This window comes from Pseudarthrobacter sp. NPDC080039, from assembly GCF_040702335.1.
Classification (GTDB): Bacteria; Actinomycetota; Actinomycetes; order Actinomycetales; family Micrococcaceae; genus Arthrobacter; species Arthrobacter enclensis_A.
On sequence record NZ_JBFBKY010000004.1, the window covers coordinates 56,801 to 172,143 of the forward strand.

At 66.4% G+C, this 115,343-nt stretch carries 99 protein-coding genes and 3 tRNA genes (2 of these 102 running past the window's edge); 30 read left to right on the forward strand and 72 right to left on the reverse strand.

Annotated features, from left to right (window positions below; all coding sequences use genetic code 11):
• The 10 genes from AB0313_RS06145 to ilvD all read right to left on the reverse strand — a co-directional run.
• Positions 1-854: the 5' portion of a branched-chain amino acid aminotransferase gene (locus tag AB0313_RS06145; protein WP_307311144.1), read on the reverse strand. Its footprint begins 259 nt before the window's first position; the window shows 854 of its 1,113 coding nt (coding positions 1-854); its start codon is at positions 852-854; its stop codon lies beyond the left edge, outside the window.
• Positions 855-966: 112 nt separating this feature from the next.
• Complete coding sequence (locus tag AB0313_RS06150; RefSeq protein WP_141941967.1) at positions 967-2,019, reverse strand: 3-isopropylmalate dehydrogenase; 1,053 nt, start codon at positions 2,017-2,019, stop codon at positions 967-969.
• A 90-nt stretch (positions 2,020-2,109) separates the two neighbouring features.
• The gene (gene metG, locus AB0313_RS06155) at positions 2,110-3,666 is read right to left on the reverse strand and encodes a methionine--tRNA ligase (protein WP_366304328.1); all 1,557 of its coding nucleotides are present in this window, start codon (positions 3,664-3,666) and stop codon (positions 2,110-2,112) included.
• A gap of 35 nt (positions 3,667-3,701) precedes the next feature.
• Positions 3,702-4,457, reverse strand: coding sequence for an ATP-binding cassette domain-containing protein (locus AB0313_RS06160; RefSeq protein WP_366304330.1), 756 nt, complete (start codon positions 4,455-4,457; stop codon positions 3,702-3,704).
• The gene (locus AB0313_RS06165; RefSeq protein ID WP_366304332.1) at positions 4,454-7,252 is read right to left on the reverse strand and encodes an ABC transporter permease; all 2,799 of its coding nucleotides are present in this window, start codon (positions 7,250-7,252) and stop codon (positions 4,454-4,456) included. Before AB0313_RS06165 ends, AB0313_RS06160 begins: the two co-directional genes overlap by 4 nt.
• Positions 7,253-7,469: 217 nt before the next feature.
• Entirely contained in the window at positions 7,470-9,059 is a 1,590-nt protein-coding gene (gene serA / locus AB0313_RS06170; RefSeq protein ID WP_366304334.1) for a phosphoglycerate dehydrogenase, read from the reverse strand.
• A 123-nt stretch (positions 9,060-9,182) separates the two neighbouring features.
• Positions 9,183-10,208: a ketol-acid reductoisomerase gene (gene ilvC, locus AB0313_RS06175; RefSeq protein WP_366304336.1), complete on the reverse strand. Its 1,026-nt coding sequence runs from the start codon at positions 10,206-10,208 to the stop codon at positions 9,183-9,185.
• 83 nt (positions 10,209-10,291) lie between these two features.
• Positions 10,292-10,804 carry an acetolactate synthase small subunit gene (ilvN, locus tag AB0313_RS06180; protein WP_018768340.1) on the reverse strand — a complete coding sequence of 171 codons (513 nt, stop codon included), beginning with the start codon at positions 10,802-10,804 and terminating at the stop codon, positions 10,292-10,294.
• Between the two features lie 2 nt (positions 10,805-10,806).
• Positions 10,807-12,714 (reverse strand): acetolactate synthase large subunit, encoded by a 1,908-nt coding sequence (locus tag AB0313_RS06185; RefSeq protein WP_141941978.1) that lies wholly within the window; start codon positions 12,712-12,714, stop codon positions 10,807-10,809.
• A 384-nt stretch (positions 12,715-13,098) separates the two neighbouring features.
• A complete protein-coding gene (gene ilvD, locus AB0313_RS06190) occupies positions 13,099-14,820 on the reverse strand; it encodes a dihydroxy-acid dehydratase (RefSeq protein WP_141941980.1) in 1,722 nt (573 codons plus the stop codon).
• Positions 14,821-15,079: 259 nt separating this feature from the next.
• On the opposite strand from ilvD, the gene AB0313_RS06195 reads away from it, so the two are divergent.
• Positions 15,080-16,219, forward strand: coding sequence for a hypothetical protein (locus AB0313_RS06195; protein ID WP_366304339.1), 1,140 nt, complete (start codon positions 15,080-15,082; stop codon positions 16,217-16,219).
• Between the two features lie 337 nt (positions 16,220-16,556).
• Positions 16,557-16,632, forward strand: a tRNA-Lys gene (locus tag AB0313_RS06200).
• 276 nt (positions 16,633-16,908) lie between these two features.
• Here AB0313_RS06200 and AB0313_RS06205 read toward each other — a convergent pair.
• Positions 16,909-17,367, reverse strand: a complete 459-nt coding sequence (locus AB0313_RS06205; RefSeq protein WP_307308785.1) for a MarR family transcriptional regulator — start codon at positions 17,365-17,367, stop codon at positions 16,909-16,911.
• Positions 17,368-17,463: 96 nt separating this feature from the next.
• Here AB0313_RS06205 and bcp point away from each other — a divergent pair, with 96 nt between their 5' ends.
• The 8 genes from bcp to AB0313_RS06245 all read left to right on the forward strand — a co-directional run bounded on the left by bcp (position 17,464) and on the right by AB0313_RS06245 (position 27,515).
• Positions 17,464-17,937: a thioredoxin-dependent thiol peroxidase gene (gene bcp / locus AB0313_RS06210; protein WP_141941984.1), complete on the forward strand. Its 474-nt coding sequence runs from the start codon at positions 17,464-17,466 to the stop codon at positions 17,935-17,937.
• A 91-nt stretch (positions 17,938-18,028) separates the two neighbouring features.
• Positions 18,029-18,110 (forward strand) — tRNA-Leu (locus tag AB0313_RS06215).
• Positions 18,111-18,338: 228 nt separating this feature from the next.
• Positions 18,339-19,031, forward strand: a complete 693-nt coding sequence (locus AB0313_RS06220; RefSeq protein WP_366304341.1) for a fasciclin domain-containing protein — start codon at positions 18,339-18,341, stop codon at positions 19,029-19,031.
• Between the two features lie 163 nt (positions 19,032-19,194).
• Entirely contained in the window at positions 19,195-20,862 is a 1,668-nt protein-coding gene (locus AB0313_RS06225) for an ABC transporter substrate-binding protein (RefSeq protein ID WP_366304343.1), read from the forward strand.
• 79 nt (positions 20,863-20,941) lie between these two features.
• A complete protein-coding gene (locus AB0313_RS06230; RefSeq protein WP_141941988.1) occupies positions 20,942-22,444 on the forward strand; it encodes a malate:quinone oxidoreductase in 1,503 nt (500 codons plus the stop codon).
• Between the two features lie 71 nt (positions 22,445-22,515).
• A complete protein-coding gene (locus tag AB0313_RS06235; protein WP_366304345.1) occupies positions 22,516-25,740 on the forward strand; it encodes an efflux RND transporter permease subunit in 3,225 nt (1,074 codons plus the stop codon).
• A gap of 192 nt (positions 25,741-25,932) precedes the next feature.
• Positions 25,933-27,042, forward strand: a complete 1,110-nt coding sequence (locus AB0313_RS06240) for an LLM class flavin-dependent oxidoreductase (protein WP_141941992.1) — start codon at positions 25,933-25,935, stop codon at positions 27,040-27,042.
• Entirely contained in the window at positions 27,042-27,515 is a 474-nt protein-coding gene (locus AB0313_RS06245) for a MarR family transcriptional regulator (protein ID WP_141941994.1), read from the forward strand. Before AB0313_RS06240 ends, AB0313_RS06245 begins: the two co-directional genes overlap by 1 nt.
• Here AB0313_RS06245 and AB0313_RS06250 read toward each other — a convergent pair.
• Together AB0313_RS06250 and AB0313_RS06255 are read right to left on the reverse strand one after the other, a co-directional pair.
• Complete coding sequence (locus AB0313_RS06250; protein WP_366304348.1) at positions 27,512-28,318, reverse strand: transglutaminase family protein; 807 nt, start codon at positions 28,316-28,318, stop codon at positions 27,512-27,514. The genes AB0313_RS06245 and AB0313_RS06250 overlap by 4 nt on opposite strands.
• Positions 28,319-28,389: 71 nt before the next feature.
• On the reverse strand, positions 28,390-29,196 hold the full coding sequence (locus tag AB0313_RS06255; RefSeq protein ID WP_141941998.1) for a hypothetical protein: 807 nt from the start codon (positions 29,194-29,196) through the stop codon (positions 28,390-28,392).
• A 171-nt stretch (positions 29,197-29,367) separates the two neighbouring features.
• Between AB0313_RS06255 and AB0313_RS06260 the strand changes: the two genes are divergently transcribed.
• A complete protein-coding gene (locus AB0313_RS06260) occupies positions 29,368-30,045 on the forward strand; it encodes a DUF1684 domain-containing protein (protein ID WP_307308744.1) in 678 nt (225 codons plus the stop codon).
• A 25-nt stretch (positions 30,046-30,070) separates the two neighbouring features.
• Positions 30,071-30,559 (forward strand): GtrA family protein, encoded by a 489-nt coding sequence (locus AB0313_RS06265; RefSeq protein WP_141942002.1) that lies wholly within the window; start codon positions 30,071-30,073, stop codon positions 30,557-30,559.
• Between the two features lie 63 nt (positions 30,560-30,622).
• On the opposite strand, the gene AB0313_RS06270 is transcribed toward AB0313_RS06265, so the two are convergent.
• The 5 genes from AB0313_RS06270 to AB0313_RS06290 are packed head-to-tail and all read right to left on the reverse strand — an operon-like array spanning position 30,623 to position 36,394.
• Positions 30,623-31,789, reverse strand: coding sequence for a cysteine desulfurase family protein (locus AB0313_RS06270; protein WP_366304351.1), 1,167 nt, complete (start codon positions 31,787-31,789; stop codon positions 30,623-30,625).
• 10 nt (positions 31,790-31,799) lie between these two features.
• The gene (gene nadC, locus AB0313_RS06275; protein ID WP_366304353.1) at positions 31,800-32,714 is read right to left on the reverse strand and encodes a carboxylating nicotinate-nucleotide diphosphorylase; all 915 of its coding nucleotides are present in this window, start codon (positions 32,712-32,714) and stop codon (positions 31,800-31,802) included.
• Entirely contained in the window at positions 32,707-34,383 is a 1,677-nt protein-coding gene (gene nadB / locus AB0313_RS06280; protein ID WP_366304355.1) for an L-aspartate oxidase, read from the reverse strand. Before nadB ends, nadC begins: the two co-directional genes overlap by 8 nt.
• Positions 34,383-35,687: a quinolinate synthase NadA gene (gene nadA, locus AB0313_RS06285; protein WP_366304357.1), complete on the reverse strand. Its 1,305-nt coding sequence runs from the start codon at positions 35,685-35,687 to the stop codon at positions 34,383-34,385. Before nadA ends, nadB begins: the two co-directional genes overlap by 1 nt.
• Positions 35,684-36,394: an NUDIX domain-containing protein gene (locus AB0313_RS06290; protein ID WP_366304359.1), complete on the reverse strand. Its 711-nt coding sequence runs from the start codon at positions 36,392-36,394 to the stop codon at positions 35,684-35,686. Before AB0313_RS06290 ends, nadA begins: the two co-directional genes overlap by 4 nt.
• Before the next feature lie 290 nt (positions 36,395-36,684).
• On the opposite strand from AB0313_RS06290, the gene AB0313_RS06295 reads away from it, so the two are divergent.
• The 3 genes from AB0313_RS06295 (at position 36,685) to AB0313_RS06305 (ending at position 39,714) form a co-directional block, all read left to right on the forward strand.
• Positions 36,685-38,079, forward strand: coding sequence for an amino acid permease (locus AB0313_RS06295; protein WP_366304361.1), 1,395 nt, complete (start codon positions 36,685-36,687; stop codon positions 38,077-38,079).
• Between the two features lie 79 nt (positions 38,080-38,158).
• Positions 38,159-38,986: an alpha/beta fold hydrolase gene (locus tag AB0313_RS06300; RefSeq protein ID WP_307308728.1), complete on the forward strand. Its 828-nt coding sequence runs from the start codon at positions 38,159-38,161 to the stop codon at positions 38,984-38,986.
• An 80-nt stretch (positions 38,987-39,066) separates the two neighbouring features.
• Positions 39,067-39,714: a phosphoribosyltransferase family protein gene (locus tag AB0313_RS06305; RefSeq protein WP_141942016.1), complete on the forward strand. Its 648-nt coding sequence runs from the start codon at positions 39,067-39,069 to the stop codon at positions 39,712-39,714.
• A gap of 72 nt (positions 39,715-39,786) precedes the next feature.
• Here the strand turns inward: AB0313_RS06305 and AB0313_RS06310 are convergent, their stop codons facing one another.
• A complete protein-coding gene (locus AB0313_RS06310; RefSeq protein WP_366304364.1) occupies positions 39,787-41,121 on the reverse strand; it encodes an MFS transporter in 1,335 nt (444 codons plus the stop codon).
• 254 nt (positions 41,122-41,375) lie between these two features.
• Between AB0313_RS06310 and AB0313_RS06315 the strand changes: the two genes are divergently transcribed.
• Positions 41,376-42,110: an IclR family transcriptional regulator gene (locus AB0313_RS06315; protein ID WP_366304366.1), complete on the forward strand. Its 735-nt coding sequence runs from the start codon at positions 41,376-41,378 to the stop codon at positions 42,108-42,110.
• 23 nt (positions 42,111-42,133) lie between these two features.
• On the opposite strand, the gene AB0313_RS06320 is transcribed toward AB0313_RS06315, so the two are convergent.
• The 4 genes from AB0313_RS06320 to AB0313_RS06335 all read right to left on the reverse strand — a co-directional run bounded on the left by AB0313_RS06320 (position 42,134) and on the right by AB0313_RS06335 (position 48,826).
• Positions 42,134-43,402: an MFS transporter gene (locus AB0313_RS06320; RefSeq protein ID WP_366304595.1), complete on the reverse strand. Its 1,269-nt coding sequence runs from the start codon at positions 43,400-43,402 to the stop codon at positions 42,134-42,136.
• Positions 43,403-43,557: 155 nt separating this feature from the next.
• Positions 43,558-46,596 carry an SMC family ATPase gene (locus tag AB0313_RS06325; protein WP_366304368.1) on the reverse strand — a complete coding sequence of 1,013 codons (3,039 nt, stop codon included), beginning with the start codon at positions 46,594-46,596 and terminating at the stop codon, positions 43,558-43,560.
• Positions 46,593-47,771 (reverse strand): exonuclease SbcCD subunit D, encoded by a 1,179-nt coding sequence (locus AB0313_RS06330; protein ID WP_366304370.1) that lies wholly within the window; start codon positions 47,769-47,771, stop codon positions 46,593-46,595. The genes AB0313_RS06325 and AB0313_RS06330 overlap by 4 nt, the downstream gene beginning before the upstream one ends.
• 56 nt (positions 47,772-47,827) lie before the next feature.
• The gene (locus tag AB0313_RS06335) at positions 47,828-48,826 is read right to left on the reverse strand and encodes an aquaporin (RefSeq protein ID WP_307308711.1); all 999 of its coding nucleotides are present in this window, start codon (positions 48,824-48,826) and stop codon (positions 47,828-47,830) included.
• 171 nt (positions 48,827-48,997) lie between these two features.
• On the opposite strand from AB0313_RS06335, the gene AB0313_RS06340 reads away from it, so the two are divergent.
• Positions 48,998-50,083 (forward strand): ADP-ribosylglycohydrolase family protein, encoded by a 1,086-nt coding sequence (locus AB0313_RS06340; RefSeq protein WP_366304372.1) that lies wholly within the window; start codon positions 48,998-49,000, stop codon positions 50,081-50,083.
• On the opposite strand, the gene AB0313_RS06345 is transcribed toward AB0313_RS06340, so the two are convergent.
• Positions 50,064-50,543, reverse strand: coding sequence for a DUF4395 domain-containing protein (locus AB0313_RS06345; protein ID WP_141942030.1), 480 nt, complete (start codon positions 50,541-50,543; stop codon positions 50,064-50,066). The two genes, AB0313_RS06340 and AB0313_RS06345, sit on opposite strands and share 20 nt — an antisense overlap.
• A gap of 81 nt (positions 50,544-50,624) precedes the next feature.
• Entirely contained in the window at positions 50,625-51,686 is a 1,062-nt protein-coding gene (locus AB0313_RS06350) for an exonuclease domain-containing protein (RefSeq protein WP_307308706.1), read from the reverse strand.
• Between the two features lie 82 nt (positions 51,687-51,768).
• Here AB0313_RS06350 and AB0313_RS06355 point away from each other — a divergent pair, with 82 nt between their 5' ends.
• Positions 51,769-52,560: a VTT domain-containing protein gene (locus AB0313_RS06355; protein WP_366304374.1), complete on the forward strand. Its 792-nt coding sequence runs from the start codon at positions 51,769-51,771 to the stop codon at positions 52,558-52,560.
• 88 nt (positions 52,561-52,648) lie between these two features.
• Here AB0313_RS06355 and rdgB read toward each other — a convergent pair whose 3' ends face one another.
• From rdgB to clpS, 6 genes are all read right to left on the reverse strand, one after another.
• A complete protein-coding gene (gene rdgB, locus AB0313_RS06360) occupies positions 52,649-53,296 on the reverse strand; it encodes an RdgB/HAM1 family non-canonical purine NTP pyrophosphatase (protein WP_141942032.1) in 648 nt (215 codons plus the stop codon).
• Positions 53,293-54,051, reverse strand: a complete 759-nt coding sequence (gene rph / locus AB0313_RS06365; protein WP_141942034.1) for a ribonuclease PH — start codon at positions 54,049-54,051, stop codon at positions 53,293-53,295. The genes rdgB and rph overlap by 4 nt, the downstream gene beginning before the upstream one ends.
• A gap of 91 nt (positions 54,052-54,142) precedes the next feature.
• Positions 54,143-54,940 carry an MBL fold metallo-hydrolase gene (locus tag AB0313_RS06370; protein WP_141942036.1) on the reverse strand — a complete coding sequence of 266 codons (798 nt, stop codon included), beginning with the start codon at positions 54,938-54,940 and terminating at the stop codon, positions 54,143-54,145.
• Positions 54,937-56,007: a glutamate racemase gene (gene murI, locus AB0313_RS06375; RefSeq protein WP_366304597.1), complete on the reverse strand. Its 1,071-nt coding sequence runs from the start codon at positions 56,005-56,007 to the stop codon at positions 54,937-54,939. Before murI ends, AB0313_RS06370 begins: the two co-directional genes overlap by 4 nt.
• A gap of 66 nt (positions 56,008-56,073) precedes the next feature.
• Positions 56,074-56,640, reverse strand: a complete 567-nt coding sequence (locus tag AB0313_RS06380) for a DUF2017 domain-containing protein (protein WP_366304377.1) — start codon at positions 56,638-56,640, stop codon at positions 56,074-56,076.
• Complete coding sequence (gene clpS / locus AB0313_RS06385) at positions 56,633-57,016, reverse strand: ATP-dependent Clp protease adapter ClpS (RefSeq protein WP_141942039.1); 384 nt, start codon at positions 57,014-57,016, stop codon at positions 56,633-56,635. Before clpS ends, AB0313_RS06380 begins: the two co-directional genes overlap by 8 nt.
• Before the next feature lie 214 nt (positions 57,017-57,230).
• On the opposite strand from clpS, the gene AB0313_RS06390 reads away from it, so the two are divergent.
• Both AB0313_RS06390 and AB0313_RS06395 read left to right on the forward strand, forming a co-directional pair.
• Positions 57,231-58,559 carry a nicotinate phosphoribosyltransferase gene (locus AB0313_RS06390; protein ID WP_366304379.1) on the forward strand — a complete coding sequence of 443 codons (1,329 nt, stop codon included), beginning with the start codon at positions 57,231-57,233 and terminating at the stop codon, positions 58,557-58,559.
• Positions 58,559-59,188, forward strand: a complete 630-nt coding sequence (locus AB0313_RS06395; RefSeq protein WP_366304381.1) for an isochorismatase family protein — start codon at positions 58,559-58,561, stop codon at positions 59,186-59,188. The genes AB0313_RS06390 and AB0313_RS06395 overlap by 1 nt, the downstream gene beginning before the upstream one ends.
• 4 nt (positions 59,189-59,192) lie before the next feature.
• Here AB0313_RS06395 and AB0313_RS06400 read toward each other — a convergent pair whose 3' ends face one another.
• The 5 genes from AB0313_RS06400 to AB0313_RS06420 all read right to left on the reverse strand — a co-directional run bounded on the left by AB0313_RS06400 (position 59,193) and on the right by AB0313_RS06420 (position 64,570).
• Complete coding sequence (locus AB0313_RS06400) at positions 59,193-60,974, reverse strand: DEAD/DEAH box helicase (RefSeq protein ID WP_366304383.1); 1,782 nt, start codon at positions 60,972-60,974, stop codon at positions 59,193-59,195.
• Positions 60,974-61,312: a DUF3039 domain-containing protein gene (locus AB0313_RS06405; RefSeq protein ID WP_141942047.1), complete on the reverse strand. Its 339-nt coding sequence runs from the start codon at positions 61,310-61,312 to the stop codon at positions 60,974-60,976. Before AB0313_RS06405 ends, AB0313_RS06400 begins: the two co-directional genes overlap by 1 nt.
• Before the next feature lie 109 nt (positions 61,313-61,421).
• Positions 61,422-62,201, reverse strand: a complete 780-nt coding sequence (gene nagB, locus AB0313_RS06410; protein ID WP_366304386.1) for a glucosamine-6-phosphate deaminase — start codon at positions 62,199-62,201, stop codon at positions 61,422-61,424.
• A 21-nt stretch (positions 62,202-62,222) separates the two neighbouring features.
• On the reverse strand, positions 62,223-63,794 hold the full coding sequence (locus AB0313_RS06415) for a transporter (RefSeq protein WP_366304387.1): 1,572 nt from the start codon (positions 63,792-63,794) through the stop codon (positions 62,223-62,225).
• A complete protein-coding gene (locus AB0313_RS06420) occupies positions 63,776-64,570 on the reverse strand; it encodes an ABC transporter ATP-binding protein (protein ID WP_366304389.1) in 795 nt (264 codons plus the stop codon). Before AB0313_RS06420 ends, AB0313_RS06415 begins: the two co-directional genes overlap by 19 nt.
• Before the next feature lie 51 nt (positions 64,571-64,621).
• Between AB0313_RS06420 and AB0313_RS06425 the strand changes: the two genes are divergently transcribed.
• Positions 64,622-66,496 carry a Na+/H+ antiporter gene (locus tag AB0313_RS06425; RefSeq protein WP_366304391.1) on the forward strand — a complete coding sequence of 625 codons (1,875 nt, stop codon included), beginning with the start codon at positions 64,622-64,624 and terminating at the stop codon, positions 66,494-66,496.
• Between the two features lie 12 nt (positions 66,497-66,508).
• Here the strand turns inward: AB0313_RS06425 and AB0313_RS06430 are convergent, their stop codons facing one another.
• From AB0313_RS06430 to AB0313_RS06445, 4 genes are read right to left on the reverse strand one after another with little or no spacing between them, the layout of a single operon-like run.
• Positions 66,509-66,787 (reverse strand): DUF3253 domain-containing protein, encoded by a 279-nt coding sequence (locus AB0313_RS06430; RefSeq protein ID WP_141942057.1) that lies wholly within the window; start codon positions 66,785-66,787, stop codon positions 66,509-66,511.
• A 14-nt stretch (positions 66,788-66,801) separates the two neighbouring features.
• Positions 66,802-67,899: an NADH:flavin oxidoreductase/NADH oxidase gene (locus AB0313_RS06435; protein ID WP_307308669.1), complete on the reverse strand. Its 1,098-nt coding sequence runs from the start codon at positions 67,897-67,899 to the stop codon at positions 66,802-66,804.
• A complete protein-coding gene (locus tag AB0313_RS06440) occupies positions 67,899-68,891 on the reverse strand; it encodes a tetratricopeptide repeat protein (protein ID WP_366304393.1) in 993 nt (330 codons plus the stop codon). Before AB0313_RS06440 ends, AB0313_RS06435 begins: the two co-directional genes overlap by 1 nt.
• A 51-nt stretch (positions 68,892-68,942) precedes the next feature.
• Positions 68,943-70,661 carry a hypothetical protein gene (locus AB0313_RS06445; protein ID WP_366304599.1) on the reverse strand — a complete coding sequence of 573 codons (1,719 nt, stop codon included), beginning with the start codon at positions 70,659-70,661 and terminating at the stop codon, positions 68,943-68,945.
• 324 nt (positions 70,662-70,985) lie between these two features.
• Between AB0313_RS06445 and AB0313_RS06450 the strand changes: the two genes are divergently transcribed.
• Complete coding sequence (locus AB0313_RS06450) at positions 70,986-72,212, forward strand: AI-2E family transporter (protein WP_366304600.1); 1,227 nt, start codon at positions 70,986-70,988, stop codon at positions 72,210-72,212.
• A 65-nt stretch (positions 72,213-72,277) separates the two neighbouring features.
• Here the strand turns inward: AB0313_RS06450 and AB0313_RS06455 are convergent, their stop codons facing one another.
• Both AB0313_RS06455 and AB0313_RS06460 read right to left on the reverse strand, forming a co-directional pair.
• Positions 72,278-73,075: an alpha/beta hydrolase gene (locus AB0313_RS06455; RefSeq protein WP_141942065.1), complete on the reverse strand. Its 798-nt coding sequence runs from the start codon at positions 73,073-73,075 to the stop codon at positions 72,278-72,280.
• Positions 73,076-73,119: 44 nt separating this feature from the next.
• The gene (locus AB0313_RS06460) at positions 73,120-73,473 is read right to left on the reverse strand and encodes an ATP/GTP-binding protein (RefSeq protein ID WP_141942067.1); all 354 of its coding nucleotides are present in this window, start codon (positions 73,471-73,473) and stop codon (positions 73,120-73,122) included.
• 117 nt (positions 73,474-73,590) lie between these two features.
• On the opposite strand from AB0313_RS06460, the gene nucS reads away from it, so the two are divergent.
• Both nucS and AB0313_RS06470 read left to right on the forward strand, forming a co-directional pair.
• Positions 73,591-74,286, forward strand: a complete 696-nt coding sequence (gene nucS, locus AB0313_RS06465) for an endonuclease NucS (RefSeq protein ID WP_141942069.1) — start codon at positions 73,591-73,593, stop codon at positions 74,284-74,286.
• Positions 74,287-74,588: 302 nt separating this feature from the next.
• Positions 74,589-74,792, forward strand: coding sequence for a cold-shock protein (locus tag AB0313_RS06470; protein ID WP_011692441.1), 204 nt, complete (start codon positions 74,589-74,591; stop codon positions 74,790-74,792).
• A gap of 153 nt (positions 74,793-74,945) precedes the next feature.
• Here AB0313_RS06470 and AB0313_RS06475 read toward each other — a convergent pair whose 3' ends face one another.
• The 26 genes from AB0313_RS06475 to argS form a co-directional block, all read right to left on the reverse strand.
• Complete coding sequence (locus AB0313_RS06475) at positions 74,946-77,558, reverse strand: phosphatidylglycerol lysyltransferase domain-containing protein (RefSeq protein WP_366304602.1); 2,613 nt, start codon at positions 77,556-77,558, stop codon at positions 74,946-74,948.
• A gap of 32 nt (positions 77,559-77,590) precedes the next feature.
• Positions 77,591-78,919 (reverse strand): alpha/beta hydrolase-fold protein, encoded by a 1,329-nt coding sequence (locus AB0313_RS06480; protein ID WP_366304396.1) that lies wholly within the window; start codon positions 78,917-78,919, stop codon positions 77,591-77,593.
• 4 nt (positions 78,920-78,923) lie between these two features.
• Positions 78,924-79,355: a DUF2550 domain-containing protein gene (locus tag AB0313_RS06485; RefSeq protein ID WP_366304398.1), complete on the reverse strand. Its 432-nt coding sequence runs from the start codon at positions 79,353-79,355 to the stop codon at positions 78,924-78,926.
• 10 nt (positions 79,356-79,365) lie between these two features.
• Positions 79,366-79,650, reverse strand: a complete 285-nt coding sequence (locus AB0313_RS06490) for a F0F1 ATP synthase subunit epsilon (RefSeq protein ID WP_018760117.1) — start codon at positions 79,648-79,650, stop codon at positions 79,366-79,368.
• A gap of 1 nt (position 79,651) precedes the next feature.
• Positions 79,652-81,106: a F0F1 ATP synthase subunit beta gene (gene atpD, locus AB0313_RS06495; RefSeq protein WP_141942078.1), complete on the reverse strand. Its 1,455-nt coding sequence runs from the start codon at positions 81,104-81,106 to the stop codon at positions 79,652-79,654.
• Positions 81,107-81,188: 82 nt separating this feature from the next.
• Positions 81,189-82,079 carry a F0F1 ATP synthase subunit gamma gene (locus AB0313_RS06500; RefSeq protein WP_141942080.1) on the reverse strand — a complete coding sequence of 297 codons (891 nt, stop codon included), beginning with the start codon at positions 82,077-82,079 and terminating at the stop codon, positions 81,189-81,191.
• Positions 82,080-82,152: 73 nt separating this feature from the next.
• Positions 82,153-83,790, reverse strand: coding sequence for a F0F1 ATP synthase subunit alpha (atpA, locus tag AB0313_RS06505; RefSeq protein WP_141942082.1), 1,638 nt, complete (start codon positions 83,788-83,790; stop codon positions 82,153-82,155).
• A 78-nt stretch (positions 83,791-83,868) separates the two neighbouring features.
• On the reverse strand, positions 83,869-84,696 hold the full coding sequence (locus tag AB0313_RS06510) for a F0F1 ATP synthase subunit delta (protein ID WP_141942084.1): 828 nt from the start codon (positions 84,694-84,696) through the stop codon (positions 83,869-83,871).
• Positions 84,696-85,247 (reverse strand): F0F1 ATP synthase subunit B, encoded by a 552-nt coding sequence (locus tag AB0313_RS06515; protein ID WP_366304402.1) that lies wholly within the window; start codon positions 85,245-85,247, stop codon positions 84,696-84,698. Before AB0313_RS06515 ends, AB0313_RS06510 begins: the two co-directional genes overlap by 1 nt.
• Before the next feature lie 54 nt (positions 85,248-85,301).
• Positions 85,302-85,520: an ATP synthase F0 subunit C gene (atpE, locus tag AB0313_RS06520; RefSeq protein WP_003804776.1), complete on the reverse strand. Its 219-nt coding sequence runs from the start codon at positions 85,518-85,520 to the stop codon at positions 85,302-85,304.
• A gap of 110 nt (positions 85,521-85,630) precedes the next feature.
• Positions 85,631-86,431 (reverse strand): F0F1 ATP synthase subunit A, encoded by an 801-nt coding sequence (gene atpB / locus AB0313_RS06525; RefSeq protein WP_110541036.1) that lies wholly within the window; start codon positions 86,429-86,431, stop codon positions 85,631-85,633.
• A gap of 81 nt (positions 86,432-86,512) precedes the next feature.
• Positions 86,513-86,851 carry an AtpZ/AtpI family protein gene (locus AB0313_RS06530; RefSeq protein ID WP_307308646.1) on the reverse strand — a complete coding sequence of 113 codons (339 nt, stop codon included), beginning with the start codon at positions 86,849-86,851 and terminating at the stop codon, positions 86,513-86,515.
• Positions 86,844-87,326 carry a hypothetical protein gene (locus AB0313_RS06535; RefSeq protein ID WP_307308644.1) on the reverse strand — a complete coding sequence of 161 codons (483 nt, stop codon included), beginning with the start codon at positions 87,324-87,326 and terminating at the stop codon, positions 86,844-86,846. The genes AB0313_RS06530 and AB0313_RS06535 overlap by 8 nt, the downstream gene beginning before the upstream one ends.
• Positions 87,327-87,425: 99 nt before the next feature.
• The gene (locus AB0313_RS06540) at positions 87,426-88,451 is read right to left on the reverse strand and encodes a glycosyltransferase family 4 protein (protein WP_141942090.1); all 1,026 of its coding nucleotides are present in this window, start codon (positions 88,449-88,451) and stop codon (positions 87,426-87,428) included.
• Positions 88,448-90,316, reverse strand: coding sequence for a nucleoside-diphosphate sugar epimerase/dehydratase (locus tag AB0313_RS06545; protein WP_141942092.1), 1,869 nt, complete (start codon positions 90,314-90,316; stop codon positions 88,448-88,450). The genes AB0313_RS06540 and AB0313_RS06545 overlap by 4 nt, the downstream gene beginning before the upstream one ends.
• Before the next feature lie 99 nt (positions 90,317-90,415).
• Positions 90,416-91,378, reverse strand: coding sequence for a glycosyltransferase (locus AB0313_RS06550; protein WP_366304405.1), 963 nt, complete (start codon positions 91,376-91,378; stop codon positions 90,416-90,418).
• 6 nt (positions 91,379-91,384) lie between these two features.
• Positions 91,385-92,296: a glycosyltransferase gene (locus AB0313_RS06555; RefSeq protein ID WP_366304407.1), complete on the reverse strand. Its 912-nt coding sequence runs from the start codon at positions 92,294-92,296 to the stop codon at positions 91,385-91,387.
• A gap of 1 nt (position 92,297) precedes the next feature.
• Positions 92,298-93,059, reverse strand: a complete 762-nt coding sequence (locus tag AB0313_RS06560) for an L-threonylcarbamoyladenylate synthase (protein ID WP_307308632.1) — start codon at positions 93,057-93,059, stop codon at positions 92,298-92,300.
• Complete coding sequence (gene prmC / locus AB0313_RS06565; RefSeq protein ID WP_366304409.1) at positions 93,056-93,955, reverse strand: peptide chain release factor N(5)-glutamine methyltransferase; 900 nt, start codon at positions 93,953-93,955, stop codon at positions 93,056-93,058. Before prmC ends, AB0313_RS06560 begins: the two co-directional genes overlap by 4 nt.
• A gap of 14 nt (positions 93,956-93,969) precedes the next feature.
• Positions 93,970-95,043 carry a peptide chain release factor 1 gene (prfA, locus tag AB0313_RS06570; protein WP_141942101.1) on the reverse strand — a complete coding sequence of 358 codons (1,074 nt, stop codon included), beginning with the start codon at positions 95,041-95,043 and terminating at the stop codon, positions 93,970-93,972.
• Between the two features lie 230 nt (positions 95,044-95,273).
• The gene (gene rho / locus AB0313_RS06575) at positions 95,274-97,406 is read right to left on the reverse strand and encodes a transcription termination factor Rho (RefSeq protein WP_366304411.1); all 2,133 of its coding nucleotides are present in this window, start codon (positions 97,404-97,406) and stop codon (positions 95,274-95,276) included.
• A 296-nt stretch (positions 97,407-97,702) separates the two neighbouring features.
• The gene (gene thrB / locus AB0313_RS06580; RefSeq protein ID WP_366304413.1) at positions 97,703-98,677 is read right to left on the reverse strand and encodes a homoserine kinase; all 975 of its coding nucleotides are present in this window, start codon (positions 98,675-98,677) and stop codon (positions 97,703-97,705) included.
• A 2-nt stretch (positions 98,678-98,679) separates the two neighbouring features.
• Entirely contained in the window at positions 98,680-99,786 is a 1,107-nt protein-coding gene (gene thrC, locus AB0313_RS06585; RefSeq protein ID WP_141942107.1) for a threonine synthase, read from the reverse strand.
• Positions 99,787-101,103 carry a homoserine dehydrogenase gene (locus AB0313_RS06590; RefSeq protein ID WP_141942109.1) on the reverse strand — a complete coding sequence of 439 codons (1,317 nt, stop codon included), beginning with the start codon at positions 101,101-101,103 and terminating at the stop codon, positions 99,787-99,789.
• A complete protein-coding gene (lysA, locus tag AB0313_RS06595; protein WP_366304416.1) occupies positions 101,104-102,573 on the reverse strand; it encodes a diaminopimelate decarboxylase in 1,470 nt (489 codons plus the stop codon). It abuts the gene before it with no gap.
• A 5-nt stretch (positions 102,574-102,578) separates the two neighbouring features.
• Positions 102,579-104,243: an arginine--tRNA ligase gene (gene argS, locus AB0313_RS06600; RefSeq protein ID WP_366304418.1), complete on the reverse strand. Its 1,665-nt coding sequence runs from the start codon at positions 104,241-104,243 to the stop codon at positions 102,579-102,581.
• A 252-nt stretch (positions 104,244-104,495) separates the two neighbouring features.
• Here argS and AB0313_RS06605 point away from each other — a divergent pair.
• Positions 104,496-104,568 (forward strand) — tRNA-Arg (locus AB0313_RS06605).
• 55 nt (positions 104,569-104,623) lie between these two features.
• Here AB0313_RS06605 and AB0313_RS06610 read toward each other — a convergent pair.
• Entirely contained in the window at positions 104,624-105,574 is a 951-nt protein-coding gene (locus tag AB0313_RS06610) for a cation diffusion facilitator family transporter (protein ID WP_141942115.1), read from the reverse strand.
• Positions 105,575-105,700: 126 nt separating this feature from the next.
• On the opposite strand from AB0313_RS06610, the gene AB0313_RS06615 reads away from it, so the two are divergent.
• The 4 genes from AB0313_RS06615 to AB0313_RS06630 all read left to right on the forward strand — a co-directional run bounded on the left by AB0313_RS06615 (position 105,701) and on the right by AB0313_RS06630 (position 112,253).
• A complete protein-coding gene (locus tag AB0313_RS06615; protein ID WP_366304420.1) occupies positions 105,701-106,753 on the forward strand; it encodes a M4 family metallopeptidase in 1,053 nt (350 codons plus the stop codon).
• A gap of 60 nt (positions 106,754-106,813) precedes the next feature.
• Entirely contained in the window at positions 106,814-107,152 is a 339-nt protein-coding gene (locus AB0313_RS06620; protein WP_141942119.1) for a protealysin inhibitor emfourin, read from the forward strand.
• A 79-nt stretch (positions 107,153-107,231) separates the two neighbouring features.
• Entirely contained in the window at positions 107,232-111,242 is a 4,011-nt protein-coding gene (gene hrpA / locus AB0313_RS06625) for an ATP-dependent RNA helicase HrpA (RefSeq protein ID WP_366304422.1), read from the forward strand.
• Between the two features lie 27 nt (positions 111,243-111,269).
• Positions 111,270-112,253 carry a beta-ketoacyl-ACP synthase III gene (locus tag AB0313_RS06630; RefSeq protein ID WP_141942124.1) on the forward strand — a complete coding sequence of 328 codons (984 nt, stop codon included), beginning with the start codon at positions 111,270-111,272 and terminating at the stop codon, positions 112,251-112,253.
• A 57-nt stretch (positions 112,254-112,310) separates the two neighbouring features.
• Here the strand turns inward: AB0313_RS06630 and AB0313_RS06635 are convergent, their stop codons facing one another.
• Genes AB0313_RS06635 through AB0313_RS06645 form a run of 3 tightly spaced genes read right to left on the reverse strand, consistent with a single transcriptional unit; the run spans position 112,311 to position 114,807 of the window.
• On the reverse strand, positions 112,311-112,739 hold the full coding sequence (locus AB0313_RS06635) for an HIT family protein (protein WP_141942126.1): 429 nt from the start codon (positions 112,737-112,739) through the stop codon (positions 112,311-112,313).
• Positions 112,736-113,896 (reverse strand): NAD(P)-dependent alcohol dehydrogenase, encoded by a 1,161-nt coding sequence (locus AB0313_RS06640; RefSeq protein WP_366304425.1) that lies wholly within the window; start codon positions 113,894-113,896, stop codon positions 112,736-112,738. The genes AB0313_RS06635 and AB0313_RS06640 overlap by 4 nt, the downstream gene beginning before the upstream one ends.
• Complete coding sequence (locus AB0313_RS06645) at positions 113,893-114,807, reverse strand: sulfurtransferase (protein WP_366304427.1); 915 nt, start codon at positions 114,805-114,807, stop codon at positions 113,893-113,895. The genes AB0313_RS06640 and AB0313_RS06645 overlap by 4 nt, the downstream gene beginning before the upstream one ends.
• Positions 114,808-114,880: 73 nt before the next feature.
• Between AB0313_RS06645 and AB0313_RS06650 the strand changes: the two genes are divergently transcribed.
• Positions 114,881-115,343, forward strand: the 5' portion of a protein-coding gene (locus AB0313_RS06650) for a PLP-dependent cysteine synthase family protein (protein ID WP_366304429.1). The gene runs 641 nt beyond the window's last position; the window shows 463 of its 1,104 coding nt (coding positions 1-463); the start codon lies at positions 114,881-114,883; its stop codon lies beyond the right edge, outside the window.

Below are 115,343 nucleotides of genomic sequence, written 5' to 3' on the forward strand. Positions count from 1 at the left end.
ATGTCCTTGGCCACCTGGATAACGGACATGCGGGTGACGCCTTCCAGGATGGTGCCGGTCAGCGCGGGGGTTGCCAGCGAGCCGTCCTTCATGACGAAGAACACGTTCATGCCGCCCAGCTCTTCGACAGCATTGTCGTTGGCCTGGTCAAGGAACAGCACCTGCTTGCAGCCGTTGGCTTCGGCTTCCTGCTGTGCGATCAGGGAGGCAGCGTAGTTGCCGCCACACTTGGCGTCGCCTGTGCCGCCGCGGCCTGCACGGGCGTACTGGCGCGAGATCCAGATGGACACCGGCTTGAGTTCGCCGCCGAAGTAGTTGCCGGCAGGTGATGCGATCACCCGGAAAGACACTTCACGCGCAGCGCGGACACCCAGGAAAGCCTCCGTGGCGATCATGAAGGGCCGCAGGTACAGGGCCTCGCCGTCGCCGGAAGGAACCCACTCCTTGTCAACGGCCACCAGTTCACGGATCGCGCCAAGGAAGTATTCGGCCGGCAGCTCTGGCAGGGCAAGCCGGCGGGCGGACTTGTTCAGGCGTGCCGCGTTGGCTTCGGGGCGGAAGGTCCAGACGGAGCCGTCCGCGTGCCGGTAGGCCTTGAGCCCCTCGAAAATTTCCTGGCCGTAGTGGAACACGGCTGCGGAGGGGTCCAGGACAATCGGACCGTAGGGTTCGATGCGCGCGTCGTGCCAGCCGCCGTTGCCGTCCGCGTCAACGCTGTAGTCGACGATGGCGGTGTGGTCGGTGAAGTAGTTGCCGAATCCCGGGTTTGCCAGGATGGCTGCACGCTCTTCGGCGGACTTCGGGTTCTCCGAGGGCTGCCGGGTGAATTCGACGCCATGGGCGGTCTGAGTCATGGTTCCTCCACGATCGGCCGCCCCGGCTTCAGCGCTGAACTGCAAGGCGGCATTTGGTGATTCGAGACAAGCTTACGCCCGAAGCCGGCGGCAACCTGCCGGGGCAGTACAGCTAGAGGCCGGCGGCGATGGCGTCGCCGACGGCGCTGGTGCTGCGTGCCGTGCCGTCGCGCTTTTCGACGTCCGCAACAACGGCCGCTTCGATCCGGCGGGCGGCGTCGGCGTAGCCCAGGTGGTCCAGCAGGAGGGCTGCGGAAAGGATGGCCGCGGTGGGGTCTGCCTTGCCCTGCCCGGCGATGTCCGGCGCGGAGCCGTGGACCGGCTCGAACATGGAGGGTGCAGTCCGGTCCATGTTGATGTTGCCGGACGCTGCCAGGCCGATGCCGCCCGTGATGGCAGCGGCGAGGTCGGTGATGATGTCGCCGAACAGGTTGTCGGTCACGATCACGTCGAAACGGGACGGATCGGTGACCATGAAGATGGTGGCGGCGTCCACGTGCAGGTAGTCGTGGGTGACACCGGGGAATTCCTGGGCGACAGCTTCAACCGTGCGCTTCCACAAGTGCCCGGCGAAGACCAGGACATTGTGCTTGTGCACCAGGGTGACGTGCTTGCGTTCCCGGAGGCTGGCGCGGCGGAAGGCATCGCGGACCACGCGCTCCACGCCGTGGGCCGTGTTCAGGGACACTTCCGTGGCTACCTCGTGCGGGGTTCCCGCCCGCAGCGAACCGCCGTTGCCGACATACGGGCCCTCGGTTCCCTCGCGCACCACGATGAAGTCGATGGTTCCCGGGTTGGCCAGCGGGCTGCCCACCGTGCCGTAGAGCCGGGAAGGCCGCAGGTTGACGTAGTGGTCCAGGCTGAAGCGGAGCTTGAGGAGCAGCTCACGCTCGATGATTCCCGAAGGGATGCGCGTGTCGCCGGGAGCGGCGCCCACGGCACCAAAGAGGATGGCATCCCGGGTCTTCAGGTCTTCCAGGACGTGGTCCGGGAGGGTCTCCCCCGTGGCGAGCCAGTGCTCGGCACCGAGCTGGTAGTGCGTTTGCTTGAGCTCGGCACCCTCCGCGGCGACGGCCTTTTCCAGGACTTTGAGGGCCTCGGCAATAACTTCGGGGCCGATGCCGTCGCCGGGAATAACTGCAAGATCGATGGAGGATGCGCTCATGTTTTCAGCGTAGCCAAGACATCCATATGCTGGTCAAGCTGTCTCAGCTTTTGGACAGGAGCGCATCCGCCCTAGTTGGCAGGGGGTGGCTTACTCCGCCGGTTCCTCGAACTTGGGGAACACCGGAGCGGGCGCAGGCAAGGTTGTGCCGGCCACGATCGGCGTGGCGATGGCAGCAAACTGCCGGGCGTTGCCTTCCGGCTGGCCCAGGGCCTCCAGAAGCCTGGCCGTGGCGTTGGGCATGACGGGCTGGGCCAGGATGGCCACGATGCGCAGCACTTCAAGCGTCACGTACAGGACGGTATTCATGCGTTCGACGTCGGTCTTCCGCAGGACCCAGGGCGCCTGCTCCGCGAAGTAGGCGTTGGTATGGTGCAGCACGCCCCAGAGGGACTCCAGGGCCCGGCTGAATTCCTGCTTGTCGAAGGCGGCGCGGGCAGCATCCAGCAGCCCGTTGGCCTGGGCAAGAATGGCAGAGTCCGCCTCGGTGAAAGCACCTGGTACCGGCACCGCCCCTGCGCAGTTCTTGGCCACCATGGACAGGGAGCGCTGAGCCAGGTTGCCGAAGTTGTTCGCCAGGTCCGAGTTCATCCGGCCCACGATGGCCTCATGGTTGTAGCTGCCGTCCGCCCCGAACGGCACCTCGCGCAGGAAGAAGAAGCGCACCTGGTCCAGGCCGTACTGCGCAACGAAGTCCGCCGGCGCCACCACGTTGCCCAGGGACTTGGACATCTTGACCCCGTTGTTGTGCAGGAAGCCGTGGATCATTACCCGCTTGGGCAGCTCCAGTCCCGCGCTCATCAGGAAAGCCGGCCAATAGATGGCGTGGAAGCGGGAGATGTCCTTGCCGATGATGTGGAGGTCGGCAGGCCAGTACTTCCGGAACTTCTCCGACTCCGTGTCCGGATAGCCCACGCCGGTGAGGTAGTTGGTCAGCGCGTCCACCCACACGTACATGACGTGCTTGTCGTTGCCCGGGACCGGAACACCCCAGTCGAACGTGGTCCGGCTGATGGACAGGTCCTCCAGGCCGCGCTTGACGAAGCTGATGACCTCGTTGAACCTGTACTGCGGGGCGCCGAACTCCGGGTGGGATTCGTAGAGGGCCAGCAGCTTGTCCTGGTAGGCGGACAGCCGGAAGAAGTAGCTCTCCTCCGCCGTCCACGTCACCTCGGTGTCCGTCTCTTTCGAGTAGCGCACGCCGTCGTCCTTCACCACGGTCTCATCCTCGGCGTAGAACGCCTCGTCTCGCACGGAGTACCAGCCCTCGTATTTGTCGAGGTAGATATCGCCGTTGGCCTCCATTTTCTTCCAGATGGCCTGCGAGGCGGCGTAGTGGTCTGCGTCCGTGGTGCGGATGAACCGGTCGTAGCTGATGCCCAGGGCGGAGTGGGCCTCCTTGTAGACCGCGACGTTCCGGTCCACCAGTTCCTTGGGGGTGGTGCCTTCCTTCTCCGCCGTCTGGGCGATCTTCATGCCGTGCTCGTCCGTGCCGGTCAGGAACATCACGTCATAGCCGTCCAGCCGCTTGAAGCGGGCCATGGCGTCGGTGGCAATGTACTCATAGGCATGCCCGATGTGCGGCACGCCGTTGGGGTAGGTGATGGCCGTGGTGATGTAGAACGGCGTTTTCTCTGGAGCAGTCACGGTGCGGACGGTTACCTTCGGTGCGATGGAGTGGGCTAGATCAGTTCTGTCAGGGTATCGCTCAGGCGGACCAGCTCGTGGTCGTGCGAGGCCACCAGGACGGCGATGCCGTCGGACGTGGTGTCCTTCAGGATGCTGATGATGCGGTTGGCGGAGGCACGGTCCAGGGAGGCGGTGGGCTCATCCACCACCAGCACCCTGGTGCCCAGGATCAGAGCGCGGGCGATTGCCACACGCTGGCGTTCGCCGCCGGACAGCTGTGCGGGACGGTGCCGCATGCGCCGGCCCAGGCCCACCAGGTCCAGCAGGTCCTTGGCCATGTCGCGCCGCTGGTCCACCTCGCCGTCGGGGACGGCGGGCAGGAGGACGTTTTCGAGGGCGCTCATGCCGTCAATCAGGGCACCGCCCTGGTCCACGTAGCCGATGAGGGCACGACGGCGGTCGGCGATTTCGTCGTCGCCCATGCTTTCGAGGGAATCACCTTCCCAGAAAACGCGGCCGGACGTCGGCAGGGTGAGTCCCGCGCCGACAGTCAAAATGCTGGTCTTTCCGGAGCCGCTTCGGCCGGCGACGCAGTGCATCTCGCCTGCGTGCAGGGTCAGGTCGAAGCCTTCCACCACGCTGACGGCCTCGGCCCCGCCTTTACCGCCGCCGTAACGGATGGTGATGTCGCGCATTTCCAGCGGGGTGGCGTGGTCGGCCGACTTGACGATGGTGTTGGCCCGGGTCTGCAGGTGGACCTCGTTGGAGCCGCTCCTGCGGCTGCGCTGGACGTTCGTCGGGTTTGTCATTGGACCACTTTCGTTGCAATCGGTATCCAGCAAATTACAGCCACCAGCCCCGCGGCGGCAGCCCAGATGGCTGCGTAGGGTGCCAGCAGCAGGCCGATGCCCAGGGCGCCCAGCACGCCCAGCGGCAGGGCCACGGCTCCCACCAGTGCGTTTTCGAAGAACCGCACCTGGCGGAGCATGTCGGGGTTCCAGCCCATGGCCTGGAGGATGCCCAGGTACTGCCGCTTGGCGTTGAGTTCGAAGCGGCCGGTCACCAGCGTGAGCACCAGTCCCACGGTCACCCCGGCAAGCGCCAGCAGGATGCTGGGCAGCGTTACGCTGGCCGCGGCCAGGCCGCTCAGGGCACTGGCGCCGGCTGCCCGCGGGATGTCGATGAGGAGGGCGATCAGCCCGCCCACGGCGGCACCGAAGACGCCGACGGCGACGGCCAGCGACAGCGTGTTGAACTTGTTGGTGCTCAGCTGGCGGTTGGCGAAGGTGAGCGGGGAATCGACCTGGATGAGCCGTTCGTCATGCTGCGGTTCCTGGTCGATCTCGTCGCGGTGGCGCAGCTGACGGGCGGCGAACAGGGCCGCGCCGCAGTACAGGACCAGGACCGCAACGCACACCAGGGCCGTGGCAATGCTCCAGCTCAGCAGGCTCAGCACCAGGCCTGCGGCAGCGAGCAGCACCGCACCGACGCCGAATTCCTCAAGCACCCAGCTGCGGATCCGCCGCTGGGTCCAGCCCATGGCGCGAAGGGTGCCTGCCTCCCTGCGGCGCTTGCGGATATAGCTCACCGTCGAGGCACCCGTCAGGAGGGCCGCTCCGCACAGCGTCAGGAAGAGCAGGGTGATGTTGGTTCCGGACAGCGCTCCGGTGACTGCTTCCGCGGCGTTTTGGCGCACCCAGGACTGCTGGACGGTGCCCAGCGGCGATTCCTTGCCGGCGTCGTCCTTGGAGTAGCCGGGCACGAAAATACTGGTGTCCTCGCGGGCTGAGCCGGCCACCACGGTGGCGTCCAGGCCCATGTCCCGGATCTCTGCGGCGAGCTTCTCCACCTCGGGCTGGGCGTCCTTCCAGCTGCCGGGCGCCTTGGCGCGGACACGGATGGCGTCGATGACCGCAGCGTTCTGCTTGTAGCCGCGGGCGGCGGCGAGTCCGTAGTAGTCGGTGATGGCACCGGCGGACTGGCTGGCCAGTCCCGTGGCGCTGAGCGACGGCTTAAGCTGTGCGGACGGAACGTCCTTGCCGGACGCGTCCTTGACCAGGGTGAAGGGCGTGGGATCGTAGCCACCCAGCGGGAGCTTGTTGACGTCGCCCGAGGCTGCCGCGACGGCAGCGGGGTCGAAGGTGCCGTAGACCATGGGCAGCGGCTGCGCGGCCTGCTGCTGGCCGGTGGAAAGGTTGTCCCGGTAGGACCGCTCGTCCACGGGATCGCGCTGGGTCTGGTCGACGGGAGCACCGTTGGCGGCCTTGTCCGGCAGGCGGTTGACGGTGACCCAGTCGCCGGGCACCGCGGTCTTGTCCACGGCGCCGTTGGCGGCGGTTCCGCCATCCGTGTACTTGGGGGCGCCGGCAAAGTCAGTGCTCCATTTGGCGGGCGTGTAAAGGCCCGGGTTGAAGTTTCCGTTGCTGCCCAGCAGGGACGAGTGGTCCGTTGAACCGGGCCACGACAATACGAAGGGATCCTTGGAAACGAAAGGCAGGTAATCCTTGCCCAGCGACTTGGAGACGGTGCCGACGTCCTTGACCACCTTGCCGGCGTCGTCAATTTCCTCGATCTTGACGTTGTACTTCAGGTCCAGCGAGGTGCCGGAGCGCACGATCAGCGGAACGGCCTGCGAGCCGCTGGTCAGCTGGCCGCTGCTCTTGGCCTGCTGGTACTGGGTCATCAGGGGCGCCCAGTACTTGAGCTTGACGCCCAGGAAGTCGGGTCCTTCCTTCAGCTGGTCCATGCTGATGCCGCTGCTGAACAGCCCCTGCAGGTAGCGGCCCACGGCGCCGGCGTCGCGCGCGTCGGCGGGCGGTGCCTTCTCCAGCGGAGCCAGGAAGTCACCCGCCGAGCCCAACAGGGCACGTTCTGCCGCGGGGTCTACGGCCACGACCGACTCCGTGACCTCAGGTGCGAGCGGCAGTGCGACGGAAAGGTTGAAGAGGTTGTGCTCGGAGCCGCCGGCGGGGGCGGGGAACTGGATGCCGGTCTCCCCCGCAGGCGGGGCGATGCGGATGCTGGTGCCACCCTGCGTCTTTTCCTCCACGAGCCGGGCTTTACCGAGGGTGCCCTCAGCGGTGGTCTTGAACAGGGTCTGCTCCGACTTCCCGTCCGAGCTGACGGCACTGGCAGTGAGCCGGTACTTCTTGGCGGTGTCCGTCAGCACGGATTCGGGCGCGGGCCACTTGTCCGGCGCCGTGGCACCGGCGGCCTGGTCCGCCGTGGAGGCGCCGGCCAGCCCTGCGTTGTAGCCGAGGTAGTCCATGGCGTCCAGCCGGGGTGTTTCCAGGTTCTGGGTGACGCGGGAGACCAGGCTGATAGGGGCGGCGACGGAGGTCCCTGAAAGCTTCCGGATGGAGTCCAGCTGGTCGAAGCCGATGCCGCCGGCCCCGTTGGCGATCTCCGGCTGCAGGAGCGCCCCGGAGGGCGCCTTGGCCTGGACCAGGATGTCGTAGAGCCCCCTCGAATTCTCATCAACCGTCCGGTTGAGCGCAGCCTGCGACTGGCTTTGGACGAGGACCGACAAGCACATGGCTGCGATCAAGATGGCCGCGGTCAACAGCAGCACCCTGCTTCTGATGAACCTCTGGACGGCGTTCATGGAACTCCCTGAAACCTGGATTGCGTGCGCGCACCTCCATCCGCCCGGGCAGACGTGGAGCATGGCGGACGGATGTGCAAAGGGTATTGGCCGGCCTGCCGGCTACGGTCCTGAATCAGGACCAAGCCATTGTAAGCAGACCGGCCAATCATACGTGGCTCCGCCCGGAGATGCCCCGGCGAAGGTGCGGTTTCGGCGTTTCGGCCGGTGTGTCGCGTTAGTCTTCCAGGTCCACTTCGCGGACCATTTCGGCGCCGATGCCGGCCTTGATGGCATCCAGCACCTGCTGCGGAACGGAGCTGTCGATGGTCAGCAGGGCGAGCACCTGGCCGCCTTCGTTGGAGCGGGCAACCTGCATTCCGGCAATGTTGATGTTGTTCATGCCGAGGATGTGTCCGATGGTTCCGATGACGCCGGGCCGGTCCGTGTAGGCAACCACCACGAGGTGCTCGCTGATGGGAATTTCAACTTCGAACCCGTTGATGCCCACGAGCTTTTCGATCTGCTTGGGGCCGGTCAGGGTGCCGGACACCGAGATCTGGCTGCCGTCGCTGAGGGCGCCGCGCAGGGTCAGGACGTTGCGGTAGGACTCAGTCTCAGGGGTGGTGATGAGGCGGACGTTGATCCCGCGCTGCTCGGCAATGACCGGGGCGTTGACGTAGGAGACCTGCTCGGTGACGACGTCGGCGAAAATTCCCTTGAGAGCTGCAAGTTCGAGCACCTTGACGTCGAGGGAGGAGATTTCGCCGGCCACTTCCACATCGAACTGGGTCAGGGATGCGTGGGTCAGCGCGGTGAAGATGCGGCCCAGCTTTTCGATCAGCGGGATGCCCGGCCGGACGTCTGGGGCAATGACGCCGCCGGCAACGTTGACGGCGTCCGGCACCAGTTCGCCGGCGAGGGCCAGGCGGACCGACTTGGCAACGGAAACACCGGCCTTCTCCTGGGCTTCATCCGTGGAGGCACCCAGGTGCGGGGTGACCACCACGTTGTCGAGCTTGAAGAACGGCAGGTCGGTGCTGGGTTCCTTGGCGAAGACGTCCACGCCGGCGCCGGCGATTTCGCCGTCCTGCAGGGCCGTGAAGAGCGCTTCTTCGTCAACGAGGCCGCCGCGGGCCACGTTGACCACGTAGGCGGTGTTCTTCATCTTCCGGAAGGCGTCCGCGCCAAGCATGCCCACGGTCTCGGGGGTCTTGGGCATGTGGATGGTGATGAAGTCGGACTGGGCCAGGAGCTCGTCCAGGGTGACCAGCTGCACGCCCAGCTGGGCGGCGCGGGCGGAGGTGATGTAGGGATCGTAGGCCAGGATCTTGGTGTCGAAGCCCTTGAGGCGGGCGGCAACCAGGGCGCCGATGCGGCCCAGGCCGATGATGCCGATCTTCTTTTCGAACAGTTCGATGCCGGTGTACTTGGAGCGCTTCCATTCGCCGTCCTTGAGGGCGGCGCTGGCCTGCGGGATGTGGCGGGCCAGGCTGAGGATGTGGCCCACGGTGAGTTCCGCGGCGGACACGATGTTGGACGTGGGGGCGTTGACCACCATCACGCCGGCCTGGGTGGCGGCCTTGATGTCAACGTTGTCCAGGCCAACGCCGGCGCGGGCTATGACCTTCAGGTTCTTGGCCGCGGCGATCGCTTCGGCGTCCACCTGGGTGGCGGAGCGGACCAGGATGGCATCCACGTCGCTGATCGTCGAGAGCAGCTGGGAACGGTCGGCGCCGTCGGTCTGGCGGATTTCGAAGTCCGGGCCAAGGGCCTCGACGGTGGCGGGGGAAAGTTCTTCGGCGAGCAGTACTACGGGTTTTGACACGGCTGATCCTCTGCGTTGCAGTCCTGGGGATGAAACAAGTCTAGGCCGACGGAAAGGCCGGGCTCACATTGTTAAGTGTGAACCCGGCCTCACCGTTGGGTCTGAATGGTGGCGAAGGCAGCCTTAGCGGGCTGCGGAGCCTTCCACGTAGTCCACGTCCTGCTGCTGCCAGGAGAACAGGGCGCGCAGCTCGCGGCCAACAGCCTCGATGGGGTGCTGCTCTGCCTTGGCGCGCAGTTCCTTGAACTCCACGCCGCCGTTGTCCTGGTCCTCGATGAAGCGCTTGGCGAATGCACCGGACTGGATGTCGGCCAGGACGGCCTTCATGTTTTCCTTCACCTCGGGGGTGATGACGCGCGGACCGGAGACGTAGTCGCCGTACTCGGCGGTGTCGGAAACGCTCCAGCGCTGCTTGGCGATGCCGCCCTCCCACATGAGGTCGACGATGAGCTTGAGCTCGTGCAGCACCTCGAAGTAGGCGATCTGCGGCTGGTAGCCGGCCTCGGTCAGGGTCTCGAAGCCGTACTGGATCAGCTGGGAGACGCCGCCGCAAAGGACTGCCTGCTCGCCGAAGAGGTCCGTTTCGGTCTCTTCGGTGAAGGTGGTCTTGATGACGCCGGCGCGGGTGCCGCCGATGGCCTTGGCGTAGGACTTGGCCAGCTCCCACGCGTTGCCGGACGCGTCCTGCTCGACTGCAATGATGTCCGGGATGCCGCGGCCGGCTTCGAACTCGCGGCGAACGGTGTGGCCCGGCGCCTTCGGGGCCACCAGGATGACGTCAACGCCCTCCGGTGCCTGGATGTAGCCGAAGCGGATGTTGAAGCCGTGCGCGAAGGCAAGGGCCTTGCCCGGGGTCAGCTTGTCCTTGATGGAGTCGTTGTAGATCGCGCGCTGGTGCTGGTCCGGTGCCAGGATCATGATGACGTCGGCCCATTCGGCGGCGTCGGCAACGTTCTTGACCGTGAAGCCTGCATCCTCTGCCTTGGCGGCCGACTTGGAGCCGTCCTTCAGGGCGATGACGACCTCGACGCCGGAATCGCGCAGGTTGAGTGCGTGGGCGTGGCCCTGGGACCCGTAGCCAACGATGGCAACCTTGCGGCCCTGGATGATCGACAGGTCGGCGTCGTCGTCGTAGAACATTTCAGTCACTTGCGTAACTCCTCTTGAGTGTTGTGTAGGTAGTGGTCTTGCGGTGCTGCGGTTACGGGCGCGGTCCCGCCATGGCTGGACGCCTAGGCGGAGCGGAGCGCCCGGTCACTCATGGAGCGGGATCCCCGTCCAACGGCCAGGGTGCCGGACTGCACAATTTCGCGGATGCCGAAGGGCTCCAGCACTGAGAGCAGTGCCGTGAGCTTTTCGGGGTGGCCGGTGGCCTCAATGACGACGGAGTCGGTGGACACGTCAACCACTGAGGCACGGAACAGGTCTGCGGCCTGGGTTACCTGCAGGCGTGTTGCGGCATCCGCACGTACCTTGACCAGGATGTGGTCGCGCTGTACGGAAGATTCTGGGGTGAGCTCAACGATCTTGATCACGTTGATCAGCTTGTTGAGCTGCTTGGTGACCTGCTCGATGAGGTCGCCGTCGGCGTCGACCACCACCGTCATGCGGGACACGCCCGGCACTTCGGTGGGGCCAACGGCCAGGGAGTTGATGTTGAAGGCGCGGCGGGCGAAGAGGCTGGCCACGCGGGTCAGGACGCCGGGCTTGTCCTCTACCAGGACAGAGAGTGTGTGGCGGCTCATGCTCAGTCTTCCTCTTCCCATTCCGGGGTCATGTTGCGGGCAACCTGGATCTGGTCGTTGCTCACGCCGGCGGGCACCATCGGCCACACCATGGAGTTGGGGCTCACCACGAAGTCGATGACCACGGGGCGGTCGTTGATCTCGAGGGCCTTCTGGATGGTGGCGTCGATGTCCTCCTCGCGTTCTACGCGGAAGGACGCGCAGCCGTAGGCCTCCCCCAGCTTAACGAAGTCCGGGATGCGGACGGTGTCATGGCCGGTGTTGAGGTCGGTGTTGGAGTAGCGGCCCTCGTAGAAGAGGGTCTGCCACTGCCGCACCATGCCCAGGGAGGAGTTGTTGATGACAGCAACCTTGATGGGGATGTTGTTGATGGCGCAGGTGGCCAGTTCCTGGTTGGTCATCTGGAAGCAGCCGTCACCGTCGATGGCCCAGACAACACGGTCCGGCTCCCCTACCTTGGCACCCATGGCGGCCGGGACGGCATAGCCCATGGTGCCGGCGCCGCCGGAGTTCAGCCACGCGTGGGGGCGCTCGTACTTGATGAACTGGGCGGCCCACATCTGGTGCTGGCCGACGCCGGCCACGTACACGCCTTCGGGTCCGGTCAGTTCACCAATCCGCTTGATGACCTTCTGGGGGGCGATCAGGCCATCGTCCGGCTCCGTCCAGCCCAGCGGGTAGGTTTCCTTGAGGTTGTTCAGGAACGCCCACCAGGTGGTCAGGTCCGGGGCTCCGGTGGCCTCGAACTGGCTGCGCACGGCCTCGGTCAACTCAGGGATGATCTCCTTGACGGACCCGACGATGGGTACGTCGGCGGTGCGGTTCTTGGAAATTTCGGCGGGATCGATATCGGCGTGGATCACCTTGGCGTTTGGCGCGAAGGTCTTCAGCACACCGGTGACGCGGTCGTCGAAACGGGCGCCGAGAGTGATCAGCAGATCAGACTGCTGCAGGGCCGTGACGGCGGAAACGCTGCCGTGCATGCCGGGCATGCCCACGTGCTGCGGATGCGAGTCGGGGAACGCGCCCTTGGCCATCAGGGTGGTCACCACAGGGGCTCCGGTTGCCTCGGCGAGGGCAAACAGTTCGGCCGAGGCGTGGGCCTTGACCACACCGCCGCCCACGTACAGCACGGGTTTGGTGGAGGCGGCAATGAGCTTGGCGGCCTCCCGCACCTGCTTGTTGTGTCCGCGCGTGACCGGCCGGTAGCCGGGCAGGTCGATCTTCGGCGGCCAGGAGAAGGTCATCTGTCCCACCTGGGCGTCCTTGGCCACGTCCACCAGCACGGGACCGGGGCGCCCCGTGGAAGCCAGGTGGAAGGCCTCGGCCATGACGTGCGGGATGTCGTTGGGGTCGGTCACCAGGAAGGAATGCTTGGTGATGGGCATCGTGATGCCCACGATGTCGGCTTCCTGGAAGGCGTCGGTGCCGATCACGCCGCTGGATACCTGGCCGGTGATGGCCACCAGGGGCACGGAGTCCATGTGGGCATCCATGATGGCGGTAACGAGGTTGGTGGCGCCGGGGCCCGAGGTGGCGATGCAGACGCCCACCCGGCCGGTGACCATGGCGTAGCCTTGCGCGGCGTGGCCGGCTCCCTGTTCGTGACGGACCAGCACGTGGTTCATGGTGGAGGCCATCAAGGGGTCGTAGGTGGGCAGGATCGCGCCACCAGGCAAACCGAAAATATCGTCGACGCCGAGTTCTTCGAGCGAGCGGACGATTGCTTGCGAGCCGGTCATCACCGTCGGGGGTACGACGTTGTTCGGCCCAAGGACAGGAGAGACGGCGGCAAGGTCGGCGACGACGGCGGCATGGTCAGCCGTCCGGTCGGCGCGTTCCGGAGCCTTGGCGGCTCCAGCGGACTTGGTGGCCATCAGCGAGGGGCTGATGGGCGATCCTTTGCTCATCGGACTCTTCCTTGTGGATCTTCTCTGGTTTTGGAACTGGTTTGGAACGGTGGGAATAAAAAAACCCCTCGGCCTGGCGGCTGGTGAGGGGTTTGCGCGTGACGGTTCGTTACCAGGGGGGCTAATGTGCCACGCGCTTGGTAAGGACGACGACTACGGTGCCGGCGGTAACGAAGGTCATGCGTTCAGTTTTCCCTCTTGGCAAGATGGGTGTCAACGAGCAACAACCCTATCTCACCATGTGGACCCCATTGTCCACCAACTGATCCCATCAGCATGGGATCTTTTCCTCAGCGGCCCACCCTGGCCCGGAAGGGCTTAATAAGGCTGACGCCGAGAGGCCCCTTTCGTGCGGCGCTCAGCGCCGCACGAAAGGGGAAGGCGTCAGCCGGTGTAAGCGCCGGTTGACGCGCTGTGGACCAGCTTGGCGTACTTCGCCAGGACACCCTTGGTGTATCTCGCAGGCAGCGGCTCCCAGCCCACCTTCCGGGACTCGAGTTCCGCTTCGTCCACCAGCAGATCGAAGGTGCGCGCGGCGATGTCCACACGGATGCGGTCGCCGTCCTTGACGAAGGCGATGGGGCCGCCGTCGACCGCTTCCGGCGCGACGTGGCCGATGCAAAGGCCGGTTGTCCCGCCGGAGAACCGGCCGTCGGTGAGGAGCAGGACGTCCTTGCCCAGCCCGGCACCCTTGATGGCACCGGTGATGGCCAGCATTTCCCGCATGCCCGGCCCGCCTTTGGGGCCTTCGTAGCGGATGACGACGACGTCTCCCGCCTTGATCCGGCCATTGTCCAGCGCGTCGAGGGCGCCCTGTTCACGCTCAAAGACGCGGGCGGTGCCTTCGAAGACGTCGGCGTCGAATCCGGCGCTCTTGACCACAGCCCCCTCGGGAGCCATGGAGCCGTGCAGGATGGTGATGCCGCCGGTCTTGTGGATCGGATTGTCCAGGGCGCGCAGGATCTTGCCGTCAACATCCGGCGGATTGATCGCCTCGAGGTTTTCCGCGACTGTCCTGCCCGTCACGGTGAGGCAGTCGCCGTGCAGCAGGCCGGCGTCGAGCAGTGCCTTCATGATCACCGGCACGCCGCCGATCCGGTCGACGTCGGTCATCACGTAGCGGCCAAAGGGCTTCAGGTCCCCCAGGTGCGGGATTTTGTCGCCGATGCGGTTGAAGTCGTCAAGGGTGAGCTCCACCTCGGCTTCGCGTGCGATGGCCAGCAGGTGCAGGACCGCGTTGGTGGAACCACCGAAGGCCATGGTGACGGCAATGGCGTTCTCAAAGGCCTTCTTGGTCATGATGTCCCGGGCAGTGATGCCCAGGCGCAGGAGATTGACCACGGCTTCGCCGGACTTCCGTGCGAACTCATCACGACGGCGGTCTGCCGAGGGCGGGGCGGCGGAGCCGGGGAGGGACATGCCCAGGGCCTCGCCGATGCAGGCCATCGTGTTGGCCGTGTACATGCCGCCGCAGGCGCCTTCACCCGGGCAGATCGCTTTTTCGATTCGGGTCAGGTCCTCCATGCTCATCCTGCCCGCGGCGCAGGCGCCCACGGCCTCGAAGGCATCGATCAGGGTGACTTCCTTCTCCGAGCCGTCCTCGAGCTTGACCCAGCCGGGCATGATGGAGCCGGCATAGAGGAAGACGCTGGCAAGGTCCAGGCGCGCGGCGGCCATGAGCATGCCGGGCAGGGACTTGTCACAGCCGGCCAGCAGGACGGATCCATCGATGCGCTCGGCCTGCATGACCGTTTCGACCGAGTCGGCGATGACCTCGCGGGAAACCAGGGAGAAGTGCATGCCTTCGTGGCCCATGGAGATGCCGTCGGACACGGAGATGGTGCCGAACTGCATGGGGAAGCCGCCGCCTGCGTGGACGCCTTCCTTTGCGCCCTGTGCAAGGCGGTTCAGTGACAGGTTGCAGGGAGTGATTTCGTTCCAGGAGCTCGCAACACCCACCTGGGGCTTGGCGAAGTCGTCATCGCCCATGCCGACCGCGCGGAACATGCCGCGGGCAGGTGCGGCGTGGATCCCGTCGGTGACAACGCGGCTGCGCGGCTTGATGTCAGGTTTGTTCCCACTGGCGGCGGTCCGGCTCTCACTCATAGGGGAAAGTCTAGGGCTCCCAGTGTGGCGGACACGACAGCCCTGCACGCATTAAGTCCAACTGCCGCATATGACCGGCCCTAGGGTCGAGCCGCGCACGGAGTTTGGGACGCCTGAAGTCCTTCAATTACCCCCTGTCCTCCGGAAACCACGCCTGGAGGCACCTTCTGCACGGCCCGACTGTCTCTCTGGACAGCGGTGGTGGCCCGACGTAGCGTCAGGGACAGGACACCCATCCACCGTTACCGAAGGGCTTGCCATGGACATTCTTTTTTGGATCATCCTCATTGTTGTCGTCGCCGTAATCATCTGGTGGTTGCTGAACCGCAGCAAGGCAGCCAACGCGCCCGGCCCGTCTGACGCAGCACGGACTCATACAGCACGTCCAGAGCCGGCCCGCCCCGGCGGAGCGTTGGGCGGCGGCAGCGCCGCGGCGTCCGCGGAGGCTGTGGGCACCACCGGCATCCCGACGGCGGCGGGATTCGGCAAGTCAGCCGAACCTTCGGCGCCGGCCACGGCCGACGAGCCTGCGGAATCCTCCGCCACTTCGGACGGCGGGGCGCGTGCAGCTTCCGCAGCCGGAGCGGCCGTGCAGGGAGCTTCCGACGCCGGCATGGATCATGGGGAACGAGGCCACCAGGACCAGGCCGGCGGGGCCGACCAGGCAGCGGACCAGGCGGAGTGGGAAACCCAGTGGTCGGAGGCAGGAGCCGGGCCGCGGTCAGGTTCCTCCGCCACAGCCGGCGCGGCAACGCCATCGGAGGCTCCGGAAGCGGCAACTCTGCCGCCGGCCTCCCAGCACGCAGTGGCCGCCGGAGGAACACCGACAGCCCGACCTGTCCACCACGACGAATACACGGCACCGCACGCTCCTACGCTTCCCGGCGCCGAAACCGCCGCCGTCGAAAGCGTGGACGACGCCCGGACTGCCGGTGCTGGACAATCCGCCGGAGAGCCAGCCCGGTCGACGGCGGACAGCCATGAGGCAGCGGTCCAGCAGGAGACGGCGGCACCGACAGAGGCCCGGAGTGACGCGGGAACGGCCGAAACGCTGGAGCGGGCGCAGTCCTCCGCGCTGGTCGAGAACGGGGCGGACCACCGCCGGCCCTCCGGGCAGGAGCAGGGCATCGGGCACGGGCTCGGTACGGCAGAGGGAACGGCCGTCACCGAGCCCGGCGGCCACCTGGCGGCCGACGAGCCGTACGGGGCAGGGTCAGCCGCCCCTGGCCCCGACGGGAGCGGACCGGCTGACTACACCGTCAAGGGCGACGCAGCCGCGATGGTGTACTACGAGGAAGGACACCCGGATTACGAGCAGACCCGCGCGGAAGTCTGGTTTGAATCCACTGCGCACGCCGAGGCCGCCGGCTTCCGCGCGCCGCGCCGCAAGAGGCTCTAGCAGCAGGAAGAAGGCCCGCTGGCGCCGCCTCGCTGGGCGCCGCCGTGGCGAGCGCTATGGGCAGTGCCCTTTTCCTGGAAATGGCATGGGCAACCTGTGGCCCATTTCACAGCCATGGATGGGTGGGGACGGTACGCAAATTCGTGCTCCGATGGGACGGCCATGGCTCCTGACGAACAGCGAAAACCTTGATTTTTCGCGGTTTTTGGGCCCTTCTCCTTGAGTCCGGGCCTGCCGGCTCCGCCGATTTCACTTGCACCAAAAGTTCGTGTAGAGTTTCATGTCGTTGCGGAGATCAACGGGAAAGAAAAAGCCCGGAGATGGAAGCAAAGAAGATGCACCTCTAGCTCAATTGGCAGAGCAATTGACTCTTAATCAATGGGTTCCGGGTTCAAGTCCCGGGGGGTGCACCACTGGGAAAACAGCCTCCGGCTTGTGAAAACAAGTCGGGGGCTGTTTTGTTTCCCCCTGCGCCTCCTCGAGTGCTCCCCGTCTTCGCGGCCCCGGAACCGCCCCCCGTCATCGATTGCTGCGTAGATGCCGTTTAGACGCCCCTAAACGGCATCTACGGAGCAATCGATGGTGTACGGGCAGGTGAACGACGGCGGACGGTGCGGCGGGCACAAAAAAGCGCGGACCCGGTTGGACCGGGCCCGCGCTTTCACTTAGTTGGTGTATTGCACTGCCAGCTACTTGGCTGCGTTGTCCAGCAGCGCTCCGGCGTTACTTGGCGTGGTGGAGAACTGGCTGGCAAGTTCGCGCACGACGGCCTTGAGTTCCTGGCGCAGCAGTTCAGGGTCGATTGACGCCGAGGCCAGCACCGACCGCTCCATCTCCACGGCCTGAGCGACCGCCTCCTTGCCCTGCTCGGTGAGCGAGACTACGTGGCTCCTCCGGTCCGACGTGCTGCGCACCCGGGCGATGTGGCCGTGGGCTTCAAGCCGGCTGAGCGTCTTGCCCATGGTCTGGGCCTGGACGCGCACGTACTGGGCGAGCTGGGCCTGCGTCATGGGTCCCTGCGCCGCAAGGACTTCGATGGCGATGACACCGGCGTGGGTGAGTCCAATGGCGCCGAGTTTCTCGTTCCATGAGTGTTCAACCAGGCGCGCAGCAGTGGACAGGAGGCGCCCTGTGGGCCAGTGATCCATATCAGGCATAGCAGCAAGTATAGCCAAACGCCGATTAGCACTCGGTCCACCCGCTTACTAGGCTGTTGTGTCCCGCCCGCAACAAGGAGAAAAACAATGGCTGAAAGACTCGTTACCGGCGACAAAGCACCCGCTTTCACACTGCAGGATTCCACCGGCAAGGACGTCACCCTGGCCCCCCGGCCCGGGCGCTCCACCATCGTTTACTTCTACCCCGCCGCCGCCACTCCCGGCTGCACCAAAGAAGCGTGCGACTTCCGGGACAGCCTTGCCTCCCTGCAGGCCTCCGGCTACGACGTCCTTGGCATCTCCCCCGACCCCGTGGGGAAGCTCGCGAAATTCGCCGAAAAGGAATCCCTGACGTTCCCGCTGCTCTCCGATGCCGACCACGCGGTGGCCGAGGCCTACGGCGCATGGGGGGAAAAGAAGAACTACGGCAAGACCTACGAGGGCCTGATCAGGTCCACCATCGTGGTGGACCCCGACGGCAACGTGGCGGTGGCCCAGTACAACGTCCGCGCCACCGGCCACGTGGCCAAGTTGCGGCGGGACCTCAACCTGGACGCCTGACCCGTCGAGCGGCTGCCCCGGCCACCGTCAGGGCGACGCTACAATGGAACCTGGCATCCGGCGTCGTCCTTCCGGCGATCCCCGGCGCCTTGCGCGAGTGGTGAAATTGGCAGACACGCAGGATTTAGGTTCCTGTGCCTTCGGGCGTGGGGGTTCAAGTCCCCCCTTGCGCACCTGGCGAATCCCCCGGCTCCGGCCGGGGGATTCCTGCTTTAAGCAAAGCCGTCCCGGCGCGGTTCATGCCCCGAATCGAAAAACTCCAAAGATCGACCCATCCGCAGCCGGCTACCGGGCGAATAGCCATTGAGACACCAGCCAAGGGTTGGTGCTTACCGAAAAGGCAGACTGCACGCCGCGCACACCATCCGGGCGGCAGGCAAACGATCCAAGGAGAACTGAAAATGCAGACCATTAAGCGCACCACTTTCACCGTCGCAGGCGTTGCAGCGGCCGCTCTGCTCAGCCTCACCGCCTGCGGTGGTTCGGGCAGCACCGCAGGATCGTCGGCGTCGTCGGCGCCCATGTCATCGGCCCCCAGCACCAGCATGGCGTCCCCGTCCGCAAGTGCTTCGGCCAGCTCGTCGGCAGGCATGATGGATCCGGCTGCAAACCTGGTAGGCCCGGGCTGCGCCGCCTATGCCAAGCAGGTTCCCACCGGCGCCGGTTCGGTGCAGGGCATGGCGCTTGACCCGGTAGCCGTGGCAGCCTCCAACAACCCGAACCTGACCACCCTGACCGCTGCCGTTTCCGGCAAGCTCAACCCCAAGGTCAACCTGGTGGACACCCTCAACGGTGGCGAGTTCACGGTCTTCGCACCGGTGGATGACGCTTTCAAGAAGATTGATCCCGCCACCATCGATACCCTCAAGACCGACGATGCCCTCCTGAGCAAGATCCTGACCTACCACGTAGTGCCCGGCCAGATCACTCCGGACAAGATCGCCGGAACGCACGCAACGGTTGAAGGCGGTTCCGTGACCGTGACCGGCAGCGGCAACAACCTCAAGGTGGACAACGCGAACGTCATCTGCGGCGGCGTCAAGACCAAGAACGCAACCGTGTACCTGGTCGACTCGGTCCTCATGCCCAAGTAAGCCCTTTCAAGGCCCCCCCAAGCAGAGCCGGGTCCGCTGGCAACCAGCGGACCCGGCTTTCGGCGCGCCAGTCGCCGCCCAGGGGCCAGCTCCATTTCCCGTCCTCTAGACTGGTCCCGGCCCGCAAGAGGCGGAGCCGGCAGCATCCAGAGGTGATAATCGAGTGCCCAGCAGTACATCGCGGCGGACGGTCATAAAAGCCGGCGCCGTCCTCATGGCGCTGGGCATGACATCGTGCACAGGGGTCCCGTCCCCCTCCCCCACACCCGGAACACCCAGTTCCCCACCCGCTGAACCCGACGCCACCTTCAATTTCGGTACCGCCGCCCAGCCCCTTGGACTGGACCCCGCGCTGTCCAATGACGTGGAATCCCAGCGCATCACGCGGCAAATCCTCGAAGGCCTGGTGGGCGTGGACCAGACCACCGGCAAACCCACTCCTCTCCTGGCCACCGAATGGAAAGACTCCAACGAGGGCAGGACCTATACGTTCAAGCTCCGCACGGGCGTCACCTTCCAGGACGGCACCCCGTTCAACGCCGATGCCGTCTGCACCAACTTCAACCGTTGGTTCGCTTTCTCCCCCGAGCTCCGCAAGCAGGCACCGGGCAGCTCCTTCAAAGGGGTTTTCAAGGCGCACTCGGACGAGCCGGGCCTGTCCATTTTCAAAAGCTGCACCGCCGTGGCCCCCGACACCGTGCAGATCGACCTCACCCAGCGCTTCACCGCGTTCCTCCAGGCCCTGACCCTGCCCGCCTTCGCAATCGCGTCCCCCGCCGCCCTGGCCGCCGGAAAGGCAGACGTCCTGGACCAGACCAAGGGCGGCCAGGCCATGTCCTTGTTCGCCACACACCCTGTAGGGACCGGCCCCTTCACCCTGGCGGCTTGGGGCAGCGACAGCGTCACCTTGTCCAGCAACAAGACCTACTGGGGTGACCGCGGCCAGATCGCCACCATCAATTTCCTTGCCTACAACCAGCCCCAGACACGGCTGCAGGCGCTGCTGGACGGCAAGATCGACGGATATGACGCCGTGACCGTGGGGAATTTCGACCAACTGGTAAAGCGCGGCAAGCAGATTGTGCAGCGCGACCCGTTCTCAGTGATGTATCTCGGGATGAACCAGGACATCCCCATCCTCCAAAACCAGAAGATCCGGCAGGCGGTGGAGCTTGCGGTCGACAAGGAAACCCTGATCCGGAAATTCTTCATCGACAACACCGCCAAGGCCACGCAGTTTGTCCCGCCCAAGATCAGCGGCTTCAACAACGATGCCCCCGAACTGGGGCACGACCCGGCAAAGGCCAAGGAATACCTGAAGGACGGTGGCTACGCAGGCGAGGAACTGAAGTTCTACTACCCCCTGAACGTCACCCGGCCTTACCTGCCCACGCCGGAAAAGGTCTATGCCGAACTCAGCCGCCAGCTCGTCGCCGTCGGCTTCAACATCAAGCCGGTGCCGGTGGACTGGTCTGACGGCTACCTCCAGAAGGTCAAGACCCCCGGCGACCACGCCTTCCACATCCTTGGCTGGAACGGTTCCTATTCGGACGCGGACAACTTCGTGGGCCCGCTCTTCGGGGAGAAAAACGGCGAGTTCGGATACCAGGACCCGCAGGTATTTTCGAAGATCAACCGTGCCCGGAGCCTGCCCGATGGCAAGGAGCGGGATGACCTCTATCACACCATCAACGTGCAGATCGCCGCTACCGTACCGGCAGTTCCCATCGCATTTCCCATCTCGGCGCTTGCCCTGTCGGACAGGGTGCTGAGCTACCCGGCGTCACCGGTCTTAAATGAAGTTTTTACCAAGGTCCAGCTAAAGCCTTGACGGGCTGGCCCAATTTCAGTATGTGGGCTGCCCGGGGATATTCTGTGACAGCCAGAGCCGCTGCAATCGGAGACTGATCGTGACCTTCATTTCCAAGACCCCACACGCCGACGTTGTCCTGATAGGCGGCGGCATCATGAGCGCCACGCTGGGGGCATTCATCAAGCAGCTGGAGCCGGACTGGAGCATCTCCCTGTTCGAACGGCTGGACCAGCCCGGCCTCGAAAGCTCAGATCCCTGGAACAACGCGGGAACGGGCCACGCCGCGCTCTGCGAACTCAACTACTCTCCCGCAGCCAAAGACGGCTCGGTCAGCCCCGCCAAGGCACTGGTCATCAACGAGCAGTTCCAGCTTTCCCGGCAGTTCTGGTCCCACCTGGTGGACAACAACCTGATCGGCTCGCCCAAGGGCTTCATCAACACCGTTCCGCACATGAGCTTCGTGATCGGCGAGGACCACACCCGCTTCCTGAAGACCCGGTACGAGGCCCTGAAGCCGCACACCCTGTTCCGCAGCATGGAGTACTCCGAAGACCCCGCCCAGATCGCCAAGTGGGCGCCGCTGATCGTCAAGGGCCGTGATCCCAAACAGCGCATCGCCGCCACCCGTGCCGCCGAGGGCACCGACGTCGACTTCGGCGCACTCACCCGCGAGCTGACCACCTACATGGGGAACAACGGCGTCGAGATCAACTACGGCCACGACGTCACCGGCATCACCCGGGCCTCCGACGGCGGCTGGGACCTGACGCTGAAGCACCCCAGGTCCGGGGAACACGGCAAGATCCATGCCAAGTTTGTCTTTGTCGGTGCCGGCGGCGGTGCCCTGCACCTGCTGCAGGCTTCAGGAATCCCGGAAAGCAAGGGTTACGGCGGCTTCCCCGTTTCCGGCCAGTTCTTCCGCTGCACGGACGAGACCATCGCCGCCCAGCACAGCGCCAAGGTCTACGGGCAGGCGTCCGTGGGCGCTCCTCCCATGTCGGTCCCGCACCTGGACACCCGGTACGTCAACGGGAAGCGCTCGCTCCTGTTCGGCCCCTACGCGGGCTTCTCCACCAACTTCCTCAAGAACGGCTCCTACCTGGACCTGCCGCTGTCCATCCGCCCGGGCAACATCATCCCGATGCTGGCTGTGGCCAAGGACAACATGGACCTCACCGCCTACCTGGTCAAGGAAGTGGTCAAGAAGCACGACCAGAAGGTCGAGGCGTTGCGCGAGTACTACCCCGAGGCCAAGGGCGGGGACTGGGAACTCATCACCGCCGGCCAGCGTGTGCAGATCATCAAGAAAGACCCGCAAAAGGGCGGCATCCTTCAGTTCGGCACCGAAGTGATCGCCGGCCGTGACGGCTCCATCGGCGCGCTCCTGGGCGCCTCGCCCGGAGCCTCGACCGCTGTCCCCATCATGATCGAGCTGCTCCAGAAGACCTTCCCCAGGAACTTCAAGGGCTGGCAGTCAAAGCTCAAGGACATGATGCCCGGCTACGGGGTGAAGCTGGATGAGAATCCGGACCTCGCCGCGGAACTGGAACGGGCAACGGCCAAGTCCCTCCAGCTGGAGAGCGTTTCCGCCAGCCACTGACCCTGCCGGGGCCAGCGGCTGGCACCCCCCCAGGGCATGAACCAGTCACTAAGACCCCCAGGAGACCACCCATGTTCCGGCTGGCACACCTATCCCTGGCGAACCGGGCCCTGATCGCGCTGATCACCGTCTTCGCCTCGGTCTTCGGCGTGATCACCATGTCATCGCTGAAGCAGGAGCTCATTCCTTCCATTGAGTTCCCGCAGATCACGGTGCTCAGCTCCATGCCGGGTGCATCGCCCGAGGTGGTGGACAAGCAGGTCAGCGGTCCGCTCGAGAAGGCGTTGAACGGCGTGGAGGGGCTGGAATCCACCTCCTCCACGTCGCGCACCGGTGTTTCGCAGATCACCATGGTGTTCACCTATGGTTCCAACCTGGACCGGGCCCGGAACCAGATCGACCGGGCCATCTCCAACGCCAAGCGGACCCTCCCGAGCGACGTGCAGCCGCAGGCCATTGCGGGAAGCATCAGTGACTTCCCCATCGTCTTCCTGGCCGTATCCTCGGACAAGCCGCTGAGCGAACTGAACGCCGACCTCCAGCGCCTCACCGTGCCCAGGCTCCAGAAGATCGACGGTGTCCGCAGTGCCGATGTCACCGGCGGCGCTTCGCAGCACATCGAAATCCTGCCCAGGGCCGACGCCATGGCGGCCGCAGGCACCAGCCTCACAGCCATACGTGATGCCCTGTCCAACAACGGTGCGCTGGTTCCGGCCGGCACACTCCAGGACCAGGGAAAGACCCTCTCGCTGCAGATCGGCAGTCCGGTGGATTCCCTCGACGCCATCAAGGCCCTTCCCCTGGCCGGGGCGAAGAATGCCGCCACCATCGGGGCGGTTGCCGACGTCTCGCTCAAGGACGACGAACGCACCTCCATCACCCGCACCAACGGGGCGGAGACCTTGGCAGTTTCCGTCACCAAGAAACCCGAGGGCGACACCGTGGCGATCTCGCACGCCGTGCGGGACTCCCTGCAGGACCTCCAGGCAGAGCTGGGCTCGAACGCGAAGTTCACGCCGGTCTTCGACCAGGCGCCGTTTATCGAGAAGTCCATCAGGGACCTCACCACGGAAGGCCTCCTGGGGCTGGGGTTTGCAGTCGCGGTCATCCTGCTCTTCCTGATGTCCGCCCGTTCCACTCTGGTCACCGCCGTGTCCATCCCGCTGTCTCTGCTCATCACTTTCATCGGACTGTCGGGCACCGGCTACTCGCTGAACATCCTCACGCTCGGCGCGCTCACCATAGCGATCGGGCGCGTGGTGGACGACTCCATCGTGGTCATCGAAAACATCAAGCGGCACCTGAGCTACGGCGAGGAGAAGTCGACGGCGATCCTCACCGCGATCAGGGAAGTGGCCGGCGCCATCACGGCTTCCACCCTGACCACGGTGGCCGTGTTCCTGCCGATTGCCTTCGTCGGCGACCTGGCCGGAGAACTGTTCCGGCCGTTTGCCCTGACCGTCACCATGGCGCTGCTGGCATCGCTGCTGGTGTCCCTTACCATCGTCCCGGTGCTGGCCTACTGGTTCCTCAGAAACCCCAAGGGCGCCCCGGGAGGAGGTCCCGCCGAGGCCCGGCGGCTCGCCACCGAGGCCAAAGCGAAAGCACACGACGCCGAACAGCGCAGCCGCCTGCAGCGCGGCTACCTCCCCATCCTCCGGTCTACCCAGAAACACCCGGTCATCACCCTGGTGGCCGCCGTCCTGGTGCTCGGTGCCACCGGCGCCATGACACCGCTGCTGGCAACCAACCTGCTGGGCGATTCAGGACAGAACAGCCTGACCGTGCGCCAGGTCCTGCCCGCGGGGACCAGCCTGGCTGACACCAGCGCCGCTGCCATCCGCCTCGAGGAGGTCCTGCGCGGCATCGACGGCATCAAGGACGTCCAGGTGACGTCGGGCAATGCGCAGGCCGGCTTCGCCGCGCTGACCTCCACCGGATCCTCAAACTCCACCTTCACCGTTGTCACGGACGAAAAGGCCAACCAGGAACGGCTCCAGGACACTGTCCGGTCCGAGCTCGCCAAGGTCCCCGATTCCGGCAAAATCTCAGTGGGCACCCAGCAGGGCGGCTTCGGCACCTCCTCTACCGTGGATATCACGCTGAAGGCTGCCACCAGCGGCGACCTGCAGACTGCCAGCGACACCATGGTTGCCGCCATGACCGGCGTTCCCGGCACCAGCGAGGTGGCCAGCAACCTGGCCGCCAGCAACCCCGTGGTCCAGGTCAAGGTGGACCGGGCCAAGGCCACGGCTGCCGGACTGAACGAGGAGCAGGTGGCGGGTGTCCTGGCTTCCACCATCAGCCCCATCCCCGCCGGGACGGTCCGCATCGACACCAACGATTACCCCGTCAGGATTGGCCAGGGCACCAAGTTCACCAGCATCGACGCCGTCCGGAACATCCCGCTGCCCGCCGGCGGAAGGCCGGTGACGCTGGGAAGCATCGCCTCCGTGGAGCAGGTGGACGTCCCCGTCTCCATCACCGCCAGCAACGGTGAGCGCACCGCGAAGGTGTCCATCACGCCGTCGGGCTCCAACCTGGGCGCCGTCAACAGCGAGGTCCAAAAGCGCCTGGCTGATGTCCACCTCCCGGCCGGGGTCACCGCTGAAATCGGCGGCGCCACCACCCAGCAGGCAAATTCCTTCCGGCAGTTGGGCCTCGCCCTGCTGGCGGCCATCGCCATCGTCTACGTGATCATGGTGGCCACCTTCAAGTCCCTCATCCAGCCGCTGATCCTGCTGGTCTCTGTTCCATTCGCGGCCACCGGCGCCGTGGCCCTGCTCCTGGTCACCGGAGTTCCGTTAGGCCTGCCGTCCCTGATCGGCATGCTCATGCTGGTGGGCATCGTGGTGACCAACGCCATTGTGCTGATCGACCTGATCAACCAGTACCGGCAACCGCGTGACGGCCGCACGGGAATGAACGTCGCTGATGCCATCACCAACGGTGCCCGGCAGCGCCTCCGCCCCATCCTGATGACGGCACTCGCCACGGTCTTTGCCCTGACCCCCATGGCGCTGGGCCTCACGGGCGGCGGCGGCTTCATCTCGCAGCCGCTCGCCGTTGTCGTCATAGGCGGCCTGGTGTCTTCCACCGCGCTGACCCTGATCCTGGTGCCGGTGCTGTACCGGCTGGTGGAGGGCCGCCGCGAGAAGAAGGCGCTGCTGAAGGACCTGCAGATCCGGCCCGCAGCCGGCCCGGGGCCGGACGTCGATGCCGGGTTCAGGGACTGGACCACCGGCCAGGTCCCCAAGCTCAGCGGCCGGCGCGCCGCACCTGGCGGCGCAGAGTAACAACGTCCCTTCTTTTGATGCCCGTACCGTTCAGCAGTGCGGGCATCAGCTGTTCCAGGCGCACCTGCCTGCAGCCCCCCGCCGGGAATAATCCACGTGCGGGCGCGTTGGAGAAGGCAATAGATGCAAATGCATCTAAATTGGTTTACACTTAAACCAAGCCAGCAAGTCCAGCAACGGAAGGGCAACATCATGCAAATCGGTGTTTTCAGCGTCAGCGACATCACCACCGACCCCACGACGGGCCGCACCCCTACCGAGCACGAACGCATCAAGGCGTCCGTTGCCATCGCCAAAAAGGTCGAGGAAATCGGTATGGATGTCTATGCACTGGGCGAGCACCACAACCGCCCCTTCTTCTCCTCCTCCCCCACAACCACCCTGGCCTACATCGCAGCACAGACTGAACGGATCATCCTGTCCACGGCCACCACGCTGATCACCACCAATGACCCGGTGAAGATCGCCGAGGACTTCGCCATGCTCCAGCACCTGGCGGACGGACGCGTGGACCTGGTCCTGGGCCGCGGCAACACGGCACCGGTGTACCCCTGGTTCGGCAAGAACATCCAGGACGGCGTGGAGCTGGCCATCGAGAACTACAGCCTCCTGCGCAAGCTCTGGGACGAGGACACCGTGAACTGGTCCGGCAAGTTCCGCACGCCCCTCCAGAACTTCACGTCAACACCCAGGCCGCTGGACGGCGTGGCACCCTTCGTGTGGCACGGCTCCATCCGCACTCCTCAGATCGCCGAGGTGGCCGCCTATTTTGGTGACGGTTTCTTTGCCAACAACATCTTCTGGCCCAAGGAGCACTACCAGCAGCTGATCGGCCTCTACCGCGAACGCTACGAGCACTACGGCCACGGCAAGGCCGACCAGGCCATCGTTGGCCTTGGCGGCCAGTTCTTCATGCGGAAGAACTCGCAGGACGCGGTCAAGGAGTTCCGGCCCTATTTCGACAACGCACCCGTCTACGGCCACGGACCGTCCCTGGAGGATTTCACCTCGCAGACTCCGCTGACGGTGGGCAGTCCGCAGGAAGTCATCGAAAAGACGCTGACGTTCCGCGAGTACTTCGGTGACTACCAGCGCCAGCTGTTCCTGATCGACCACGCCGGCCTGCCGCTGAAGACGGTGCTGGAGCAGCTGGACCTGTTCGGTGAGGAAGTGCTGCCGGTGCTGCGCAGGGAGTACGCTGCCCTCAAGCCCGCGCACGTGCCGGAACCGCCCACCCACGAGGGCCGCGTGGCTGCCCTGCTGGCCTCGCAGGACGCCGATACAGCCACAACGGAGGCGTGATGGCTGCAGGAGGATCGGAATCGCCGGTGCGGCTGGCGGCTGAAACCTGGGAATCCCTGTTCCGGGCCCAGGTGGCCGTGATGCGGAAGCTTCAGTCCGGGCCGGCGTTCCGGAAACTGGCACTGAACGAATACGACGTCCTGTTCACGCTGTCCCGCTGCCCCTCCGGCTGGCTGCGGCTCAACGAGCTCAACGACAACGTCCTGTTGAGCCAGTCCAGCCTCAGCAGGCTGGTTGAGCGGCTCGAGAAGCGCGGGCTGGTGGCCCGGATGACGGCACCGGAGGACGGCCGCGGCGTGCTGCTCAAGCTCACGGACGAAGGGCGGGAGCTGCAGAAGGAGATCGGCCGCGAGCACGTCCGCGACATTTCGGCACTGGTGGGGCCCGCCCTGACTCCTGCCGAGCAGAAGGAACTGATGCGGCTCACCGACAAGCTGCGGAACTCGCTGGGCCCCCTGCCCCGGAAGCGCTAGCCCAGCTGGACGAGCCGGGAGGCATCCTCGGCAGGCAGCTCGCCGTTGACCACGGCATTGACCCGCAGCTGGTTCAGCACCAGGCTTCCGCCCACGGTGGAGAGGAAGGCCGTGTCCGAAGAGTCCCGGCCGGCAGTGATGCGCAGCATCGACTCCCGCGGGGCCAGGCCCGTGGGGTCGATGACGTGCCACGCGCCCTCCACGTAGGCCTCGGCCACCGCGTGGAAGTCCATGGGGCTCAGGCCGGGGGCGTAGACAGCGGCAAGGCGTGTGGGGATGTCCTTGGAGCGGAGCAGGGCGATGGCCAGGTGCGCGAAGTCGCGGCAGACGCCGCGCCTGCTGAGGAGGGTTTCCACCGCACCGTCCGTGCCCCGTGAGGAACCGCTGACGTACCGGAGTTCACCGTTCACCCAGTTGCGCACAGCGTGCACCAGGTCCGCGCCCTGGACCCCCTCGAATTCTGCGTAGGACGTGGGCAGCAGCCGGTCGGATTCGGCGTACCGGCTGGGCCGCACATAGCGGATCCGTTCGGCGAGGCTGGCGTCTTCGGGGACGCCGCGCCCGCACACCGTGGCGGAGTATTCCACGATGACGTCCGTCGGCTCTGCAAACTCCATGTAGTGGAACCGGCCGCCATGGTGGTCCGGGACCTCCGTCAGCGGAACGTGCGCCCCGGCGGCGGTAACGGACAGGGATTCGTCAAAGGATGAGTAGCCGCTGTTCCTGGCCACCGCGATGGCCATGGCCACCTTGGTGTTGGCGATGGTCCTGAAGGCCAGGCGTGCGGAAACAGAGCGTTCCATGTCTCTCCGGGGGTGTTGGGGGCGGAAGGCCGGCGGCGCGCCCCCGGCACGTGGTGGGTGCGGGGGCGGGACTAGTTTTTGACCTTCAGCGACATTAGCATTCGCTGCACGTTGGCGAAGTCAGCGCTTTCGTTCACGTACTGGGCGGCCTGGCCAAGGGTGTCAAAGGCCTTTGCCGGTGCCACCTTCTCATCTGGGGCGAAGGCCTTCAGGACCACCACATCTCCAAACGAGTAGTCGCCCTTGCCGGCCGGACCCCGCACCACGTTGCGCAGCCCGCATGCCTTCCCGTCCGTTCCGCCCACCAGGTTGGTGATGCCGTAGGAACCGAAGTAGCGGTAGCCCTGGATGACGCGGTAGACCATCCTCGGCGGAATGGTCCCGTCCCCGCCCTGCGCCGGAGTGTCGAACGGCACGCTGCTGATCACGGTGTACGGGCGCTGGTCCGCTTCAGGGCAGTCGGCGGACGACGGCGGGAGTCCCGTCCGCAGTGCGGCCATGAAGGTTCCGTCGGGCTTCTTGACCTCCACCTTCAGTCCGCCGGGCAGGACACCGTCCTCAGGGGCCACCGACTGGGCGATCCAGTCCGAGGGCAGGTCGAAGCTGACAGTTTTCGCGGGGTCGGTGAAGGTCTTCCAGGAGGCAGCCGTTGCCGCGCCCTGGGGTGCCGTGGATGTTGCGGACGCCGACGCCGGGATGCCGCCGGTTGCCGACGCCCCGTCCGTTGATGTCGACCCGGGCGATGCTGTTCCTGATGGTCCCTGCAGCGCAGTCCACCCCGGGCCGGCGGCCGGCGTTCCGGAGCATCCCGCGAGCAAAACCGCGGCGGCCACCAAGGATACGCCGGAAAGAAGGGTCGATGCCGCCTTGCCTGTCATGGGAGCCAGCCTAGCGGCGCCAGGTCCCCGGGACGGGCCGTCGGGGCGGGTGTTTCGCGCTCCCCCGGGACCGCCGCTGCGCCCGCCGGCATACTCCCCATGGCGCGGGCACCTGCCGGGCGTGTCGCCGTCGGACGCTGAGGCCCCCGGCCTGGGACTAGGGTGGAGGGTATGGCGGAAGAGCAGCACGGCGCAGCCGAAGACGATCCCACAGAGAACTCCGCCCTCAACATCTCCGCTGTGGACATCGCCGACTGGCGTTTGAGGACCTTCGCGCTCTACGACAACGTCCGCAGGATCTCCGCCGACAGCCCCTCGGAAGCACACTCGTACTGGCGGCACCAGCGCGACCTGATGTTCGCCACCCACCCCGCGTCTGCACTGACCGCTGCGGACAAGGCCCGCTTTTCCGGGCTGAAGACCGCCGACTACGATCCCATCTACCGGTTCCACGTACCCCTGACGTACGAGGGCGCCGGCCGGGAGATGAGCGTGGACACGGGGACCGACGGTGTGGTCCATTTTGTCCGGCTGGGCACATTCGACCTGCCGGAAATGGGCCAGCTGGCGGTGTGGAAAATCCATGGGTACGGCGGCGGCATCTTTGTCCCGTTCCGCGACGCAACGGCCGGCCAGGCCGGTGGCAGCTACGGGGCCGGCCGCTACCTGCTGGACACCATTAAGGGCGCGTTCCACGGGGTCAGCGGCAGCGGGCAAGACGCCACTTTCGTCCTCGACTTCAACTTCGCCTACAACCCTTCCTGCGCCTACAACGAGGCATGGGCCTGCCCCCTGCCCGGTCCATCCAACCGGCTGGCCGTGGACATTCCCGTGGGTGAGCTCTACTGATGACGGCCGTACCCGGTAACGCGGCGTGACTGAGGGCGCGTCCGCACCTGCCGTGCAGGAGACCGCCACCCGGCGCTTTCCAGCCACCCGGCATTACCGAGGGGTCCTCCGATTTCCAGTCATCCGCCAGCTGATCCGTTTCTCCGGTGTGGGCGTCATCTGCACCGCGGCGTCCCTGGGGATCTATGCGCTGCTGCGGCCCTGGCTCGGCGCCCAGCTGGCCAACGCAGTGGCGCTGATCCTCACGTCGCTGCTGAACACGGCCCTGAACCGGCGGCTGACCTTCAAGATCGCCGGCAACCAGCGCCGAACCCGCGACCACCTCAACGGGCTGGTGGTGATCGGCGTGGCACTGGTGATCACCGGCAGCAGCCTCGGCGTACTCCACTGGTTCAACCCTGATGCCACCGTGGGGGACGAACTGGTGGCCACCACGCTGTCCGGCTTCCTGGCCACCGCCGTCCGCTTCAGCATGCTGCGGCACTGGATCTTCCGCCGCGCCCGGCACCGCTAAGGTTCCGCCCCGCCAAGGTTCCGCGCCGCCAAGGTTCCGCCCCGCCAGGTTGTGTCCGAAACGTCAGCGGCCGTGGCCTGCGCCGAGGTTTTTGACGCCGGCCACGGCCGCCTGCACGGCTGCCGCTGCTGCGTCCAGATCCTCCTGCGTCACGGCGGCGTCGAAACTGAACCGCACGGCCGTCTGGGCCACCTCGGCGGAAATCCCCAGTGCCGTGAGCACGGGCGACGGCGCGTCGGACCCCGCGGCGCAGGCCGAGCCACTGGAGCACACCACACCCCGGCGTTCGAGTTCCAGCAGAACGGACTCTCCGCTGGTGCCCGGAAAGCAGAACGAGGCCACGGAGGGCAGCCGATGGATTGGGTGGCCGGTCAGGACGGCGTCCGGCACTCCAGCGAGGACCTGGTGGATGAAACCGTCCCGCAGGGCGGCCACCCGGTCCTGCTGCTCCGCCTGTCCGTCCCTGGCCATGGTGAGGGCAGTGGCAAGGCCCACGGCACCGGCCACGTTTTCCGTTCCCGACCGGCGGCCACGTTCCTGGCCCCCGCCGTGGATGACAGGCTCCAGCCGGGTGCGGCTCCGCACGAACAGCAGGCCGCAGCCTTTGGGCGCACCGAGTTTGTGTCCGGAGATGCTCATGGCGTCCACGCCCAGCTCGCGGGTATCGAGCGGCAGCCAGCCGGCCGCCTGGACGGCGTCCGTATGGAACGGGATGCCCTGGGCGTGGGCCAGTTCCGCCAGGGCGGCGATGGGCTGGACCGTGCCCACCTCGTTATTGGCGTACATGATGCTCACCAGCGCGGTTTCCGGTCGCAGCACGCCGGCCAGGGCAGCGGGCGTGACCAGGCCCGCTGCGTCGACCGGGACCACGTCCACGGTGAAGCCGTGGAAGCGTTCGAGGTAACGCGCGGATTCCTCCACGGCGGGGTGTTCGACGGCGCTGATCACCACCCGGTCCAGCTGAGGGTTTGCAGCCTGCCGGGCCAGGGCGATGCCTTTCACCGCCAGGTTGTCCGCTTCCGTTCCTCCTGACGTGAACACAATCTCGCCCTGCCGGCAGCCGAGGGCCCCCGCCACCGCCGACCGTGCCCCGGCCAGCGCCGACGCAGCGGACTCGCCGAGGGTGTGGTGGCTGGAGGGGTTTCCGAATCCGCCGGTCAGGTAAGGCCACATGGCGTCGAGCACTTCGCGGCGGACCGGGGTGGTGGCGGCGGCGTCCAGGAAAATCATCGCATCCCCGCTACGCGGTCAGTTCGACGTCGAGGCCCAGGTCCAGGGCGGCCACGGTGTGCGTGAGCGCCCCCACGGAGACCACGTCCACGCCGGTGGCGGCAATGGCAGCGACGGTGTCAAGGTTCACGTTGCCGCTGGCCTCCACGCGGGCGCGGCCTGCCACGAGGGCCACGCCTGCCTTGAGTTCCGGCACCGTGAAGTTGTCCAGCATGATGCTGTCCACCCCGGCGGCCAGCACGGGTTCGATCTGGTCCATGCGGTCCACTTCCACTTCAAAATGGGTGGTGTGGCCCAGCTGCGCCTTTGCGGCCAGCAGGAGCGCGGTAAGTTTTGCCGGGTCCCCGCCGGTCATCACGGCCAGGTGGTTGTCCTTGGCCAGTACGGCGTCGGAGAGGCTGTACCGGTGGTTGGCGCCGCCGCCGCACCGCACCGCGAAGCGTTCCAGGATGCGCAGCCCGGGGGTGGTTTTGCGGGTGTCGGTGATGCGGGCACCGGTCTCCCCGGCCAGCCGCACGAATTCGGCGGTCTTCGTGGCGATGGCGGACATCCGCTGGACCAGATTGAGCGCCACGCGTTCGGCCATCAGCACCGAGCGGGCGGCGCCGCTGACCCGTGCGAGGTGGGTGCCGGCGTCGAACGTTTCACCGTCCGCCAGGAGCAGCTCCACCTGTGTGCCCGCGTCCACCAGCTGCATGGCGTCACGGAACACGGTGGCGCCGCTGAGGACGCCGGGGACGCGGGCGTTGAGGACCGCGGTGGCGCGGGCATGCGCAGGGATGAGCAGCTGCGAGGTGATGTCGCCGGCAGGTGCGTCCTCGGCGAAGGCCCGTTCCAAAATTTCCCTGACCGGAGCCGGGGGAAGGGTGAGGTCCAGAACCGGGCGCAGGGCCTGTGCCTGGTGGATCACGGCGGGTTCAGTCATGGAGCAGGCTCGCTTTCGGGCGAAGGGAAGGGAGATTGTCAGTTTCGGCCGGTTCGTCACTGCGGTAATGCGCCCCCAGTGATTCACCGCGTTTCAGGGCAGCGGCAACCAGCAGGTGCGCGGCCAACAGGAGGTTCCGGTCCTCGTGCGCCAGAGGGTCAGCGGAGGCATCAACGGCATCAGGACGGACGACGCCGGCCCACCGGTCAAGCGTGGCAGCTGCCCCAAGCAGCAACTCCCCGGAGCGCAGCACCCCGGCATGCGAGGTCATAAGGCGGCGAAGGGCGTCGCGGGAAAACGGCTCCCCCGCCCCTTCTCCCCTATCCACGCTGGTCGGCCAACTCTCGCCCGGTGCCCCTGAGCGGTCCGCCGCGCCTTCTAAAGCAGCAGGGGCGCCTTCTGGCGACCCCCAAGTGGGAGTACCGGAGAGGAAGGATTCAACAGCGCGGCGGCCAAAGACGAGCCCTTCGAGGAGGGAGTTGCTGGCCAGCCGGTTTGCCCCTTGGACGCCCGTGCACGCCACTTCGCCGGCGGCGTAGAGGCCGGGGACGGTGGTGCGGGCGGAAAGGTCGGTGCGTACCCCGCCCATCCAGTAGTGGGCGGCAGGGGCGACGGGGACCAGTTGGCGGGTCCAGTCGATGCCGGCGTCGAGGGTTTTGCGGGTGAGGGTGGGGAAGCGCTGTTGGAGGAAGCCTGCTCCCCTCTCCTGTTCAATGCCGCGGGCGTCGAGGTAGACGTGGCCGGTGGGGTCTCCGAGTTTGGCAAGGTGGAGGGCGATGCTGCGTGAGACGACGTCGCGGGGTGCCAGTTCGGCGTCGGGGTGGTAGGCCTTCATGAAGCGCCGGCCACCGGAGTCGAGCAGAACGGCCCCCTCGCCCCGGACGGCTTCGGAGATCAGCAGCGGCCCGTTCAGTCCGGTGGGGCGCGGCGTTGCGGAGCTGACCAGGCAGGTGGGATGGAACTGGAAGAATTCCAGGTCTGCCGTGGCTGCTCCGGCGCGGACGGCGAGCGCCAGCCCGTCGGCGGTGGCGACGGCCGGGTTGGTGGTTTGGGCGAACAGTTGGCCTGCTCCCCCTGTGGCGAGCAGGACGGCGTCCGCGTCGAGGCTGGCGTGCCGGCCGTCCCGGAGGTACTCGACTCCTGTCACGCGCCCTGCCCTGGCCACAAGCCCGGTGGCGTGGGCCTGGGTGAGGAGGGTGAGTTTTCCTTCGTCCTGTCGCGACAGGACGGCCTGGATGAGCGCGGCGGCGACGCGCGCGCCGGTGGCGTCCCCTCCTGCGTGCAGGATCCGCGGGGCGCTGTGGGCTGCTTCAAGTCCAAGGGCCGGGCCGCCGTCGTTCGTTGCGTCGCTGTGTTCCGTGTCGAAGGCGACCCCATAGCGCTGGAGGCCTGCGATATCCTGCCGTGCCTCCGCGCACATCAACCGGACCGCAGCCTCGTTGCAGTGGCCCGCACCCGCCCGGAGGGTGTCGGCGATGTGCGCCGCCACGGTGTCTCCTGGCGCGGGTTCGGCCAGCACGGCGGAGATGCCGCCCTGGGCGTACCAGGTGTTGCTGTGGTCCAGCGCGCCCTTGGTCAGGAGCACCACGTCCGTGCCGGCATCGGCAGCGAGCAGCGCCGCGTACAGCCCGGCAATGCCACTGCCGACGACGGCGAGGCGGCCTGTCATCACGGCCTCGCGGCGAGCATGCGCTCGAGCGCAGTCCTGGCGTTGGCCTGCACGGCATCGTCCACGGTGATGCGGTTAACGACGCGGCCGGCCACCAGTTCCTCAAGCACCCAGGCGAGGTAGCCGGGGTGGATGCGGTACATGGTGGAGCAGGGGCAGATGACCGGGTCCAGGCAGAAAATGGTGTGCTGCGGGTACTCGGCGGCGAGCCTGTTCACCATGTTGATCTCGGTGCCGATGGCGAAGGTCGTCGGCTCGGTGGCTGCCGCGATGGCCTTCTTGATGAAGTCCGTGGAGCCGGCGGTGTCCGCGGCGTCCACCACCTCCATGGGGCACTCGGGGTGCACGATGACCTGGACGCCCGGGAAGTCCGCCCGGGCCTTCTCGATCTGTGCCACGTTGAAGCGCTTGTGCACCGAGCAGAAGCCGTGCCAGAGGATGACGCGGGAGTCCAGGAGTTCCTGTTCGTCATTGCCGCCAAGGTCCTTGCGCGGGTTCCACATGGGCATCTGCTCCAGCGGGACGCCCATGGCCTTGGCAGTGTTGCGGCCCAGGTGCTGGTCCGGGAAGAACAGGACCCGCTGGGCCCGCTGGAAGGCCCACTCCAGGACGGTCTTTGCGTTCGAGGAGGTGCAGACGATGCCGCCGTGTTCGCCGCAGAACGCCTTCAGGGCTGCGGAGGAGTTCATGTAAGTGACAGGGATGACCGGGACACGGCCCTCGGCGTCGGGCTCGGTGCCGAAGATCTCCGCCAGCTGCTCCCAGCACTCTTCAACGGAGTCCGCGTCCGCCATGTCGGCCATGGAGCATCCGGCGGCCAGGTTGGGGAGGATGACGGCCTGCTCCGGGGTGGAGAGGATGTCCGCAGTCTCGGCCATGAAGTGGACGCCGCAGAAGATGATGGCCTCCGCCTCGGGGCGGGTGAGCGCGGCGTTGGCGAGCTGGAAGGAGTCACCCACGAAGTCGGCGTACTGGACCACCTCGTCGCGCTGGTAGAAGTGGCCCAGGATGACGGCCCGGTCACCCAAGGTGGCCTTGGCGGCCTTGATCCGTTCCGCGAGCTCGGCGTCGCTGGCCAGCTTGTATTCCTCGGGCAGCTGGCCCTGGCGTGGCGTGGTGGCCGGTGCGCGGTCTGCGCTGGAGGCTCCCGGGCCGTAGGCGGGAACGCCTGCGAGCGCCTCGGCCAGGTCATAGTCCCAGGGGCCCTTGGCCAGCGCGGGGCTGCAGGTGCTGCGTTCGGCGGCTGCGCCCTTTTCGGCCTGCTCGCGCGTGATCAGCTGGATTGCCGTGTTGACGCTGCTCATGGTGTGCTCCTGTTGTCTGGGTCAAGGCCTGGCCGGCCGGTGTAGCGGTAGAGGCGTGGCGGGCGGTGTTTGCCGCCCTGGAGGTATTCGCCGGTTTCTTCGATTTCCGGGGTGGATTTGAGCTGGCGGCGGAAGTTGGCTGGATCCAGCTGGCGGTCCAGGACCGCTTCATAGACTTCGCGGACCTGGGCCAGCGTGAAGTACTCCCCCAGCAGGTGGTAGGCCACCGACCCGTAGGCCAGCTTGTTGCGCAGGCGCCACAGGGCGTAGTCCACGATCGCGTTGTGGTCGAAGGCCAGGTCCCCCAGGCGGTCCGCACGGAACCACCTGACGTTTTCGGACTCGTCCGCGAGCGCTGCCTCCGTGGGCTGGACCAGGGCCCAGTAGACGATGGAGACCACGCGCTGGGTGGGTGAACGGTGCAGGCCACCGAAGGCGTAGAGCTGTTCGAGGTAGCGCGGCGCGAGTCCGGTGGTCTCCTGCAGGTTCCTTGCCGCCGCGTCCTGGAGGGATTCGTCGTGGCTGAGCGGGCCGCCCGGCAAGGCCCATAGCCCCCTGAAGGGTTCCCGGATGCGGCGCACCAGGGGAAGCCACAGGGTGGGACGGCCCGAGGTTTCGCTGGGCCGGAGCGCGAAGATCACCGTGGAGATGGCCAACGACGGCGGTGCAGCCTGCCGCTCGGAAACGTTCGCCGAAGTGTAGTACATCCGCTTCACCGCCCTTCCGTCCCCATCGACCGCCCCGTGGACTCTTTTCCTAGTTATGGTCATCCTGACCAAAACTAATTCTACGGCCAGACGCGGTGGAAAGGGAAATGTTTCTGCACGTTTTGCCTGCCTCACCGGGGCCGGCGGGCGGCTGCCCCCTGGCCGGTGCCAATGGCGGCTGCCGCCTGGTTTCCGGGCCGCTCACCCGAGGCGGTAAATTCAATAAGTCCCACAAGGACCCCCGGACGCCACACGCCGGACCCGACCAGCCCCAGAAGGTGCATTCGCCCATGACGATGAAGTCTGCCCACACCCCCTCCACCGCCGTGAAAAAGGCCACCGCCGGCCACAGCATGAAGCCGCGCCAGCTGACCATGATGGGGCTCGGCAGTGCCATCGGCGCAGGCTTGTTCCTGGGTTCGGGTGCCGGCGTCCAGGCAGCCGGGCCGGCAGTCCTGGTTTCCTACCTGGTGGCTGGAACGTTGATCATCCTGGTGATGTGGGCCCTGGGCGAGATGGCAGCCTCGAACCCCACCAGCGGAGCGTTTTCGGTCTACGCGGAACGGGCCCTGGGCCGCACGGCGGGCGCCACGATCGGGTGGCTGTGGTGGCTGCAGCTGGTGGTGGTCATCGCGGCAGAGGCACTGGGCGCCGCGGGGCTGCTGTTCTCCGTCTGGCCGGTGGTCCCGGTCTGGGCACTGGCACTGCTGTTCATGGTGGTGTTCACCGGCATCAACCTGGCCGGAGTACGGAACTTCGGCGAATTCGAGTTCTGGTTCGCCATCCTCAAAGTTGCCGTCATCATCCTGTTCCTCGCGGTCGGCGCCGCCCTGCTCCTCGGCCTGCTGCCCGGCGTCGTCTCCCCGGGAACGGCAAACCTGACCGGCAACTTTGCGCCCCAGGGCCTGGGCGGCGTTGCCGCGGCACTGTTCGTGGTGATATTCGCGTTCGGCGGGACGGAAATCGTCTCGGTGGCCGCGGCAGAAACCGAGGACCCGGAACGCAGCGTGGGCAAAGCCATCCGGACAGTTGTATGGCGCATCCTGGTGTTCTACATCGGCTCCGTCTTCGTCATCGCCGCCGTCCTTCCCGCCACCTCCAAGAGCCTTGCCTCTCCCTTCGCCGGCGTCCTGGACGCTGCCAGAATCCCGGGTGCCTCAACCGCCATCACCCTGGTGGCCGTCGTCGCCCTCCTCTCGGCGCTGAACGCCAACCTCTACGGCGCCTCCCGCATGGTGTACTCGCTGGCCCAGCGCGGAGAGGCACCGCGGGTCCTGACCCGCCTCAACGGTGCCGGGGTGCCGCTCCTTGCCGTGACCGTATCGGTGGCCTTCGGCTTCATCGCCACGGTCCTGGAACTGCTGCTCCCGGAACGGATCCTGCCCGCCCTGTTCCAGCTGGTGGGATCCACCTGCCTGGTGGTCTGGGGCAGCGCCCTCGTATCCCAGCTGATCCTGCGGCGGCGCGCCGACCGGGACGGCCTCCCGCTCCCCCTGCGGATGAAGGGCTTCCCCGGACTGACCATCCTGGGCCTGGTCCTGCTGGGGCTCATCTTCGCCGTCGGCTTCAGTGCGGAGGCAAGCCGGGTCCAGCTCTTCAGCACCTTCACCCTGATCGCCGGCATCGCCCTGGCATGTGCCGCGGGCGCCCGCGTGACCGGCCGGAAGCGGGCCGCCAACAGGTAGAGTGGTGCGTACCTTCACGGAATACGCACCGACGCGCCGGGCCCGCCCAGGCGCCGTACCTGATTGGGGAACTGACACCATGAGCGGCAGGCACACCGGACAGCAGCATGCGCACACTGTGGAAGGCACTGACCCGCAGATGTACGTGGCAGTCCACGAACCCGCGGCTGACGCAGGCCTCCGGGCGGTCCTGCTGCTGCACGGCTTTTCCTCCTCGTCAAAGCTCAACTGGGAGGACACCGGCTGGGTCTCGGCCCTGCTCGACGCCGGCCGACGGGTGATCACGGTGGACCTGCCGGGCCACGGCCGCAGTGGGGCGCCCGAGGATATGGATTCCTACTCCCCCAGCAGGATCCGGGCGGACCTGCTGCAGGCAGCGTTCGACGCCGGCGTACGGCCTTTGCAGGACGGCGATCCTTCCAGCGGACTGGACGTGGTGGGCTATTCCCTGGGATCCCGGCTCGCCTGGGAATTCGCGGCAACCCAGCCGGAACTGGTGCACCGGCTGGTGCTGGGCGGACCCAACGATTCGGACCCGCTCGCCAATTTCGACCTCAGGGCCGCCCAGGACTACCTGGCGGACGGCACGCCGATCAGCGACGAATCCACCGCCCAGCTCCTCAAGATGGCGCTGCTGTTGCCCAGCAACAACATCTTTGCGCTGCTGTCCCTCGTGGAAGCCATCAAGGCCGAGCCCTATGACCCCGCCGAGGCAGTCCCCCACGTTCCGATGCTGCTGGTGGCGGGAGACAAGGACGAACGGGCCGGAACACTGCCCCGGCTGGCAGAGCTGGCCCGGGGGGCAGGTTCCATGGCCGAACAATTGATCCTGCCGGGCAGGAACCACACCAACGCCATCACCAGCAGGGCCTTCAAGCAGGCCGCCATTTCGTTCCTGGCTGCCTAGGGAGCCAGGCCTGCGGCGGAAGCCGGCAGCAGCACGGCCGGCGTTACGCTGGGGGCAGGCGGCAGCGCCGGGAGGGACTTATGGGTACGCGTTTTGAAGACCGCACGGAGGCCGGCCAGCGCCTCGCCGGGGCGCTTGCCCGGTTTCGGGAACAACCGGACACCGTGGTCCTGGGCCTGGCGCGGGGAGGCATCCCCGTCGCGGCGGCTGCAGCATCTGTGCTCCGCCTTCCCCTCGGCGCCGTTTTGGTCCGGAAGCTGGGGATACCCGGGCACGAAGAAACCGCTTTTGGGGCCCTGGCCCTGGCCCGCGGGCGCATCGTCCGGCTGATCAACAAACCCCTGCTGGAACGGGTGCTGCAGCACGGCGTGCGGCAGGACTTGATGGATGACGTTGAAGAGCGTGAGCGCGCCGAGCTGCTTCGCCGGGCGCAGCTGTACCCGGGAACCGGCATGGATGTGGCGGGCAAGACTGTTGTCCTCATGGATGACGGGCTGGCTACCGGAGCCACCATGCGCGCCGCCGTCGAGGCCATGCGTGCAGAAGGCGCCACTGCCGTGCTCGCCGCGGCTCCCGTTGGGTCCGTGGATGCCCAGGCTTCCCTTGAGCGGGTGTGCGACGCAGTGGTCTGCCTTCATCTCCCGGGCAAGTTCAGGGCGGTGGGGAGCTATTACCGGCATTTCGGACAGCTGGGCGACGATGAGGCGGTCAGGCTGCTCGAGCCCTGACCGCCCCGCACGTACGGCAGGCCCGGACCATGCGGTCCGGGCCTGCCGTCTCTGACGATGGGTCCGGTGGGGTCAGTGGTGGCTGCTGACGCCCAGTGGGCGCCCCCTGGTCTCCTTGGCCAGCACCACGCCCACGGCGGAGATGACGCAGAGGATCATGATGTAGATACCGATCGAACCGGTCCACTTGGTGGACTGCAGCAGCGATTCGGCGATAGTGGCCGCGAACGCGCCGCCCAGGATGGCACCAAAGGCGTACCCGATCGAGATACCGGAGTACCTGACGTTGGCGGGGAACATCTCGGCGTACATGGCCGACATGGGGCCGTAGGAGAGGCCCAGGCCGACGGTCAGCACGAACAGGGCGACGCCGTACAGCACGATGTCCTTGGTGTCGATCAGCGCGAACATGGGGATCATCCAGGCGAAGACGATGGCGTACCCGGTCAGGAAGGTTTTGACCCGGCCGATGCGGTCGGACAGCCAGCCGCCCACCAGGGTGAAGATCAGCCAGCCAAACGACGCGAGCGTGGTGGCAAGCAGGATCTGCGGGGTGGGCATCTTCAGGGTCTTGGTGGCGTAGGAAATGAAGAACGCGATCAGCAGGTAACCCGCTGCGTTGTTGCCGATGAAGATCAGGGTGGAGTACAGGACGGGCAACTTGTGGCTCCGGACCAGCTCACCCAGGGGCGCCTTGCTTTCCTTCTTCCGCAGTGCCATCTCCTGGAACACCGGGCTCTCGGATACAGCGCGGCGAATGAGGTAGCCCACCACGATCAGGACGATGGAGAGCAGGAACGGCACGCGCCAGCCCCACGCCGCGAAGTCGTCTTTGGACATGCCGGTGTTCAGGAAGAACAGCAGGCCGGTGGCGAGGATCATGCCTACCGGCACACCGATCTGCGGGTAGGCGCCGAACAGGCCGCGCCGGTTGACCGGCGCATGCTCCACGGCCATGAGGGCGGCGCCGCCCCACTCGCCGCCGGCCGAGAAGCCCTGGATAACGCGCAGCAGGATGAGCAGCACAGGCGCCCACGCACCGATTTGGGCATAGGTGGGAAGCACGCCGATCAGGGCCGTGGCGGCGCCCATCATGACAAGGGTGAAGACCAGCATGGCTTTCCGGCCCAGGCGGTCACCCAGGTGTCCGGCGATAACGGCGCCGAGCGGGCGGAACAGGAAGCTGATGCCGATCAGGGCAAAAGAGAGGATTTGGGCCAGGCCCGGGTTGGACTCGTTCAGCGGAGCCAGGAACAGCGGTGACAGCAGCGTTGCCGTCAGCTGGGCAAAGATGAAGAAGTCATACCATTCGATAGTGGTGCCGACGAGGGTGCCGGCAAGAACCTTGCGCTCCTCACGCCGGCTGCTGGGACCAGCGGGGGTATCCACCTTGGAAGGTGTGGTCATTGAAACTCCATTGTTTATAGGGCAGCAATGCCACCCGGGACGCCTTCAGAATTACCGACAGAACGGTCAGTTAGTTGGTAGGGTACTACGGATCTGTGATGCAAGACACGAACGTGGGGGATCTGCGCGACCACAGGGCCGCCGGACGTCAGTTCTATATTAGAACTGTCAGTTCGTATAGAGGACAATACCGTTTCCCGGATGCTGAGACAAGGGTCACGGCGTTGTCCGCCTTGCCGCCTAGGATGGACATCATGACTCCTCCAGCAGCCACAGCGCGCACCGGAGCGTCGCCCCAGGCTTCGCCGTCCCAAACCCTCTCGCGCGGCATCCGCGCCCTCGAGATCCTGGCTGCCGCCCCCGGCCCGCTGACCATCGCCGAGCTCGCCGATGCCATGGGTGTCCACCGGTCAGTGGCATACCGGATCCTGCGCACGCTGGAGGACCATTCCCTCCTGGTGCGTGACGATGCCGGACGGGTCCAGCCGGGGCCGGGGCTGGCGGTCCTGGCCCGGGGTGTGTCGCGGAACCTGCAAAGTGCAGCGCTTCCGGAGCTCACCCAACTGGCAAACTCCCTGGACATGACGGCGTTCGTGGCGGTGTGGGACCACCATGACTGCATCACGTTGGTCACGGTTGAACCCAGGCATTCGGGGGCCTCCGTGGCCCAGCGGCCCGGAACGCGCCACCCGATCAACGCCGGCGCGCCCGGCATCGCCATCCAGTCCGCCCTCACGGAAGTGGAATGGGACCGGCTGGAGACGGGCATCCCTTACCGCCCGGAGGCATCCGAAGCGCGCAGGAAGGGTTACTCGGCCAGCCACGACGAAGTCATCGCCGGGGTCTCGTCACTGGCGGCCCCGGTCCGGGTTCCCGGCGGCCGCCCGGCTGCGCTCGCCGTCGTCTACATCCGCTCCACCCAGGATCCGGAGGCCCTAGGGGCAGCCCTTGCCGAAAGCGCGGCCAGGATCGAGAGCCAGCTGGCGTAGCAGCGTACGGTTCGGCCTCCTGGTCAGGCCCTTCTGCGAAGCACGACGGCGGCTGCCGCACCGAGCAGCGACAGCGCCACCGCCGCGCAGAACGGGACAAGGAACGCGGCCTGGTACCCGTCCAGCTGCGCCAACTGTCCCCCAACAGAGGAACCAACAGCTGTTCCGGCCACGATGCCGCTGGCCAGCGCGGTCATGACAGTGCCCAGCCTTCCGGCCGGAGCCACCCTGCCGCCCACCGCGAAAACGGTAACCATGACCGGGCCCACAGGCAGTCCCAGGACCAGCAGGACCAGCGCCATCATCGGCAGTGAAGACGGCACCGGCAACAGGAGTGCCAGGGCTGCCATCAGGAGTGCACACAGCACCCAGCGCAGGGACAAACCGGCGCGCCGGGGCCAGTATGCCACCGATAATGCCGCGACCGCGGAGCTGAGGCCCATGACGGCATACAGCAGCCCGGCAATTTCCGTACCCGCCAGGCCTGCCGAGAAGGCGCTAAGCGCAGCCTGGGTGGACCCAAAAAATGTTCCCATGCAGACCATGGCAAAGACAGGCAGGGCCACCGCCCACGGCAGCCGGGCAGGGCTGCCGGCACCCTTGCCTCCGGGTTTTCTGGAACCGGCGGCAGGCACGGCCCGATGGGTGGGATGGAAGGCGAAGGCGGGTACCAGTGTGATGGTCATGGCCGCCGCGAGGGCCAACGGGAGCCAGGGCGACACGAGGCTGGCAAGGATTCCCACCAGCGCAGGCCCGAGGACGAACGTGACTTCATCCGCGGTGCTCTCATAGGACAGTGCCGTGTCCAGGTCGCGGGCCGAGACAGACGTCGCCGCACTGCCTTCTGCGTTGGCGGTCAGGGCCATCCACCTGACCCGGGCCAAGGGACCTACTTGTGGACAGGTTGCACCCGAAGCGAAGGCAATGGCCAGGACAGCAATCGAAAACGCTCCTGACGCCGCGGCCGCGCTGGCGATGAGGACAAGGGCCAGGACTGCCATGGTGTTGAGCAGCGCTGCCACCACGAGCACGGGCCGCTGGCCGCGCTTGTCGGCCAGCGATCCCAGTACCGGAGCTCCCAGCGCGGAGCCGATGCCCACCGCGCCCGCTGCGGTCCCGCCGGCGGCAAAAGACCCGCTCACGGAGGTGACCAGGGTCAGTGTGCCGACTGTCAGCATGGCGAGCGGGAGCCGCGCGAAGAGACCCAGCGGGATAAAGCTTCGGCCCGCGAGCTGTGGAAGGCGTGAAAAGCGCCCCGGCACGCCCGGCGTGCCGGAAGGAACCTCGAGGATGGTGTTGTCTTGGCCTGCGGTGGCCGAAGCAGTGCCGGCGGGGGTGGTTGAAGGCGGGTTCTGTGGTGTCACTTCCGGGCTCGTTCAGTCGCTGCGCATCGTCCCTCCTCCCGATGCGCGCAACCCGGTAACGCGGTCAAGTATATCGGCCCGGGTCAGACGGCGGCGTCCAGGCTTTCGGAGATCCTCAGCGTGGAGCCGTTGCGGCCTTTGAGTACTTGTAGCTGGGTGCCGATCCGCTGCTTCATCTCTGCGACGTGGCTCACCAGCCCCACTACCCTGCCGCCGTCGCGCAGCCCTTCCAGGGCGTCCATGACCTGCTCCAGCGATTGCTCGTCCAGGCTGCCAAAGCCCTCGTCGACGAACAGCGTCTCGATTTCCACTCCGCCGGCCTCCTGCTGGACTACGTCCGCCAGCCCCAATGCGAGCGAGAGTGAAGCCATGAAGGATTCTCCGCCGGACAAGGTTGAGGTGTCCCTGCGGAACCCCGTCCACTGGTCCACCACTTCCAGTCCCAGCCCTGACTTCGCACCCCGGGCCGCCTTTGCGTCGGTGTGCTGAAGCAGGTACCGCCCGTCACTCATGGCCACCAGGCGTTCGGACGCGGCGAGGGCCACCTGTTCCAGGCGGCCGGCCAGGACGTAGCTGTTCAGGCTCATGCGGTAGGTGTTCTCGCCGCGGCCGGCTGCGGCATCAGCCAGCCCGGCGAGCATTTGCGCCCGCTCCGCCGGCCCGCGGGACGAGCTGGCCAATGCGCCGTACTCAGCCGCGATGGACTGCAGCGATGCAAGGCAGCGGGCGGCCAGCCCTGCGGCCAGGTCCGCCTCCCGTGCCTTGTTCCGGGCAGCCGCCGCCCCTGCATGCAATCCAGCAAGCCGTTCTTCGTCCATCTGGAAGCCCTCCGCGGCTTCGGCCAGCGCCAGCACGATGTCTTCGGATTCGAACAACCCGGCCACGCGCGCGGCTTCGTCCTGTGCTGCGCGGATGGCCGCGTCCAGGGCCGCTGCCTCGCTGGAAGCCAGGAGTTGCCCGCGGACTTCGTCGGCGGTGGCGAAGCCGGCCTCCGGCAGCGCGCGTTCCAGGTGCCCGCGGGCTTCGTCCTCCTGCAGGCGGGCAGCGTCCAGGCGTGCCTGTGCTTCCACGGCCTTATCCAGGACCGCTACAGCGTCCTCGAGTGACCGCAGCCGGCGGTCCAGGCTCCGATGGTCGCCACGCAGTCCAGCGAGTCCCTTGTCCAGTGCCGCCGCCTGTCCGGCAAGGTCGGCAAGGGAGGCCGCGGTCCGGGACAGCTCTGCCTCCGCCTCTGAGACATTGCTCCGGGCTTCGGCGATGGCGGCATCCAGGGTCTCCAGCCGTTGGCGCCGGCCCTGGAGCTCCCTGGCGGCCTGCTCGGCGTCGAGTGCTGCAGCATCCGCGCTGTCCGCGGCGGCGCGGGCATCATCTTCCGGGGTGTTCCCGCCCTGGCTCGCGAGGACCGCCACGGCCTGCCCGGCTTCGGCAAGTTCAGCGGCGACCAGGGCGTGTGCAGCTTCGGCAGCCTCATAGGCAGCGTGGGCTTCTTCTTCCTTCTGTGCCAGCCCCGGACCACCGGTGCCTTGGTCTGCGGGAGCGGGGTGCTGGCCGCTCCCGCAGACGGGGCAGGGATCGCCCGCAACCAGCTTGGCGGCCAGCTCAGCTGCGGCATTGGCCAGCCGGTCCTCCCTCAGGTCGAGCCAGTGGCGCTTGGCCTCCAGCAGGTTGTCCCGCGAGTCTTCATGGCGCACCTTGACGCGGTCCCGGACTGTGACTGCGGTCCTGTGGCGCTGGACCACGTCGAGCAATTCTGCGGCTGCGGCAGCTTCCTTGCGACGCAACGCGGCCTCGGCCGAGCGGGCCTCCAGGTGGTCCAGGCCATCCACCAGCTGTTCGCGTTCCGATGCCAGCTGCGTTGCCTGGAAGGCCAGCGCGTCCAGAGCCTGCTGAAGTTCTTCCTGCCTGCCGGAGAGCAGCCGGTGCCGGTTCCGGAGGTCCTGGAGCCTCTCTTCGTCCGGAATGCGTGCCTCGACGACGGCCAGGAGCGAGCGAAGGCGCCCCAGTTCCTCCGCAGGCCCGGGGGCGTTTCCTTCCAGGCTGAGCTGGGCCAGCTCACCCTCATCCCCGGCGGCCAGCCGGAGCAGCGTCATGGCAGACCCGGCGGCAGCTGCTGAGCTCCGCACCTTGGCCGCAGCAGCGTCCACAGCCTGAAGCTGGCCCTGAAGGACCTCGGCCTGCCGGTGCCGGGCCAGCGTGGCCAACAGTTCATCCTGGCGCGCAGCCCCTTCCTTGACTGCCCGCTGCCGGGCGGTGGCGGCGTGGAGTTTCCGGTGCCGCTCCTGCCGGCCGGCTTCGAGCTCCACCTCAGTGCGCCGCTCCCGGCTGGCGGCTTCAGCAGCGGCTGCGTGTTCGGTGAGGTCAGCCAGCCGCGCGGCAACAGACTCCTGCAGCCACTCAAGGCGCCGCGGGATGTCGCCGGGCGGCGGGGCAGAGTCGCCTGGGAGTTCCAGGGGTGCCGCTTCGGTTTCTGCCCGCGACGCGAGGAGTTCGAGTTGCGCGGACAGGGCCGCAACGTCCTCCCTGGCAGCGGCGGCCTCCCGCGAGAGTTCCTGTTCCAGTGCTTCAAACCGCTGGGTGCCAAAGAGCTTCTGCAGCAGGTCCAGCCGGTCGGCAGCCTTGGACCGAAGGAAGGCTGCGAAATCACCCTGCGGCAGCATCACCACGCGCGTGAACTGTTCGCGGTCCATGCCCAGCAGGGCCATGATTTCGGCACCCGCCTCGTCATTGCGGGCAGACTTCTCCACCCAGGATCCGCCCACGCGCTCCCGCAGCAACGTTTTGGCCTGCTGGAGGGTGAAGCCTTTCTTCCCCCTTGCACTGGGCTTCTCCCAGGCCGGGGAGCGCGTCACCTCGAAGCGGCGGCCCTGCGCCGAGAACTCGCATATCACGGCCGGCTCCTGCCCCGGGTCCGCGTGGTCGCTGCGCAGCCGCTTGCCGTCCTGCCTTGCTCCGGGAACAGAGCCGTACAGGGCGAAGCAGATGGCATCCAGCACGCTGGTTTTGCCGGCACCGGTGGGTCCATTCAGCAGGAACAGGCCATGGGCGCTGAGGCGGTCAAAGTCGATGCCCTCGCTTCCGGCGAAGGGCCCGAAGCCGGAGATCCGCAGATGGTGGATCCTCACCGTGATCCCTCCAGGAGCCTGACGTTTTCCAGCGCTGCAGCGAGCGCAGTCTTTTCCGCCGGGTCCGCATCCCGTCCCCGGACGTGTTCCAGGAAGCCGCAGCAGACGGCAAGGTCGTCCGGAGCGCCCGCAAGCCTGCTGCTGTAGCTGGACTGCGTGGTGGCGGGCACGCCCTGGGGATCGAATGCGAGTACAAGGGTATCCGGAAACCTGGTCCGGAGCCGTTCCATGGCCCGCTCAGGACGCTGCGCGTCCGTAAGAGTGATGTGGCAATAGGCAGCTTCAGCCCAGGCGTGACCGGGGTCAGCCAGGAGGTCCTCCAGGGAGCCGCGAAGAACGGCCAGGGTACGCGGGGCCTCCCAGAGGACCTCACTGACCGAAGTGACTCCCTCCGGACCGATGTCCACAACCCAGGCGCCCTTCCGGTGGGCGGACTCGGAAAAGGAATAGGCCAGTGGTGATCCCGAGTACCTCACGGACTCCGACAACTGCTGCCGCCCGTGCAGGTGGCCCAGCGCCGTGTAGCTGAAGCCATCGAACAGATCCAGCGGCACGGCCCCCACACCGCCGATACTCAGGTCCCGCTCGCTGTCCGAACTGATGCCTCCGCTGGCAAAGGTGTGCGCCAGGACCACGGAGTGGACGGCTGCGGACCCCGCCCGCCGCGCAATGTCCTCCCGGATCAGGCCGGTGGCCGCACGGGTGACCTCAAAATGGCTGGCTGATTCCGTCCCCAGCTGTTCAGCCACGAGCCTCGGCTCCAGCCACGGAATACCGTAAAGCGCCAGCACGGCGTCCGTTCCGTCGGAGTCAGTTCCGAGCGGCAGCAGAAGCGGTTTGTCCAGGTCCTCGAGCCGGGTGCGCAGGTGCACTCCCCCGCGCTCCAGCAACCGGGACGCAAATCCGAGCCTGATGGCGGAGTCGTGGTTTCCGCTGGTGAGGACCACTTTTGCCCCCGCAGCAGTGAGCCTGACAAGCGCGTCATCAAGGAGGTGGACAACGTCCACGCCGGGCAGCGCGCGGTCGTAGACGTCACCGGCGATCAGGACAACGTCGATGCCGTCCCGCTCAACCGCTGCCACCAGCTGGTCAATGAAAGCACGCTGGGCGTCCAGCATGCCGACGCCGTGAAAGGAACGGCCCAGGTGCCAGTCGGAGGTGTGAAGTAACCGCATATCCCTAAGCTATCGGCAGGCACTGACACTGCGGAAAACCGCCGCGGCCTGGGCCGTCAGGATCGTTTGCGGTCGAAGAATTCCTGGGCCTCGCTGACGCCGCGGGACTTCTCCTGCTTGGCTGCCACAACCGGCACAACCCCGTCCGGACCGGCAGCAACCGCGCCACTGCCGTCCATTTCCCTAGTGACGTGGCCGTTGGCGCCGTCCGCCACCCCGCCGTCAGCGTCAATGTCATCCCCGGCCGCTTCGTCGCTGGTGGATTCTTCCCCGTCGGACGCCTGGCCCGTGACGGGCGCAGGGGATTCAGCCACGGCTGGAATCCTGAACACCAGCCCCGCAATGGCTCCGCCGGCCAGCGGCGCCACCAGGAAAACCCACAGCTGCTCCACGGCCCAGCCGGAACTGAAGATGGCGGAGGCCACGGCCCGGGCGGGGTTGAACGGCAGGTTCCCCACCGACTGGCCCACCTGCAGCAGCGCCGCGAAGGACAGGCCGACCGCCACGGGCGCCACAGTACGGCTGTCACCTCCGCGGCCACCGGCGCCCAGGAAGACTGCCACGATGATCGCGGCCCCCAGCAGTTCCAGCAGAACGACGGCGGCAACGGGCGCCTGGATGAGGGAATGCTCCCCAAATCCCGCGGCCACGGTATCAAAGGCAGTGCGGCTGTCCGTGATGCCGGGCAGGGTGCGCAGGATCCCGAACAGGGCAAGGGCCCCCACCAGCGCACCCACCACCTGGGCGGCGGCGTATGCTGCCGCTGCGCCTGCGCGGATCCGTCCGGCCAGGAGGTGCCCGAGGGTGATGGCCGGATTGAAGTGGCCACCGGAAATGTGCCCGAAGGCGAGCATTGCCGCGGTGATGGCCAGCCCCGCAGCGAGGGCCGCGGGAACAGGGCTGGACTGCGGAATGCTGAACAGCGGCACGCCCAATCCGGCAACCGCCAGGAAAAGGCTGCCGAAGGCCTCGGCCACGAGTCGGGGCATGAGGGCGGGGGCAGGAGCTGTGCCGCCGGGCTGCAGTGTGTCGCGTTCGGAGACAGGGGTGCTCATGTTCAAACCTTTACGTGTGGGAAGCAGGTGGCCGCCGGTATACCGGCCAGGGCAACCCGGACAGTATCCCAGCCCAGGCTGTGCGTTTGCTGGAGGGCACCCGGCCACCGCTCCTCCCCGTCCAAGCGAGGCCCTGCGCGGCTGCCGTGCGCCGGACGGTAAATTTACCCCATGAGCATTGACCACGGCATATCTGCGCCCGCCCTCAAATCCCGGATTCACGGCTGCCTGCTGGGCGGCGCGCTGGGAGATGCACTGGGTTACGCCGTGGAGTTCGACTCAATCGACGACATCCGCCAGCGTTTCGGGCCGCAGGGCCTGACCGGACTTGAACAGCTTTCCGGCCCGCGCCACTTTTCGGACGATACTCAGCTGACCCTATACACGGTCGACGGACTGGTGGAGGCACTGGAGTGGGCCAACGCCGGAGTGGGGGCGGACGTCAACGCCTGCCTTTGGCTGGCCTACCTGCGGTGGCTGGCAACCCAGGGTGAAGACGCCGGGGCCTCAGTGCCCGTACCCCAGCCACGCTGGATCGACGGAAACGAGGTCCTCCGGCAGCGGCGGCATCCGGAAAAGGACTGCATCAGCGGGCTGGCCACCGGCGAGATGGGAACATCTGCGCGTCCCGTCAACCCCGCGGCAAAAGGCCCCGGGACAGTGATGCGCTCCGCACCGTTCGGGCTGGTTCCACACATCGCGCCCGACGCCGTCTACAAGCTGAGTGCCGACGCCGCCGCGCTGACCCACGGGCATCCGGCCGCGCACCAAAGTGCCGGGATCTTCAGCCTGCTGATCCACCGGTTGGTCTCCGGCGACGGACTGCGGGACGCCGCTGCCGCGGTCTGCGCGCACGCCGCCGCCCTTCCGGCCGTGGCCCCCGAGCTGCCCGGACGGCTGGAGGCCGCCCTCAGCCTCGCGGAGAAGGGCGTTGTTGCCCCAGGGGACCTGGTCCAGGTGCTGGGCGGAGGCTGGTTGGCGGAGGAGGCTCTCGCCGTCGCCCTCTATGCCGTCCTTGCCACTCTTCCCGCCGACGATGCCGGGACCCGGCCGGAATGGCATTTCCGGAACGCCCTGGCGGCGGCGGTGAACCACAGCGGCGGCAGCGACACGGCGGCCTCCCTGGCAGGAAACATTCTTGGCGCCCTGTACGGGGAGGACTGCCTGCCCGCGCTGTGGCTCGATGTGCTGGAAGCACCGGAGGTGATCCGCGGCATGGCGGATCAATTGGTAAAGGTTACGACCGGCGAAGGCTGATGTTGTTGCAGGCCTCGCAGACGTCCTCGGGGATCACCCCGCGGCGCTGCAGGAACCCGAAAATCGTGCAGCCGAGGCAGAACCCGGCGAAAGCCTCCAGCGACGCCGCGATGACCAGGACGCCCAGGAGCGCCCAGGCCGCCGGAGCCGCACCGGCAGTGAACAGGAGAAGGGCTGCCGTGGAGACCGCAGCGCCGATGCCCTGGGCGAAGCGCTTGGGCGGACCGGCCACCAGCTTGGCCTTCCCCAGCCGCGGCGTGATCACTTTGACCGAGAGCAGGGCCAGGGGCGAGATACGCGGGCCGAAGAGGAGCCGCAGCCAGAACCCGGCGGCGATGGCCAGCAGTCCCCACCCTGAACCTGCAATGGCGGTGACGACGGCGAGCAGCACCACGAGCGCTGCGGTGACGCGGGCAGCGTATTCATTGACGGGATTGGGGAACGCGAAAACGGAGGACATGACGCAAGGCTAGGAGCGCGGCGCCCGGGAGCCAAGCTTTGTTGCGCCGCATGACTGTATGCACGCCCAGCGCGGGACGGCTCAAGCGCTGACGGGAGGCGCCAGGACGCCGTTCCAGGGTGCGCCGGCATCGGCCGTCGGAGCCTGCGGAACATCCCCGCCCACCATCTGCAGGAACTCACCCTCGGAGAGTACCTCGATGGCCTGTCCCCGCTCATGGAGTTCCAGGACGCGGCGCGCCTTGCCGGTGAGCCTTCCCGAGCGCAGGTCGGAGGCTACGAACCCGTCCCCCACCACAAGGACGGTGGTACGGCCAGTAACCCGGCTTTCCGTCCGCGCGCCGCACCGGGCGGACCGCAGCTTCGCCTCGGGGCGGGCAATGGACAGTTGCCCCGTGAACACCACCGTCTGCGCGTACAGGGGGTGGCTGGGCTCGGCATCCATGTTGGGCTCCGGGTTCAGCCCTTCCTCAGGCCAGCCGGACTGGAACCGGCGGACCAGCTCAGCTCCGTTGCCGGACCCGCCTGACATGGCAGCCAGGCTGGGCTTGGACAGGTCCCCCGTGGCCGGGTCGAAGGCCGGCTGGCGCGGGATGGCAAGACCCAGCGAAAGATAGAGCTCTGCAATGCTGTTGGCACCGTTGCGGGCGGCGATATCGATGAGGATGCCGGCGCACGCACGCGCATCTTCGGCGGCATCATGGTGGTTGACCAGCGGCACGCCGGCTTCCTCGGCCGCGAACGGAAGCGAGTTGGAGACCAGCGAGTAGCAGCGCCTCGACAGCATGACCGTGCAGACGTAATCGTAGGCCGGACCGGGGAGGCCGGACACTTCAAGTGCGGAGCGGATCACGCCCAGGTCGAAGGCGGCATTGTGGGCCACCAGGACGTCCTCTCCAATGAAGGCACCGATTTCCGGAAACAGATCGCCGAACCTCGGCTGCCCTGCAACGTCGTCCGGGGTAATCCGGTGGATCCGCACATTGTGGTGGTCGAAGTGGTCGTAGTTGGCCGGCGGGCGCATCAGCCAGGAGGCTTCCGCCACGATTTTCCCGTTCCTCACCTTCGTCAGCCCCACGGAGCAGGGGGAGCCGCGGAAGCCGTTGGCTGTCTCAAAGTCGATCGCCGTAAAGTCCAAACCCACGGCCCCTACCTTACCGCCGCCACCGCCCCAACCCGGGAGGCACAGGCCCGTCAAGTACCCTTGAGGGGTGAACTTTCCTGTGATGAATGACCTCGCTGTGTCCATGCTGGCCGGTGCGGGGCCGGTCCAGCCAAGAATGGCTTCCTTCCTGCCCGATTGGCTGAACCCCCAGGTCTTCCTGGCCGATCCGGCGCTCGCCCCCTGGGTGGTCCTGCTGGTGTGCGGAATCATCTTCGCCGAGACAGGCCTGCTGGTGGGGTTCTTCCTGCCGGGCGACTCCATGCTGTTCACCGCAGGCCTGCTGGTGGCCACTGACACCATCAAGTTCAACATCTGGCTCCTGGCACTGCTGGTTGCGGTCTCCGCCATCATCGGCAACCAGGCCGGCTACCTCATCGGATCCAAGGCGGGGCCGGCGATCTTCAACAGACCCAACTCAAAGCTGTTCAAGCGGGAGAACGTTGAAAATGCCCACGCCTTCTTCGAGAAGCACGGCGGCAAGGCCCTGATTCTGGCCCGCTTCGTACCCATCATCCGCACCTTTGTGCCCGTGATCGTCGGCGTCGCGCAGATGAGCAAGCGGAAGTTCTTCATCTACAACGTCATCGGCGCGCTGCTGTGGGGTGCCGGCGTGACCCTCCTCGGCTACCTGCTCGGCGACAAGGTTCCCTGGGTCCGCGACAACCTTGACATCATTTTCATCGCCATCGTGCTGCTCTCCGTGATCCCCATCGGCATCGAACTCCTGCGCGGCCTGTCCGCCCGGCGCCAGGCACAAACCTTCGGCACCGATACCGTCGATGAGTTCATCGAGGAACACGAGCCGGAAGAGGAGCAGAAGACGCACCGCAACCTGCACGGCCGCCCGGAGTAGCGCTTCCCCCCGGGCACACCGCCAAAGAAGGTGCGCACCCCGCTGGATGTTTCCAGCCGGGTGCGCACCTTTTTTGCGGCACCTGTGCCTAGCCTGCAGCCTCCAGGGCTGCCACGATGGAGGGCAGGAGCGCCCGGAAAGCCTTGCCCCGGTGGCTGATGGCATTCTTTTCCTCGGCGGACAGTTCGGCGCAGCTTCGGTCCTCGCCCGAAGGCTGCAGGACCGGATCGTAGCCAAAGCCCCCTGCGCCCCGCGGTTCGCGGAGGAGGATGCCTTCCAGCTGCCCGTACTCCACAACCTCGCGTCCCTGGCCCTCCGCGTCCGCCGGCGTGGCCAGGGCCGCGGCGCAGACGAACGCCGCACCCCGGTGCTCATCCGGGACGTCGGACAGCTGGTTCAGCAGGAGCTCGAGATTGGCAGCATCATCACCGTGCCGCCCCGCCCACCGCGCCGAGAAGATCCCGGGAGCGCCGCCCATGACATCCACGGCCAGCCCTGAGTCGTCCGCGATTGCCACCAGGCCCGTAGCGCCGGCCACTGCCCGCGCCTTCAGCAGGGAATTCTCGGCGAAGGTGACGCCGGTCTCCAGGACGTCCGGCGCACCCGCCGCAGCCGCGTCCACCACCTGGGTGTCGACGTCAAGCCCTGGTACCTGCCCGCGCAGCAGTTCACGGAGCTCGCGAAGTTTGCCCTTGTTGTGGGTGGCGAGCACCAGGCGGGGACCAGCACTGCTCACAGCGTGTCCGCCAGGGTCTCGCGCTGGATGGCGGCGAGCTGGGCGGTGCCCAGCAGTGCCAGGTCCAGGAGTTGGTTCAGCTCATCCCGGTCGAACGGTGCGCCCTCGGCGGTACCCTGCACCTCCACGAACTTCCCGGCCCCCGTGACCACCACGTTCATGTCGGTTTCGGCCCGGACGTCCTCGACGTAGGGCAGGTCGAGCATGGGAACGCCGTCGATGATGCCCACGGATACCGCGGCGATGGTGTCCAGCAGAGGCTGGGCGTTCCTGGCGATGAGCTTGTTGTCGCGGGCGAACCGGATGGAGTCCGCCAGCGCCACGTAGGCGCCGGTGATGGCCGCGGTCCGCGTACCGCCGTCGGCCTGGAGGACGTCGCAGTCCAGCACGATGGTGTTTTCGCCCAGGGCCTTGGTGTCAATGATGGAACGCAGGGAGCGTCCGATCAGCCGCGAGATCTCGTGGGTGCGGCCGCCGATCTTCCCCTTGACGGACTCCCGGTCGGACCTGGTGTTGGTAGCGCGGGGCAGCATGGCGTACTCCGCCGTGACCCAGCCGCGGCCCTCACCCTTGAGCCAGCGCGGGACGCCGGCGGTCAGCGAGGCCGTGCACAGCACCCTGGTGTTGCCGAACTCGATCAGTGCCGACCCCTCAGCCTGGTTGGACCATCCGCGGGTGATGCTGATGGGCCGGAGCTGGTCGGGGGCACGGCCGTCGGCGCGCACAATGGGCACTGCTGTTGCTTCAGATGTCATGCCTTTAGCTTATCCAGTGCCAATGCCGCGGGTGCCCGCCACGGGATTCAGCGGCACAGCCGGGAGCAGCCGGGCCCGGGTCCGGATCCGGCTAGATGGTGTAGTGCACCCCCGCCACGGCAACGGCGACGTCACCCGGGAACACCGGCCGCGCTTCGGCCATGACGGTGGTCTGGGACGTCCACACCGGGATGTGGGTCAGCAGGAGCCGCCGGGCATTGGCTGCGGCCGCGGCCTCCCCCGCCCGCTTGCCGGTCAGGTGGACGTCGTTGATGCCGTCGTCGCGGCCTTCCTCGAAGGCAGCCTCGCACAGGAACAGGTCGGCATCCCTGGCTGCTTCCTCAAGCCCGGCGCAGGAATCGGTATCGCCCGAATAGGTGAGGACCCGGGACACGGGGACACCATCCTTGTCCGGCTCCACCACCTCCACCCGCAGGGCGTAGGCCTCCTCGATGGGGTGGTTGACAGCGAACGGGGTGATGGTGAACGGGCCCACGGTCACGGGTTTGCGCTCGGCCCAGTTGGTGAAGTCGAACTCTTCGTGCATCCCGGGGTCCAGGTCCAGGCCGTACGCCGTGGCCATGCGGTCAGCTGTGGCAGCGGGGCCCCAGACGGGAATCCGGCCGCGGCCCCAGCCGCCGGGCTTCCAGCGGATGGCAACATGAAGCCCGCACAAATCCATGCAGTGGTCCGGGTGCAGGTGGGTCAGGAAGATGGCGTCGATGTCTTCCAGGTCCGTATACCGCTGGATGGCTCCGAGGGCACCGCTGCCGAGGTCCATCACCACCTTCCAGGTCCGCTCGCCATCGTTGGCGGTCAGGAGGTAGCACGACGCCGGGGAGCCGGGCCCGGGAAACGAGCCCGTGCATCCCACGATGGTCAGCTTCACCGGGTGGGCCCTCCGCCGCGTCCCGCCTCGGCGAATCCGCCTCCGACGAAGTTGGAGATGCGCGGGCGGTTGCGTGCGCTCTGGGCTGCCGCGATCATTTCGGGGGTGATCCGGGTGAGGCTGCCGGTGGGGTATTGCGCGGCCACATGGTCCACGTGGCGGACGGACAATACTTCCGGACCCAGGAACCGCCGGGCCAGTGCCTCGAATTGTGCGGCGTCGCCGGTGGCCACGAAGTGGTGCTCCGGCGGCGCCTCTGAGGTCCGCTGCAGATTGTGGGTGGCCAGGGCGCGGTACACGTCCTTGGCCGTTTCCTCCGCGCTGGAGACCAGGGTGACATCAGCGCCCATGACATAGGAGATCACGCCGGTCAGCAACGGGTAGTGGGTGCAGCCCAGGACCACGGTGTCCACGGCGGCGGCCTTCAGCGGGGCAAGGTATTCCTCCGCGATGGCCAGCAGCTCCGGCCCCGTAGTGATGCCGGCTTCCACGTAGCTGACGAATTCCGGGCACGCCACCGAAGTGATGTCCAGGTCCGGAGCGGCCGCGAACGTGTCTTCGTACGCACGTGATCCCACCGTTGCCGAGGTTCCGATGACGCCGACTTTCCCGCTGCGGGTTGCTGCGACGGCGCGCCGGACGGCGGGCTGGATGACCTCGATGACCGGGATGCCGTACTTGGCGGTGTAGCGCTCACGGGCGTCCCGCAGGACAGCGGCCGACGCCGAGTTGCAGGCGATGGTGAGCAGCTTGACGCCGGAATCCACGAGTTCGTCCATCACGCCCAGCGCGTTGGCCCGCACCTCCGCAATGGGCAGCGGCCCGTAGGGGCCGTGGGCGGTGTCCCCCACATAGAGAATGGACTCGTTGGGAAGCTGGTCGATGATGGACCTGGCCACGGTGAGCCCGCCAACGCCGGAGTCGAAGACGCCGATGGGCCGGGCTTCCGGGGCTGCGGCAGGAAGGTCGCTTGCGGCAGGCCCCGGCTGTGTTTCCGCCGGCAGTTCCGCGCTCGAGGCTGTTCTCATGATTATTCGAGGATAGGTGGTCCCGGAAGCCTCAGCCATCATCTTGTGTCCGGGAACTCGTGTCTGCTGCGTCACAGCGGACGGCCTCCCCCTGGCCGCCGCAGCTCACCGGCGGGATTCCATGGACTGCAGCATGGCCTGTACCAGGGATTCCTGCAACCAGGTGGTGAAGTTGTAGACGAGCGCCAGGTAGCTCTCAACATCCTCCGCCTGGGACCAGTCCTGCATGCGGTGCACGTGCTCGGCGTCCGCTTCATCCCTGATGTCCAGCCGCTCCGCCAGCACCAGGCGCACATCGTTCAGTGCCATGGACCAGTGCTTTGCCCCTTCGGCCGTCAGCACGATTTCGTCCTTGTCGAGGTCCAGTGCGGCCGCGCGCAGGGCGCCGATCTTTGTTTCCCTGAGCGAGCGTTCGGTGAGCTGGCGGAACTCAAGGGAGGCTTCGCCGTCGTTCTTCACCACGTTGGGCAGCAGTCTCTTGACCGCACGGTCGGTGGGCTCGGCCACGTCCATGTCCAGGCCGATCAGGGCGGCCAACGGGTCCTGCCCCGTGCGGTCCTCGGGCTGGAGCATGGAGATGACGTCATTGATCAGGCTGCGGAGCAGATCGCGTTCGGCCGGTTCGAGGAAACCGGTAATGCCTTTGAGTCCGTACTTGAATGCCTTAGCCACGCTTCCCCTTACCCTGGCCCGGACCGCCGGACTTTCCTGACTTGCCGCCGGGGCCCCCGCTGGCCTTTTCCACAGTGGCCCAGAGTCCAAACCCGTGCATGGCCACCGCGTGGCGCTCCACCTGTTCCTTGCTGCCCGAGGCGACGATGGAGCGGCCCTTCTTATGGACTTCCATCATCAGCTTGTTCGCCTTGGTCTCGGAGTAGCCGAAGTAGCTTTGGAACACATAGCTGACGTAGCTCATGAGATTGACGGGATCGTTCCAGATCACCAGGTTCCAGGGGATGTCCGGAGCGGTCAGGGAGTCGGTGGACTCTGCCGTGCCGGTCCGGACGCCCTCCTGTGTATCAGGGCCGGGCGCAACGCTTATGGTCATCTGTACATTCTATGAGGATGAAGGGCCCCCGCTGGCGAGGGCCCCGCGGCGAAGCGAAGCGAGACGTGGGAGCCGGTGGGTGGGCCCCCGCTGGCGAGGGCCCCGCGGCGAAGCGAAGCGAGACGTGGGAGCCGGTGGGTGGGCCCACGCCGTCGAGGGCCCCGCGGCGAAGCGAAGCGAGACGTGGGAGCCGGTGGGGACTAGAGTGATTTTCGTGAGCACCTCCGCCGGCTGGGACCATCCCCGCACGTCCTTTTACACAGACCACTACGAGCTGACCATGCTGCAGGCGTCCCTCCACTCGGGGGCGGCGCACCGCAGATCTGTGTTCGAGGCTTTCGCACGGCGCCTTCCCGACGGCCGGCGCTACGGGATCGTGGCCGGCACAGGGCGCCTCCTGGAGGGGATTGCAGACTTCCGCTTCGGCGAGGCGGAACTGGAGTTCCTGGAACGTACCAAGGTGGTCAACCGCGAAACCCTGGAGTATCTGGCCAGCTACCGGTTCGCAGGCGACATCTGGGGCTATGCCGAGGGCGAGGCCTACTTCCCCAACTCCCCGATCCTGGTCGTGGAGGGCACGTTCGCCGAAGCCTGCATGCTGGAGACCTACCTGCTGTCCGTGCTTAACCACGACACCGCCATTGCCTCCGCTGCGTCCCGCATGGTCAGCGCTGCCGGCGGCCGGCCCTGCATCGAGATGGGCTCGCGGCGCACCCATGAGGAAGCCGCCACAGCCTCGGCCAGGGCGGCCATCATTGCCGGCTTTGACAGCACTTCGAACCTGGCGGCGGGCATCCGCTACGGCGTGAAGACCGTAGGAACAGCTGCCCACTCCTTCACGCTGCTGCACGACACCGAGCGGGAGGCCTTCGAGGCCCAGATTGCTTCACTGGGTGAGGGCACGTCCCTGCTGGTGGATACGTACGACGTCGAGAAGGCCGTCCGGACGGCCGTTGAGCTGGCAGGGCCCCGGCTTGGCGCCGTCCGGCTGGACTCAGGCGACCTGGTGGCCCAGGCGCAGTGGGTGCGCCGGCTCTTGGACGACCTGGGGAACGAGCACACCAGGATCGTGGTCACCTCCGACCTGGATGAATATGCAATCGCGGCCCTGCAGTCAGCCCCGGTGGACTCCTACGGCGTGGGCACGTCGCTGGTGACAGGCTCCGGTGCGCCCACGGCCAGCATGGTCTACAAGCTGGTCAGCCGGGCGGACAACGACGGCAACTTCGTTCCCGTGGCCAAGGCGGCCAAGAACAAGGTCAGCGTGGGCGGCCGGAAGTATGCGCTGCGGAAACTGGACGAACGCGGCACCGCCACTGCGGAAGTGGTAGGCGTGGGCCACCGGCCGGAGGACGACGGCAACGACCGTCCGCTGCTGCAGCAGTTCATGAAGAACGGCGAGCTGCTGCCCGGCTGGACCGGGCACGAGGGCGTGCTCCGCGCGCGGCAGCGCCATGCGGACTCCATGGCGGAACTGCCGCCCGTGGTTAACCGCCTGCAGCGAGGGGACGCCGCAATCCCTACGATCTACGAGGAGCACTGATGGCCCGCGCATTGATCATCGTGGACGTCCAGAACGATTTCTGCGAGGGCGGCTCGCTCGCCGTTCCCGGCGGGGCGGCCGTGGCCGGCGCCATCAGCGAGTACCTGGACGCCCACCACAACGACTTCGACCACGTGGTAGCGACCCAGGACTGGCACATCGATCCCGGCAGCCACTTCTCCGACACGCCCGATTACAGGGACAGCTGGCCGAGGCACTGCGTGGCCGGCACCCGCGGAGCCGAGCTCCACCCGGACCTGGACACCGAATACATCGACGCGTACTTCCGGAAGGGCCAGTTCGCGGCCTCATACTCAGGCTTCGAAGGCCTGCTGGCCCCCGAAGACGCCGTGCCCACCGGGGAGCGCCAGCCCGGGCTGCCCGGCGGTGCCGGCGCGCCTGAGTCCGACGAGGATGCCATCGGCCTTGACGACTGGCTCCAAAGCCACGACGTGGAGGACGTGGTGGTGGTCGGCATCGCCACCGACTACTGCGTGAAGGCAACCGCCCTCGATGCCGTCCAGGCCGGCTACGGGGTGACCGTGGTCCGCTCGTTGACCGCGGGAATCGCCGGGGACCTGGAAGACACCGTCGCCGAGCTGGAACTCGGCGGGGCGGACGTCGCCTGAGCCGCTACTTGCGGCCCACGAACCAGTCCTGAAGCTTGCGCAGCCGGGACTTCAGCTGCTCCTCGTTGGCCTGTGCCACGGGAGGGCCGCCGCAAACTGTGCGGAGCTTGGTGTGCACCACGCCGTGCGGCGTGCCGGTCCTGGCAGCCCAGGCGGCCACATTCTTGGCCAGCTCATTGCGAAGGTCCATCAGCATCCGGTGGTCCGGAACGGCGGGGACCTGGCTTTCTGCAGCCGCGGGCGCCTTCCGGTTCTTGCGGTTCAGCTGTTCGTGCTGGCGCTGGCGCAGCAGCGTGCCCACCTGCTCGGCATCCAGCAGGCCCGGGATGCCCAGGAAGTCCATTTCGTCGTCGGACCCAACTTCACCGCCGGTGCCGAACTCGCCGCCGTCGAACAGGACCCTGTCAAAGGAAGCCTGCGAATCCAATGCCTCGAACTTGCCCTTGGTGAGGCTGTCCGAGGCTTTGTCCTCCCGGTTGGCCTCCTCCATCAGTGAATCTTCCGGGTTAAAAAGGCCGTCGCCGTCCTCTTTTTCCGGCCGGTCCAGAGCATGGTCCCGCTCCATTTCCATGGAGTTGGCCAGCGCCATCAACTGGGGCACGGAGGGCAGGAAGACCGACGCCGTCTCGCCCCTTTTGCGGGCACGCACAAAGCGTCCCACGGCCTGGGCGAAAAAGAGCGGGGTGGAGGTGGAGGTGGCGTAGACGCCCACGGACAGCCGGGGCACGTCCACGCCCTCGGACACCATGCGGACAGCCACCATCCAGCGCTTGTCGCCGGCGGAAAATTCCTCGATCTTGCTCGACGCCTTGGCGTCATCGGACAGGATGACCGTGGGTGACTCGCCCGTAATCCTCTTCAACTGCCCCGCGTAGGCCCGCGCATCCTCGTGGTCGGTGGCGATCACCAGGCCGCCCGCGTCCGGAACCGTGCGGCGGACCTCGCTGAGCCGTTTGTCGGCACCGGCCAGGACCGCGGGGATCCACTCCCCCGCCGGGTTCAGCGCAGTCCGCCAGGCGTGGCTGGTGATGTCCTTGGTGACAGCGGCTTCGCCCAGGGAGGCGGCCATTTCCTCGCCGGCGCTGGTGCGCCAGCGCATCTGGCCGGAGTAGGCCATGAACATTACGGGCCGCACCACATGGTCGCGGAGGGCGTTGCCGTAGCCGTAGGTGTAGTGGGCCTTGGAACGCCGGATGCCGTCGCGGTCCTCGGCGTACTCCACGAACGGGATGGGTGAGGTGTCTGAACGGAACGGGGTACCGGTGAGGGACAGCCGTCGCACCGCGGGATCGAACGCCTCGCGCAGGCCGTCGCCCCAGGACAGGGCTTCGCCGCCGTGGTGGATCTCGTCCAGGATCACCAGGGTGCGTGCTGCCTCGGTCTTGGCCCGGTGCAGCAGCGGCTTGCTGGCCACCTGGGCGTAGGTGACCGCGACGCCGATGAAACCGCGGCCGTGCTGGCCGTCGGAGTTCTTGAAGTTGGGGTCGATGGCGATTCCCACCTTGGCTGCCGCGTCCGCCCACTGCCGTTTCAGGTGGTCCGTTGGTGCCACGATGGTCACCCGGTTGACGGCACCGGAGTCGATCAGCGTGGACGCGATCCGGAGCGCGAAGGTAGTTTTACCGGCGCCGGGGGTGGCCACCGCGAGGAAGTCGCGGGGGCTGTTCTTCAGGTAGAGGTCAAGGGCTTCCTGCTGCCAGGCACGCAGTTTCGGGGCGGTTCCCCAGGCTGCGCGTTCCGGGTACGCCGGAGGCAGGGTGGGGCCGCCAAAGAGCGTCTCCGTCACTATTTGCTGTTGCCCGAGTCCCCCGGACCCTTCCCGCCGTCGTTGCCCGGCCGGAGGCCTTCATAGACTTCCTTGCATTCGGGGCACACCGGGAACTTCTGGGGATCCCGGCCCGGGGTCCAGACCTTGCCGCACAGGGCAATGACGGGTTCCCCGGTCATCGCGGACTCCATGATCTTTTCCTTGCGCACATAGTGGGCAAAGCGCTCCCGGTCGCCCGGTTCCACCTCCTGGCGCAGTTCCTCGCGCTCAATGGTGGCCGTGGACGTTCCAGCTCCGGAAAGCTCGCGCATCGGGTCGTTTTCGAGAGGGTCCGTCATGCTAGTCATGGCATCCATCTTAGCCGTTCCCCCGGCGGCGCGTCCGACGGCGGCGCGCCCGTTGCCGGAGTACGCCACCGGCCGCCGTCGTACCTTTTTGCCCCGGTGGGGCACGTCCGGAAGGCCGCTACAACCCCTGCCATGCGGGCTTGTTCTCATAGGTATGACGGTAGAAATCGGCCAGTTTCAGGCCTGAGGCGGCAGCCTCGTCCAGCAGGACGGTGGCGTGCGGATGGAACTGCAGCACAGACGCCGGGCAGATCGCAGCCACCGGACCCTCCACGAAATCGCGGACTGCCTGCGCTTTCTGCGCCCCCGTGGCGAGCAGGATCACGTGGCGGGCTTCCATGATGGTGCCCAGGCCCTGGGTAATGACGTGGTGCGGCACCTCGGACAGGCTGTTGAAGAACCTGGCATTGTCCCGGCGTGTCTGTTCCACCAGGCTCTTGATCCGCGTCCGCGAAGCGAAGGACGAGCCCGGTTCATTGAACCCGATGTGCCCGTCAGTGCCCAAGCCCAGCAGTTGCAGGTCAACGCCGCCGGCAGCGGCAATTGCCTGCTCATAGGCTTCGCAGGCAGCGGGGATGTCGTCCGCCCTTCCGTCCGGACCGTGGACGTTCTCCGGTGCAATGTTCACCCGGTTGGTGAACTCCCGGCGGACCACCTCACGGTAGGACTCAGGATGGCCCGCAGGCAGGCCCACGTATTCATCCAGCGCGAATGCCGAGGCCCTGCTGAAATCAAGGCCTTGTTCGTGCCGGGCCGCAAGCTCGTCATAGACGGGAAGCGGTGAGGACCCCGTGGCCAGGCCAAGGACAGCCTCCGGCTTGCGCCGGAGGAGTTGTTCGATGGCGTCGGCCGCGAGTCTTCCAATCTGCCTTCTGCCGCCGAGGATCACGATTTCCATGTTGTCCCTTCCGTGGAGCCGTCAGCGGTTGACGTTTACCTGTGCCAGGAGCTCCGGCCCCCGCGCGTCAAGCCATTTGCCGCCCAGCCGGACACCGGCCAGGAAGAGGGCCAGGCCCAGGACGATGCCCGCGGCAAGGTTGAGCCAGCCGAACAGTACGTTTCCCGTGATGGCGTGTGCCGCCAGCAGCACGGCTTCGGGCAGCACCAGGACCATCAGGACCAGCATTCCCACGAACTGCACGGCCATGGTTTGCCCCACGTTGCCCGGCGGCTTCTTGAAGGGGCTGTCACCCGGCAGCGGGACCGTGACCGTGTACCGGGCCGACACCACCGAGGACAATCCCAGCCCGGTGAAGAGAATCCCCAGGCTCAGCCCCAGTTGTCCGGGCAGCGCGGCCCAGTTCCGGGTGAAGGCTGCATAACCGATGGAGAACACCAGGACCACCGGCAGGGCGAAGGCCATGCATGCCAGCGCCCTGCCCAGCCTGTCGGCCACGCCGCGGACCCCGGTGGCCAAATGCAGCGCAAACGCGGTGTTGTCGTAGGAGACGTCGGCTGAGATGGACCAGGCCAGGATGAAAGCGGACACGGGGGCCAGGAAGGCCAGGCTGCCGTAGCTTCCGGTCTGCGTCCCCTGGAACCCCAGCACCACCGGGAGCAAGGGGATGACCACCAGGGACCCGGAGTAGCGGGGGTCCCGGATCCAGTATGTGAGCGACCTCGCCATTACGGCACCGGCCGGGGTGGCTGGAAGCACGCCGAACAGTCCCAGCCTGCCGCCGCGGCGCTTCCCGGCTCCGGCGTACGGCGGAGTGACCAGCGCCCGCTCAAGCAGCAGTTTCCAGCACCACGCCAGGAGTCCCAGGACCGCCACCGACACCAGCAGCTTCACCGCTGCCTCCGCGGGCCGGCCGGATGCGACGTCGCCGCCGAGTGCCCAGGGCGCCCCCAGCGGCGTCCACGCAAGGGTACGGGCGAACTCCGGCAGGAATCCCGCGGACGCGGAAACGCTGCGGCCAACCCCTGCAACGATGGGCCCCAGCAGGACCAGGGGCACCATGAAGGCAATGGCGCTGATGTCCTTGAAGCGCCGGGAGGCAGCCAGGCTTGCCGTCGCGGTGGTAACCACCTTGGCCAGCACGACGCAGGTCATCACCCCAAGGCAGGCGCCCACCAGGGCGGCGAGCGCCGGAAGCACATCACGGGACCAGGTCACCACGGTGGCCAGGGCAACGAGCGTGGTGGCCACCCCTGGGATTCCGATCAGGCCGCCCAGGGCAAGGCCGGTGAGCATTTGCTTCATGGGGATGGCAAAGGTGCTGAAGCGGGACGGGTCCAGCGTCATGTCCGTGGCGGAGGCCACCACCGGAATCACGCCCCATCCGATCAGCGCGGCGGAACCGCCCAGGATTACAGCTGTATGGGCGGTTTCGGCCCCTGCGTTCCTGAGCAGGACAAGGACGATGATGAGGGTTGACACCACCCCCAGTGCGTACAGCCCGGCGATGGCCATGCCTACCAGCTGCCATGGGCTGCGCCGCAGGCCATTGCGCAGCAGCGCGAGCTTGAGCCTCAGAAGATGCGCAACCATTCCAGCCCCTCCGTGTGGCTGTGGCCGCCGACAAGCTGCACGAACCGCTCTTCCAGGGAGGCCCCGGCCCGGACCTGGTCCACTGTTCCCGCAGCCAGGAGCCGGCCGCGGGCCACCACCGCGGCGTGGTCGCACATGCGCTGCACCAGGTCCATGACGTGGCTGGAGACGATCACTGTTCCGCCGGAGGCGACGTACCGGTCAAGGATGGAGCGGATGTTCGTTGCCGACACGGGGTCCACGGCTTCGAACGGCTCGTCCAGGACCAGGAGCCGTGGGGCGTGGATCAACGCGGAGGCCAGGGCGATCTTCTTGGTCATGCCGGCCGAGTAGTCCACCACCAGCGTTCCCGCATCCTCGGTGAGGTCCATGGCCGCCAGCAACTCCCCCACGCGTGCGGCCACCACGGCCCTGTCCATGCCGCGGAGCAGCCCGGCATAGGTAATCAGCTGCTCACCCGTCAGCCGGTCGAACAGCCGGACGCCGTCGGGCAGGATCCCCATGAGGCGTTTGGCTTGCAGCGGGTGCTGCCACACATCTACGCCGTGCACCACCGCGGTGCCGAAATCCGGACGCAGGAGGCCTGTGGCCATGGACAACGTGGTGGTCTTGCCTGCACCGTTGGGGCCGACGATGCCGAAGAACGACCCGGCCGGCACTTCCAGGCTGATGCCGTCCACGGCGATCTTCCCACCGAACCGCTTGGCCAGCCCACGGAGGGAAAGGGCCGCCATGGGCCCGGAATTCGATGCCTGGTCAGGTATCGGAGCAGTCATGGTGCCAGCCTAGTCCGCGGACCAGCGCCGCGGGGGTGCGAAACTAACGTCATGGACATCGCGTTGGGCCTGCTGGTCATCGTTGCTGTGGTGTGCGCCGGCAGCGCGCTGGGCCGCAAACTCAATATCCCGGTTCCCCTGCTGCTGGTCCTGGCCGGAGTAGCGGGATCGTTCCTGCCGTTCATTCCCTCGGTGGAGCTGAATCCGGAACTGGTCCTGGTCGGTCTCCTGCCTCCGCTGCTTTACGCAGCCGCGTTCCGGACATCGCTGTTCGACTTCAAGGCCAACCGCCGCTCCATTGGGCTGCTGTCCGTGGGGTACGTCATTTTTGGCACCCTGGGCGTGGGCGCGGTGGTCTGGTGGCTGTTCCCCGAGATCCCGCTTGCTGCGGCCATCGCCCTGGGTGCGGTGGTGGCACCGCCGGACGCGGTGGCCGCGACGGCCATCGCACGGAAAGTGGGCATGCCCCGCCGTATCGTCAACATCCTGGAAGGCGAATCGCTGGTCAACGACGCCACCGCGCTTGTATGTCTTCGGGCAGCGGTGGCGGCCATTGCGGGCTCCGTCTCCGTGCTGGATGTTGCCGGCGGCTTCGTGCTGGCGGCCGGCGGCGGCCTGGTGGTGGGTCTCGCGGCCGCGTACGTCCTCACCGAAATCCGCAAGCGGGTCAGCAACGTGGCCATCAACACCTCGACGTCCCTCATGGCGCCTTTCGTTGCCTTCCTCCCCGCCGAGGTGATACACGCATCCGGGGTGCTCGCCGTCGTCGTCACCGGCCTGGTGATGGGCACCAAGGCGCCGTCGATGCCCAACGGCGCTGCCAGGCAAAGCGCACGGAGCAACTGGGACACCGTGCAGTTCCTGCTGGAAAATGCCGTCTTCCTGCTTATTGGCCTGCAGGTACGGACCATCGTGGACAGCGTCCAGGACGATTCCCTGGGCGCCGGGCGGGTTTGGCTTGGCTGCGCCGTCATCCTGGTGGCGGTGCTGCTGCTGCGCCCGGTCTGGGTCTTTCCCGCCACCTACCTGCCCCGCCTGATTCCCGCCGTTCGGCGGGCGGACCCGGCACCGCCCTGGGAGATGCCCGCCATCGTGTCCTGGGCCGGCATGCGCGGCGTGGTCACCCTGGCCGCCGCCCTGACGCTGCCCGGAGACCTGGAGCACCGCAACGTGCTGGTCCTGGCAGCCATGGTGGTGGTCGGCGGCACGCTGGTGCTGCAGGGGTTCACCCTGCCCGCACTCGTCAGGGCCCTGCGGGTGCCGGGACCGGACAGGCGCGAGGACGCGCTGAACCAGGCTTCCCTGATGCAGCGCGCCACCGCAGCAGGGATCGAACGGCTGGAGCAGCTGCGCCGCGAGAGTGATCCGCCGGAGGTGATGGACATGCTCCGGCGGCGGACCCATGAGCGGGGGCTGGCGGCGTGGGAGCGGCTGGGCAGGCCGGCGGCTGAGGCGGCCACCCCCAGCCAGCGCTACGCACAGCTGCGGATGGCCATGCTGGAGGCCGAAAGGGACAAGGTCCTGGAACTCAGGCGGGGCGGGGACTTCGCGCATGAAGTCCTCAGTGAAGTCCTGGAGCGCCTCGATGTCGAAGAGTCGATGCTCGACGCCTCCTTCAACGAGGTCGCCGCTGCCGACGGTGGCGGGGGCGAGGGGTTGTCCCAGCCGGGCGGCGTTTGCGACCACCTGACCGCTGCCATGCCGTCCCCGGTCCCCGGTGACCCGTACTGCGCGGAGTGTGAGCGGGAGGGTACCACTCCGGTTCACCTGCGGATGTGCCTGGCCTGTGGAAACGTGGGGTGCTGCGACTCCTCCGCCGGGCGGCACGCCAGCCGCCATTACAAGGAGACGGGGCACCCTGTCATGCGCAGCGTGGAGCCCGGGGAAGACTGGCGCTGGTGCTACGTGGACGATCTCCTGGGCTGACAGCCGCCGGCCTCAGGGCGCTTTGCGGATCCGGATGGGGCCCTTGGCCGTGACAGGGTCCACCACGGAACCGCCCTGGGTGATGTGGACTTTGCCCGCGTCAACCAGGCGCCGCGCAGCTTTCCGGGCGGGCTCCATGAGGTGCCGCCATTCATCCCCGCCCACGGCCCTGGCCGCATCGGACGGGCAAATGGTGGACGTGGACGCCCTTGCTGCCAGCAGCTCCAGGATTTTCGCTTCCAGCTGCCGGCCAACACCGTCCTGCGGATCCGTTCCGCCGGGGCCTGCCATCGTGGACTTCCGCGTCAGAAGGTACGCCGCGGGACGGCGCGTTCGTACTGGGGCGGCCAGGAAATGTCATAGCCCAGTTCAAAGGCGGCGCGGAGCCACCAGTGGGGGTCGCGCAGGGCCGCGCGCGCGATGAAGACGCCGTCAGCCTGTCCGGTGGCAATGGCGTGCTCAGCCTGGCCGGGAGTGGTCACCAGGCCCACCGTCCCGGTGGCAACTCCGGCTTCTTCCCGGATGGCGGCCGAGAACCCGGTCTGGTAGCCCAGACCCGGTTTGATCTGCTGGTGCGCCACCGCCCCGCCGCTGGAGACGTCCACCAGGTCCACCCCGTGCGCCGCAGCCTCCCTCGACAACCGGACCGAGGCCGCCTGGTCCACGCCGCCGGACGCCCAGTCGGTGGCCGAGATCCGGAGCAGCAAGGGCATGGAATCGGGAATCACGGCGCGGACGGCGTCAACCACGGCCAGCATCAGCCGGTTCCGTCCGGTCTCGTCCCCGCCCCACTCATCGTCACGCTGGTTGATCAGCGGACTCTGGAACTGGTGCAGGAGGTAGCCATGTGCCCCGTGGATTTCCATGGTGTCAAAGCCGGCGTCCACTGCCCGCACAGCTGCGGCGGCGAAGTCAGCGATGACGCCGTGGATCTGTTCCACTGTCATGGCGGCGGGGGCCGCGTAGCCTTCAAATGAGGTGGTGGATGGTCCAAGAGTGTCCCACCCGCCCTCGGATGGGGGAACGCTGCCGCTCTTGCCGGAGAACGGCCAGTACGTCGATGCCTTCCGGCCCGCGTGGGCCAGCTGCACACCGATTTTTGTTCCGGCAGTTCCATTGCGGTGGACGAAGGAAATAATCCGTTCCCAGGCTTCGGCCTGTTCGTCGTTGTACAGGCCTGCGTCCCTGGGACTGATACGGCCCTCGGCGTTCACCGCCGCGGCCTCCGTGAGGATCATCGCCGCGCCGCCCACGGCGAAGCCGCCCAGGTGCACCAGGTGCCAGTCGTCCGGGACCCCGGGGGCGGCGTCGGGATCGCAGCTGTACTGGCACATGGGTGAGACCCATCCCCGGTGCTGCAGTTCCATGGACCGCAGCGTCAGCGGCTGGAAGAGGGCCGGCACTAGAACAGCACCCGCGCAAGCGCCTGGCGCGCCTTGGCGACGCGGTCGTCCCCGGCTCCAACGACATCGAACAGTTCCAGCAGGCGGACCCGGGCGGCCTCACGCTCCGGGCCGAAGTTCCGGCCTATGAACGCCACCAGGCGGTTCAGGGCGTCCTCCACGTGGCCGCCTGCCACATCAAGGTCCGCCACCCCGAACTGCGCTTCAATGTTGTCCGGCTCGTTGGCCGCCAGTGCCCGGAGGGCTTCGCTGTCCTGGGCGGAGACGGCCTGCAGCCGGCCCATCAGTTCCACCTGGGCCAGCCCTGCCTTGGCTTCATGGTCAGCCGGCATTTCCTTCAGCGCCTGGCGGTAGGCATCTGCCGCTGCGGCATAGTCCCCGGCTTCGATTGCGTCGTAAGCGGCCTGGTGCAGCGGCGGCAGCGGTGCAGGTTCCTGTTCCGTGCCGTCCCCTGCGTCCAGGCTGCCGGTAACGCCGTTGGCAGCGGCCACCTTGAGGAGTTCGTCGAAGAGGCCGCGCACCTGCTGTTCCTCCGCAGCACCCTGGAACAGGGGCACCGGCTGTCCCTTGATCACGGCGACAGCGGTGGGGACGGCCTGCACCTGGAAGGCCTGGGCAAGCTGCGGGAACGCTTCAATGTCCGCTGCACCCAGGACCAGGCGGCCGCCGTAGGAGGCAACCACGCGGTCCAGGGTTTCGAGCATCCTGCCGGACTCCGGGGAGTAGGGGGCCCACAGGGCGAACACCACCGGGACCTGCGCGGACAGCTCCACCAACTGCTGGAAGTTGGCTTCGGTGACATTGACCTCGAGCTCAGGACCGGCGGCGGCGGCCGGCTGCGCTCCCTGGCCTGCGCCTCCGACAGGAGCGGACGGGGCTGCGGCACTGGAGGGAGTTGCGGTGCGCTTCAGCGAAGAAAGGTCGACGGCGCCGCGCAGGTTAAGCGGGTTGGCAGCGGCAGGAGGGACTGGGCGGGAAGCTGGCGAACTCATGTTTCCCACTCTAGCCACTCCGGCCGCTGCCGGTGGTAATGCAGTCGGGCCCTACTTGAAGCTGGCCCCGACCAGGCCGCGGGTGGCGGCAACGAGCTTCATGGGGTCAGTGGATCCGGCCGGCGGCACGTAGACCGCCATGGATTCGGCAAAGCTCAGGACCATGCCCGTAGTGGTTTCCTTGCCGCCGGCGAGGGCGGCGGCATCGTCACCGATGCTGAGTTTGTCGCCGGCTGCCTTGGGGGTGCCTTCAAAGCCGAAGTTGATCCGGCCCAGGACCAGGGCACCGCCGTCCGAGGTGCGGAACACCACGGTGCTCTCGGGAACCACCTTGTGCGTGAAGGAGAAGTTTCCGTTGTCTCCGGACTTCACCACTTCCGCCTGGTAGGACAGGGTATCGGCGATGTACGGCGAAGACTGGCCCTCGACGAGCTTGTCCTTGAACGGTGAGTCTGCGGACGTCAGCCGGTCGGCGAGCCCGGACATGGCTTCCTCGCCGCTGTAGAGCAGCCCGGTCTTGTCGGACGGCGCCACCGTTTGGGTACCGCCGCGGCTGATCGTGGGGAATGTAGTGCCTGGCTGCAGCGGGGTGGTTTCCATCAGCTTGTAGTTCTCGCGCGGCGACTGCTGGACCAGGGTCAGGATTTGCGGGACCACGTTGCCGTCTCCCTGGGTTACCGCCAGCACGGAGCGCGGCCATGAGCGGTCGCTGGTGACAACGGTGGTCAGGAGCTTGGTGGAGCGGACCGGCATTCGAGCCGCGTAGGAAGCCACCTGGGAGCGGATCTTGTAGTTTTGCGTGCGCACCTCCAGCTCCGGGCCGGCTACGCGGTCCCCGAGCTTCGCGGCGTCCTTGGCTGCGTCACCGGCATCGGTGGCACTGGAGACCTGTTCCAGGATCCGGCGGAACTGGGCATCCAGCAGCACCGGCGACCCGGTGGATTCCTTGGCTGCCGAGGTGCTGCCGGAGGGCTGGGGGCTGGGCGTGGCCGCCTGTGCAGCAACGACCGGGCCGGCAAGCACTGCTGCTGCCACGCCGGCTGCCACCATGGTGATCCTGGAGGACAACGATGGCGACTGCCCGTTGGGGCCGTTGTTCCCCGAGCCGGTGTCATGGGAACCAGCGGTATGGGTTTCGGGGCCTTGGGGGGCCGCCTTCCGGGCCCACGGGGCCGGAGTGCGGCCGCCGCCCTGCCCGTTCTTCCCGCGTGTGTGGAGCAGTGCCAGCGCGATGCCGCCGATGATCAGCAGGCCGCCCAGGACCATCAGCGGAACAGCCCAGGGCGTGGACGTGTCGTTGGGGAACGTCATGGACACCGAGGCAGGCGCCGGCTTGGTTCCGTCGGCGGCAAGCAGGAGGCTCCAGTCTCCGTCCGCGGGCGGCGTCCACGTGTATTCGAGTTCGCCACTGGCGTTCTCATTGGATACCCACAGGTCCGAACCGGCGGGGTTGGGGGCGGTTGCGTCGCCGTCCGCGTGGTCAACCGTGAGGGACTTTTCGTCCTCGGAAACCCCCGTGATGGTGTTGTGGGCGGTCTTGCCCACCCAAGCGCTGACATCATCAGGCCGGCCGGTGGCCAGCATGAAATTGCCGTCGCCCTGGACGGTGATCTTGACGGGCCCGTCATGCAGGGTGCGCAGCTTCTGGTCGATGACGGTCAGGGGTGCGGCTGCGGAATCAGCCGGCAGTGATGCCGTGAACGTCTCGGAAGGAGCCCAGATGGTTCTCTGGCCGATACCGGCCAAAAGTGTCAGGAGGCCGAGCAGCACGAGTGCGGCTGCAGTCTTTAAACGCAAGGGAAACACCTATCATCAGCGGGGGTTTACCTTCAATAGTAACCTTTTTGTTACCAGGGGCCCCCTCCGCGCCTCCCGGAACGGACGTTTGCTGGACGCCCCGATGCGCTTCCGGCTCTTCGTGACAAGCCTGCTGATAGTGTTTGCGATGATCATCACACCGGCCCGCCCAAGCGGCGCCACGCACGGAACAGGCCCCCAAAACCAGTGACTGACAAGACGGATCCGTCCATGGCGGCAGCCGGAGATCCCGGGGAAGCCCAGCGCCCCGTCCCGGCTGCAATACCTCCCCTGGGCATGGCAGCGGCACACCGGAGGGGCACTGCTGCGGCCGCGCTCGGCCAGGTGGTCCGGCGGCTGCGCCAGCCGCTGCCCGGAGCCCAGCCGAGGCTCCGCTTCGAGATGCCGCCGGAGTTCACCGGACAGACGCCGGAAGCGGACCACGAAGGGGAAGAGGAGCCGCAGTTCGGGCACCCGGGGCCGCGCATGTCGCCCCAGCATCCGCTGTACATGGGCTTCATGGGAACAGTGGGCGTGGGACTGGCGCTGCTGGTGTACTGGATCGGCTCACACACGACGCAGCTGCTGCTGTGGATCGTCGCGGCGCTGTTCATAGCGCTGGGGCTCGAACCCGTGGTGGGCTGGCTCGAAAACCGGAAGATTCCCCGGCCGGCCGGCATCCTGGTCTCAGTGGCCGTCCTCATGGGCGCCGTCGTGGGTTTCTTCGCCACCCTCATTCCCACCATCGTTGAGCAGGTGTCCGAGATCGTGCGGCAGGCGCCCGACTGGGTGCACAACTTCATGGATTCCGAGCTCTTCCGCAGCCTCGATGACCAGTTCGGACTCCGCGACCGCATCACCGAAGAAGTGAATAAGTTCGTCAACGACCCCGCCGCGATGGGCGGCATTTTCGGGGGTGTGGTGGGTTTCGGATCAACGGTGGCCAACGGCCTCTTCGGCGCCCTGATCGTTTTGGTGCTGAGCCTGTATTTCCTGGCAGCCCTGCCGGCCATGAAAAAGTGGGGCTACCGCCTCGCCCCGCGCTCCCGGCGGAAGCGGGTGGCCGCCCTCTCCGAGGAGATTACGCGGTCCGTCGGAAACTACGTGATCGGCCAGGCCTGCGTGGCCCTGCTCAACGCCACCTTCGCCTTTGTGGTGATGTCCATCGTCGGCGTTCCCTTCGCCCTGCTCCTGGCGTTTGTGGTGGTCCTGCTGGCATTCATCCCCCTGGTGGGCGGCATGATCGCAGGCATCGTGGTAACCCTCGTGTCCCTCACCGAGGGCTGGCAGGTGGCCGCCGTCTACGCCATCTGCTACTTCGCCTACCTGCAGTTCGAGGCGTACTTCATTTCACCGCGCATCATGCAGAAGGCCGTCGCCGTTCCCGGGGCGGTGGCGGTGATCTCCGTAATTGCCGGCGGCAGCCTGCTGGGCGTGCTCGGCGCCCTGATCGCCATTCCCACCGCAGCCGCAGTCCTGCTCCTGGTCCGCGAAATCTACATCGTGCGGCAGGACCAGCACTAGCAGCTTTGAGCAGGGGCCGCTTCCCGGTGGCATGGCTTCCGGGCGGTCCTAAGGGCGGCCACCCTTTAGGCAGAGGCGGTCGCCGTCGGGCCGTCCCATTCCTGCGGCAGCTCCGCGCCTGACTGCCCGGGGCTGACCTGCGCCACGATGTCATTGAGGACCCGCGCGGCGTACTTCTCCCCCACCCACAGGTGCTTCGCCCCGGCCACGCCCACCACGCGGGCCTGGGGCACCAGGCTGAACCGTTGCGCCGCCTCGGCGGGCTGCAGGAAATCATCGTGCTCCGGAACCAGGACCAGAAGCGGCTTGCCCGATTCCGCCCACAGCTGCAGGTGCTTGTCCGTGGCACGGTGCAGCGGCGGGGACAGCAACACGGCGCCCTCAATCTGCGGGGCAACCGGTTCAACAGCGCCATACATCAGGGCCAGCTCGGTCCCGAACGACCAGCCGACCAGCCAGCGGTTGGGCAGGCCCCGTTCCACGGCGAAGCGGACCGCAGCCTCAACGTCCCGGCGTTCGCCGATTCCTTCCTCGAAGCCGCCGCTGCTGGTGCCGCGGGCGGACGCCGTGCCCCTGGTGTTGAAGCGCAGGACCGCGATCCCCGCCAGCGCCGGCAGGCGATAGGAAGCCTTGCGGTAGACGTGGGAATCCATGAAACCGCCGTGCGTCGGAAGTGGATGCAGCGTGATCAGCGTGGCCCGTACCGGCCCGGATTCGGGAAGGGCCAACTCCCCCACCAGCGTGTGGCCGTCCGCCGTGTGCAGCTCGATGTTCTCGCGCCTGGCGGGCAGGACAGTGGAGGCACGGATGGGAGCGGGGCCCGCGGATTGGGTGAACTGGTACGACGCCGGATCAAAAGTCATGCCTGCCAGCTTAGCGACAGCGGAGGTTCTTCTGCCCGCGCGGGTCAGCGGTAGCGGTAGCTGCGCGTCAACCAGCAGTTGGTATGCCAGTGCCGGCGTTCGGCCAGGCCGGCGGCTGCGCCAAAGAGGTGGTCGTCCTTCCACACCACCAGGTGCGCGACGCCGGGCAGCACGGCCGTGGAGCACTCGGGGCAGATGTAGGTCTTCTCGGCGTTCCTGGCAGTCATGGTCCGGACCATCCACTCGCCGTCCGGGGCACTTTCGCGGCGGACGATACCCGCCCGCGCACGCTCGAGGTCAAGCTCAGGCACGTCCCCGCTCCCCTTGCGTCCCGCACCCCTGCCGGAAGCAGGTCCCTTTCCGGAGACTGGACGGCGGGGACGGTTGGAACGCGGCATGTAACCATTCTGCCCCAGCTGCGCGACTGCCCGCCCCGCTCCCTGGTCCGCCTTGCCGCCCGCCGTCGTGCCGCCGTCGGACGTTCCCGGCCGGGCCCACGCGGTAGTCTGTACGGCGTGCGACTTGTCATAGCCCATTGCTCCGTTGATTACGTTGGCCGGCTCAAAGCCCATCTCCCCCTCGCCACCCGGCTGCTGCTGGTCAAGGCGGACGGCTCCGTGCTGGTCCACTCCGACGGCGGTTCCTACAAACCCCTGAACTGGATGAGCCCGCCGGCCAGGCTCAGGGTCTCGTCCCCCGACGAGGTAGACCTGGAACTTGGCGTGGTGGAGCAGTGGACAGTGCAGTCTGCCAAGACAGATGACCGGCTCATCATCAACATCCATGAAAAGATCAGCGAATCCTCCCACGACCTCGGCGTGGACCCCGGGCTGATCAAGGACGGCGTGGAGGCGGACCTGCAGCGCCTGCTCGCCGAGCAGATTGAAACGCTGGGCCAGGGCTACTCCCTGATCAGGCGCGAGTACTTCACCGCCATCGGCCCCGTTGACATCCTGGCCCGGGACGCCGACGGCGCCACGGTGGCCATCGAACTCAAGCGCAGGGGCGACATCGACGGCGTGGAGCAGCTCACGCGGTACCTGGAACTGCTCAACCGCGACCCCCTGCTGGCACCCGTCCGCGGCATTTTTGCGGCCCAGCAGATCAAACCGCAGGCAAAGGTCCTCGCCAACGACCGCGGAATCGACTGCGTCACGCTGGACTACGACGCCATGCGCGGGGTGGACGACAGCGAATCACGGCTCTTCTAGATTTCAACTGTTGCTCCAGGCACCAAATTGCCCCTTTCGCCGGAGCCGTGCGGTCACCTGTTTTTTACCTAATTTTTATCCTTTTTGTTGTGCGGGCCGTTGACCTGCGGGAACGGGCATGAAATTCTTATCTCAGTCTTTGTGTAGGTGTTTTTCATGCTCGCAAGACATGTTGCGAGCGCGAAGCTCCTGCAGCGCCGATCCCCTAAGGGGCCACGGCAAACCAGGATTCTTCTCGCGGAGTGACCAAGGGCGGCACGAGGTGTGCCGGTCTTAAAAAGTTCCACAATGAGGAGAAATAAATGGCACAGGGAACCGTGAAGTGGTTCAACGCTGAAAAGGGCTTCGGCTTCATCACCCCGGACGACTCCGATGGCGATGTCTTCGTTCACTACTCCGAGATCCAGACCGGCGGCTTCAAGACCCTCGACGAGAACCAGCGCGTTCAGTTCGAAATCGGCCAGGGCGCAAAGGGCCCGCAGGCCACCGGCGTCACTCTGGTCTAGTCACCCGCCGGCCGCTTCAGGCGGCTGTCACAACAAATGGTCCCCGGCAAATTTGCCGGGGACCATTTGTTTATTCCCAATTTCGCAAATGGAATGCGACTTTATTGATTCCCCCGCTTTAGCACCCACGGTTCACAGCCGCTGTTGAGGCGGTCAGGTGACCAATTTTCCGACCAGCCGGGCACCCTGCGCCAGGGACAGACCGGGCAGGTAAGCCCGGGTAAGTGCCCTGCCGATGGCCGGCAGATGCAGCGGGTCCTGGTAGTAAAGGTAGAGGGCGCGGTATTCGGGTTTGAACCGGGACTTGAAGGCCGCCAAGGACCGGAAGCCGTACACCGGCTCAAGTGCGCGGCCCACCAGGTCCAGGATCCGCACCAGATTCTGCGCGCCCTCATCGGTGGCCCCTGGATCTTCGTTCGCCTCGCTTTCGGCCGCACCATCCTGGGCGCCCGGCTGCCCGGCACCTCCCGGCTGCCCGCCGCCTGCCGGTGCTGCTGACCCTGCAGCGTTCTCCTGGCCGGTGTCCGGACGGGTTGCCAGCGGAGAGCCCGACAGCGAGATCACGTCAACCGAATCCCGCAACTCCAGCACGGCCGAGGCGATCAGGAACTCCATCACGCCCGGAAACCCCTCGCTGCCGCGGCGCATGACGTCCAGCGTCCTGCTCACCAGCCGGCCGTCGTCGTACACGGGCAGCCAGCTGGTCACTCCGTGGACAGCGCCGTTCCCGTCGACGGCCAGGCAGCAAAGGACTTCCTCGTCGTCGAGCTCGTCCACGCCGCCCAGCGTAAAGCCCATTTCCGGAACAGACTTGCCGGCCGCCCATTCCTCGGACACCTCGTTGAGCCGCAACCGGAGCGCCGCAGGGAGCGAGTGGTACGAGCCCCAGACGGCATGCACCCCCAGCTTCGCGGCACGGTTCAGGGCGGTCCGGACGTTCTGCCATTCCTTTCCCTTGAACTCCAGCTCGTTCAGCGCCAGGCGCGTCTCCTGCGCAACGGCCACCCGGGAAAAGCCGCGTTCCCGCAGCATTGGCCACATGGTGTCGTCGCAGGAATACAGCGCGGGTATCAGGGCCTGGCCGCGGCAGTAGTCCAGGAAGCCTTCCGTGACCTGCTGCTCCGCTCTTCGGTCGCCGATGGCGCCGCCCAGGGTCAACGCCACCGTCCCGTGCTGCTGGAAAGGCATGGCACCGGCACCGTCCGGGCTGAACCAGTAGGTGTTCGGCTCCCACAGCGCCATCCAGGACAGCGGGCCCCCGCCCTGATGGAGTAGTTCGCGCGCGCGGTCCCGGTCCTGCCGGCCGAAGTTCAGGCCGTGGTTCCGGCCCACCAGCACCCACCACACAGCCACCAGGGCCACAAGCCAGAACACCGGACCGGAATAGGCGAACAGTATGGCCTCCGCGCTGGCCTGGTCCGGAAAGACCCTGCGGAATTGCTGTGGAATCGGCACCGGAACGTACTGCCGCGCCAATTCGGCGAACAGGCCCAGCAGCCCGCCGTCGCGGGCCAGTCCCCCGGATAAGAACCAGGCCACGGTATAGGAACCGGCGAGGACCAGCCATGTCCCGCAGACCACGGCCGCCAGTACGCGGCGGGCACCCGGGCGGGTCTGTACGCGGAACTGCCGGCGGTTGAGCCACAAGATGACGGCCAGCAACAGCGGGACCACCACCAGCGGAAGCACGTGGGCGAAAGCAGAGGACAGCGGGGTTGAATGTGTGCCCTGGAGCCGCGACGGGACGAGGGCGAACAGGGTAAGGTACACGGCCGCCAGGGCCGTGACTACCAACTGGATGGTCAAGGCGATGTTGAGGGCGAGCCGGCGGCCGCGGCGCATGCCGTCCGCGCAGATCAGCAGCAGGATGACCGGTACCACCGCCAGGGCCAGGCCAAACGGTCCTGCGAAACCTGCCCTTCCTGTTTCCAGACATGAGGCGTCAACTGTTGCCCCGCAGTTGAACACCAGCTGGCTGAGCGTGGGCATCGGACTCAGCACGACGTCCCGCAGCAATGCCAGCGGACCGGTTGGCGCACGGGTGATGCCGGTCAGGATGGGACCCACAGCGAACACGGCAACGGTGAGCGCCAGCAGGTTCCTGGTCTCCCGGCCCGTGGACCGGTGGCGGTGCAGCCGCCCCTGGTCCCCCTGGATCCACCAGCCCGCAAGGAGACCCAGAAGGGCGCCGATGAGGCCAATGACCGTTTCGGCATGCCCCACGTACAGGACCAGGAGGAGCGAGATGGTGAGCACCGCGGTGCGCAGACGGCGCTGCCACAGCAGGGTGATCCGGGCGCTGGCGGCCAGGCCCGCCGTCAGCACCGGCGCGTAAGGGCCGATCAGGTTGTCGTCGGCCATGGTGTCCAGCCAGCCGTCCCCCACATAGGCGGCCAGCTGGGTCACCAGCAGGAACACAGTGACGGACGCGAACTGGCCGCCGAAGAACAGCCCGATGGCGGCGCGGAGGCCCAGCTTGCGCTCCGCCAGCCCCAGCAGCAGGACCATCATCAGCGACGCCGTGATGTAGGCGAGCGGGTTGGTGGCGAAGAAGAGACTGGTGAACAAAGACCACCACTGGCCGCCGCGCATCCCCGGGCCGCTGACGGACGCCAGCCCGAGCAGGTGCTCCGGCGGTCCGTCAAGGAAGCTTCCGGTCAGGGCGGCGGCACCGAGGAAAGTGGCAACCACGCTCAGGGTAAAGGGCATGGCCGTCAACGTGCGCAGTATCTGGCGGACTGCGGGGCGTCCGACGGCGGTCCACATCAGGGCAACGGTCCGGTCCGGATTTTTACTGGTCACCACGTGAGCCCCCATTGGGTGCCAAGGAACTGCAGAGCATCGGTAAAGCGTTTGGAGGAGGTGTCCCAGGAGTGCCCGGTATGTTCCACAACGTGTGCCTGCACCGTGAACCCGGCGTCCTGGGCGGCAGCGGCAAGTGTCCGTAGATTCGCCACGAACTCCGGATCGTTCTGGCCTGCGGTCAGGTACATGCCGTGGGAGTCGAAGCGTTGGTGTTTCATGATCTCCAGCGGAGTCTGCTTGGTGAATTCGTTGGGGTTTCCGGGAAAGGCTGCGTCAATGGTCTTTTGCCGCTCCTTGGCAATGGCAGGTTCCGCTTCGCTGGAAAATCCCAGGACGTCGGCGTAGATGTGCGGATGCCTGGTTCCCATCTGTACGGCGCAGGTACCGCCGAAGGAGAACCCGCCGATGGCCCAGTGGCTGTGGTTGGTGTCCACTGCCAGGGTCGAACTGATCCAGTGCGGCACGTCCTGCGACAGGTACGTGTCCGCTTTGGCAATGCGGCTGTCCATGCACATGGTGTTGGCGGACTGGGAGCCGTTGGGGTCGGGGATCACCACGACCGGCGATACTCCACCATGCGTGGCGGCAAAGGAATCCATGTGGCCGCGGAGTGCGCCGCCGGTGAGCCAGTCAGCCGGGCCGCCGGGCTGCCCGGCCACCAGCACCAGCACCGGCAGTGCGGGCCGGTTGGCCGCAAAGTATGCCGGCGGAAGATAGATGTAGGCGTCCCTCGCGTTCATGCCGGACAGCGTCCCGGGAATCGCGGACTTCCGCAGGGCGCCCCCGGCCGGCAACTCCCCCTGCGCCTTCCAGCCCTGGAGCGGTACGCCGTCAGGTTGCCCGGTGTGGCGCATGAGGTTTTGCTCAAGTGCCGGTATCCGGGCCAAAGCCGTACCGAGCAGATCGCTGACGGTCCTGTTGAGCCCGAAGTAGGCGTTGATCTGGATGGTTGAGAGCAGTATCACCAGGACAACGGCGAGGAAGCCTGTCCCGTAGTGGATCCAGCTTGACCTCGGCACCCTGAGGATACCCAGGATGACGGCAGCGACGGCCGGCACGAACCACAGCAAAACAGGGTCCGGGATGTCGGCCGGAAAGACCGCGAGCACGTTGATCATCACCCAGTGGACTGTGGCCACCAGGACGAAGGCTGCCGTCACAGCGATGAATACCCGGATTGCCCAGGCCCGGATGCGCAGTAGCGCGCCTTCGGAAGCACGCCGGGGTGGAACCAGGAGGTAGGCCGCACCGCCCACTCCCAAGACCAGGACGGCTGCGTACAGCGGACCGTCCGTGAGCCGGATGTCTAGTAACCAATCCACGTGGCTAGCGCCACGTCCCTACGCCAATGACCGGGCCCGCTTCCAGCCAGGAGGACAGGCCCGTGTAGGCATCGAACTTCATGGCAAGGCGCACGTCCTGCCCTTCGTACCTTAGTTCGACGATGACGACGTCGGGCTGGACTTTCACGGCTTCTGCTTCAGTAGGCTTCCGGCGGCCCAGGAGTTCCAGGGAGCTCCGCTTGAACGTGTACTTGGGGCGCACACTCAGGGAGATCAGCCTGAACCACTCGAGATCATTGTCCTGATAACGACAAACCCCCATCTGCCAGCTGTTGTCAGCCATGCAAATGGAGGCGTCCACCGTGCCGAGGGCACGCCGCAGGTTGAAGCGGCGCACCCCCGAAAGGCACAGTGCAAAAATCAGCAATCCGAACGCAGCTGCCAGTGCGATGAACGAAATACCCGGTGCGTCCATCAAGGTCGTGCTAGCGGATCCCAGCGGTAGCCGAGCCGCCCAGCTGGGCGTTGTCAGCAACGATCACCACGCGGTTGTTGTCAACGGAGAAGAACCCACCGTCAACATCCACCGCGATGCGGTCCCCGGACACCGGCTGGATGGCCAGTTCACCTTCGGCCAGGATCGCCAGCAGGGGCGAGTGACCGGGCAGGATTCCGATTTCACCATCGCTGGTGCGGGCCTTGACCATCTTGGCCGCTCCGGACCACACGAAGTGGTCCGCTGCGACAATCTCAACCTCAAGCTCAGCCATATTACTTGGTCTGTTCCTGGATCTTGGCCCACTGGCGCTCAACGTCATCGAGGCCACCGACGTTGAAGAACGCCTGCTCCGCGATGTGGTCGAGGTCGCCGTCGCAGATGGCAGTGAAGCCTTCCACGGTGTCCTTGATGGAAACCGTCGAACCCTCCACGCCGGTGAACTGCTTGGCGGTGTAGGTGTTCTGCGACAGGAACTGCTGGATGCGGCGCGCACGCGACACCACGATCTTGTCTTCCTCGGAAAGCTCATCGACACCAAGGATGGCGATGATGTCCTGGAGTTCCTTGTTCTTCTGCAGGATCTGCTTCACACGGACAGCCGTGTTGTAGTGGTCCTTGCCGATGTACTGGGGATCCAGGATTCGGGACGTGGACGTCAGCGGGTCCACGGCCGGGTACAGGCCACGGGAAGCAATTTCACGGGAAAGTTCCGTGGTCGCGTCCAGGTGTGCGAAGGTCGTTGCCGGAGCCGGGTCGGTGTAGTCATCCGCGGGAACGTAGATGGCCTGCATCGAGGTGATGGAGTGGCCCTTGGTGGATGTGATGCGCTCCTGCAGGAGGCCCATCTCGTCGGCAAGGTTGGGCTGGTAGCCCACGGCCGACGGCATGCGGCCCAGGAGGGTCGACACCTCGGAACCGGCCTGGGTGAAGCGGAAGATGTTGTCGATGAAGAGCAGCACGTCCTGGTTCTGGACATCGCGGAAGTACTCCGCCATGGTCAGTGCGGACAGTGCCACGCGCAGGCGCGTTCCCGGCGGCTCATCCATCTGGCCGAAGACAAGGGCGGTGTCCTTGAGGACGCCTGCCTCCTCCATTTCAACCCAGAGGTCGTTTCCTTCACGGGTACGCTCGCCAACACCGGCGAACACGGAGGTGCCACCGAAGTTGCGGGCAACACGGGTGATCATTTCCTGGATCAGAACGGTCTTGCCCACGCCGGCGCCGCCGAAGAGGCCGATCTTTCCACCCTTGATGTACGGGGTGAGGAGGTCGATGACCTTGATACCGGTTTCCAGCATCTCGGTGGAGCCTTCGAGCGAGGCGAAACTGGGGGCCTTGCGGTGGATCGGCCAGCGTTCGCTGATGTCCAGTTCCGACTCCGCAACGTCCAGGGGCTGGCCCAGCACGTTGAAGATGTGGCCCTTGACTCCGTCGCCGACGGGCACGGAGATGGGGGCGCCGCTGTCCACCACGGAGGTGCCCCGGACGAGGCCGTCGGTTGCCTGCAGGGAGATGGCGCGCACGAGGTTGTCGCCCAGGTGCTGGGAGGTCTCGAACGTGATGGTCTTGGTCTCACCGTTGAGAGTGATCTCGGTGGTGAGGGCGTTGTAGATCGACGGGATTGCGTCAGCCGGGAATTCGACGTCGACAACCGGGCCGATTACGCGCGCAATACGGCCGGTTGCACCGGACGTTGCGGCTACGTGTTCGGTAGCAGTGGCAGTCATCTCTCTCACTTCATTCAGTAGATGGCGTGGGGTTAAGTTTATCTGTGGTGGTGCTGGTTACGCGGAACCGGGGCGGTGCAGGCTAGGACGCGAGGGCGTCGGCACCGGCAACAATCTCGGAGAGTTCCTGCGTAATTTCGGCCTGGCGGGCCGTGTTGCGCAGACGCGTGTACTTCTTGATCAGGTCCGTTGCGTTGTCGCCTGCGGACTTCATCGCCCGCTGGCGGGCTGCGAGCTCGGAAGCTGCTGCCTGCAACATGGCTGCGAAGATACGGGATTCGATGTACCGCGGCAGCAGGGCGTCAAGGACACGCTCGGCTTCCGGTTCGAACTCATACAGCGGCAGGAGATCCGATTCAGATTCAGCCTGCTCTTCCACTACTTCAAGCGGGAGCAGGCGGATGACCGTCGGCTCCTGGGTGACCATGGACTTGAAGCGGGTGTAGACAACATGTATCTCGTCCACGCCGCCGTCTTCGAAGTCGGTCGCGAATTCTGCCAGCAACGCTGCGCCGATTTCACGGGCAGTAGCGAACTCGGGTGCGTCGGTTCCTCCGGTCCAGACCCGCGCGTACTCGCGGTTCCGGAAATCGAAGTAGGCCTGGGCCTTGCGGCCCACGACGTAGGTCTTGACTTCCTTGCCTTCGGCGCGGAGCAGCTCGTTGAGACCTTCCGCCTGCTTGAGGACGCTGGCCGAGTAGGAACCTGCCAGGCCGCGGTCCGAGGTGATTACCAGGACGGCGGCACGGCGGATCTGCTCCGGCTCAGTGATCAGCGGGTGGTCGATTTCGCTTTGGCTGGCGACAGCAGAAACGGCGCGCGTGATCGCGTTCGCGTAAGGCAGTGAAGCTGCTACGCGCGCACGGGCCTTCCCGATGCGCGAGGTAGCGATCAGTTCCATCGCCTTGAAGATCTTGCGCATCGACGTGGTCGAGCTGATCTTCTGGCGGTAGACCCGGATCTGGGCTCCCATACTTATCCTTTCCTAACATTCCGTCGCCGGGTGTGCCGTGCCTTTGCGGCCCGGCACACCCGGCGGTGCGGAACTAGCGCTTCTGCTTGACGATCTTTTCCTGGTCGACTTCGCCCTCGGAGATAGCGTCGTGCTCCTCGTGGCCGGCGCCTACCAGGTGGTTGTCACCCTGGCCGAAGAAACCCTTCTTGAAGTCCACGATCGAGGACTTCAGGGCAGCCACGGTGTCGTCGTCCAGCACGTTGGTCTGTGCCAGCGTGGTCAGGATCGAGGACTTGTGGCGCAGGTGCTCCAGGAACTCGGCCTCGAACCGGCTGATGTCCTCCACCGGAACGTCGTCCAGGTAGCCGTTGGTGCCGGCCCAGATGGAAACAACCTGGTCCTCGACCGGGAACGGTGAGTACTGGCCCTGCTTCAGCAGTTCCATCAGGCGGGCACCACGGGTCAGCTGCTGGCGGGATGCCGCATCCAGGTCGGATGCGAACATGGCGAACGCCTGCATGTCGCGGTACTGGGCCAGGTCCAGCTTCAAGGTACCGGAGACCTTCTTCATGGACTTCACCTGGGCGGCACCGCCCACGCGGGACACCGAGACGCCAACGTCGACAGCGGGACGCTGGTTGGCGTTGAAGAGGTCCGACTGGAGGAAGATCTGGCCATCGGTGATGGAGATGACGTTGGTCGGGATGTAGGCGGACACGTCGTTCGCCTTGGTCTCGATCAGCGGCAGGCCGGTCATGGAACCCGCACCGAGTTCGTCGGAGAGCTTCGCACAACGCTCCAGCAGGCGGGAGTGCAGGTAGAAGACGTCGCCCGGGTAGGCTTCGCGTCCCGGCGGGCGGCGGAGCAGCAGGGACACTGCACGGTAGGCCTCGGCCTGCTTGGACAGGTCATCGAACACGATGAGGACGTGCTTGCCGCCGTACATCCAGTGCTGGCCGATGGCCGACCCGGCGTACGGTGCCAGGTACTTGAAGCCTGCGGGGTCGGACGCGGGAGATGCCACGATGGTGGTGTACTCCAGCGCGCCGTTGTCCTCGAGGGTCTGCCGGATGGCGGCAATCGTGGACGCCTTCTGGCCGATGGCGACGTAGATGCAGCGGACCTGCTTGGTGACATCGCCGGAAGCCCAGTTGGCCTTCTGGTTGATGATGGTGTCGATCGCGATGGCGGACTTGCCGGTCTGGCGGTCGCCAATGATGAGCTGGCGCTGGCCGCGTCCGATCGGGATCATCGCGTCGATGGCCTTCAGGCCGGTCTGCATCGGCTCATGCACCGACTTGCGCTGGGTCACGCCCGGAGCCTGCAGCTCCAGTGCACGAGTGGTCTCGGCCTTGATCTCGCCGAGGTCGTCGATGGGCACGCCCAGCGGGTCAACGACGCGGCCAAGAAAGGCGTCGCCAACGGGAACGGACAGAACCTGTCCGGTCCGGTGGACTTCCTGGCCTTCCTCGATGCCGGTGAAGTCGCCGAGGACGATCACGCCGATTTCGCGGACGTCCAGGTTCTGGGCCAGGCCCAGGGTGCCGTCCTCGAAACGCAGCAGCTCGTTCGCCATGACCGAGGGAAGGCCCTCAACACGGGCGATGCCGTCACTAGCGGTGGTTACGCGGCCGACCTCTACGCGCTCTGCGTTCCCGGGTTCGTAGGACGCCGCGAACTCGTTCAGCGCATTACGGACGTCGTCGGCGTTGATGGTCAATTCGGCCATCTGCAGTCCCTGCTCTCCTGTTTGTGATCACCGCAAACGGTGACCGGGGTTTCTATCAGTTTTGGTGTGCTTGTCCGGCTAGCCGGCCAGCTGGCGTTGCAGTTCGCCCAGCCGGGTGATGACAGAAGCGTCGAGCACTTCGTCACCCACCTGGACGCGGATTCCGCCAATGAGCGACGGGTCAACGTTGATGTTGACCTTCAAATCCCGCCCGTACAGGGCATTCAGGCCCGCCTTGAGGCGTGCCAGTTGCGTCTGCGACAAAGGACGGGTCACGCTGACCGTTGCAATCCAGCGCTGCTGCCGCTTGGCCGCCAGTTCGGCGAACCGCTCCACAAGCCGGGTGGGCTTGATGCCGCGCGGCTGGGTGACTGCCTGCGTGATGAGGACTTTGGCTTCCTCACTGACACCGGGCACCAGCTTGCCGGCAAGGACAGCCTTGGCTGCGGCGCTTGCCTGCGGTTCGGACAGAGCACGTTGTACCTCGTGGCTGGAGGCAACAGCCTGGTTGAAGGAAAACAGATCGTTTTCCAGCTCCTCCAGGCCAGTGATTCCGGAGGCAGAAACGGCCGACTTGTTTTCAGCAACGGAAATGACCACCGTTGCGGCAAGAGTCTCGAGTGCATCGCCGATGTCGCGCGCCGATGCCCAGCGTGAGCTGGCCAGTCCACCCGCGATTTCAGCAGCATCAGCGGAGACTTTTCCGCCAACCAGCTGCCTGACCAGAGCAGACTTTTCGTCGCCGCTGCGGGAGGGGTCAGTCAGGGCACGGCGCAAGCCAGCCGAGCTGTCCAGCATTCCCAGAATTCCGAAGAGTTCCTTTGCCAGCTGCAGCGACGCCGTGGGAAGCTTCGCTTCCAAAGCGGCCAGTGCAGTTGCCAGCGATTCGCTCGATACGCCTGCCATTACTTAGCTGCACCTGCGTTCTGGGACTCCAGATCTGCCAGGAAACGGTCAACGACCCGTGCTGCGCGTGCATCGTCGTCGAGGGACTCGCCCACGATGCGGCCCGCGAGGGTGGTGGCCAGGGTGCCTACCTCGGAGCGCAGGGACACAACGGCCGCCTGGCGCTCGGATTCGATCTGTGCGTGGGCCTGCGCGGTGATGCGGGCAGACTCGGCTGCCGCCTTCTCCTTGAGATCCGCGAGGATCTGGGCACCTTCGGCGCGGGCTTCCTCACGGATGCGGTTGGCTTCGGTGCGGGCGTCGGTCAGCTGCTGCTTGTACTCTTCGAGTGCAGCAGACGCCTCAGCCTGGGCCTTTTCAGCCTTGGCGATGCCGCCTTCGATGGCCTCGGCACGCTCTGCGAAGGTCTTCTCGAACATCGGGACAACATACTTGACCACGATGAAGAAGAGGATGGCAAAGCCCACGAAGACAACCAGCATTTCCCAGCCATTGGGAACAAGGGGGTTGACGTCGCCTTCAGCGGCGGCTGAGCTGATCAGCTGATGCATATTTCACCCGTCCTTATCTACTCGGTTCTGAATGTTCGCTGAAGTTCTGAAGGTTTACTTGAGAACGAAAGCGAAGACCAGACCCAGGATGGCGAGTGCTTCGGTCAGCGCCAGGCCCAGGAATGCGATCGGCTGCAGGACGCGCTGGGCTTCCGGCTGGCGTGCAACGCCGTTGATGTAGGCAGCGAACACGAGACCCACACCGATACCACCGCCGATAGCCGAGAGGCCATAGCCGATGAGGTTGAGGGAGCCGTTGATGGAGCCTTCCATTTTTTTTCCTTTCAAGATGCCGCCTGTGCGGCAGGTTGTTTGGGTTGCTTCATCCCCGCGAGGGGAAGACTGTGGTGTGCCGGCGGCGCGTCGCGCCCCCGGCGGGGTGCCTAGTGGCTGTCGGCGTGCAGCGCACCTTCGATGTAGATCGCAGTCAGCAGCGTGAAGACGTAAGCCTGCAGGACCATGATCAGGGCTTCGAGCATGTACATTGCGATGGCACCGGCCAGGACCAGGACCGACGTTCCCTTCAGCAGAAAGTTCTCCTGCATGATGAGGTACTCGATGCCGGAACCGGCGATCATGACAATCAGGTGGCCGGCGAGCATGGTCGCGAACAGACGCAGGCTGTGCGTGACGGGCCGGACAACGAAGTTGGAGATGATCTCAATCGGAATGACGATGGGCAGGATGTACCACGGCACGCCCGAGGGGACGGTTGCGAGCTTGAAGTAGCGCAGGCCGTTCTTCTTCACGCCGATGGCGATCCAGGTGACGTAGACGAGGCCGGCCAACACGTACGCTCCACCCACATGCGAGAACGTGGGGAGCTGGAACACCGGGATGGCGCCGTAGATGTTGTTGACCAGGATGAAGAAGAACAGGCTGAAAAGCAGCGGGACGTACTTGATGAAGTCCCTGCCGCCGATGATGTCCTTGGCAATGCCGTTGCGGACAAAGCCGTAAGCGGCTTCGCCGGCGAACTGGAGCTTGCCGGGTACCAGCTGCTGCTTGCGTGCGGCGAGCACGAAGAAGACTGCGATAAAGACGACAGAGAGGAGGACCAGCAGCATCTGCTTGGAGAATCCTTCTGCGGCACCCCACGGCAGGATTGCCGGCAAATGCATTTCGTTAATTCCAGGAGGAGTGAACTCTCCTGAATCTTGGGCCGGGAGCGCAAGCGCGATCAACGCGTTTCCTCTCTGCAGTGTCCATCATTGGGCGTTGGGCGGGGTCCGGCAGCCTGACAGCCTGCTGTTCCCCCTGTGAAATTATTTGGCATTATCTTTTCCGTCCTGGGACGGTGCGCTGGAAGCATGGCGCTCATCAGCAGTTTTGCGGGAACTGGTAAGGCCATGCATGTGGGAAAGGTAGAAACCTCCGACGGCTCCAAGCAGAGCGCCTGCGAGCACAATCCAGCGCGTTCCCCACAGATAATCCAGTCCCCACCCTATCAAACTCCAGACGATGATTCCGCCAATGATGTAGCTGAACACGGCCATTCCGGCGTTGTAGCCGCCATCGGTGGAGGGGTCGGAAGCGGCGGATGAAGCGCCGTTTGTGCCGCGTTTGCCATGGGGGGCGCCGGCGGCTTTCTTCGGATCACGCATCAGCTGCACCCTTGTCTTCCGGGTCGTTGTAGATCTGGAGGCGGGCCCTGCTGAAGCCGTGGATTTCGGCGGCCTGCCAGAGGACGACGGCTACCACGGCGCCAATGATGAACCAGCGGCCGTGAAGCCATTCCGGAGCGCCAATGACGAACAGGACCACAGCGAAGCCAACTACTTTGATGAAGTAGGTGGCCACAAACACGCCAATCGCACCCGAGGGATTGCTGCGGCCAACGAAGTGCCCGATCAGCAGGCTTATTCCAAAGAACAGCATCACCAGGAGGCCGCCGAGGACACTCGATACGGCCCCGGTGGCTCCGTTGAGGAGGCCGGCAGGGATGGCGCACAGCGCAAGGCCGGCACCAGCGGCAATCGAACTGCGCTTGAGCAGGTTCAGCCAGAGGGAGGCGGTGGGACCGGAAGCGCCAACGTGTCCATTGCCGGAAGCAGGTCCGGACTCGGCGTTGGAGGTCATTCGATCCCAATCGTCGGCACCACATGGCGAATCGCCAGGAGGCAGGGGGTGGAGTGGCAGCTTGGGCTGCCCCTAAATTCTACACGAGATAGAACATGGCTAGGTCACCGGCAGGCGCGTGACCCTGGACCTGCGGCGGCGCCGGCGGATCAGGTCCGGGCTCGCCAGGTACAAGGCAAGGATCAGCACGCCCACCGTGACGCACAGGACCACCACCGGCAACGATGCGGTGGCGGCAACGAAGCCAAGAATGATGACCGCCACCGTGCAGAGCGTCACCGCACCGGCCGATTGCAGATGCGAGAAGCCAACGTCCGTCAGCCGCTGGTAGACGTGCTCCCGGTGGGACGCGTACCAGCGCTCCCCCGCCTTGATCCGCCGCAGCAGCGTGTAGCCGGTGTCGGCGGCGTACACCAGGATCGGCGACAGGACATACTCGACGTAGACGCCGCTGAGGAAGCCGGCCACCGCCAGGGCTGCGATCGAAGCGCCCAGCAGGTAGCTGCCCACGTCCCCAAGGAAGACGGAGCCCCGGCCAAGGTTCCACGGCAGGAAACCGAGGAAGGACATCGCCAGCACCGTGCCGCCGGCAGTCAGCCATGGCTGTTCCGACAACGTTCCCGCCACAGCGTAGGCAACCCCTGCAGTAGCCCCGTGGAGCCCTGAAATGCCATTGACACCGTCCATGAAGTTGGCGATGTTGACGTAGGCCGCAATGGCAACTGCGGCGAGCGGCAGCCACCAGAAGGACTGCCCTGTCAGCACGATCAGCGCTGCGGAGCCCGCTGCCCCGATGCCCAGCTGGGCGCCGGCGCGTCCGCTGATGGACAGGCCGCGCAGGTCCTCCACCCAGCCGACCACGGCGCAGGCGGCGATGATGCCGAGCACCACCGCGGAAATGGAGCGGTCAACGGTGACGACTCCCAGCAGCACCGCTGCCGCATAACCGATGACGGTGGCCAGCGCAGCCGCCACACCCATGCCGCGGATGGTGGCTTTGACATGCGATGAGCGCGCGGACGGGATATCCACGACGCCCATCCGTACAAGCCACGGTTTTACTGCGAAGGGAAGCAGGAGACTGGCCAGCAGTGTCGTGGCGGCGACCAGGACCAACGGCATCATGACGCCACCCTGACCGGACCCGCGTCGTCGGCCTCGTCATCCGGAATATCGCCAATACTGGCGCCCTGTTCCGCCTCGCAGCGGGCCAGCCAGACGTTGAGGTCCAGTTTGTCCGGATCCTGCTCGGTTGCCTTGGTGTGGGAGATTTTCGGATGCAGGGGACGCTCGTCCAGCTCCCCCGCGCCCACCAGCACTTCATGCAGTTTCTCGCCGGGCCGCAGCCCCGTATAGATGATCTCCACATCCTTGCCGGACATGGCGATCATCCGCTGTGCCACGTCCAGGATGCGCACGGGTTCACCCATGTCCAGGATCAGGACGTCGCCGCCCGCGCCGATGGCACCGGCCTGGATGACCAGCTGGCAGGCCTCCGGGATTGTCATGAAGAAGCGGGTGACGTCCGGGTCGGTGACCGTCACCGGACCGCCCACGCGGATCTGCTCGGTAAAGAGGGGAAGCATCGACCCCCGGCTGCCCATAACGTTGCCGAACCGGACGGAGACGAACTTCCGCTGGGTCTGGCCAGCCATCCAGGCGGTGAGCTTTTCGGCTACCCGCTTGGAGTGGCCAAGCGCTGTGGTGGGGTTCGCGGCCTTGTCCGTGGAGATGTTGACGAAGTGTGAAACACCGGCATGCTGGGCGGCGCGCAGTACGTTCAGCGTGCCGCAGACGTTGGTCTTCCAGGCTTCCACAGGATACTGCTGCAGCAGTGGCGCGTGTTTGAGCGCTGCCGCGTGGAACACCACCTCGGGGCGCCGGTCAGCAAAAATTGCCTGCAGCGCTTCCCCGTCGCGAATGTTGGCGAGGACAGTGTCGCGCCCGGCCAGCAGGCCGCGGCCGGTGATGGAAATTTGGGTTTGTTGCAGGCCGGTTTCGTCGTGGTCCAGCATGATCAGTTCGGCGGGGCTGAACTGTACGATCTGGCGGCAGAGCTCGGAGCCGATCGATCCGCCCGCCCCCGTGACCAGGACCCGCTTCCCGGTGATGTAGCCCGCAATCTCATCGACTTTGATGTCAACCGGACGGCGCCCAATCAGGTCTTCAACGGCTACATCCCGGAAGTCAGAAAACCCGGCCGGAGTCCCGCTGCCGAGCATGTCCCGCAGCGGGGGCAGCACCAGGACGCGGACATTCAGGCCGGCCACGGCATCGGAAATGCGCCGTACCAGGCCGGCTTCGACGTTGGCGAAAGCGAGGACCAGGACCTTGGCCCGGGTGCGCCGGATGATGGCCGGCAGGTCGTCTCCCCGGCCCTGCACCTGCACTCCGGAAAGCCGGAGGTGCTTCTTGGTTGGGTCGTCGTCGATCAGTCCGACGGGGAAGTAAGGCGAGTCGGGGTCCTGCAGCATCCTGGTCACCAGCGAGTTGCCGAGGAACCCTGCGCCGTAAACAAGGGTGTTCTGTGCGCCGTCCGCTGGCCGGGTCCGGCTTTCCACATAGAGGCGCTTGGCGTACCTGGTGGCGGCCATGAAAAGGCAGGCGAACGGGAAGGCGATAAGGCCCACGCTGCGGCCAATGTTGATGGCCTCGTACAGCACCAGCAGGCTGGCCGTGATGGAAGCGGCCACGATAACGGTGACGATTACCAGTGCCCGGGCCTCCTGGAAGCTGCCAAACGGGTAGCGGCCGCGGTAGAGAGCCAGGGAGTAGCCGGCGAGCATTTGCACGACGACGGCGATGGCGGCCACGGCGAATGCGCCCGCGAACTGTTCGACCCGGATGCCCATCTCGTAGCGCAGCAGCAACGCCAGGACGATGGCCACGACCCACGACATGGAGTCCAGGAAGAGCTGGATCCAGATCCAGAGGGCGGGCTTCTCGTCCCGTACAGCGGCAGGTGCGCGCGTTTCAGATTTTGTACTCAACAGAAGATGCAACCGACTTCCACTACCACGGCGGCCAGCGCCTGTTTCAAAAATCCCCGCCGCAAAAACCGTCGGACGGCGTCGGGGCCTAGAACGATACTAAACTCTTTGGCTGCCGCTTCCCGGATGCGCCGGCAGCGGCGGCATGGGTTCCCATCCCGTGTCGGCGAGGATCGCGCGCGATTCACGCCACCCCTGCCACAGTGCACCGGTGCCTTTGAGCGTCCGCTCCACGAGCATCAGCCGGACCATTTCCTTCAGGAACGTCAGGGCAGTCCCGGCCGCGAAACCGGCCCGGTTGTACTTGCCGTAGGCCTTCAGGTAGTGCGCCACGTGCCCGCGGTTGCGCATTACATAGCGGCGGCTCAGGTCGGACGAGTCGTTGAGGTGGCGCAGCCCCAAATCAACCTGCCGCTGCGCACGGACCTTCCTGATCACGAAAGCGTTGACGTACACCACCGGAGTGCGCTGCGCGGCCAGCCAGCCGTAAATCAGGTCATCCCAGGTGATGAAGAAGCGCGGGTCCGGCAGCCCGATGTCCCGGACCACCGAGGCCTTGACCAGCATGCCCTCGAAGTTGCCCACATTGGTGCGGAATACGTCTGAATGCTTGAACACGTCGCGCGAGACCGGCAGGAAGATGCCCAGCGCCTCGACGAAGTGATGCTGCCAGAAGAACGGTTTGCCGTTGGCGTCGTACCGGCGGCCGATCATGCAGGAGTAGTCCGCGGTGAACTTGTCCAGTGCTTCAACGGCGCCGGGAAGGACTTCGACGTCGTCGTCCATCAGCCACAGCCATTCGGCGCCCGACTCGAGCGCCAGCTCCACGCCGCGCGAGAAGCCACCGGCCCCGCCGGCATTCCGGTCCAGCCGCTCGTACTGGATCCGCGGGCCCTGGCCGCTGATGGCGTCCGCCACGACCCCCGCCGTGTGGTCGGTACTGGCATTGTCCACCACGAGGATGTGCGTCGGCGGGGTGTTCAGCCGGGCAAAGGAGTCCAGCAGGTTGCGCAGGAAATCTGCGCGGTTGTAGGTGACGACGACGGCGTACAGGTTCTCCACGCGGGCCTAGTTCCTGCCGGACATCAGTTCCGCGGGGGAGCCGAAGCCCTTGCCGCGGAAGCCGGTTGAGTAGGCGCCAAACCAGTGGGCCAGGCCCCGTAAGTCGCCGCTCTTCAGGAAGAAGTAGGGGAAGCCGACGATGTCTGCGCTGAACCAGCGCAGGTTCCGGTATTTGCGGGTCAAATAGCCCCGGTTGCGGAAGTAGCAGTAGCGCTTGAACTCCCCTTCGGGAATGACGGGAGTGATGAAGCCGCCAAAGATGGGCTTCATTTCCGTCCAGGTGGCGGGGTGCCGGACGGCCACCGTGGCGAGTGTCCCGTACTTGAGGCCGGCCTTTTTCACCCGGGAAAGGAAGTCCACTTCATCCCCGCGGATGAAGAACTTGACGTCCGGAATGCCGATTTTGTAAAAGACTTCGGTCCGGATCAGCGCACCGTTGAAAAAGTGGACCATGTCCGGAAGGTAGCCCATAGGTGCAAGGCGGGAGCGGTCGTTGGTCAGGAGTCCGTTGATGCGGAAATTGAAGGACAGCCGGTTGGGGTCCGCCGTAGCCGCCACCAGCGGGCTGATGATGTCCAGCTGGTGCTCCTCCGCGGCCTGGAGCAGTTCGGCCAGGCAGGTGGCGTCCTCCGGATGGCCGTCGTCGTCCATCAGCCAGATCCACTCCGCGCCGCTGGCCATGGCCGCCAGGATCGCGTAGGCAAAACCCCCGGCACCGCCCAGGTTGGCCTCGGAGCGGAGGTAGTTGATGTTCTCCGCTCCCCCGGACGTGACCACGTCGCGGGCCGGGACCGTACCGGAATCCACCAGGGCGATGGAATGGATCGGCGCTGTTTGCGCGGCCAGGCCCTTCAGGAGCAGGGCCAGTTCTTCGTGGCGGTCGAAGGTTACGGCAGCAACGGCGACTTTGGGCTGCACGTCAGTTTCCCGCAACTCTGTCAGCGTCGCTGACGGCGGTGCTGCCTGCGCTGGTTGCCTCAGGGTCCGTCCCCGGTGCCGGTTCCTCGGACGCCGTGGGGACCTCACCCAGGCCAAGGACGCCGGGAACGTGCTCGCGCAGCCGCTCCAGGCTGACTGCCCCGTCGCGGACTACGCGCAGGACGGGACCGGTGGCATCCACGATGGTTGACGGGACCCCGGCTTCGCCCTCCAGCGGCCGGGGGCCGCCTTCCAGGTAGACCTCCACGGAGTCGGCGAGCTGCTCGCGTGCCGCCGCGGCAGTCTGGGCCGGGGCCTGGCCGGTGCGGTTGGCGGAGGAGACGGCAAGTGGTCCCGTGAGGGTCAGCAGCTCCAGGGCCACCTCGTCGGCGGGCATGCGCAGCGCAACTGTCCCCTTGGTTTCGCCAAGGTCCCAGTCGAGCGACGGCTGCGCGTGCAGGATCAGGGTCAGGCCGCCGGGCCAGAAGGCTTCGGCCAGCTTGCGGGCGTCAGCCGAAACCTCGGTGGCCAGGCCGTCGAGGGCATTGATGCGCGGAATCAGGACGGGCGGCGGCATGGTGCGGCTGCGTCCCTTGGAAACCAGCAACATGGTGACGGCCTGCGGCGAGAACGCGTCCGCGCCGATCCCGTAAACCGTGTCCGTGGGGAGCACGACGCACTTATTCTCGCTGATGGCGCGCTGGGCGTGTTCCAGGCCCCGGGCCCGCTCGTCGTCGATGCTGCAGTCATAAGTTGTGGTCACTGGCCCATTCTTTCATTCCGTGCGGACTCCTCAACGAGCACGGCGCTGGTGGCGCGTTCCCTGCCGTTGAGGTCCAAGTGAGTGCTGATGGCTGTCCAGGGTCCGGTCCTTGCAAGCATGGCCGCAATCCAGCCGGCCTGGACTTCTGCGTGTTCCATGACGAAGTAGCCCCCAGGGCGCAGCAGGCGGGCCGCTGAGGCCGCTGCCGCGGTCGGAAGGTCCATGCCGTCCGCTCCCCCGCCGTACAAAGCCTCGGGTGGATCGTGCAGCGCTACTTCGGGTTCATTGGGGATGGCTTCGGCGGGGATGTAGGGCGGGTTGGAAACCACGACGTCGACAGTTCCGTTGAGTTCCGGAAAGGCGTCCCGCAGGTCCCCAAGGACGAGGTGCACGCCCAGAGGGTCAAGGTTTTTCGCTGCCCAGGCGTGCGCGAACGGACTGAACTCCACGGCGTGCACCTCCGCCCCGGGCACCTCGGTGGCGAGGGACCCGGCAATGGCACCGGAGCCCGTGCCGAGGTCCACGATGCGCGGGCCGTCCACGCCCCGGACGTGGTCGATGGCCAGCTGGACCACGGATTCCGTCTCGGGACGGGGAATGAAGACCCCGGGCCCCACCGCCAGTTCCAGATAGCGGAAATGCGCCACTCCGGTGATGTGCTGCAGTGGAATACGGCGGGCCCGTTCGGCCACGAGCCCGGCATACCCATCGGGCTCCGGGGTATCACCGAGCATGAGGGAGCGCAGCCGGCCCAGTCCGACATTCAGGAGGTGGTCTGCCAGCAGCTCGGCATCGGCCCGCGGGCTGGGCACGCCGGCCTCGGCAAGGAGGGCGGCAGCCTCGCGGACCGCTGCAGCGAGGGTCCGTGCGGGGGCTGCGTGCTTGGGCTCGGTCATGGTGGACGTTCCGGTCAGTCGCCGATGGCGTCCAGCCGGGCCTGCTCGTCCATCTCGATCGCGGACTGGATGACGGGCTCCAGGTCACCGTTCATGACCTGGTCCAGGTTGTAGGCCTTGTATCCGGTGCGGTGGTCCGCGATCCGGTTTTCCGGGTAATTGTAGGTGCGGATGCGCTCCGAGCGGTCCATGGTGCGGATCTGCGACTTGCGCTGTTCCGAGTTGGCGGCGTCGATCTGTTCCTGCTGGTGTGCCAGGATGCGGGCACGCAGGACGCGCATGCCGGCCTCACGGTTCTGCAGCTGGGACTTCTCGTTCTGCATGGCCACCACGATGCCGGTGGGAAGGTGGGTGATGCGGACCGCGGAGTCCGTAGTGTTCACCGACTGGCCGCCCGGGCCCGAGGACCGGTACACGTCGATCTTGAGGTCGTTCTGGTTGATCTCGAGCTCTTCCGGCTCGTCAACCTCGGGCAGGACGAGCACGCCGGCGGCGGAGGTGTGGATGCGGCCCTGGGACTCGGTCACAGGCACGCGCTGGACGCGGTGCACGCCGCCTTCGAACTTGAGCCGTGCGTATACGCCCTCGGCGGGGTCGTTTGAGTTGCCCTTGACGGCCATCTGGACGTCCTTGTACCCGCCAAGATCCGATTCGGTGGCGGAAATGATCTCGGTCTTCCAGCCGCGGGACTCGGCGTAGCGGGTGTACATGCGCAGCAGGTCGCCGGCGAACAGGGCAGCCTCGTCGCCGCCTTCGCCACCCTTGACTTCAAGGATCACATTGCGGGCATCATCCGGATCGCGGGGAATCAGCAGGCGGCGCAGCTTGGCCGCAGCAACCTCGAGCGAAGCTTCCAGTTCGGGCACCTCGGCAGCGAACTCGGGATCCTCGGCAGCCATTTCCTTGGCGGCAGCAAGATCATCCCGCAGCCCTTCCCACTTGTGGTACGCGTCAACAATGCCGTTGAGCTGAGCCGACCGCCGTCCGAGCTTCCTGGCAAGCCGCTGGTCGGCGTAAACAGCAGGATCGCCCAGCTGTGCCTGGATGGAGTCATGCTCATCAAGCAGGCCCTGTACGGACTCAAACATCTATAAACCTCTTTCGACTTGTACAAGTCTAGTAATGCCACAAGCAGGGCGCGAAGCAGGACGGTAACCAACGGAAGCCGCGCGGATTTTCCGCCCCGGGAGTGGCATCGGGCCTGCCGAAGCGTGGCGGCTCACGTCCGTCAGGACTGAGCCGCCACGCGAAGGGGCGGGGGCGGAAAATCCGCGCGGCACCCAGCCGCACGAAAATTCCACACCCGCCCCGAACTCAGCTACTTGTCGTTATCCGACTTCGCACCGAGCGTCGTCTTCTGGACCTGCATGAGGAACTCGACGTTGCTCTGGGTTTCCCTGATCTTGTTGGTGAGCAGTTCAAGGCTCTGCTGGGTCTCGAGTCCCGAGAGGACCCGGCGCAGCTTCCACATGATCTTGACTTCCTCGGGCGAGAGCAGGTTTTCCTCGCGGCGGGTGCCTGATGCGTTGACGTCCACGGCCGGGAAGATCCGCTTGTCTGCCAGCTGGCGGGACAGGCGCAGTTCCATGTTGCCGGTGCCCTTGAACTCTTCGAAGATGACCTCGTCCATCTTGGAGCCGGTCTCAACGAGGGCGGTGGCCAGGATGGTGAGTGAGCCGCCGTTCTCGATGTTGCGGGCGGCGCCGAAGAAGCGCTTGGGCGGGTACAGGGCTGCGGAGTCCACGCCACCGGACAGGATGCGGCCGGAGGCCGGTGCTGCCAGGTTGTAGGCGCGTCCCAGGCGGGTCATGGAGTCGAGGAGCACCACAACGTCCATGCCCATTTCCACGAGGCGCTTGGCGCGCTCGATGGAGAGCTCGGCCACGGTGGTGTGGTCGTCGGCGGGACGGTCGAAGGTGGAGGCAATGACCTCGCCCTTGACTGTGCGCTGCATGTCCGTCACTTCTTCAGGACGTTCGTCAACCAGCACCATCATGAGGTGGACCTCAGGGTTGTTGGTGGTGATGGCGTTGGCGATGGACTGCAGGATGAGCGTCTTTCCGGCCTTGGGCGGGGAGACGATCAGGCCACGCTGGCCCTTGCCGATCGGGGCGACGAGGTCGATGACGCGGGGACCGATCTTCTTGGGGTCGGTCTCCAGGCGCAGGCGCTCGGACGGGTACAGCGGAACGAGCTTGGCGAACTCGACGCGGTCCTTCAGTTCCTCGGGCGTCTTGCCGTTCACGGACGTGACGCGGACCAGGGCGTTGAACTTCTGGCGGTTGGACTGCTGGTTGCGGTCCTCGCCCTCCCGTGGTGCGCGGATGGCGCCAACCACGGCGTCACCCTTGCGCAGGTTGTACTTCTTGACCTGGGCCAGGGAGACGTAGACGTCGTTGGGGCCGGGCAGGTAGCCGGAGGTGCGGATGAACGCGTAGTTCTCCAGGACATCCAGGATGCCCGCCACCGGCAGCAGGACGTCGTCTTCGGTGATTTCGACGTCGTCCACGTCCGGGCCCTGGTTGCGGCCGCGGCGGCGGTCGTTGCGGTCGCGGAAGCGGTCGTTGCGGGAGTTGTCCCGGTCCTGGCCGCCGGAGCGGTCGTTCCGGTCATTGCGGTCCCGGCGGTTCCGGCGGTTGCGGCGGCTGCCGCCGTCGGTGTCCTCGCCATCGCGGTTGTCCCGGCTGCCTTCGCGCTGGCCTGCCTCGCGGCTGCCCTGGTTGTCACGTCCGCCGTCGGAGTCGCGGGTGTTCTCACGGCCGCGGGTGCGTCCGCCTTCGCGGCGTTCGGTGCGCTGGCCGGCGTCGGACGGCTCCGCTGCGGACGCTTCAGCGCGCTGCTCGCGCGGTTCCCCGGCGGGCTGCTCTGCCGGGGTTTCCACGGGGGTTTCCTGGACGGGCGCGGCAGCAGCTTCGCTGCGGCGGCGGTTGCGGGTACGGGGCTGACGGCGTTCGGGGGCACCTTCAGTTGCCTCGGTGGTTTCGGCAGGAGCGGCCGACGGCGCCTCGACAGTTGCAGCGGCAGGCGCGGCAACGGTGTCCACAACGGGAGCTTCGGCTGCCGGGGCAACCACGCCGTCACTGACGGCGCGGCGGCTGCGTCCGCGCCCGCGGGCACGGGTGCCTTCTGCGGCAGCGGCCTCTGCGGCAGGAGCCTCGGGAGCGGAAGCCGGTGCAGCGACAGCCGGAGCCACGACGCTTTCCGGAGCCTTTTCAGCGGACTTCGCGGGGGCCTTGGCGGTGAGGGTACCGGCGCGGTGGGCGGAGATGGCCGAGACCAGGTCCCCCTTCCGCATGCGGGAACCGCCGGAGATACCGAGCTGGCTGGCAAGGGCCTGCAGCTGGGCGAGCTTCAGGCCGGCGAGGCCGCTGCTCTTGGCGGGTGCGGCCATTGGTTCGGCAGCAGAAGTTGTGTGTTCCACAGCTGGCGACAGCTCAGTGGTTTCGGTCACGAAGGATCCTTCCCCCTCGACGGCGCCCAGACTGGGAGCTGGGCGCGATGATTTGATCTGGGCCGCAGTTCAGATCTGCAGCCGGGATTTTTCGGCCTTGCCGGTTGGATTTCGGCCAGCAGGGCCGGATACTGATTCACCTTGCGCTGCGCCCAATGACGCAACGCCGGGCTGACGGTTCAGGGGCAGTTGGATGCTGCAGATTCCTGCGACAGACCAAGCAGGTGGCACCGGAATACATTCACAGTCGTAGATCAAATAGCAACTGAATGCAGGAGCAGATCAGATAGGCGGAATTACCGCCGGTGCAAGTCCACCTTAGCACCTTCGACGTCCACTGCGAGCTTCAGCACGCGCCAGCCTGTTTCCGGCGTGTTCCCGGCAGTGAAGGCCTCGATGAAGGCCAGGGCATTGGCGGCCTGGGCCTCCCCGTTGGCCAGCACCAGGACGGTCGGGCCGGCCCCGGATACCACGGCCGGGTAACCGGCGTTGCGCAGCGCGGCGATGAGCGCTGCACTGGGCCGCATGGCCTCTGCGCGGTAGCTCTGGTGGAGGTAGTCCTCCGTGCCGGGCAACAAAAATTCGGGCTTCTGCGTCAACGCATGGATCAGCAGGGCAGCCCTTCCCGAATTCATAGCGGCGGCGTGGTGTGCCACCGATGCGGGCAACAGCGCGCGCGCGGCTTCGGTGGAGAGTTCAAAGTCGGGTACCGCCACGATGGGGATGACCGACCCGGCGACGGTGGCGCTGGTGCTGCTGTACTGCTCACTGTCCTGCCATGACAGCGCCAGTCCGCCGAAAATCGCAGGTGCGACGTTGTCCGGGTGCCCTTCCAGTTCGCTGGTCAGCTGGAGGATCCAGTCCTTTCCGCGCTGGCTCCGGGCAGGCACCATGGCATTGGCTGCGGAGACGGCGGCCACCACGGCGGAGGCGGAGGAGCCCAGCCCCCGGCCGTGCGGGTTCACGTTCACGGCGGTCACTTTCAGGCCGCCGTGGCGGTAGCCCAGCCGCTCGAAGGCTGCGTCCATGGCGCGGACCACCAGGTGGCTGGCATCGCGCGGCAGCGTGTCCGCGCCCTCGCCGCTGAGCTCGAACACGAGTTCGTCCGTGTCCAGGCTTTCCACCGTGAGGGTGTCATGCAGCGCCAACGCGAGTCCCAGGCTGTCATACCCGGGACCGAGGTTGGCTGTGGTGGCGGGGACGCGGACGGTGACGCGCTGGCCCGGCTCGATGAGTTGCAGTCCGACGGCGGCCTGCGAGGTGGTGTCCAAGGCTATTTTTCTTCCAGTCCCAGCTCAGCGGCAACGGTGACCACGTCGTTGGGGACCTTGACCGGCTTGACGTCGCTGCCGTCCTCGGTGCGCAGGGCCCACTGGGGGTCCTTGAGTCCGTGTCCGGTGACGGTGATGACGATGGTTTTCCCGCTGGGAACCTCGCCGGCCGCATGCTTCTTGAGCAGGCCCGCCACGCCGGCTGCGGAACCGGGCTCTACGAAGACCCCTTCCTTCGATGACAGCCAGCGGTGGGCGCTCAGGATCTCTTCGTCGGTGACGGCGTCGATGAGCCCGCCGGACTCATCACGTGCACCAACTGCGCCGTCCCAGGACGCGGGGTTTCCGATCCGGATGGCGGTGGCGATGGTGTCCGGCTCGGTGATCGGATGGCCGGCCACGAAGGGCGCGGCGCCGGCAGCCTGGAAGCCCCACATTGCGGGCGTCCTGGTGGACACGGCCGGCAGGGTGCCGGCCGTGTCCGACTCGAACGGCGCGGAGTACTCCTTGTAGCCCTTCCAGTAGGCGGTGATGTTGCCCGCATTGCCGACCGGCAGGACGTGGATGTCCGGAGCGTCTCCAAGGGCGTCGACTACTTCGAACGCGCCGGTCTTCTGGCCCTGGATGCGGGCAGGGTTGACGGAGTTAACGAGGAAGACGGGGTAGGACTCCCCCAGCTTGCGGGCGATGTCCAGGCAGTTGTCGAAGTTGCCGTCCACCTGCAGCAGCGTTGCGCCGTGGGCGATGGCCTGGCTGAGCTTGCCCATGGAGATCTTGCCTTCAGGGACCAGGACGGCGCACTTCAGGCCCGCGGCGGTTGCGTAGGCGGCTGCGGAAGCGGAGGTGTTTCCGGTGGACGCGCAGACGACGGCCTTGGCGCCGGAGGCGACTGCCGCCGTCATGGCCATGGTCATGCCGCGGTCCTTGAAGGACCCGGTGGGGTTCATGCCCTCGACCTTCAGGTAGACCTCGGAGCCGGTGAGTTCGGAGAGCTTCTGTGCGTGCACCAGCGGGGTGCCGCCCTCGCCCAGGGTGATCACCCTGGTGGACTCCGTCACGGGCAGGCGGTCAGCGTATTCGCGGATGACACCGCGCCATTGGTGAGCCACTTAGACTCCTTCTACCCGAAGAACGGATGTAACTGAATTGATGACGTCAAGGCCCTTCACGGCCTCGACGGTGGCTGCAAGGGCAGCCTCTGACGCGCGGTGGGTGACGATCCGCAGTTCCGCTGACTCCACATTGGATGCGGCGTCGCGGTGGATGGTCTGCCGCATGATTTCGATGGACACGCCGTGCTCGGCAAAGAGGTGGGCGATCCGTGCCAGCACGCCGGGCTGGTCGGCGACGTCCAGTCCGATGTAGTAGCTGGTGGTGGCAGCCTCGATGGGCAGCGCCGGGACGTGGCCGGTGGTGGTCTCGGTGCGCTGCGGTCCGCCCAGGACCAGGCGGCGTGCCGCCGAAACGAGGTCACCCATCACGGCGGACGCGGTGGGGGTGCCGCCGGCGCCCTGGCCGTAGAACATCAGCTCGCCGGCGTTTTCAGCCTCGATGAACACGGCGTTGAAGGCGCCCCGGACGGCGGCCAGCGGGTGTTCGCGCGGCAGGAGCGTGGGATGGACGCGGACGGATACGCCTTCCTTGCCCTCGGCATCGGTGAGTTTCTCCGCGATGGCCAGCAGCTTGATCACAAAGCCGGCGTCCTTTGCCGCGGCAATGTCCGAGGCAGTGACGGACGAAATGCCCTCGCAGTGGACGTTTTCCAGCGCGAACCGGGTGTGGAATGACAGCGACGCCAGGATGGCGGCCTTTGCCGCGGCGTCGTGCCCTTCGACGTCGGCGGTGGGGTCCGCTTCTGCGTAGCCGAGCCGCTGGGCTTCGGCGAGGGCGTCCGCGAACTGGGCGCCGGTGCTGTCCATCTGGTCAAGGATGAAGTTCGTGGTGCCGTTGACGATGCCCAGCACCCGGGTGATCCGGTCGCCGGAAAGGCTGTCACGGATGGGGCGGAGGATGGGGATGGCTCCGGCCACGGCGGCCTCGTAGGAGAGCTGGACGCCGGCCTTGTCTGCCTCTTCGTAGAGGGTTGGACCGTCCTGGGCAAGGAGGGCCTTGTTGCCGGTGACCACGCAGGCGCCATTGCGCAGCGCGGCGAGGATCAGCGTGCGGGCCGGCTCGATGCCACCCATCAGTTCAATCACCAAGTCCGCGTCCTTGACCAGGGTCTCGGCGTCTGTGGTGAAGAGTTCCTGCGGCAGTTCGACGTCGCGGTGGGCGTTGACGTTGCGCACGGCGATGCCGCTGAGCTGCAGGCGTGCCCCGGCACGGGCGGCAAGGGCGTCGGCGTCCTCGAGCAGGATCCGCGCAACCTGGGCCCCAACGTTGCCACAGCCCAGCAGGGCTACTTTCAGCGTTCGCAATTCCGTCATTCAGGCTCCCATGTCGCGGCTCAGCAAATCTTCTTCGGTTTCCCCGCGGACAATCAGCCGGGCAGATCCGTCGCGCACCGCGACAACGCCCGGCCGGGCCAGATAGTTGTAGTTGCTCGAGAGGGCCCAGCAGTAGGCGCCGGTTCCCGGGACAGCGAGCAGATCACCGGCTGCCACGTCCACGGGCAGATATACATCTCTAACAACTATGTCGCCGCTCTCGCAATGTTTGCCCACTACGCGGGACAGCTGCGGGGCGGCGGTGGAGGTGCGCGACGCCAGGACAGCCGAATAATCCGCGTCGTACAGCACCGGGCGGGCGTTGTCGCTCATGCCGCCGTCCACCGCAACATACCGGCGCGGATACGTAACGTTGTTGCCTCCGTCACCACCGGACGCAGCCGGAGCATCAACGCGGACGGTCTTGAGCGTGCCTACCTCGTACAGGGTGAAGGTGGTGCTGCCCACGATGGCACGGCCGGGTTCGATGGAGATGCGCGGCGCGTCGATGCCCAGCTCGGCGCAGGTGGAACGCACGACGGCGGCCATCGCCGTCGCGATTTCCGCTGCGGGGCGCGGGGTGTCCACGGGGGTGTAGGCAATGCCGTAGCCACCGCCGAGGTCCAGCTCCGGCAAGGTGATGGAATATTTTTCCTGCATGGCGGCCAGGAAGCGCAGGAGCTTCTCTGCGGCCAGCGCGAAGCCGTCCGGCTCGAAGATCTGGGAGCCGATGTGGCAGTGCAGGCCCAGTAGTTCGATGCCGGGATGGGCGGCTGCCGCTGCCACCGCTTCTTCGGCAGCGGAGACGCCCGCCTGGTCCGTTGTGTCGGCCGCCATGGAGAGGCCGAACTTCTGGTCCTCATGCGCCGTGGCAATGAATTCGTGCGTGTGCGCGTGGACGCCGGGGGTCAGCCGCAGCATGACTTTCGCCTCCACGCCGCGCGCCTGGGCAATGGCTCCGACGCGCGCGAGTTCGTCCAGGCTGTCCACCACGATCCGGCCAAGTCCCATGTCCAGCGCGCGGTTCAGTTCAGCGTCGGACTTGTTGTTGCCGTGCAGCGCCACCCGCTCCCCCGGCATGCCGGCGCGCGCTGCTACGGCAAGCTCCCCGCCCGATGCGGTGTCAAGGCGCAGCCCTTCCTCTTCCACCCACTTCACCACTGCGGTGCAGAGGAAGGATTTACCGGCGTAGTAGACGTCAACGCCGCCGCAAATATCGGCGAAGGCTGCGTCGAAGGAGTCCTTGAAGGCGCGGGCACGGGCACGGAAGTCGGCTTCGCTCATGACGAAAAGCGGGGTGCCGTACTGCCGCTGCAACTCGCTGACGGGAACACCATCGATGCTGAGTTCGCCCTCCCCGTTGCGCGCGACGTCCTTGGCCCACATCGGTTCGTGGAGCTTGTTCAGGTCATCCGGAACGGCGAGCCACTCCGGGGCAAGCGGGGAACCCTGTGCTGCTGTGTTCGTCATCGGTCCTACATCCGTTCTGGAGCCGAAACGCCCAGCAGGTCCAGCCCGTTGGCCAGTACCTGGCTGGTGGCGTCGTTGAGCCAAAGCCGGGTGCGGTTGAGGTCGGTGACGGGTTCTTCACCCATCGGGGCGATCCGGCAGGCGTCGTACCAGCGGTGGTAGGCCCCCGCGATGGCTTCGAGGTGCCGTGCCACGCGGTGCGGTTCGCGCAGTTCCGCCGCCTTGGCCACGATGGACGGGTAACTGCCCAGGTAGGACAGCAGCTCGTTTTCCGTGGCGTGGTCCAGCAGCGAGGCCTCGAAGCTGTCCCGGCCGTCCACCTGGCGTTCCACACCGGCGGCCACCGCGTTGCGCGCGGCACCACGGGAACGGGCATGGGCGTACTGCACGTAGAACACGGGGTTCTCGTTGCTGTGCTTCTTCAGCAGTTCAGGATCGAGGGTCAGCGGAGAGTCGGCCGGGAAGCGGGCCAGGGAATACCGGACGGCATCCTTGCCCAGCCACTCAATCAGGTCCTTGAGCTCGATGATGTTGCCCGCGCGCTTGGACAGTTTGGCTCCGTTGACGGAGACCAGCTGGCCGATCAGGACCTCGATGTTCACCTCGGGGTCGTCACCTGCGGCGGCGGCGATCGCCTTGAGCCGGTTGATGTAGCCGTGGTGGTCGGCGCCGAGCAGGTAGATCTTCTCCGTGAAACCGCGGTCCTTCTTGGACAGGTAGTAGGCCGCGTCTGCGGCAAAGTAGGTGGGTTCGCCGTTGGCCCGGATCATCACCCGGTCCTTGTCGTCGCCAAAGTCCGTGGTCCGAAGCCAGACAGCACCGCCGTCGTCGAACACGTGGCCCTGTTCGCGCAGGCGTGCCACGGCACTTTCGATGGCGCCGGCGTCGTGCAGTTCCTGCTCGGAGAAGAAGACGTCGAACTCCACGCCGAAATCCGCCAGCGTGGCTTTGATGTCCTTCATCTGGGCCTCGTATGCGGCAGCGCGGATGACCGGCAGTGCGGCCACTTCCGTCAGCTCGCGGATGTCCGGATGCGCCGAGAGGACCTCGTGGCCCAGGTCCGCGATGTACTGTCCCGGGTAACCGCCATCGGGCACGGGACGGCCGTGCAGGCGGGAGTATACGGAGGTGGCGAAGGTGTTCATCTGCGATCCGGCGTCGTTGATGTAGTACTCGGCCGTCACGTCGGCGCCCGAGGCGCGCAGCACGCGGGCAATGGAATCACCCAACGCGGCCCACCGGGTATGGCCGATGTGCAGCGGACCGGTGGGATTTGCGGAAACGAACTCCATGTTGACCGTGTGCCCGCTGAGCGCTGTGTTGGTGCCGTAAGTCCGGCCGGCCTCGACGATGGCCTTCGCCAGGGCACCGGCTGCAGCGGCGTCCACGGTGATGTTCAGGAAGCCCGGGCCCGCGATGTCGACGGCCGAGACGCCATCGATGGACTTCAGCCGGGTGCTGAGGATGCTCGCGAATTCGCGGGGATTGGTGCCTGCCTGCTTGGCCAGCTGCAGGGCGATGTTGGTTGCCCAGTCGCCGTGGTCCCGGTTCTTGGGCCGTTCCACACGCACCTCAGCCGGAATGGCTGATTCCGCAAGGGCAATATCGCCGGCGGCAACGGCGTCCTTGAGGCAGGCGGATATGGCGAGGGAAAGTTCTTCGGGAGTCACCCCTCTAGCGTACCGGGGGCCAGTGACAGCAAAGAATTCGACCCGTAGCCCCGGCACCTGCCTTAACCGACCCACGGTCCGCCGCGCAAAGGGAAGCGCCAGTGCGCAACCGGCCCGCGCGGACTCCTTTTCGGGCTGCAAAGGCCCGTTCCCCTCACCCCTCCGACGGGTCCGGGCAGCGGTTTTCCCTTGCGGGCCACCTTCCTGCTAAGCTCTAGGACGTCCCGCCGGGAACGGCAGGATATCCGGATTGCCCTCGTAGCTCAGGGGATAGAGCGTCTGCCTCCGGAGCAGAAGGCCGTAGGTTCGAATCCTACCGAGGGCACACACAATCCCCGCCGCTTCAGTGAAGCGGCGGGGATTTTTCGCTTCCAGGGAACTCAGAAGCGCAGGGCCGCCTCGTCAAGGGTGGCCAGGGTGAGCACTGCTTCCTCTACGGTCTCGTGGTCCTCCAGCTCGCGCTCGATCCGGCGCAGGACCACAGCGACCTCGTGCTCCGGGTGGTCCCCCTCCAAATCCACTGCCGCCACGAGGTACAGCTTGCGGGGGCCGACAAATTCCAGGTGCAGGTACGTCAGCCGGGCAATCTCGGGATGCTCCAGCACACGTCGGGCCATGGAACGTTCAATGTCCGGCGTCACGCCCTGCCCCACCAGGAAGCGCCTGTTGCGGTCGATGAGGACGACAGCGACGATGGCCAGCAGAACGCCAACCGTGATCGATCCAATGGCGTCCGGGAGCGGGGATCCCGTCACCTGGTGCAGGAACACACCCACGAACGCCACGACGAGGCCGATCAGCGCAGCCGCATCCTCGGCGAAGACTGCGCGGAGCGTGGGATCGGAGCTAATGAGGACCTGCTCCAGCGTATGCCGTTCCAGCTCGTGGGCCGCTTTCCGGGTCTGCCGGAAAGCCTGGATGAAGGAAATCCCTTCAAAGACGAAGGCAACGCCCAGGACCACGTAGGCGATCGTGAAATCCGCCGCGGGCTCCGGTGCGATGATCTGCTGGATGCCATGCATGATGGACACCACTGCGCCCGCGGTGAAGAGTCCGAAGGCGGCGAACATGGACCACACATAGGCTTCCCGGCCGTAGCCCATCGGGTGGCTCCTGTCCCGGGGCCGGGCAGACCGGCGCTCGGCAAAGAACAGGAACACCTGGTTGCCGGTGTCCGCCCAGGAGTGCGCCGCTTCCGCCGCCATCGAGGCCGAACCTGAAAGGACAGCAGCCACCGACTTCGCCCCCGCCACGAGGGTATTGGCCACGAACGCGATGATGACCGTCAGGAGGGTGGAGCTGGACTTGGTGCTCTTTTCGGTTTCAGCCATGCGCTAACCGTACCCACCTGCACCGGCTCCAGCGCCCGGCTGGCCGTTGGTTTCGCCGAAGCGGCCTGCCGTTTGATTGTCAGTGCCTCCTCCTAGGTTGGGAACACCTAGCTGAGGGAGTACGCAATGCACGTTCAGTTCTGTTCAATTGTTCCCCCGTACCTGCTGCGCAGGCTCGCGCAGCAGGATGCGCCGGGATACTCTGCCGCGGCCACCGCCGCCAGGAAGGCCCTGGGCCATGTGGAATCATTCCACGCGGCGCGGGCCCAGGCGGCGTCCGCGCCAACCCCTGGGCTGCGACAGGAGAGGCCGGGGCCGGTGGACCGGACAATCTATGACGCGGAAGGTTCCGAGGTCCTCCCCGGCACCCCGGTCCGGAAGGAAGGCGGTGCGGCCACTACGGATGCCGCCGCCGACGAAGCCTATGACGGACTGGGGCACACCCACCGGTTTTATGCTGAGGTGTTTGACCGGAACTCCGTGGACGATTCCGGACTCAGGCTCGATGCCACAGTGCATTTTGGCCAGCTCTATGACAACGCGTTCTGGAACGGCAGCCAAATGGTCTTCGGCGATGGTGACGGGGATGTCTTCGAGCGGTTCACCAGGTCCATCAGCGTCATCGGCCACGAACTGGCCCACGGTGTCACCCAATATTCGGCGGGGCTTGCCTACCGGAACCAGGCCGGAGCCCTGAACGAGTCCATGTCCGACGTGTTCGGCGCGCTCGTCGATCAGTACGCGAAGAACCAGACCGCGGCCCAGGCCACCTGGCTCATCGGGGAAGGCCTCTTCACCCCGCAGGTTCAGGGCCTCGCCCTGCGGTCCATGAAGGCGCCGGGAACCGCGTACGACGACGACGTTCTGGGCAAGGACCCGCAGCCGGACTCCATGGATGGCTACGTCCGGACCAGTGCGGACAATGGCGGGGTCCACATCAATTCCGGCATTCCCAACCGGGCCTTCTACCTCGTTGCAGAGGCCCTGGGCGGCAACGCCTGGGAATCCCCCGGCCGCATCTGGTACGAAACCCTTACTAACGGGTCACTGCCCCCGGCCGCCACCTTCAGCGTCTTTGCCCGTGCCACAATCCGCACTGCCGCTAACCTCTTCGGCCCGGAGTCCACCGGGCATGATGCGGTGCGGGGCGCGTGGGAAACTGTGAAGGTCAAGGTTTAACCGCTGTCCTGTGGCCCGTTACAGTGCCCCGGGGCCATATGGAAGCCCAGGAACCCGGCCATGAAGATCAAGGTGGAGCGCACAGGCGGAACCGCCGCCGTGCCCAGGGTGTGGACGGTGGATGCACGGACCGACGCCGCCCTCAGCCAGTGGCAGCCCCTCGTCGAGGCCTGCCCGTGGGATGCAGTTCCCCGCACACCACGGGCAGCCGCCGCTGCCCTCGAAGCCCCGCAGCCGGACCGCTTTATCTACTCAATCACCGCCGGGCAGCGCAGGGCAGCCCTGCCGGAACAGGCCATCACCGGGCCGTGGCGCGTCCTGGTTGACAGTGCCCGGGCCGCGGCAGAGGAAACGGCCGCTGTGCTCCCTCCCGGCACGAACACCGGCCCCACCTCCTGAGTCCTGCTGCAGGAGGACAAGTACTGGGACAGGAGCCGAACCAAGGGCCGTTCATGACGGCAGTAGACTGTCAGCAGCCATGACTTTTCATATCTCCTATCCCGCCGAGCTGCCGGTTTCCGAGCGCCGCGAGGACCTGATGGCCGCCATCGCCGCCAACCAGGTGACCATCATCGCCGGCGAAACCGGCTCCGGGAAGACCACGCAAATCCCCAAGATGTGCCTGGAACTGGGCCTGGGGGACAAGGGACTGATCGGGCACACGCAGCCCAGGCGGCTGGCGGCCAGGACCGTTGCGGAACGCATTGCGGAAGAACTTGGCGTGGAAATCGGCCAGGAGGTGGGCTTCCAGGTCCGTTTCACCGGCGAGGTGGGCAAGTCGACCAAGGTCAAGCTGATGACCGACGGCATCCTGCTGGCCGAGATCCAGCGGGACAAGCTGCTGCGCAAGTACAGCGCCATCATCATTGACGAGGCGCATGAACGAAGCCTCAACATCGACTTCATTCTTGGCTACCTGAAGCGGATCCTCCCCCAGCGGCCCGATTTGAAGGTCATCATTACCTCGGCCACCATCGACCCCGAACGGTTCGCCAACCATTTCGGCACCCCGGAGAACCCGGCGCCCATCATTGAGGTCTCCGGCAGGACGTATCCCGTCGAAATCCGTTACCGTCCCCTGAGCCAGCCGGTCACCGATGAGGAAGACGCCTCGGACGATGAACTCGAAGAGGACCGCGATCCGCTGGATGCCGTGTGCGATGCGGTGGACGAGCTGGCGGCTGAGGCACCCGGCGACATCCTGGTGTTCTTCTCCGGCGAGCGCGAAATCCGCGATGCTGCAGATGCCCTGCAGTCCCGCATCCAGTCCAACCGGAGACTGGCCAACACCGAAATACTCCCCCTCTTCGCCCGACTGAGCCTGCAGGAGCAGCACAAGGTCTTCCATCCCGGCAACAAGCGGCGGATCGTGCTGGCCACCAACGTGGCGGAAACGTCGCTGACCGTGCCCGGAATCAAGTACGTCATCGACACCGGCACGGCCCGCATTTCCCGGTACTCGCACCGCACCAAAGTCCAGCGCCTGCCCATCGAGCGCGTCTCGCAGGCGTCGGCCAACCAGCGTTCGGGCCGCTGCGGGCGCGTATCTGACGGCATCGCCATCCGGTTGTACTCCGAGGAGGACTTCGAGTCCCGGCCCCGGTTCACGGACCCTGAAATCCTTCGCACCAACCTGGCCGCCGTCATCCTCCAGATGACGGCGATGGGCGTGGCTAAAGGCCCCAAGGACGTAGAGGACTTCCCCTTCGTCGAACCGCCGGAAACCCGGGCGATTAACGACGGTGTCACCCTCCTGCGTGAGCTCGGCGCCCTCGCTCCCCCACGCGTGCAGGGCAACGGCGGCAAGGCACGTGCAGCCGAGGGCCGCGGAGCGTCGAAGGGCGGCGGCCTCACCGCTGTCGGACAGAAACTCGCACAGTTGCCCGTGGATCCCCGCCTGGGCCGGATGATCGTGGAAGCGGGGAAACGCGGCTGTGTCCGGGAAGTCATGGTCCTGGCAGCTGCGCTGACCATCCAGGATCCGCGCGAACGCCCCACCGACAAGCAGCAGCTCGCCGCGGAAAAGCACAACCGCTTCCGGGACGAGAACTCTGACTTCACCGGCTACCTCAATCTTTGGAACTACCTGCAGGAGAAGCAGCAGGAGCTGTCGTCCTCTGCCTTCCGCCGGTTGTGCCGCGCCGAATTCATCAACTACCTGCGCGTCCGCGAATGGCAGGACCTGTTTACCCAACTGCGCCAGCTCGCCCGGCCGCTGGGAATCACCCTGGACAACAAACGCCTGGCTGACCCGGTGGGTAACCATGACGGCATCCACATCAGCCTGCTCTCGGGTTTGCTGAGCCACATCGGCATCCTGGACGAGCGCAAGCGTGAATATGCCGGCGCCCGTGGCACCCGCTTCGCGATCTTCCCCGGGTCGGCGCTCTTCAAGAAGTCCCCCACCTTCGTCATGGCGGCGGAGCTGGTGGAAACCAGCAGGCTGTGGGCCCGGGTTGCGGCGAAGTTCGACCCCCTGTGGGCGGAACAGGTGGCACCGGACCTGGTCAAGCGCAGCTACAGCGAACCGCACTGGTCCAGCCGGCAGGGCGCCGTCATGGCTTACGAAAAAGTCACCCTTTATGGCGTCCCGATCATTGCGCAGCGGCGGATCAACTACGGCCGGGTGGACCCGGCCGTAGCCCGCGAGCTCTTCATCAGGCACGCCCTGGTCGAAGGTGACTGGCGCACGCACCATAAATTCTTCCAGCGCAACCGGGCCCTCCTGAATGAGGTGGAGGAACTTGAGGCCCGCATGCGCCGCCGCGACCTGCTTGTGGATGATGAAACACTGTTCGAGTTCTACGATGCCAGGATCGGACCCGATGTTATTTCCGAACGGCATTTCGACAAGTGGTGGAAGGATGCCCGCAGGGAGAACCCGGACCTCCTGGATTACGACAAGTCACTGCTCCTCAGTGACGACGCCGATGACCTGGACGATTCGGCCTATCCGAAGACCTGGCTCCACAAGGGCTTCGAGCTTCCACTGACGTACGAGTTCCATCCGGTGGCTCCGGGCTCGGCCCCAGACCCCTCTGACGGCGTCACGGCCGAAGTGCCGGTCCTGTTCCTCAACCAGCTCGACGACGCCCCGTTCCGCTGGTTGATTCCGGGGCAGCGGGTGGACCTGGTGACAGCCCTGATCAAGTCACTGCCCAAGCAGGTCCGGAAGAACTTCGTTCCCGCCCCTGATGTCGCCCGCCAGGCGGTGGCGGCACTTGAAGCGGACTTCGACCCGGAAACGGATGACCTGGAACCGTCGCTGGAGCTGGTCCTGCGGCGGATCCGCGGGGCCATCGTCCCGCCGGGATCCTGGAACTGGGACGCGGTCCCCCCGCACCTGCGGATGAGCTTCAAGGTAGTGGACAGCAAGGGCAAGGTCCTGGGCGAGGGCAAGGACCTGGTGGAGCTCCAGGAGCGGCTTGCCCCAGCCACCCGGCGCGCCATCGCCGAATCGCTCGGCGCCACCCCTGCCTCCGCCGCTCCCGGCGGCCGGGGCAAGGCGGCCGGTGGGAACGGGAAGGAGCAGGGCGGAAGTGGCAGAACGTCCGACGCCGGTCCCCAGCGACGTCAGCAGGCCACTGGGGTCCCGGGTGTCCAGGCCGGGGCAGGGTTCGTGGAGCGGGACGGCCTGACGGAGTGGAGCTTCGGCAGCATCGAACGCCAGGTGAGCAGCATGGTCAAAGGCCACACCGTGACCGGTTACCCGGCTTTGGTGGACCAGGGCACGTCAGTGTCGCTGCGCGTGTTCCAGACGGCTGGAGAGCAGCTGGACGCGATGCGCGGCGGCGTGATCCGGCTGCTGGCCCTGCGTGTTCCGGCACCGGACCGCTACGTCCTGGAGCACCTGAGCAACACGGAGAAGCTGACCTTCAGCCAGAACCCACACGGTTCAGTGTCCGCCCTGATCGCCGACTGCGCCCTGGCCGCCATCGACAAGCTCACGCCCGCGGAGCTTCCCTGGGACCGGCAGGCCTTTGACCAGCTCTACGAGCTGGTGCGCGCCGAACTGATCGACACCGTCTTCTCAGTCACAGCCACAGTGGAGCGCATCCTCGCCAGTACGCGCCGGATCGAAAAGCAGCTCAAGGGCACCACCAGCCTGGCCTTGATCAGCGCACTGAACGACATCAAGAGCCAGCTGGAACAACTGGTCTACCCGGGCTTTGTAGCACGCACGGGCTACGCCCAGCTCAGCCAGCTGCCGCGGTACCTTGCGGCGATCGAGAAGCGGCTGGACCGGCTGCCCGTCAACGTGCAGCGCGATGCCCTGAACATGGCGGTGATCCAGGGCCTGGAGGACGACTACGACGATGCGGTCTCGGCACTCCTGCCGGGACGCCGCGCTGGACGGGAGTTAACCCAAGTGCGCTGGATGATCGAGGAACTTCGGGTGAGCCTGTTCGCCGTCGAACTCGGGACCGCCTACTCCGTATCCGAGAAGCGCATCCGCACGGTGCTCAACAAGGCACTCGCCCCCGCCTAGCAGCGGCACCCCTACGAGAGGAATCGAATGAAGCTCACGCTTGCCCAGGGCCCGGCAGGGACAGAAATCGCAGGGCTCGGCCACGCCCAGCCGGTGCGGGTCATGGACAACCATGAACTCGAAGGCATGATGGACACGAGCGACGAGTGGATCCGCCAACGCACCGGGATTGTCACCAGGCGCATTGTTGCCGAGGGCGAGACCGTGGTGGACCTTGCGGTTCCCGCTGCCCGGATGGCCCTGGCTGACTCGGGAGTCGGCGCGGCGGACATCGACCTTGTGGTGGTGGCCACCACCACCGCGGCCGAACGCTCGCCGAATACGGCCGGCCGCATCGCTGCCGCTCTTGGACTCGGGCGGGACGGCCGCGGTCCAGCCATTATGGACGTCAACACAGCATGCTCCGGCTTCGAATACGCCCTGGGCGTGGCCGACCAGGCAATCCGGACCGGAAGCGCAACCCACGCCATCGTCGTGGGAGCCGAGACGCTCTCCACCGTCACTGACTGGACGGACCGCGCCACGGCCGTCCTTACCGCCGACGGCGCGGGCGCCGCCGTCGTGCGTCCCTCCGAAACACCCCGGATTGGACCCGTGGTCTGGGGCTCGGAGCGCGGCATGGCTGACGCTGTCACCATCTCCCCACCCTTGGGCAGGTTCTCGCAGAACGGCCGTGAAGTGCTGCGCTGGGCGCTGACCAGGGCCCCCGAGCGGGCCCGCGAGGTGGTGGCGCGCGCGGGACTGGAACTGGACGACATCCAGGTCCTGGCCGCTCACCAGGCCAACCTTCGCATCATCGAACCACTCGCGGAGGCTCTGGGCCTGACGGACCGCATCGTCATCACGGACGTCACGGAGTCGGGCAACACTTCTGCCGCAAGCGTGCCGCTCGGGTTGAGCAAATGGTGGCACTCCGGCAGGATCCCCGCCGATGTTCCCGCGCTGCTTTTCGGCTTCGGCGGCGGGTTCACGTACGCGGGCATGGTGGCGATGACGCCCCGCAGGAACTGACCCTTCGTACGCGGCCCCTGCCACGCCCGCCGCATACGCGCCGGGCGTGGCACTGGTTCATTCGGCCGGAACGAATTCCCCGTAGCCGGCTGCGCGGAGCCCGGCACGCAGCTTTTCCGCGTTGGCGTCCAGGACCGCCGGGTCCGGGTTCTGGTCGGCAGAGCCAAAATCGAAGTCGGCCATACTGCGTGACGGCCACACGTGGACATGCAGGTGGTTGACCTCATAGCCCGCCACGATCAGACCGGCACGGCGTGCCCCGAAGAGGTCCACCTGCACCGCGCCGATGCGGCGTGCCACCTCCATGACACGGGCCAGAGTCTCCGGTGCGGCGTCCGTCCACCGGTCCACTTCCTCGGTGGGCACCACGAGGGTGTGGCCGTCAGCGAGCGGCCCGGTGGTCAGGAACGCCGACACATCGTCCTCGCGCCAAACGAACCGGCCTGGAATCTCGCCCCTCAGGATCCTGGTGAACAGCGTGCTCATGCGTCTGCCTCCTCGGCTGCTGCCTGCAGCGTGCTGGTGTCCAGCACGAACCGGTACTTTACGTCTCCAGCGACCATCCGGTCGTAGGCTTCATTCAGCTGTCCGGCCGACACCATCTCGATATCGGCCACAACCCCGTGCTCAGCGCAGAAGTCGAGCATTTCCTGGGTTTCTGCGATGCCCCCAATGAGCGATCCCGCATAGGCAATCCTCCGCCGGATCAGGGCCCCGGGATTGACGGGCGGCATCGCCTCCGAGGGCAGGCCGAGCTGGAACAGTGCCCCGTCCACGCGCAGGGTGCGGAAGAAGGGGTTCAGGTCGTGCGGGGCTGCCACGGTGTCGATAATGAGGTCGATGGTGCGGTTTGCGCCCTCCATGGCGGCCTCATCGCGGGACAGGACAACCTCGTCGGCCCCCAGTTCCAGCGCCGCGGCTACCTTCGATTCCGAAGTGGTGAACACCACCACCCTTGCACCCATGGCCTTGGCCAGCTTGACGGCCATGTGGCCCAGTCCCCCCAGGCCGACCACGCCCACCACGTCGCCTTCCTCCACGTCGAAGTGCCGCAGTGGAGAGAACGTGGTGACGCCGGCACACAGCAGGGGCGCGACGGCGGCCGGGTCCAGTGAGTCGGGCACGTGGAGGACATAGCGCCGGTCCACCACGATGGACGACGAATAGCCCCCCTGCGTGACCGCGTCGCCGTTCCTGCGGTCCTTGCCACCGTACGTGCCGGTCATGCCCCGTTCGCAGTATTGCTCCAGGCCGTCCAGGCAGCTGTCGCACTCGCGGCAGGAATCGACCATGCAGCCCACGCCCACCCGCTCGCCCACGGCGAAATCGGTAACGTCCGCTCCAACCCTGGTGACCGTTCCGACGATTTCGTGGCCCGGCACCAGGGGGTAGACCTGCCCGCCCCACTCCCCGCGCGTAGCATGCACATCGGAGTGGCACAGCCCGCAGAATTCGATGGCGATCTCGACGTCGTCCGGTTTGGGAGCCCGCCGGGCCACAGTCAGCGGCACCAGCCCGCTGTCTCCGGACACGGCGCCGTAGGCGGCGGCGAGCTGACCGGCTGCACCCCCAGTGGGCGCAGCGTCAGGGGCAGGGGCTATGGGTCGGGCGAGGGGCGGTGGTACGGGGCGTCCTGGTGTCATACTGCGACGCTACCCCCGCCTCCTGCCGACTTGCCAACCGGCGCAACAGACTGCCCGGCATCGGCGCCACCGTCCCCAGGTTCCGGACCGGTGGCAACAGGGAGATCAGGACGGTTGGACCACTCTGAAAATGAGCCCGGGTACAGCGTGGCCTGGAACCCGGCGAGTTCCAACGCGGCCACCTCGTGCGCCGCAGTGACGCCGGAGCCGCAGTAGACCGCCACCGGACAGCCTTCCCGGACGCCCAGGGATTCGAACCTCCGCCGCAGCTCCGCCGGCGGCAGGAACCGTCCGTCGGCGTCCACGTTCCCCGTGGTGGGGGCGCTCACTGCTCCGGGAATGTGGCCGGCACGCGGGTCAACCGGCTCAATCTCGCCCCGGTACCTCTCCCCTGCCCTCGCGTCGAGCAGCAGGCCGCTGCGCGCCCAGCCGGCGGCAGCACCGGCGTCGGCCGCGGGCATCTGTCCACTGCCCAACGTTACGTCTCCGGGGACAGGATGGACGGCGCCCGGCTCAACCGGCAGGCCCGCGGCACGCCAGGCGGCCAGGCCGCCATCGAGCAGGTACACCTCCGCCAGTCCGGCGTCGCGCAGCATCCACCACACCCTGGCCGCCGCCATGTTGGCACTGTCGTCATAGGCCACCATGGCATCGCCGTTCCTGACGCCCCACCGCCGGGCCGACTCCTGGAACTGCGCCGGCGACGGCAACGGGTGGCGCCCCCGGTCCGGGACCGACGAATCCGAAAGCTCGGTGGCCAGGTCCACGAACACCGCCCCCGGCAGGTGGCCGGCAAGATAGTGGTCGTGCCCGTGCGGGTCGCCCAGCGCCCACCGCACATCCAGCAGCACCGTCCGCTGCCCGGCGGCAAGCCGGGCTTCAAGGTCCTGGACGTCCGTCAACGGGTTCATCGCGCTCCTTACAGGTTCCTACAGCCGACGGGACCCACTCTAGACGGACTGTTGCCGCGGGTAGGCTGGTTCGGTGACGATCAAGGGCAACCCCGGCAAAGGCAGCAGCGGAACGGACCGGGGCTGGGCCGACCGTGCCATCCGCACCATCACGGCGGAAAACAACCGCTCTGCGGACACCCACCTCTACTCGGTGCCGCTGCCGGAGCACTGGGGCATCGAGCTCTACCTCAAGGATGAATCCAGGCACCGCTCGGGCAGCCTGAAGCACCGGCTGGCCAGGTCCCTGTTCCTGTTCGGCCTGGTGAACGGATGGATCCGGGAGGACACCACCATCGTTGAAGCGTCCAGTGGCAGCACTGCGGTCTCGGAGGCGTACTTCGCCCAACTGCTGGGGCTTCCCTTCGTCGCCGTCATGGCGCGCACCACCAGCCCGGAGAAAATTGCGCTGATTGAACAGTTCGGCGGCTCGTGCCTGCTGGTGGAAAACGCCTCTGACGTTTATGCCGTAGCCGAGGAAACAGCAGCAACGTGCA

What these genes read in the sequence shown, in the direction of transcription:
- AB0313_RS06150 (WP_141941967.1), bottom strand. Translation starts at nt 2,019, where the DNA reads ATGAGCGCATCCTCCATCGATCTTGCAGTTATTCCCGGCGACGGCATC.
- AB0313_RS06160 (WP_366304330.1), bottom strand. Translation starts at nt 4,457, where the DNA reads ATGACAAACCCGACGAACGTCCAGCGCAGCCGCAGGAGCGGCTCCAAC.
- AB0313_RS06165 (WP_366304332.1), bottom strand. Translation starts at nt 7,252, where the DNA reads ATGAACGCCGTCCAGAGGTTCATCAGAAGCAGGGTGCTGCTGTTGACC.
- ilvN (WP_018768340.1), bottom strand. Translation starts at nt 10,804, where the DNA reads ATGAGCCGCCACACACTCTCTGTCCTGGTAGAGGACAAGCCCGGCGTC.
- AB0313_RS06185 (WP_141941978.1), bottom strand. Translation starts at nt 12,714, where the DNA reads ATGAGCAAAGGATCGCCCATCAGCCCCTCGCTGATGGCCACCAAGTCC.
- ilvD (WP_141941980.1), bottom strand. Translation starts at nt 14,820, where the DNA reads ATGAGTGAGAGCCGGACCGCCGCCAGTGGGAACAAACCTGACATCAAG.
- AB0313_RS06195 (WP_366304339.1), top strand. Translation starts at nt 15,080, where the DNA reads ATGGACATTCTTTTTTGGATCATCCTCATTGTTGTCGTCGCCGTAATC.
- AB0313_RS06205 (WP_307308785.1), bottom strand. Translation starts at nt 17,367, where the DNA reads ATGGATCACTGGCCCACAGGGCGCCTCCTGTCCACTGCTGCGCGCCTG.
- bcp (WP_141941984.1), top strand. Translation starts at nt 17,464, where the DNA reads ATGGCTGAAAGACTCGTTACCGGCGACAAAGCACCCGCTTTCACACTG.
- AB0313_RS06220 (WP_366304341.1), top strand. Translation starts at nt 18,339, where the DNA reads ATGCAGACCATTAAGCGCACCACTTTCACCGTCGCAGGCGTTGCAGCG.
- AB0313_RS06235 (WP_366304345.1), top strand. Translation starts at nt 22,516, where the DNA reads ATGTTCCGGCTGGCACACCTATCCCTGGCGAACCGGGCCCTGATCGCG.
- AB0313_RS06240 (WP_141941992.1), top strand. Translation starts at nt 25,933, where the DNA reads ATGCAAATCGGTGTTTTCAGCGTCAGCGACATCACCACCGACCCCACG.
- AB0313_RS06245 (WP_141941994.1), top strand. Translation starts at nt 27,042, where the DNA reads ATGGCTGCAGGAGGATCGGAATCGCCGGTGCGGCTGGCGGCTGAAACC.
- AB0313_RS06250 (WP_366304348.1), bottom strand. Translation starts at nt 28,318, where the DNA reads ATGGAACGCTCTGTTTCCGCACGCCTGGCCTTCAGGACCATCGCCAAC.
- AB0313_RS06255 (WP_141941998.1), bottom strand. Translation starts at nt 29,196, where the DNA reads ATGACAGGCAAGGCGGCATCGACCCTTCTTTCCGGCGTATCCTTGGTG.
- AB0313_RS06260 (WP_307308744.1), top strand. Translation starts at nt 29,368, where the DNA reads ATGGCGGAAGAGCAGCACGGCGCAGCCGAAGACGATCCCACAGAGAAC.
- AB0313_RS06270 (WP_366304351.1), bottom strand. Translation starts at nt 31,789, where the DNA reads ATGATTTTCCTGGACGCCGCCGCCACCACCCCGGTCCGCCGCGAAGTG.
- nadC (WP_366304353.1), bottom strand. Translation starts at nt 32,714, where the DNA reads ATGACTGAACCCGCCGTGATCCACCAGGCACAGGCCCTGCGCCCGGTT.
- nadB (WP_366304355.1), bottom strand. Translation starts at nt 34,383, where the DNA reads ATGACAGGCCGCCTCGCCGTCGTCGGCAGTGGCATTGCCGGGCTGTAC.
- nadA (WP_366304357.1), bottom strand. Translation starts at nt 35,687, where the DNA reads ATGAGCAGCGTCAACACGGCAATCCAGCTGATCACGCGCGAGCAGGCC.
- AB0313_RS06290 (WP_366304359.1), bottom strand. Translation starts at nt 36,394, where the DNA reads ATGTACTACACTTCGGCGAACGTTTCCGAGCGGCAGGCTGCACCGCCG.
- AB0313_RS06295 (WP_366304361.1), top strand. Translation starts at nt 36,685, where the DNA reads ATGACGATGAAGTCTGCCCACACCCCCTCCACCGCCGTGAAAAAGGCC.
- AB0313_RS06300 (WP_307308728.1), top strand. Translation starts at nt 38,159, where the DNA reads ATGAGCGGCAGGCACACCGGACAGCAGCATGCGCACACTGTGGAAGGC.
- AB0313_RS06305 (WP_141942016.1), top strand. Translation starts at nt 39,067, where the DNA reads ATGGGTACGCGTTTTGAAGACCGCACGGAGGCCGGCCAGCGCCTCGCC.
- AB0313_RS06310 (WP_366304364.1), bottom strand. Translation starts at nt 41,121, where the DNA reads ATGACCACACCTTCCAAGGTGGATACCCCCGCTGGTCCCAGCAGCCGG.
- AB0313_RS06315 (WP_366304366.1), top strand. Translation starts at nt 41,376, where the DNA reads ATGACTCCTCCAGCAGCCACAGCGCGCACCGGAGCGTCGCCCCAGGCT.
- AB0313_RS06330 (WP_366304370.1), bottom strand. Translation starts at nt 47,771, where the DNA reads ATGCGGTTACTTCACACCTCCGACTGGCACCTGGGCCGTTCCTTTCAC.
- AB0313_RS06335 (WP_307308711.1), bottom strand. Translation starts at nt 48,826, where the DNA reads ATGAGCACCCCTGTCTCCGAACGCGACACACTGCAGCCCGGCGGCACA.
- AB0313_RS06340 (WP_366304372.1), top strand. Translation starts at nt 48,998, where the DNA reads ATGAGCATTGACCACGGCATATCTGCGCCCGCCCTCAAATCCCGGATT.
- AB0313_RS06345 (WP_141942030.1), bottom strand. Translation starts at nt 50,543, where the DNA reads ATGTCCTCCGTTTTCGCGTTCCCCAATCCCGTCAATGAATACGCTGCC.
- AB0313_RS06355 (WP_366304374.1), top strand. Translation starts at nt 51,769, where the DNA reads ATGAATGACCTCGCTGTGTCCATGCTGGCCGGTGCGGGGCCGGTCCAG.
- rph (WP_141942034.1), bottom strand. Translation starts at nt 54,051, where the DNA reads ATGACATCTGAAGCAACAGCAGTGCCCATTGTGCGCGCCGACGGCCGT.
- murI (WP_366304597.1), bottom strand. Translation starts at nt 56,007, where the DNA reads ATGGCTGAGGCTTCCGGGACCACCTATCCTCGAATAATCATGAGAACA.
- clpS (WP_141942039.1), bottom strand. Translation starts at nt 57,016, where the DNA reads ATGACCATAAGCGTTGCGCCCGGCCCTGATACACAGGAGGGCGTCCGG.
- AB0313_RS06395 (WP_366304381.1), top strand. Translation starts at nt 58,559, where the DNA reads ATGGCCCGCGCATTGATCATCGTGGACGTCCAGAACGATTTCTGCGAG.
- AB0313_RS06405 (WP_141942047.1), bottom strand. Translation starts at nt 61,312, where the DNA reads ATGGATGCCATGACTAGCATGACGGACCCTCTCGAAAACGACCCGATG.
- nagB (WP_366304386.1), bottom strand. Translation starts at nt 62,201, where the DNA reads ATGGAAATCGTGATCCTCGGCGGCAGAAGGCAGATTGGAAGACTCGCG.
- AB0313_RS06415 (WP_366304387.1), bottom strand. Translation starts at nt 63,794, where the DNA reads ATGGTTGCGCATCTTCTGAGGCTCAAGCTCGCGCTGCTGCGCAATGGC.
- AB0313_RS06420 (WP_366304389.1), bottom strand. Translation starts at nt 64,570, where the DNA reads ATGACTGCTCCGATACCTGACCAGGCATCGAATTCCGGGCCCATGGCG.
- AB0313_RS06425 (WP_366304391.1), top strand. Translation starts at nt 64,622, where the DNA reads ATGGACATCGCGTTGGGCCTGCTGGTCATCGTTGCTGTGGTGTGCGCC.
- AB0313_RS06430 (WP_141942057.1), bottom strand. Translation starts at nt 66,787, where the DNA reads ATGGCAGGCCCCGGCGGAACGGATCCGCAGGACGGTGTTGGCCGGCAG.
- AB0313_RS06440 (WP_366304393.1), bottom strand. Translation starts at nt 68,891, where the DNA reads ATGAGTTCGCCAGCTTCCCGCCCAGTCCCTCCTGCCGCTGCCAACCCG.
- AB0313_RS06450 (WP_366304600.1), top strand. Translation starts at nt 70,986, where the DNA reads ATGGCAGCGGCACACCGGAGGGGCACTGCTGCGGCCGCGCTCGGCCAG.
- AB0313_RS06455 (WP_141942065.1), bottom strand. Translation starts at nt 73,075, where the DNA reads ATGACTTTTGATCCGGCGTCGTACCAGTTCACCCAATCCGCGGGCCCC.
- AB0313_RS06460 (WP_141942067.1), bottom strand. Translation starts at nt 73,473, where the DNA reads ATGCCGCGTTCCAACCGTCCCCGCCGTCCAGTCTCCGGAAAGGGACCT.
- AB0313_RS06470 (WP_011692441.1), top strand. Translation starts at nt 74,589, where the DNA reads ATGGCACAGGGAACCGTGAAGTGGTTCAACGCTGAAAAGGGCTTCGGC.
- AB0313_RS06475 (WP_366304602.1), bottom strand. Translation starts at nt 77,558, where the DNA reads ATGTGGACCGCCGTCGGACGCCCCGCAGTCCGCCAGATACTGCGCACG.
- AB0313_RS06485 (WP_366304398.1), bottom strand. Translation starts at nt 79,355, where the DNA reads ATGGACGCACCGGGTATTTCGTTCATCGCACTGGCAGCTGCGTTCGGA.
- AB0313_RS06490 (WP_018760117.1), bottom strand. Translation starts at nt 79,650, where the DNA reads ATGGCTGAGCTTGAGGTTGAGATTGTCGCAGCGGACCACTTCGTGTGG.
- atpD (WP_141942078.1), bottom strand. Translation starts at nt 81,106, where the DNA reads ATGACTGCCACTGCTACCGAACACGTAGCCGCAACGTCCGGTGCAACC.
- AB0313_RS06500 (WP_141942080.1), bottom strand. Translation starts at nt 82,079, where the DNA reads ATGGGAGCCCAGATCCGGGTCTACCGCCAGAAGATCAGCTCGACCACG.
- atpA (WP_141942082.1), bottom strand. Translation starts at nt 83,790, where the DNA reads ATGGCCGAATTGACCATCAACGCCGACGACGTCCGTAATGCGCTGAAC.
- AB0313_RS06510 (WP_141942084.1), bottom strand. Translation starts at nt 84,696, where the DNA reads ATGGCAGGCGTATCGAGCGAATCGCTGGCAACTGCACTGGCCGCTTTG.
- AB0313_RS06515 (WP_366304402.1), bottom strand. Translation starts at nt 85,247, where the DNA reads ATGCATCAGCTGATCAGCTCAGCCGCCGCTGAAGGCGACGTCAACCCC.
- atpE (WP_003804776.1), bottom strand. Translation starts at nt 85,520, where the DNA reads ATGGAAGGCTCCATCAACGGCTCCCTCAACCTCATCGGCTATGGCCTC.
- AB0313_RS06530 (WP_307308646.1), bottom strand. Translation starts at nt 86,851, where the DNA reads ATGCGTGATCCGAAGAAAGCCGCCGGCGCCCCCCATGGCAAACGCGGC.
- AB0313_RS06535 (WP_307308644.1), bottom strand. Translation starts at nt 87,326, where the DNA reads ATGACCTCCAACGCCGAGTCCGGACCTGCTTCCGGCAATGGACACGTT.
- AB0313_RS06540 (WP_141942090.1), bottom strand. Translation starts at nt 88,451, where the DNA reads ATGATGCCGTTGGTCCTGGTCGCCGCCACGACACTGCTGGCCAGTCTC.
- prmC (WP_366304409.1), bottom strand. Translation starts at nt 93,955, where the DNA reads ATGACCGAGCCCAAGCACGCAGCCCCCGCACGGACCCTCGCTGCAGCG.
- prfA (WP_141942101.1), bottom strand. Translation starts at nt 95,043, where the DNA reads ATGTTTGAGTCCGTACAGGGCCTGCTTGATGAGCATGACTCCATCCAG.
- AB0313_RS06590 (WP_141942109.1), bottom strand. Translation starts at nt 101,103, where the DNA reads ATGACGGAATTGCGAACGCTGAAAGTAGCCCTGCTGGGCTGTGGCAAC.
- lysA (WP_366304416.1), bottom strand. Translation starts at nt 102,573, where the DNA reads ATGACGAACACAGCAGCACAGGGTTCCCCGCTTGCCCCGGAGTGGCTC.
- AB0313_RS06610 (WP_141942115.1), bottom strand. Translation starts at nt 105,574, where the DNA reads ATGGCTGAAACCGAAAAGAGCACCAAGTCCAGCTCCACCCTCCTGACG.
- AB0313_RS06615 (WP_366304420.1), top strand. Translation starts at nt 105,701, where the DNA reads ATGCACGTTCAGTTCTGTTCAATTGTTCCCCCGTACCTGCTGCGCAGG.
- AB0313_RS06620 (WP_141942119.1), top strand. Translation starts at nt 106,814, where the DNA reads ATGAAGATCAAGGTGGAGCGCACAGGCGGAACCGCCGCCGTGCCCAGG.
- hrpA (WP_366304422.1), top strand. Translation starts at nt 107,232, where the DNA reads ATGACTTTTCATATCTCCTATCCCGCCGAGCTGCCGGTTTCCGAGCGC.
- AB0313_RS06630 (WP_141942124.1), top strand. Translation starts at nt 111,270, where the DNA reads ATGAAGCTCACGCTTGCCCAGGGCCCGGCAGGGACAGAAATCGCAGGG.
- AB0313_RS06635 (WP_141942126.1), bottom strand. Translation starts at nt 112,739, where the DNA reads ATGAGCACGCTGTTCACCAGGATCCTGAGGGGCGAGATTCCAGGCCGG.
- AB0313_RS06640 (WP_366304425.1), bottom strand. Translation starts at nt 113,896, where the DNA reads ATGACACCAGGACGCCCCGTACCACCGCCCCTCGCCCGACCCATAGCC.
- AB0313_RS06645 (WP_366304427.1), bottom strand. Translation starts at nt 114,807, where the DNA reads ATGAACCCGTTGACGGACGTCCAGGACCTTGAAGCCCGGCTTGCCGCC.